The organism is Nocardioides sp. Z30_9 (assembly GCF_058215735.1).
Map to the genome: position 1 here is coordinate 565407 of NZ_JBZAJF010000002.1, position 111475 is coordinate 676881.

Here is a 111475-nt window from a genome sequence, read left to right on the forward strand (position 1 = left end):
TCGCGCACACGCCGGGCCTGAAGGTGGTCGCCTGCTCGAACCCCGTGGACGGCTACTGGATGATCCAGCAGGCGATCGCCTCCGACGACCCGGTGGTGTTCCTCGAGCCCAAGCGGCAGTACCACGCGGACAAGGCCGACCTCGACGACTCCGCCACCCCCGAGCCGCTGTTCACCAGCCGCGTCGTGCGGCGGGGCACGGACGCGACGGTGCTCGCCTACGGCCCGATGGTGAAGATCGCGATGCGGGCCGCCGAGGCGGCCGCGACCGAGGGCCGCTCGCTGGAGGTGATCGACCTGCGCACGTTGAGCCCGCTCGACCTCGAGCCGGTCTTCGCGTCCGTACGCCGCACCGGCCGCGCCATCGTCACCCACGAGGCCCACGTCAACCTCGGCATGGGCGCCGAGGTGGCCGCGCGCATCCAGGAGGAGTGCTTCTACTCCCTGGAGTCGCCGGTGCTGCGGGTCGGCGGGTTCGACACCCCCTATCCGGCCTCCCGGATCGAGGAGGACTTCCTGCCCGACCTCGACCGGCTGCTCGACGCCGTCGACCGGTCGCTGGAGTTCTGAGATGGCCGACTACCTGCTGCCCGACGTCGGCGAGGGGCTCACCGAGGCGGAGATCGTGTCCTGGCGCGTGCGCGAGGGCGACGTCGTGGAGATCAACGACATCGTCGTGGAGATCGAGACGGCCAAGTCGCTGGTCGAGCTCCCTTCGCCGTACGCCGGGACGGTGACCGCCCTGCTCGTCTCCGAGGGCGACACCGTCGAGGTGGGAGCCCCGATCATCTCGATCGGCGAGGCCGCCGAGCAGCCCGCGGGGCCGGCCGACCTCAGTGGGATGGACCTCTCCAACCCCGCCGCCAGCGGGGGCGGTGAGGGGGAGAGCCTGGTCGGGCGCAACAAGGCCGACCGCGGGCCGGTGCGCCGTGCGCGCAGGGGTCCCGCGTCGCCGCCGACCGAGGCGGGCGCCGCGGCCCAGCTGCAGCTCCAGGGGGCGTTCGCGCCCGGCGGCGCCGAGTCCGCGGCCGTGGTCGAGGCGGACGAGCCGGCCGTCCCGGCGCACAGCGTGGCGCCGGCCGAAACGAGCCCCGAGCCGAGCCCCGAGCCGAGCTCCGGCCCGGATCGTCCCCGCGCCAAGCCCCCGGTGCGCAAGCTCGCCAAGGACCTCGGCGTGGACCTCGCCTCGCTGACCGGGACCGGCCCGGACGGGACGATCACCCGCGACGACGTGCAGGCCGCGGTCGCGGGGAGCGAGCCCACAGGGGTCGATCCTGCCGAAACCCCTCCGGCTGCGCGCGGGGGCGGGGTTTCGACAAGCTCGACCACCAGATCGGGCGGCGGGGAGCGGCGGGAGCCGGTGAAGGGCGTGCGCAAGGTGATGGCGCAGGCGATGGTGTCCTCCGCGTTCACCGCACCCCACGTGACCGAGTGGGTCACGGTCGACGTCACCCGGACGATGGAGTTCCTCGACCGGTTGCGGGAGCACCGGGAGTTCCGCGACGTGAAGGTGTCCCCGCTGCTGGTGCTCGCCCGGGCGGCGATGCTGGCGATGCGGCGTACGCCGGAGATCAACTCGTTCTGGGACGAGGCGGCCCAGGAGATCGTGTTCAAGGACTACGTCAACCTCGGCATCGCCGCGGCCACCCCCCGCGGGCTCGTCGTACCCAACATCAAGGACGCCGGCCGGCTCGGCCTGCTCGACCTCGCCCGGTCGCTGAACCAGCTCACCGCAGTCGCCCGCGAGGGGCGGACGCAGCCGCCCGAGATGGCGGGCGGGACCTTCACGATCACCAACGTCGGTGTGTTCGGGATCGACGCCGGCACGCCGATCGTCAACCCGGGGGAGTCCGCGATCCTGTGCCTGGGTGCGGTGCGGAAGATGCCGTGGGTGGTTTCGGCAGGCTCGACCGACGAGATCGTCGTACGCCAGGTCACCCAGCTCGCGCTCAGCTTCGACCACCGCCACGTCGACGGGGAGAAGGGGTCGCGGTTCCTCTCCGACGTTGCTGCGATGATGCAGGACCCAGCAGCAGCGCTGATCTACTGACGCTGCGACGAGTCCAAGGAGCAGCGTGGCGGCCGGAGCCCGGATCGAGATCACCAACCTGACCAAGAAGTTCGGCAGCTTCACCGCAGTCGACGACCTCACCTTCACGGTGGAGCCGGGGCGGATCACCGGCTTCCTCGGCCCCAACGGCGCGGGGAAGACCACCACCCTGCGGATGGCGCTCGGGCTGGTCCGGCCCACCTCGGGCGGCGTCACCATCGACGGCCAGGCGTACGCCGACCTCGGCAACCCGCTCGCCACGGTCGGTGCTGCGCTCGAGGCGACGAACTTCCACCCGGGCCGCTCCGGGCGCGACCACCTGCGGGTGATGGCCTCGACCCACGGGATCCCGGACACCCGCGTGGACGAGATGCTCGAGCTCACCGGGATCCCCGCGTTCGCGCGGCGCCGGGCCGGTGCGTACTCGATGGGCATGCGGCAGCGGCTCGCCCTCGCGGCGGCACTGCTCGGCGACCCGAAGGTGCTGATCCTCGACGAGCCAGCCAACGGGCTCGACCCCGAGGGCATCCGCTGGCTGCGCGGGTTCCTCTCCCGGCTCAGCCGTGAACAGGGCAAGACGATCCTGGTCTCCAGCCACCTGCTCCTCGAGGTCGCCCAGACCGTCGACGACGTGGTGATCCTCGCCAACGGCAGGCTGGTCCGGCAGGGCAGCATGTCCGAGCTGAGCGGCACCGCCACGGCGCGGGTGCGCACCTCCGACCCGGTCCGGCTGGCCGAGGCGCTGCTGGCGGCCGGGCTCGGCTCGACCACCGCCGCGGACGGCCTGCTGACCGTCGAGACCGACGACCTGCGTCAGGTCGGCGACGTGGCCCTGACCGCCGGGCTGCCGGTCTGGGAGCTGCGTGCGCAGCGTCCCGACCTCGAGCAGCTGTTCCTGTCCCTCACCGAGGGCACCAACCGCAACCAGGTGGCCTGATGAACGTCTCCTTCCCCCGCGTCGTGCGCTCCGAGCTGCTCAAGTTCTTCACCACCCGGCTGTGGTGGGGGATGGCGATCGGCATCTTCCTCGCAGGCGCTGCGTTCGCGCTCCTCTTCGGCATCCTGTTCACCTCCGACGCCGCCACCACCGCGGGCGGGCAGGCCGGGATGCCGACCGGTGACGACCTGCAGATCGCCAACAGCGTCTACACCGCCGGGATCAGCTTCGGCTACCTGCTGATGCTGACCATCGGGGTGATCCAGATCGGTGCCGAGTACCGGCACAGCACCATCACCACGACCTTCCTCGCCGTCCCGCGCCGCGCGACGGCGATGCTCGCCAAGGTGGTGGCACTGCTGATCATCGGTGTCGTCTACGGGGTGATCAGCCTGTTGGGCTCGGTGTCGGTGGGCGCGCTCACGCTCAGTCTTCGTGGGGCCGACGCGTTCCCCTCCGCCGAGGTGCTGCGCACGCTGGCGCTGAGCCTGCTCGTGCTCGGGCTGTGGGCACTGATCGGGCTCGGCATCGGCATCCTGATCCCCAACCAGGTCGCCGCCCTGCTCGTCGGCATCGGCGTGGCCTGGATCGTGGAGCCGCTGGTCGGCCTCGCGATCAGCGCCTGGGACTTCGGTGCCGAGCACATTGCGCCGTTCATGCCGACCGAGGCGACCAACGCCGTGGTGAACGCGGTGCAGAACTCCCCGGACGCCACCCGCCTGAGCTGGTGGGCCGCGGCCATCGCGCTCGGGTGCTGGGCAGCGGCGCTCTCCGGGATCGGGGTCCTGCTCACCACGCGGCGCGACGTGAGCTGAGGCCGGCCCCCTTTGGCCCGGCGGCTTACGTAGGACCCTGTGCGCACCCCGGTGTCCAGAAGACTCGAACTCGGGGGCCGTACAGGGTCATGCCTGATGGGATATTCGCCCGCGCGGGCCTAGCGTTGGCACATGACCGAGCCAGGCAGGGTCACGGCCGACCCGTCGCGGGAGCGACTGCAGACGCCGGCGACCATCGTGACGATGGTCCGCACCGTCGCCTCCGTGGCGCTCGCGGCGACGGCCGCGGGCCAGGAGAGCCTGACGCTGCTGGTGATCGCGCTGGTCGTGCACTGGGTCGGTGACTCCCTCGACGGCCTGGTGGCCCGCGTCCTGGACTGCGAGACCCGTACGGGCGCGGTGATCGACATCTTGTGCGACCGGCTCTGCGTGGCCGGCTTCTACGTCGGGCTGGCCTGGCTGGAGCCGCACCTCGCCCCGGCGATCTTCGTCTACCTGACCATGTTCATGGTGGTCGACTGCTTCCTCTCGCTCAGCTTCCTCGCGTGGCCGATCACCAGCCCCAACTACTTCTACGTGATCGACCGCGGGCTGTGGCTGCGGAACTGGTCGCACCCCGCCAAGGCGGTGAACTCCGGCCTGTTCGCGATCCTGCTCCTGACGACGGGGTGGATGTGGGTGGGACTGGCGATCGCGACAGCCCTGCTCGTGGCCAAGTGCTGGTCGGTGGTCAGCCTGCTCCGCATCGGGATGCCGGTCCCGTCCGACCCGGAGGGGGTCCTGGGGCAGCCACGGGCGGGCAACCTCGCCCGCCCGTGAAGCTCGTCCTGACCACGCTGCTGGTGGCCTTCGGATCGGCGCTGCTGCCGTTCGTCAACATCGAGGCCTACCTGGCGGCCGTCGGCGCGGCGATCCGCGACGTCGGGGTGTGGCAGGTCGCCGGTGCCGCTGCCATCGGGCAGACGGCCGGCAAGGTGCTGCTGTACTCCGCGGCCGACTGGGCGATGAACCTCCCCTGGCTGCGCAGGAAGATGTCCTCCGCCAAGTGGACGAGGTCCTACGAGCGGTGGCGGGCCTGGATCGCCGACCACCCTCGCGGGACGGTCGCCCTGCTGTTCTTCTCGGCCTCGGCCGGCATCCCGCCGCTCTACGTGATCGCCGTGCTCGCCGGACAGTTCCGGGTGAACTTCTGGCTGTTCCTGAGCACCTGCCTCGTCGGCCGCTACCTGCGCTTCCTGGTGCTGCTCGGGGCGGCCGACTGGATCGTCGTACGCCTCACCTGAGCCGGGGCAGGTCAGGGCGAGCGGAGCGCCTTGAGCTTGGTGACCGCACTGCTGATCGCGTCCATCGCGCCCAGCGCGATCTTGGGGACGTTCATGCCGGCGGGCTTGAGCGGGTGCAGCAGCGCGTCGGTGCCGCCGTCGGCGAACACCACCGAGCCGACCATCAGGCTGGCCTCCTCGGAGAGCAGGAACGCCACGATGGCGGCGATCTCCTCGGGGCGACCGGGGCGGTTCAGCGCGGTGGGATAGGCGTCGGCGAACACACCGAGCTTGGGGTCCTTGCGCAGCTGCTCGGTCATCGGGGTGGCGATCATCCCGGGCGCGACGGCGTTGACCCGGATGCCGGCTCCGGCCCACTCGGCCTTGATCCCCTCGCGGCGGGCCCAGTACGCGAGCGCCGCCTTGGTCGCCGGGTAGATGTTCACCGCGTCCTCGCCGGAGGCGAGGCGCCGCGCCTTCTCCTCGTCGTCGGCGAGGCACGCGGCGGTCACGTCGGCGTTCCAGCCCGGCTGGGCGGTGACCGAGTTGGAGCTGATCAGGACCACGCTGGAGCCATCCCCCATCTGCGGCCGCAGGGCCGTGACCAGGCCGATGGCGCCGAAGAAGTTCAAGGAGACCACCAGCTGCGGGTCGACCCCGGTGAGGCCGGCGACCCCCGCGCACGGGACGACGCCGTCGACCTTGTCGGTCAGCCGGGCCACCTCGGCGGCTGCGCTGTCGCGGCCCGACTGGGTGGCGAGGTCGCCGATGACGTCGGTGTCGCGCAGGTCGACCCCGATCACGGTGTGGCCGTCGTGGCGCAGCCGGGTGGCGATCGCGGCCCCGATGCCCGAGGCGGCGCCGCTGACGACGTACGTGCTCATCAGGCCGCCTCGGTCGGGCGGTTCAGTGAGGCGCCCAGCCGCGCGATGAACGCGACCACGTCCTCGGCACTCCGGTCCGGAAGTCCGAACATCACCTCGTCGACTCCGAGTGCTTCCCAACGCTCCAGCTGGCCCGGCTCGAGCCGGCTGGTCAGGAGTACGACGATGCGCGGGTCGCCCGCACGGCCTGCGTCGGCCCATGCCTGGTTGAGGGCGGCGACCCGGTCCTCGATGTCGGTCTCGATCGGCGTGGTGATCCACCCGTCGGCGTTCGCGACGATCCAGTCGAAGTTCTTCGGCGTACCGCCTGCACCGACGAGGATCGGGATCCGGGGCTGCTGGACCGGCTTGGGGTAGGCCCAGCTCGGCTTGAGGCTTGCGAACTCGCCCTCGTAGGAGGCCACCTCCTCGGTCCACAGCCGCTGCATCAACTCGAGGTACTCGCGCAGCACGGTGCGCCGTTTCTTGCCGGGGACGCCGTGGTCCTCGAGCTCCTCGACGTTCCAGCCGAAGCCGACGCCGAGCGTGACCCGGCCGCCGGAGAGGTGGTCCAGGGTGGCCAGGGTCTTCGCCAGGGTGATCGGGTCGTGCTCCATCGGCAGCGCGACCGCGGTGCCGAGCCGGATCGTGCTGGTCACCGCCGCCGCGGTCGCCAGCGAGACCCACGGATCGAGGATGCGCAGGTAGCGGTCGTCGGGGAGCTCACCGCCGGTCCCGGGGTGGGCCGAGTCCCGGCTGGTGGGGATGTGCGAGTGCTCCGGCACGTAGAAGCCGTGGAATCCGGCCTCCTCGGCGGCGCGGGCCGCGTCCGCGGGAGTGATGCCGCGATCGCTGGTGAAGAGCACGACAGATTTGTCCATTGGGTCATCAAAACTGAAACACGTTCTATTGTCGAGTGGCGTGGGCGAACTCGGCTCACACGAGGATCGTGTGCCAGTCGTCGAGCAGGTCCTGCTCCTCGGCGCGGGTCAGGCCGGTGCGCGGCGCGTCCGGCGCCGCGCGCAGCCACGCGAGGGTGTCGCGGGCCGTCTCCTCGACGGGGCGTGGGCGCAGCCCGGCCGCCAGGGTCGCGGTGACGTCGTGGGTGGTCATCCCGCGGCTCTCCTCGGGCAGCCACAGCGGCAGGGAGCGCGGGCCGGCCCAGTAGGTGACGTTGCGCTCGAGCAGGAAGTCGGCGGGCGCCCAGGTCACGGTCGCCTCCGCGCCGGCCGGGCCGACGGCCAGGGCCACGGCGTCGACGAGGTCGCCCAGGCGGCTGGTGGGCCCGGTGGCGTCGTACACCCCGGTGCGGCGCTGCTCGGCGCAGGAGACGATCCAGGCGGCGAGGTCGCGTACGTCGATCGCCTGGGCCTCGCGGTCCGGGGACTCCGGCGCGAGCACGTCGCCGCCCTCGGCGAGCCGCTCGACCCAGTAGGTGAACCGGCCGCTCGGGTCGCCCGGGCCGATGATCACCCCGGGGCGGACCACCAGCGCCTCGTGGGCCCGGGTCCTGACCAGCTGCTCGCAGGCCACCTTGTTCGAGCCGTGCTGCTCGGGGGAGTCCTCGTCGAGGTCGCTGCCGGCCGCCGGGAGCAGGGCCGGGAGCAGGGCCGGGAGCAGGGGGAGTGTCTCGGGCGTGCCGCCGGGGGTCGACTGGTCGGCGTACACGCTGATCGTGGAGACGAAGGTCCAGTGCGGGACCCGGTCGGCCAGTGCCTCCAGCGCCGCCGCGACCCAGGACGGCGTCCGGGCCACGTCGACGACCGCGTCCCACTCGCCCTGCAGCGCCGACCAGTCCGGGCGCTGCCGGTCCAGCGGGACGTGCCGGGCGCCGTCGGGAACCGGGCCGGAGAGCCCGCGCGCGGCGCAGGTGACGTCGTGCCCGCGGGTGACGGCCTCCGCCGCGACCGCCCGGGAGAGGAACTGGGTGCCGCCGAGGACGAGGAGTCGCATTCGCTCAACCTGCTACGAGTCCGGTGCAGCGCGCAAGGACGAGGGGACGCCTCAGTAGCCCGGGATTCGGATCACCAGCTCGTCGCCGCGGACCGCGATCGTGCCGGAGAAGGCGAACGGGACGGTGTCGGTGACCTGCTCGGTGGCACCGGTCTCGCGGTCACGGACGACTCCGGTCATCCGTCCCAGCGGCGGGTCCGGGGTGCTCAGCTGCCAGTCCGCGGCGCCCGCCTCGACGCTGGTCCGGGGGTAGGAGTCCAGCGTCCACTGCGAGGACTCGAGCCCCCCGACGAACGCCTTGCGGGCGGGACAGCCGGCCGGGCGGTTGCCCCGCAGCGGCTCCGTGCAGCGCTTCACGAAGGACCGCGCCGCCCGGTCGACCTGCGCCCGGCCAGCAGGACGCAGCCGGGCCGGGAACTCCAGCCCGTCGCTGCGCAGGCTGCGGGTGTCGACCCGCTGGGTGGGGCCGTGGTCGACGTAGCGGTCCGCGCCACCGACGCCCACGTCGTACTCGCCCGGTGGCAGGTAGAACGACTGCCCCTCGCCGGGCAGCGGGCCGACGTCCACCTGCACCCCGCTGATGGACACCGACGTCACACCCGGACCACGCAGCTTGATCGTGGGCAGCGCGGAGCCGACGAACTCCCCGGAGCGACGCAGCTCGGGCTCGAGCCACGGCCTCGACTCCTGGTCAGGGAGGCGCAGGGCGTAGCGCACCGAGTCCAGGTCCGTGTCGGTCCGCTCGAGCTCGACCTCCTGGCCGGCCAGGGCGCCACGCTCCAGCACGGCGTCGGTCAGTAGGGCGGTGGAGACGGCGTACCGGCGATCCTCGACGAGCTCGATCGCCGCGGCCGAGTCGGCGTCCACCAGCGCGCGCTCGAGGGCCTCCACGCGTCCCTGGGCGCTGCCCGGATCCGGCGCGGAACCACCCGGGCCGCACGCCGCGGACACAGCGAGGGCGGGGCCGAGAAGCCACACCAGTGCGCCCCGGGCCCGCGTCATCGGGTGAGCATGGCAGACGTTTCGCCCCGCCGGACGTGACCTGCGACCTAAAATCGGGAGGGTGCACAGACTCCTGGCTGCGGCCATCTCCTTGCTGGTGATCGGCGCGGCCCTGGTCGTCGCCGCCCCCGCCGGATCGGCTGCCTCACCCTGGCGAGCCGTGGTCACCTTCGACAAGTCCTGGCAGAACCCGTCCAGCTCGCGCCTGGTCTGGGAGCTCCAGCAGCGCCGGGCCGGTGCCTGGAAGACCGTGGAGACCCGCAGCTGGCGGGCCGGCTCAGGAATGCTCGGCCGCGCGGGGGTCAACTCCTGCGCCAAGAACAAGGGCTGGCTGCCCAACGGCACCTACTCGATGCGCCAGCACGACAACTACCCCGGCAACCTGATCAAGGGCCGTGCCTTCCGGATCGACGACAAGACCTGCCCGAACGGCACCCGCCGCGTGGACCTGTTCATCCACACCGAGCAGGGCCGGGGCAACCGGCAGTGCCGTGACCGCCGTGGCGACCAGGTCTGCCGCTGGGAGGTGCCCCGCATCAACGACTACAAGTCGGCCGGCTGCATCAAGCTCGCCCCCCGAGACCTCGCCGAGCTGGTCCGCCTCTACCAGCGCCACTTCTCCGCCAACGTGAGGTACTCCAAGAACCAGGTCGTCCTCCGCGTCGTCAACTGAGCACGCCGAGCGGGCAATTGCGTCCCGCCGTAGCGCGCCGAGCGGGCAGAAATGTCTCGCGAAAACGTCTCGAGCGGGCAGTAATGGTCGGCCGAGATCGGCGGGTGCGGACACAATCGCCCGCTCAGCGGCCACGGCGCGACGTTTGTGCCCGGTCGGCGGGCTACGGCGTGACGTTTGTGCCCGGTCGGCGAGCTACGGCGGGACTCAGGTGGGGAGGGTCTTGAGGAACATCGAGACGAGGTGGCCGGCGGAGACGCGTTGGCCGACCTCGGCGAAGCCGCGCGCGTGGTGGAAGGTGAGGGAGGCGTGGTTCGGGGGATCGAGGTTGACCTCGAGGGCGAACAGCGGGCGCCCGCAGGTCGACTCCAGCTCGTCGTAGACCTGGGTGCCGAGCCCGCGGCGACGGAAGTCCTCGTGGATGACCACCCGGTCGAGGTAGCAGAAGTTGTCGAAGCGCCGGGAGAACCAGCCGAAGTTCTCCCCGTCGTACGCCGAGCCGGAGGCGAACGTGATCACGAAGCCCGCGAACTCGCCGTCCACGTCGATGACCGCCGCCGTGTCGGCGAGCTCCACGAGCTGCTCCAGCCGGGGCTCGTCGAGCGGGGCGAGCACCTCCACGTTGCGCTCGTTGAGCGCCAGCACGTCAGCGTGGTCGGCAGCGGTGATGGGTCGCAGGATCACTGGTCGAGGAACCTCACGCCGGTGGCCTCCTCGCTGATCTCCCACAGCCGGCGCTGCGCCTCCCGGTCGGTGGCCAGCTTGCGCGGGTTCACGATCCGCGGATGGCCCTTCATCTGCAGGACGCCGCTCGGGCCGACGTAGGTCGACCCCGGCAGGTCGGCCGTGGCCGCCATCAGGGTGGGCAGCGCTCCCAGCTCCGGCGGCTGCCCGGCGACCTCGAAGACCGCCTGCATGATGGTGGCGCTCCACCGCAGCCGCTGCTTGGTGTTGCCGTGGTTGCGACCGGCGCCCATCAGTCCGGTCGCGGAGTAGCCGGGGTGGGCGGCGAGGCCCTTGACCGGCACGCCGAGCTCACGGGCACGGCGGTCGAGCTCGAGCACGAACATCAGGTCGGCGAGCTTGGACTTCGCGTAGCCGCGGTAGCGACCGTAGTGGCCGCTCTCGTCCCGGGGGTCGTCCAGCGGCGGGGTCCGGGTTAGCCGGCTGGCCTGCGAGGCGACCGCGACGACCCGCCCGTCGCCGGAGGCCGCGAGCTGGGGCAGCAGCAGCCCGGTGAGCGCGAACGGCCCGAAGTAGTTGGTGGCCATCTGGAGCTCGAAGCCGTCGTCGGTGCGGTGGTACGGCGTGGCCATCACGCCTGCGTTGTTGATCAGGATGTCCAGCGGCCCCTCGACCTCGGTCACCGCCTTCCGGATCGAGGCGAGGTCGGAGACGTCGATCGACAGCGGATGCAGCTGCGCGCTGGGAGCCTCCTCGGTGATCGTCGCGATGGAGGCCTTGAGCTTGTCGGCGTTGCGGGCGCCGAGGATGACGTGCGCGCCGTGGCGGGCGAGCTCGATCACCGTCTTCTCACCGATGCCGCTGGTGACCCCGGTGACCAGGGCGCGCTTGCCGGTCAGGTCGGGGATGTCCTCGGGGCTCCAGGGCCTCGCGCTCACGGGGTCACCGCCAGCGAGGCGAGCAGGCGGCGGGCCAGGTCCTCGTCCCCCTCGATCCGGGCCTGCACGGACTCCGGTCCCCGTCGGCCGCCCGCGAGCACCACGAAGTCCTCGGGGGTCAGGGTCACCGAGACGTCCGGCGCGGCCGCGTCGTCAGTCGCGGTGGCGCGGCCGTCGGCGCCGACGCGCACGGTCCAGTCGAGGCCTGCCTCCGGTACGGCGAGACGGACCGTCGTGCCGATCGGCGGGGCGAGCCGCTTGCCCACCACCATCGGCAGGGCCCGGCCGAAGACCGCCAGCACGTGCCCGGCCGCGGGGGAGTCGTAGCCTCCCGGGCGGTCGACGGCGCGGCGTACGTCCTGGTCGTGCATCCACACGTCCAGCGGGCGGTTGCTCAGCAGGGTCTGGTTGTCCCACGGCATCCCGGCCGGGGTCAGCGGTGCGGCCGCCGCGGGATCCGTCGGCGGCTCGTCCTGCAGCTGCGCGTAACGGGTCGCCACGGCGTGCTCGATCTCGTCGGCGAGCGCTGACAGGTCGTGACCGCGGCGGGCCTCGACCCCCTGCTCGGTGTAGTAGCCGAGCAGCCCGCGCATGTGCGGTGCCTCGGCGACCTCGATCGTCTCCTCTGGGGTCCCGGCGAGCACTGCCTCGAGGTGGGCGATGTGCGCGACGACGTCCCGGACGGTCCACCCCGCGAGGTCGGTGGGGAGGTCCGCCTGGTCCGGGGAGATGGTGCGCACGAGGGCGACGAAGTCCGCGCACGCCCCGTGCCACAGGTCGACGAGATGGCCCAGCCGGGCGTCGGTCGGGGCCTGCGGGGCGTCAGTCATGGCGGACAGCGTACGGCTAGGCCGGCGGGTCGACCCGGCGTTCCTCGACCACGTGGGTCGAGCGTGAACGCTGCCGGTTCATGACCAGCGCCAGCACGATCGCGAGCGCGCCCAGGAGGATCAGGATCCACCCAAGCGTGTCGGTCGCGACGACGTCGTCGACGCTCGCGGGCAGGTCAACCACGTCCAGGGCGAGGATGAGGCCGACCAGCAACAGGACGACTCCGAGTCCGATTCCCATGGTGATGCTCCCTTCGGTTGCGGCGAGTGTCCCCCATCAGGGGCCCGCGAAACCGGGAATCAGGTCACGCGCGTCATGCGTGGACAAAGAAACTAAAACCTATCGACTTGCTACCTTATTGGCATGAGCTTGACCTTCCACTGGTTCCTGCCGGCGTACGGCGACCCTGGTTCCCCGGCTCCCGGCAGGCCCGGCTCCTCCGGCGGCGAGTCCCGGCCCGCCACGCTGCAGCACCTCAAGGCGGTGGCCGCGGCCGCCGAGCGGTCCGGCTTCGAGTCGGTACTGGCCCCGGACGCACCTTCGGGCGAGGACGCCTGGCTGACCGCGGCGATGCTCGCCGAGGGGACCGAACGGCTGAAGTTCACCGTCACCGTGCGCCCAGACCTGCTCGGCCCGGTCCTGGCCGCACGCATGGCCGCGACCTTCCAGCGGTACTCCGGTGGCCGCCTCCTGCTGAACGTGGTCGCGGGCGGGGACTCACCCGACGAACGGCAGCGTCAGGCCCACACGGCGCAGCTGGTCACCGGCCTGCGCCGGGAGTGGGCGAGCGACGTGCCCCTGCCGCAGGTCCTGCTCGGCGGGACCTCGCCGCAGGCCGGGGTGGTGGCGGCCGAGCACGCGAACACCTACCTGACGCCGGGGGAGCCCGCATCCGCGGTCGCCGGCAAGATCGACTGGATCCGCCGGCTGGCCAGCGAGCGCGGACGTGCCCTGTCCTACGGCATCCGCCTGCACGTGGTCGCGCGGGAGACCAGTGCCCGGGCCCGCGCCGAGGCCGAGCGGCCGGGGCAGTGGCTCCACGGTGACGCCGGGCCGGCCCTGGTCGGGTCCTACGAGGAGGTCAGCGAGCGGATCAGCGAGTACGCCGACCTCGGCATCGACCACTTCGTCGTCTCCGGCCACCCGGACCCCGAGGAGCCGGCGCGGTTCGCCGAGGGCGTCGTACCCGCGCTGTCTCGTCGTGGCCTGGTCACCGACGAGGCGGACGAGGCAGGCGAGCGCGAGGAGACCGGCGCGCGCGCCGGGGAAGGAACCGGCCGGCGAGCACCGCTGGCGGTGCCTGCAACCTCCTCCTGACCCGTCCGCACGGCGCCGCTGATCGACCGATCCCGCTCGATAGGCTCGCGCGGGTGTGGACCTATCGCCCGGCACTGGACGGCCTGCGCACCGTGGCGGTCTACCTCGTCCTCCTCTTCCACGCGGACCTCCCCCAGGTGCCCGGCGGCTTCATCGGCGTCGACGTCTTCTTCGTGCTCTCCGGCTTCCTGGTCAGCAACGTCATCCTGAGCGAGTTCGACCGCACCGGCACGCTGGGCCTCGGCGCCTTCTACGGCCGGCGCATCCGCCGGCTGCTGCCGGCAGCGGTGCTCGTGATCGTCTCGACGGTCGCGCTGTTCCTGATCATCGCCTCGGTCGTACGCCGGCTGCCGATGATCGGCGACGCCCAGGCCTCCCTGCTCTACGTGGCGAACTGGCACTTCCTGACCACGGCCAACGACTACTTCGCGGCGGAGAACGACCCGAGCCCGTTCCTGCACTTCTGGTCGCTCTCGATCGAGGAGCAGTTCTACTTCTTCTTCCCGGCGCTGTGCCTGCTCCTCGCCCGGACCGGGGCCCGCTGGGAGCGCCACCTGACCCGGGTCGTGGTGGTGCTCGTCGTGGCCTCGGTCGCCAGCCAACTGGTGTGGTCGCAGGTGAGCGCCAACCACGCCTACTACGGCACCGACGCCCGGATCTACCAGCTCCTCGCCGGCGTGCTGCTGGCGCTGGTGCTGCGCCGCTGGGCCTCCTCGGGCCAGGTCCCGCAGGCGGTGCAGGGAGCGCTCGCGATGGCGGCGACAGCCGGGGCGCTGGCGCTGGCGCTGCTCGCCTTCGGCCTCGCCGACCTGACGCCGACCTGGCGCGGGCTAGGCGCGACCGTCGCCACGGTGGCGGTGATCGCCGGGCTCAGCCTGGTCCCGGGCGCCGGGCTCACCCGGCTGCTGGCCCGGCCGACGCCGGTCTACCTCGGCAAGATCAGCTACGGCACCTACCTGTGGCACTGGCCGGTGATCCTCGTGCTCAAGGAGTTCCTCGCCGTGAGCCCGGCGACGATCGCCGTCATCGCCTTCGGGCTCAGCACCGGTCTCGCCGCCCTGTCCTTCCAGGTCTTCGAGTCCCCGATCCGGCGCGCCCCGGCGCTGAACCGGTTCGGCTGGAGGGTGCTCGGCGTCGGGGTCGTGACCAGTGCGCTGGTCGCCGTGCTGGTGCCCGGGGTGCTCGACAGCCCGCGCAAGCCCTCGTTGGTCGCCTCGGGCGGCACCGAGGCGACGCGACCGGTCGACGCCACCGCAGAGGGACGCCAGCCGGTGCCCGACATCGACTTCGAGCAGGTGTCCAAGGACGTGGGCACGATCCGCACGTGTCCCGCGGACCAGCCCGAGCAGTGCACCGTCGTACGCGGCAAGGGCCCGCACCTGCTGGTGGTGGGCGACTCCCAGGCCGAGATGTTCGGGCCGATGATGGCGAAGCTGGCCGAGGAGCACGACTTCACCTACTCCGAGAACATCCTGTTCGGCTGTGCCTGGACGGTCGGCCTGGTCAACAAGAGGGTCAGCGAGAAGCTCCAGCAGCGCTGCGCCCAGAACCGCGACGACTGGTACGAGAAGGCGTTGCCCAAGCTCCAGCCCGACGTGGTGCTGCTGGTGCAGAAGCCCCGCGAGACCAAGATGTGGGAGAAGCTGCTCGTCAACGCCGACGACACCAACGACACCCTGGAGCAGCGGCAGGCCCGCGCCACCGAGCGCACCCTGGCGATGCTCGCCGAGGGGCCCTGGAAGGTGCTCGTGCTGGAGTCGGTGCTCACCCCGGGCACCTTCCGGGCCGTGGAGTGCCTGGCCTCGGCGAAGATCATCGGCGAGTGCGCCGTACCCCTGCCGCGGAGCGCTCCCCGGGCTGACTCCTACTACCGCGAGGTTGCGGCGCAGCGCGACGACGTGTGGACCGCCAACGTCAACCCGGTGATCTGTCCCCGGGGGCCGCTGTGCCTGCCCGTGCGCGACGACACGGTCGTGTGGCGCGACCGGGACCACCTCACGGTGAGCTTCACCCAGCGCTTCCGCGACGAGATCTGGGCCGAGCTGAAAAAGTCAGATGCCCTCCGCGGCTTCGAGTGAAGCGCGGAGGGCACCTGAGGTACTGCGAGCCAGGCGGGGCCTGACCTAGAAGGCGGCTTCGTCGAGCTCCATCAGGGAGAGGTCGACGGCCTCAGCGATGGCCAGCTCGGCGCTGAGCTTCGGCAGGTTGTACTGCGCGAAGAACTGCGCAGCCGCGACCTTGCCCTCGTAGAAGGCCTTGTCCTTCGCGGAGACCTCGCCACCCAGCTTCTCCAGCGCCACCTCGGCGCCCTTGAGCAGCAGCCAGGCGCAGACGACGTCGCCGAGCACCATCAGCAGGCGGGAGGTGTTCAGGCCCACCTTGTAGATGTTCTTGATGTCGCCACCCTCGGCGGACTCGTCCGCGCTCATCAAGGTGTTGATCATCAGACCGACCAGCGCCTGGGCGTCCTCGAGCGCCTTGGCCAGGAGCTCGCGCTCGGCCTTGAGCCGCCCGTTGCCGCCCTCGCTCTTGAGGAAGCCCTCGATCTCGCCCGCGAGGTAGCCCAGGGCCTTGGCCTGGTCCTTGACGATCTTGCGGAAGAAGAAGTCCTGGCCCTGGATCGCGGTGGTGCCCTCGTAGAGGGTGTCGATCTTGGCGTCGCGGACGTACTGCTCCACGGGGTACTCGGTCAGGAAGCCGGAGCCGCCGTAGGTCTGCAGGGACTCGGTGCCGAGCAGCACCCACGAGCGCTCCGAGCCGTAGCCCTTCACGATCGGCAGCAGCAGGTCGTTGACCCGCATCGCCAGCTCGTCGGTCTCGCCGTTGTGCTCGGCGATCTGCACCCGGTCCTGCCAGGAGGCCGTGTAGAGCACCAGCGAGCGCATCGCCTCGGAGAACGACTTCTGCACCATCAGCGAGCGTCGTACGTCGGGGTGGTGGGTGATCGTGACGCGCGGGGCGGTCTTGTTCGCGGACTCGGTCAGGTCGGCGCCCTGCACGCGGGTCTTGGCGAACTCGAGCGCGTTGAGGTAGCCGGTGGAGAGGGTGGCGATGGCCTTGGAGCCGACCATCATCCGGGCGTTCTCGATCACCTGGAACATCTGGGCGATGCCGTCGTGGACCTCGCCGAGCAGCCAGCCCTTGGCGGGCTCGCCGCCGCCGACGCCGGGGTCGCCGAAGGTGAGCTCGCAGGTGTTGGACACCTTGATGCCCATCTTGTGCTCGACGTTGGTGACGTAGGCGCCGTTGCGCTCGCCGGTGAGCTCACCGGTCTCGTGATCGAAGTGGATCTTGGGGACGATGAACAGGCTCAGGCCCTTGGTGCCCGGCCCGCCCTTGCCCTCGACGCCCTGGGGACGCGCCAGCACCATGTGGATGATGTTGTCGCACAGGTCGCTCTCGGCGGAGGTGATGAACCGCTTCACGCCGGTGATGTTCCAGGACCCGTCCTCGTTGAGGGTCGCCTTGGCGCGGCCGGCGCCGACGTCGGAGCCGGCGTCGGGCTCGGTGAGCACCATGGTGGTGTTCCAGCCCTTGTCGATGATGATCTGGGCGATCTTCTTGTCCCGCTCGTTGCCGTTGCGGTGGATGATCGAGGCGAAGGCCGGGCCGGCGCCGTACATCCAGATCGGGGCGTTGGCGCCGAGCACCATCTCGCCCAGTGCCCAGACCAGGCTGGCGGGGGCGGGGGTGCCGCCGAGCTCCTCGGGGAGCTGCAGGCGCCAGTACTCCGCCTCGTGCCAGGCCTGGTAGCTCTTCTTGAACGACTCGGGCAGCGGGGCGGTGTGGGTCTCGGGGTCGAAGACCGGGGGGTTGCGGTCGCTGTCCTCGTAGGAGTCAGCCAGGTCCTCGCGGGCGAGACGCTCCACCTCGGTCAGGATCGAGCGGGCGGTCTCGGCGTCGATCGCCTCGAAGGGACCGGCCCCCAGGACCTCGTCACGCCCGAGCACCTCGAAGAGGTTGAACTCGATGTCGCGGATGTTGCTCTTGTAGTGGCTCACGAACCCACCTGCATCTGTGTTGGTCGGAACTCGGCCGTGCGGTTGCTACTGGCCGGTAACAACCAGTATCTGCCGCGGGAGCGCCGCACGCAAGCGCTTCCGCATTTTGTGACCGGCGCCATGCCCGGATCCGGGCGCGCCGAGGTCGCTGGGCGGTCGGGTGAGTCGTGCAGGTCCGGTAAATGAAGCGATCTGACAGACTTCGGGCATGCGAGTCTCCGCCAAGGCTGATTACGCCCTCCGGGCACTCATCGAGATCGCGAACCGCGACGACGGGCGGCCGGTGAGCGCGGAGGAGCTCGGCAAGCTCCAGGAGATCCCGCACGGCTTCCTGCAGGCGATCCTGGCGGACATGCGCCGCGCCGGCATCGTGGTCAGCCAGCGCGGCCAGTCCGGCGGCTGGCGGCTGGCGACCAAGCCGTCCCAGGTCAGCGTCGCCGACGTGATCCGTGCGGTGGACGGCCCCCTGGTCAGCGTCTACGGGCTGCGCCCCGAGGCGGTCTCCTACAACGAGTCGGCGCAGATCCTGCAGCACGTGTGGATCGCGGCCCGCAGCAGCCTGCGCGAGGTGTTCGAGAACGTGACCATCGAGGGCCTCGCCGCCCGCACGCTGCCCGACGACGTCGAGGCGCGGACCAAGGACGACGACGCCTGGCAGCCGCACTGAGCCGTTCCGCAGGCCTGGGAGCCAGAACTGGAACACGTTACAGTTCGCCGATGATCGAATCCGAGTTCATCTCCTGGGAGGCGCCCGACGGCGACCACCCCGTACGCCGCCTCTCCCAGCGCTCCTACGACCTCGTCTCGCGCAAGCAGAAGGACGAGTGGCTCACCCTGTGGGCCGAGGACGCCGTGGTGGAGGACCCGGTCGGGCCGTCGTTCTTCGACCCCGACGGCAAGGGCCACCACGGGATCGAGGCGATCAGCGCCTTCTGGGACCTCGCGATCGCCCCGGTGAAGACGTTCCGGTTCACCATCCGCGACTCCTTCGCCAACGGCAACGCCTGCGCGAACATCGGCACCTTCAGCACCGAGCTCGAGGACGGCAGCCTCGCCGACACCGACCTGATCGCCGTCTACCGGATCGACGACGAGGGCAAGCTGGTCTCGATGGCCGCCCACTGGGAGGTCGAGCGGACCCTCGCGACGTTGCGCAAGCCGGAGTAGGCCGGGCGGGGTGGGGCGGCGTACGCGGGCGCGAAGTTCGCGCGGGTCTCAGGCTCGCGCCGACCCAGGTCCCGCATTTGCTGGCAAATGTCGGTCGGATCGCGGCGCGGGATGCATTTTCCCAGCAATTGCGTGGCCCGGGTCGCCTCAGCCGATCGCGTCGACGCGGGCGCGGATCCACTCCACGAGGGGGCGCAGGGCGCGCCAGTCGTCGCGGACGCGGTCGAGGAGGTCGGGGGTGTTCAGGTTCTCGAAGCCGTAGGACTTGGTCATCGACAGTGACTTGTAGCGGAGCAGCTCGATGCGGGGGTGGTCGGCGGCGTACCCGCGGGGCGTGGTCTTGAGCTGGTCGCCACCGATCTCGAAGCCGTCCTTGGCGAGGTCACGCAGGATCCGCTCGAGCTCCATCCCGGAGTGCTCCACGTCGATGGCCGTGCGGATCCGGCTCAGGTCCGGGGCTGCCGCGTGGTAGTAGCCGCCGCTGACCCGGACGCCGGGGGAGCCGACCTCGACGTAGTAGCCCGTGGCCGGCCCGACGGCCACGATCGCGCCCTGGTGGTTCTTGTAGGGCGTCTTGTCCTTGGCGAAGCGGACGTCGCGGTAGGGCCGGAACACCTTGGCCGGACCGAACTCCTCGGCGAGCTCCGCGGTCAGCGCGAGCATCGGCTGGCGCACCGAGGAGTCGTAGACGTGCTTGTGCGCCTCCCAGAACGACTTCGTGTTGTCCAGCTCGAGGTCGTCGTAGAAGTCAAGGGCGGCGTCAGGGAAACCGGTGAACGTCACGCCAGCCACCATATGTTCGACGGCCGCGGTCACAATCGCGCGGTGCCGGACACTACCGGGCATGGACTCCTCGCAGGAACGATTCACCGAGCTGTGGCACGAGCAGGGGCCTCACGTGCTGGCCTTCGCTCGGCGTCACGTCGGTCCGGAGGCCGCGAACGACGTGGTGGCGGAGACCTTCATGGTTGCCTGGCGGCGCTGGAACGACGTGACCGATCCCCCGATCGCCTGGCTGCTGGTGGCTGCCCGCAAGGTCATCCAGAACCGAGCCCGGACGGTACGGCGTCACCGCGCCCTGGAGGAGCGGGTCGCACTGCTCGACGGGGTGGCTTCCTACGCCGCCGACTCGGCCGACATGGCCCTCACCCGGCGCGAGGCCCTGGAACGGCTCGCTCGACTCGACGAGAAGCATCGCGAGGCGCTGCTCCTCGTCAGCTGGGACGGGCTCTCGAACGACCAGGCAGCAGCCGTCCTGGGCGTCAAGCCGGCAACGTTTCGCCGACGACTCAGCCGCGCGCGGGCAGCCCTGCTCCACGGGTCGACGCCGCCGCGACCAGAACTCCGACCGACGCCCCTGAAGGAGCTGCCATGAACATCCTCGAGCGGATCCGCCCGGAACCGCAGCCTCTCGACGCCGCCTGGTCGGCCGCCACGCTGCAGCACATCCTCACCAGCGGTGAGCCTGCTGTACGACGCTCCCGCGCCACCGTCCGACGCCGGACTCTCGCGAGTGCCCTGGCTGCCGCCGTCGCCGTCGCCGCTGCAGTGGTCGGTGCCACCACCATCGGCACTTCACCCGCCTTCGCCGTGGAGCAGCGTGAGAACGGTGACGTGGTGATGACCATCAACCGGCTCACGGATCCCGCAGGCCTGGAGCGGGCGCTGGGCGATCACGGCATCGAGGCGCAGGTGACCTACCTGTCCACCCAGATCCCCTCCGACCTCGACGACGGCTCCGAGCCGTCGCCCTGCGGGTCAGGCGAGGGCGTCGGGGCCACGGTCGATCCGTCGGACGCCGGTGGCTTCGCGGTCACGTTCGAGCGGGCGTACCTCGAGGCGCATCGCGGGGCCGAGCTCTCGCTCACGGCTGCGGGAGGAAGCTCGGCAGGCGACTGGGCCGGGCTGAAGCTGGAGTGGAGCGACGGTCGCTGCTGAGACTGCGACCCACATGGAGCGGATGACGAGATTCGAACTCGCGACATCGACCTTGGGAAGGTCGCGCTCTACCAGCTGAGCTACATCCGCACGCCGGGCCCGAGTGCTGCTTCGGACGCCGACGCAGGAGAGGTTACCCGAAAGCTCTGCCGGATCAGATGGGGCCCAGCTTCGGACGCTTCGGGGAGACGCTGTCGCCCGAGGAGCGCCCCGTGACGCGGCGGTGCACCCAGGGCGCGAGGAACTCCCGGGTCCACTCCGCGTTGGCCCGCAGCTGCTCGCGCCGGCTCAGGACCGGGAGCGGGGTCCGTTCGAGCTGGACCTGTTCGTGCGGGACGCCGAGAGCGTCCAGGACCGCGTTCGCGATGTGCTGGTGCCCGGCGGGGTTGAGGTGCATCCGGTCGGTGTCCATCACCTCCGCGAGGTCCTGGTCGCGCATCCGCCACATGTCGACGAGCAGGGTGCCGTGGCGATCGCTGATCTCCCGGACGAACTCGTTGTAGAGCGCCATCCGTCCGCGGACGGCCGCGTAGATCTTCGACTTGCCCGGGTCGAAGATCGTGAACATCACCACCTGGGCGCCGGTGGCGCTCAGGCGGGCGATCGCCCCGTCGTACGCCGCTGCCAGGCCGTCGAGGTCGACCCGGGGGCGGAGCACGTCGTTGGCCCCGGCGTAGATCGTGGCCAGGTCGGGCTCCAGGGCCAGGGCGGGCTCGAGCTGCTCGTCGATGACCTGCTGGAGCTTGCGGCCGCGGATGGCGAGGTTGGCGTAGCCGAAGTCGTCGCTCCGGGTCGCGAGCACCTCGGCGACCCGGTCGGCCCAGCCGCGGAGACCGTTGGGTCGATCCGCGTCCGGGTCACCGACGCCCTCGGTGAAGGAGTCGCCCAGGGCGACGAAGCGGGTGAACGGTCCAGGTGACGTCATGGGTCACCATTCTCCGGTGCCGATGCCCTGGCCGACGTCGCGGGGTAGGTTGTCCGCGTGCTTCTCTCAGACCGCGACATCCTGGCCGAGATCAAGGCTGAGCGGGTCGTGGTGGAGCCCTATGACGAGGCGATGATCCAGCCCTCGAGCATCGACTTCCGGCTCGACCGCTACTTCCGCGTCTTCGAGAACCATCGCTACCCGCACATCGACCCGGCGGCCGACCAGTCGGACCTGACCCGCGAGGTCGAGCCCGACGGCGACGAGCCGTTCATCCTGCACCCGGGCGAGTTCGTGCTCGGGTCCACCCTCGAGGTGGTCACGCTGCCCGACGACCTCGCCGCGCGGGTGGAGGGGAAGTCCTCCCTGGGCCGCCTGGGCCTGCTCACGCACGCGACCGCCGGTTTCGTCGACCCCGGGTTCAGCGGTCACGTGACGCTGGAGCTGGCCAACGTGGCCACGCTGCCGATCAAGCTCTACCCGGGGATGAAGATCGGCCAGCTGTGCTTCTTCCGGCTCAGCTCCCCGGCCGAGCACCCCTACGGCTCGGCCAAGTACGGCTCGCGCTACCAGGGGCAGCGGGGGCCGACCCCCTCGCGTTCCTACGCGAACTTCCAGCGCACGCGGATCTGAGTCTCGCGTCCCGCTCCGGGACCTCCCTCGCCTTCGTGTGGCGAGACCCTTGGACGGCAGTGCCGAGTAGAGGTTAGGCTGGCCTAACTCTCGACCGGCGCACTGGCGCGGTCGGGGGTCCACGACCGGAGGACCGCCATGACCACCATCCAGGACACCGAGGCACCCAGCGTTCTGCTCACCGAGGCGAGCGTGCACTCCATCACCCGGATCAGCCCCGCCTTCGTCCGCGTCCAGCTGGCCAGCCCCGCCTTCGCCGACCTCGCCGAGGAGGGCTTCGACACCCGGTTCAAGATCGTCTTTCCCGGTGGCACCGGGCAGCTCCCCGTGATCCCCGAGTCCCCGGACGACTACTACCAGCGCTGGATGAGCGCCCCGGACGAGGTGCGTTCGCCGATGCGCACCTACACGATCCGCGAGGTCGTCCGAGAGGGCCTCGACGTGCGCCTGGTGGTGGACTTCGTCGTACACCCCGACACCGGGCACGGTCAGGGACCTGCCTGCCGCTGGGCGCTGACCGCGACGCCGGGCGACGTCGTCCAGGTCGTCGCGCCGCACCGGCTCACCCAGTACGGCGGCACCGAGTTCGACCCCGCGGGCCGCAAGCACCTGATCCTCGTCGGCGACGAGACAGCCCTCCCGGCCCTGACGCGGATCCTGGAGGACCTGGACCCCGGCTACACCGGGGAGGTGTTCATCCAGGTCCCCACGAGCGCCGACATCCTCACCCTCCGGATGCCGGAGGGGTTCGAGGTGAAGTGGTGCCCCCGCAACGACGACGCCTGCGGCCGCCGCCTCGTCCAGGACGTACGCCGCCACCTGGGCCTGCCCCCCTCCAGGGACTTCGAGGCCCTCCCCGACCTGCCCAGCGACCTGGACATCGACGTCTGGGAGACCCCGCGGTACTCCTCGGCCGGCGAGGACGTCGAGGCGCAGCTGCACACCCACTCCCTGGGCCACGACCTCGACGACACCTACGCCTGGATCGCCGGCGAGTCCTGGATGGTCAAGGCCCTGCGCCGCAGCCTGGTCACCGAGCTGGGCATGGAGCGCGCCCAGGTCGCCTTCATGGGCTACTGGCGCGAGGGCGTCGCGATGAAGTCCTGACCCTTCGTGGGTCGGCTCTGGTCCGGTTTCCCAGGTTATGAACCCGTTCTGCCTCTTCACACACGGCGTGGTGTGTGTGAAGAGGCAGTTTTGGTTCATAACCCGGGAAACTGCGCCCGGTCGTCGTACCGGCAGCGCACCCTCGCCCCGGGCCTGAGACGTGCCGTGGTCCCGTCGTACGACGCCGCGCAGCCGGTTGGGCCGGCACAGCCTGGCTCGGCTCTCCCGACCTGATTCTGGCGCCTGTGAAGGTGCCGGAACGCAGAAGATCCCCGGCACCAGGTGCCGGGGATCTTCTTGCTACTGCCGAACGGGTGACTCAGAGGTCGAAGAGCGAGCCGCCTTCGCCGATCTGGGCGTCGGTGCGGGGCTGGTGGGCCTCGCCGGAGGAGGCCGGCTTGGGCTTCTCCTCCTCGGGCTCCTCGTCCTTCGCGGCCGGTGCGTCCTCGTCGGGCGCGGCCTCCGCCTCGGGTTCCGACGACTCCGAGAGGACCGCTGAGCCGCCCTCGTCGGACTGCGCCGAGCCGCCCTCGTGCTTGGCCTTGATGTCACGCAGCGAGGTCACCGGCGCATCGTCCGAGTCCGCAGCGGGCTCCGCGGCAGCCTCGGGCTCCGTCTGGTCCGCTTCGGGGGCGACGTCGGTGTCGGCGTCGTCCTGGCTGCGGTCGGTGGGGCCGTCGGTGGTGGAGTCGGCTGCGGCGTCCTGGTCGGCGGGGGTCTCCGGCTGGGAGGCCGCGGGTGCGGGCTCCTCAGCGGGGGCCTCGATGTCGAACAGGGAGCCGCCCTCGGGGATGGAGCTGGCCGGGGTGGCCGCCGTACCGCTGGATGCGGCCGGCTTCTCCGCGACAGCCTCGGGCTCCGCGGCAGCCTCGGGCTCCGTCTGGTCCGCTTCGGGGGCGACGTCGGTGTCGGCGTCGTCCTGGCTGCGGTCGGTGGGGCCGTCGGTGGTGGAGTCGGCTGCGGCGTCCTGGTCGGCGGGGGTCTCCGGCTGGGAGGCCGCGGGTGCGGGCTCCTCAGCGGGGGCCTCGATGTCGAACAGGGAGCCGCCCTCGGGGATGGAGCTGGCCGGGGTGGCCGCCGTACCGCTGGATGCGGCCGGCTTCTCCGCGACAGCCTCGGGCTCGACCTCGGGCTCCGTCTGGTCCGCTTCGGGGGCGACGTCGGTGTCGGCGTCGTCCTGGCTGCGGTCGGTGGGGCCGTCGGTGGTGGAGTCGGCTGCGGCGTCCTGGTCGGCCGGGGTGCCGGCGTCGGAGGCTGCGGGTGCGGGCTCCTCGGCCGGTGCCTCGATGTCGAACAGCGACCCACCCGAAGGGACGGTCTCGGCCGGTGCCGAGGAGCCGTTCGAGGAGCTGGCAGCCGGCTTCTCGGCCGGAGCCTCCGAAGCCGGGGCCTCCGAAGCAGGCGCCTCCGCCTCCGAGGTCGAGGAGTCGTCGAGGTCGAAGAGCGAGCCGACGGTCGTCGACTTCGCCTCGGGCGCCTCGTCGTACTTCGAGGTGTCCTCCTGGTGCATCGCCTCGTCGCCCGACGGCTCGTCGCCGCCGAGGTCGAACAGCGAGCTGCCGCCGCTGGCCTTGGCGCCCGGACCGACGTCCGCGGTCTTGGTCACGGTGTCCTCGGTCTGCGTGACGTCGCCCGCGTCGGGCTCGGCCTTGGTGGCCTCGTCCTCGCGCTCGATCGTCGCGGTGGCGGTGCCACCGGCGGCAGCGCCGGCGCCGGCCTTCGCGCTGCTCGCGGCCGCCTTCTTCGCGGGCCGCGCGCTCTCGCCCTTGACCGAGGCCAGCAGCATCTGCGCGACGTCGAGGACCTCGACCTCCTCGCGGGCCTTGCCGTCGCTCTGCGCCGAGGTGAGCCCGTCGGAGAGCATCACGCGGCAGAACGGGCAGCCGACGGCGATCTGGTCGGCGCCGGTCTCGACGGCCTCCATCGTGCGGGTCTCGTTGATCCGCGTGCCGATGGTCTCCTCCATCCACATCCGGGCGCCACCGGCGCCACAGCAGAAGGACCGCTCGGAGTTGCGCGGCATCTCGGTCAGCTCGGCGTCGGGGATCACGCTGAGCAGCTCGCGCGGCGGCGAGTAGACGCCGTTGTGGCGACCGATGTAGCAGGGGTCGTGGTAGGTGATCGAGCGCTTGGGGCTGTTGGAGTCGGTGGCCACCGGGGCGAGCTTCTTCTCGCGCACCAGCTGGTTGAGCAGCTGGGTGTGGTGCACGACCTCGAGCTCGATCCCGAGCTGGCGGTACTCGTTCTTCAAGGTGTTGAAGCAGTGGGCGCAGGTGGTCACCGCCTTCTTGACCTTGTACTCCTTGAAGGTCTCGATGTTCTCCGCGGCCAGGCCCTGGAAGACGAACTCGTTCCCGGCGCGGCGAGCGGAGTCACCGGTGCAGGTCTCGCCGTTGCCGAGCACGGCGAACGAGACCCCGGCCATGTCGAGCAGCTCGGCGACCGCACGGGTCGTCTTCTTGGCACGGTCCTCGTAGGCGCCGGCGCAGCCGACCCAGAACAGCCACTCGACCTCGTCGAGGGACTCGATGTCGTCGCCGACGACCTTGACCTCGAACGGCAGGTCCTTGGCCCAGTCCATCCGCGCCGTGGAGGACATGTTCCAGGGGTTGCCCTTGTTCTCCAGGCCCTTGAAGAGGCCGTTGAGCTCGGCGGGGAAGTTGGACTCCACCAGCACCTGGTAGCGGCGCATGTCGACGATGTGGTCGACGTGCTCGATGTCGACCGGGCACTGCTCGACGCAGGCGCCGCAGGTCACGCAGGACCAGAGCACGTCGGGGTCGATGACGCCGGAGCCGTCCTCGGGCATGTAGAACCAGTCGTCGCCGGTGTCGCCGACCAGCGGCCGCTCGACCTCCTTGGCCAGCTTCGGGTTGTTCTCGAGGAGGTTCTCGCGCTTGCCCTCGTCGGCCATCACGTACGGCGCCTTCGACAGCGAGTGGTCGCGCAGCGCCATGATCATCAGCTTGGGGGACAGCGGCTTCTCGGTGTTCCACGCCGGGCACTGGTCCTGGCAGCGACCGCACTCGGTGCAGGTCGCGAAGTCGAGGATGCCCTTCCAGCTGAAGTCCTCGGAGGCGCCGACGCCGAGCTTGGCGTCCTCGTCGAGCTCCTCGAGGTCGTCGAGGGTCAGCGGCTTGCCGTCGCTCATCATCATCTTGGCCGAGCCCAGCGCCTTGGGGGTGCGACCGAAGAGCACGTTGAGCGGCGCGAGGAAGATGTGCAGGTGCTTGGAGTTCAGCACGAAGATCAAGAACACCAGCATCACGCCGATGTGCAGCAGCAGGCCGATCCCCTCGATCACCTCGAGGGCGGTGTGGGAGAGGCCGTCCATCAGCTTGCCGAGGCCGATCGAGATGAACGCGCCGTCCTTGTAGGGCAGGTTGCCCAGCGCGGCCGAGGCGCCGCGGAACAGGAACATCGTCCAGATGACGTTGAAGATCATGAACAGCGTGATCCACGCGCCGCTGAGGTGCGAGCCGAAGAAGCGGGACTTGCGGCCGAGCTTCTTGGGCTGGTTCCGCATCCGGATCATGTAGAACGCGAACAGGCCGAACAGCGCCATCATCGCGATGAAGTCCTGCAGGAAGCCCAGGACGGCCCAGTGGCCGACCAGCGGGATGGCCCAGTCCATCGGGCCCTTGCCGCCGGTGAACAGGAGCTTGAGCAGCGAGCCGTAGGCCTCGACGTACACCGTGGCCAGGATGAAGAACGCCCACATCACGAAGAAGTGGGCGGTGCCGGGCACCGTCCACTTGAGCAGCTTCTTCTGGCCGAGGACCTCGACCAGCTGGCGCTTGAGCGCAGTGCCCGCGCGCTTGGTGACGCCCTCGATCCGGTCCGGGGCGGGTTGCCCGGACGTGATCGCGCGGTAGAGGAACAACACTCTCCGAGCGGCCAGTGGCAGGGCCACCGCGTTCATCACAAGGCCGAGGATCAGCACCAGCACCAGCACGAGAACTCCCAACTGACCGGCGAGATCGCCGGAAGTGTCTTGGTATCGGCGTCGAGACTACTGGCCGCCCCGGGGTCGGGGCAGGCCGCATCGACACGCAAAGGCTACCCTCCGGTAACACGTCGTCGGTCCCGGCCTCGGTAGCCGTGCACGGCGTGTCTGCGGGCGGGTCGGCGGCCCGGGTCCCGGGCCGCCGACAGTCCGGTTCAGAACCGGATCCGGCCCCCGATCAGGCCCGGACGATCCGGCTCACGCGACCGGCTCCGTCGAGCTCGACGCGCAGCGCGCCGTCGGTGGCGCAGTAGCTGAAGCTGTTGCCCAGCCGGCGGTCCGGCTGGCCCACGGCCTTCAGGGTCGCCCAGGAGGTCATCCCGGCCTTGACCCGCGAGCGGAACGTGGCAAAGGAGAGCTTCGAGGCTGGGTTGGAGCAGGCGTTGGGCTTGATCCCGTAGGCGCGCTCCCACGTCTGCAGGTAGGCCTCGGAGCCGCGGGCCATGTCCTTGACGATGTCGTCACCGGCCTGCACCTTCAGGTCCTGGATCCAGTCCGGGTAGAGCCCGTAGTGCGCCACGCCGTCCTTGTTGATGTCGTAGACGCGCTGGCCGCTGGTCTGCTTGTCGACCTTGACCCCGCCCAGCGTGGTGAAGGGGTACTTCACCGGGTTGGCGGCGGCGTCGGGCCGCGGGTCGCCCTGGGCGCCGAGCCCGTTGATGTCGGCGCCGAAGCCGAAGCCCCAGTAGGTGCTCGGGTCGGCCCAGGTCAGGTGCTTGCGCCACTTCTCCACGAAGCCCTTGCTGTCCCCGGCGTACGGCGTGATGAAGCCCTTGCTCTTGTAGATCCGCGGGTAGGCGTCCGGGGTCGACCAGGAGTGGCTGGACAGTACGCCGCTGTAGTTCATCGACTCGATCAGGTCGAGGGAGGCCTTGCGGGCCTTCACGCTCATGTGGTCGGGGTCGAAGAGCATGTTCCGCTTGGCCAGGCCGCGGATCGTGTGCTTGCCCAGCTCGGTCAGCCCCATCGCGTTGCAGTGCTGCGGAGCGGGGTAGATCGGCAGCGAGGGCAGGCTGACCCCGGAGACCTTCGCGATCGCGCCGAACAGGGCGTCCTGCGCGGGGATGTCGTTGGAGTCGATCGGCAGGGCCAGGCCCTGCTCGCGGTCGTGGACCTCGGGGTCGTTGGGCTTGCAGGTCTGCATCCGCCAGGCGGAGCCGGTCTCGAGCAGGTTGGCCGCGTTCACCAGGTAGCCGGTGGCTCCGGTGTCCCCGGCGACGCCGGAGAGCGCGTTGTCGAACTTGTTCACCAGCTCCATCTGGGAGACCCCGAGCTTGCGGACCTCGTCGAGCTGGCGGTCGATGGACGCCTTGGAGCAGCGCAGGTCGGGCACGCCGAGCTTCTGGGTGCAGTCGAACGGCACCGAGGTCTCGATGCCCATCACCACCGCGAGCTTGCCGGCGTTGATGACCCGGCGGGCCTCGTCGGGCGTGGTGACGATGCGGTACCAGCCCTTGCCCGGTCCGCCGTGCTGGGCGTCGACGTAGCGCTCGAGCGCGTGCATCTGCTTGGCCTGCAGCCGGATCGAGTCCATGTCGTTGCAGGAGTTCCGCTTCAGCGGGTAGATCTGGCACAGCTGGTTGTTCTCCACCAGCAGGTTGACCAGGATCCGCTGGCCGGCGCGCCAGGAGCGCTCCATCCACTTGTAGTAGGTGCCCTCATGGGTGAGGGACTCCGGGGCCGGCCAGTCCTTGAACGTGGGCCACGCCACCGGGTCGTGGGTCAGGTTGCCGGACAGGAGGGCCTCGGCGAGGGCGCCGTACCCGCCGGTGAGCTCGTGGTCGGGGCAGTCGCGCAGGGCGGTCGTCACGCCGTACGGCGACCAGGGCCGCCCGCAGTGCACCTGTCCGCCGAGGAACTCGAAGGCCATCCCGTGGGTGTGCGCGTCGATGAACCCGCGCACCTCCTGGGTGCTGCTGACCCCGGAGAAGGGGTTGCCGGTGACGTTGGTGGCGATCTCGGGGAACTCCGCGCACCCGCTGCGGCGCTGGAGCCGGAACGTCGTGCCGGTGCTGGTCAGCGTGGCCTTCCCGGCCTTGTCGGTCAGGAACCGCTTGCCGATCGCGAACTTGAACTGTCCCTTGGCCGGCATGGTGACCACCCAGTCGCTGCTGGGGCCGGGCTTGGCGGCGTAGGTCGCGAGCGGGAGCAGTCCGTTGAGGTAGGTCTTGGCCCGGCCGTAGAGCAGGTAGCTGCCCAGCGTGGTCGGCTTGAAGTAGAAGGGCTCGGCCGCCGCGAGCGAGGCGGCGCCGAACGCGGGCAGCTTGCTGCCGGCCAGCCAGCGGCCGGTGGGCACCGACTGCACGCCGTAGCAGGCGTTGAACATGTTGTAGCGGTCCGTGGGCGAGCTGCCCTGGGGGGCGCTCACGGGCACGTTCGACAGCGGCGGCTCCACCTGCTTGCGCTGCGCCGCGGCGGACTGCGCAGCGCTCTTGGCCTGGGTGGGCGTGGTCGGGTCGGCGGTCTCCTTGGTCGCGGGGGTGCGGGAGATGGCGTTCTTGGTCTTCGGGTCGTTGTGGTCGTGGTCGTGACCGTCGCTGACGCCGTCGGGGTGCAGGTGGGAGCCGTCGGCGGCGTACACCGTGTCGGATCCCTGGGCGGCTGCGGTCTTCGTCTTCACCTCAGCGGCGTACGCCTGCTTGTAGCCGTCCGGCTGCTTCGGGGTGGAACCGGGGAGGGCGCCGGTGGGGATCACGAAAGTCACGACGACGGCGCCGACGGAGAGCACTGCTGCGGCGGCCAGGCGGCGCCCAGCGCCGGAGGAGGTGCGGCTCGCGCGGGGAAGGAGACGACGCATGGGAGTCCTTTGCTCTGGGGTCAGCAGAGCAACGACCCAGGCGGCGATCCGTCACGCGCTCCCGGTGCCGGCGAGGGGCTCCTCGGGACTGCGCTGGTCGTGCGCGGGGACGAAGGCGCAGGCGAGGGCGGGGAACAGCGCGGAGAGGCCGAAGGTCGCGGCGTACCCCCACTCGCTGATCGCCAGCCCTGCCACGGGGGCGACGGCTGCGGCCGCGAGGTACTGCGCCGTGTTCTGTACGCCGAGCGCCCGCCCGGACCAGTAGGAGCCCGCCCGCTCCGCGACGCCGGTGAACGCCAGGCCGTTGTCCGCGACCGTCACGGTGGAGGCCACCACGAGCAGCGCCACGGCCACCCCGAGCGGCTCGGTGAGCGCGAGGAGCAGCATCGTGCCCGCGGCGGCGATCGTCACCCAGCGCAGCGGGCGCACCCGGGACCCGACGAGGTCGGAGAGCTGGCCGACCGCGATCCTGCCGAGGGCCCCGGCCAGGTGCGTGCACGCGACCAGGGTGCCGGCAGCGGCCGCCGACCACCCCCGCTCCTGCACCAGCCAGGTCAGCGAGAACGTCCACACCAGGAACTGGGGGACCACGAGCAGCACCGAGACGCCGTGGATCCGGAGCAGGAACCCGTCGGCGCGGTAGGGGTTGGCGGTCAGCGCCGCGGTGGCCGCCGGCCGTGGCGGGTCGAGCACGATCGCCGCGACCGCGACGAAGGCGACCGTGACGGCGATGACCGGGATCCACAGCGCGGCCTGCAGGCTCACGTGCGCGGCGGTGACGGCCATCGTCGCGGCGGCGACGGCGACCCCGAGGGGCTGGGCCATCTGCCGGATCCCCATCGCCAGCCCGCGGCGGTGCGGCGGGAACCAGCCGACGACGATGCGGCCGCTCGCGGACCCCGTGCTCGCTGCGGCCGTGCCGACCGCGAACAGCACGAGCATCAGCGGCAGCGTGCCCTCGACCAGGGCGGCCAGCGCTCCGAACACGGCGGTGGCGCCGAGGCCCGAGAGCAGCACCCGGCGCTCGCCGATGCGGTCCACGAGCAGGCCCCACCCGAACAGGGCGAACATCACCCCCAGGATCGGCATCGCGGCCACGGTCCCGGCCTGGGCCAGGGACAGGCCCCGCTCCTCCTGCAGGGTGGGGATCAGGAACGCGGGCCCGTTGATGGCCACCGAGGCGGTGCCCTGCGCGGCGACGCTGGCTGCGAGCATCGCCCACCGGCGGCTGGTCCCGATGGGCATGTGGCCCACTATGACCCCGCCGCAGCCGCCCGCGGTCGGCGGGAGTGGGCTGATGACCTCGTGCTCGGGGCCGTCATGGCGCAGGATGGTGCCGACGACCGGGCGTCGGCCAGACGCTCGCCCCGAGCGAGATGGAGCGTTCCCCGTGATCCGAAAGACTCTCACCGTGGGCCTGCTGGCTGCGGTCCTGGTGATGTCCGTGCTGGTCGCTCCCGCCCAGGCCGGACCGCCCGGGAAGAAGAAGTGGCTCAAGGACACCCGGTCCGCGATGTACGGCTCGCGCGCCTTCGTCGAGCGGCGGGTCGAGAAGCGTCGCAGTGGCACCCGGCTCGCGGTGAACCTCGACATCGACAACACCAGCCTGGCCACCTACTACCGGTCCCGCAAGGCGGTCCCCGTGGTGCTCCGGTTCGCGAAGTTCGCGAAGCGGCGCGGGGTCGCGGTGCTGTTCAACACCGGCCGCAAGCAGAGTGCACTGGCCAAGCCGCGGGCCTGGCTGCGGGCGGCGGGCTACCCGGTGGCGGGGATGTGCGGGCGGCGTACGGGCGAGAGCGTCGTCGCGAGCAAGCAGCGGTGCCGGCAGCAGTACGCCGCGGCCGGGTACACGATCATCGCCAACGTCGGGAACCGCAGCACCGACTTCGTCGGCGGCAACTACGAGCGGGCCTTCCGGCTCCCGAGCTACGGCAACCGGCTGGGCTGACCGCCCGCCGGGTCCTCAGTACTGGTGGAACCAGCGGCCCATCTGGTTCGAGGTCCCGGGGCAGGTGTAGTTCTGGTCGCGCTCGTCCTCGACCCACTGGCTCAGCACGGCCTTGCCGCCCTGGAACATCCGGTCGGGCTTGCACCGCTCCAGCGCCTCGGCTCCGGAGGTCTGGCCCGCGGCACGCCACTCGGGGATGCCGAGCTCGAGGTCGCCCACGACCCCGGACCACAGCGACTGGGTGGAGTAGGTGCCGATCTTGAAGCCGGAGTCGGTGTAGCCGCGTGCGGCACCGCGCACGACGGCGGAGTTGGCCGTGGGGTCCTTCGGCCAGTCGAACTCCGGCACCGGCTCGACGTCGAGCCACACGATGGGCGACTCCAGCCCGGCGGCGCGCATCGTGGCGAGGTTGAACTTCGCCTGCTGGTAGCCGACGTTGCTCAGCGCTCCCAGCTTGGTGCTGCCGTCGTAGGGCCCCTTGTCCTTGTAGGCCTCGAAGTGACGCTTCTCGGGATAGCTGAGCACCGAGTACGCCGCCGCCATCAGTCCCCGGCTCTTGACCCACTCGGTCTGGCTGGCCAGGCAGGGGTTGGGGTAGAACGCCGGGCCGTTGGTGAGGCCGATGATCACGTAGCGGGCCTCGGGGAGCGGCATCGGTGAGCCCTGGCCACGCTTCTTCGGGATGCCCATCCCCTTGGGGCACTGCGGCCAGCTGATGTCGGCGCCCAGGATCGGCCCGGGGTCGCGGGGCACCTCGGTGACCCTCGGCACCTCGGGGGCCTCGATCGACGGCGGTTGCTGGGGGGCCGGGGTGCCCTGCGGCGCGGCCCCACCTGACGGGGAGGTCGAGGGCGCTGCCGGGGTCGAGGGAGTCGAGGGGGTCGAGGGGGTCGCGGTGGGGGTGCTCTCGGCGCGCTTGCGGGACTCCGGCTCCAGGGGGGCGTCGCAGCCGACGCCGACGAGGGCGATGACGAGCAGCAGTACCAGCAACACGTTCCTGCGCATGGTCAACCTTCCCGGGCGCCTCGGTCGTGGGGTCATCGTGCCATGCGGTACGACGTGCGGCTCGGGGACGAGCCACCCCGGTCAAGCGCCCTCACACGGTCGGCGACGCGAACCAGATCGTGCGGTTCTCCCAGTTGCCGGGCCCGAGGCGACGTCCGGAGCACACCACGATGGCGAGCTGTGGACGACCCGTGGTCGCGTAGTACCTCGGCAGACCCTGTGCCGCGGCGACCTCCACCTTCTCGGTCACCCGGTAGCAGAGCTTGGCCGAGGTCCCGCGTACGACGATCCGGTCACCGCGGTCCAGTGTACGGAGGAGGGCGTTGCCCAGGGCGGTTCCGTCGGGCCAGGTGTGCGCGTTCAGGAGCACGTTGCCCTGCTCCGCGCCGGGGGCGATCCCCTGCTCGCGGTCGTAGGCGAAGACGTTCTTCCCCCCGCCTGAGAGGGGCGGCACGCCCGGGATCCCGTTTGCGTCGCGGGGCGGTGCGATCACGTCGAGTCGTCCGGGGAGCCCGGCCACGGAGATCGACGTGGGGGCGAACGGCCGGGTGGGCGCGGCCGGGCACCGGGGCGCGGGAGCGGGTGCGGTCGGGGAGGCGGAATCAACGATGGGAGCAGGCGTGGCCGGGGTGGTCGCGGGGGTGCTCGTGGACGGGTCGCTCCCGTCGGGGGAGAAGGGCCACCACGACCGGCCGGCGGCCGTGACCAGCAGGACGAGCAGCACGCCGAGGACCCCGAGCACCGCCAGCACGGGCGGCACCCGAGTGGGACGGCTCATCCCCGGTTCCTGTGGCGTCGTCGCCTGGCGAACCAGGGGGCACGCTGCTCGGTCGCGGCGGCGGACGACGCCGCCTGCTGACGCCGCGTGCGGAGCCGCTCCTGCCAGCGTTGCACCTCGGCCTCCACCTCGCGGGTGGGCGTGACGACCGGCGGGCCGCCCTGGAGCTGGCGGCGCGCCTCGACCACCCGGCGGTTGAAGTCCTCGAGGTGCTCCCGGACCAGCTTCTCGCTGGTCTCGCGGTCCAGCCGCGCGTCGAGCTCGGCGTCCTCCTTGCGCAGCTGCAGCGCGGCGGGGAGGACCCCGGTGATCTGCTCGCGCTCGATCAGCTTCCGCAGCCACCAGTCGCGATCGCCGAGGTCGCCGAGGTCACCGAGCGGCTTGCCCTTGCCCGGGAGGTCGTCGAACTCGCCACGGTCGATGGCCCGCTGCACCTGGAGCTCCACCCAGCGGGCCTGGTGCTGGGCTCGCGCGGCGGCCGCGTCGGAGCCGGTGCGTGCGTCCCGGGCCCGCTCCCGCGGGGGCGCGTGCTGCTGTGGCTGGGACCTCCCCCTGCCGTCCGGGGTCCTCGGCATGACGCATCACCTCGTCACGAGCCTACAAATCCCTGCAACCCCGATCAGCCCCACAGGCCGAGCACGTCGCCGCCGATGCGTACGACGAACCCGGAGACCACCACGATGAAGAAGACCCGGACGAAGCCCGACCCGCGGGCCACCGCGACCCGGGCGCCGAGGTAGCCGCCGACCAGGTTGCTCGCCCCCAGCACCAGGCCGACCTTCCAGAGCACGACGCCCTGCGGGACGAAGACGCACAGGGCGCCGAAGTTGGTCGCCCAGTTGGCCATCCTGGCCTTCGCCGAGGCGTCCAGGAAGCTGTAGCCGAGCAGCCCCACCAGCGCGATCACGAAGAAGCTGCCCGTCCCGGGGCCGAGGGCGCCGTCGTAGAAGCCCACGGCGACGCCGGTGCCCATGGCCGCGGCCGTGTGCCGGTGCCCGGCGAACCGGAGCTGGCTCGTCTGTCCCACCGAGGGCTTGAGCACCACCCAGGCGCCGACCAGGACGAGCGCCACCAGCACGATCGGCTCGAACGCCGACCTCGGGATGTGGCTGGCCACGAACGCACCCGCCACCGAGCCGAGGAAGGCGAACAGCATCAGCGGCGCGAACGTGCGCGGGTCCGGCTGCACCCGGCGGTAGTAGGTCAGGCTGCTCACGCTCGTCCCGCAGATCGAACCGAGCTTGTTCGTGGCGAGGATCTGCGCCGGGGAGGCGCCGGGCAGGCCGATCAGCAGGGCCGGGAGCTGGATCAGCCCGCCCCCGCCGACCACGGCGTCGACGAAGCCGGCGGTCAGCGCCGCCAGCGCCAGGAGGACCAGGACCTGCCAGGTGGGATCTGTCATGGCTCAGTCCGCGAACGCGCCCTTGGGCACGACGAGCAGGCTGGCCGCCGCGACCAGGGCGGTGACCGAGCACACCGCCCACACGGTGAGGTAGCCCGAGAGCGGGGCGTGACCGGCGTCCACGTCGGCGATGGAGCCGGTGGAGGCCAGCGCGATCGCGAAGATGCTGGACGCGATCGCCCCGCCGATCGTCTTGGTGGTGTTGGTCATCCCGGTGACGAACCCGGTCCGGTCGGCGGGCGCAGCGGCTGCCGCGGCCGCCGGGAGCGCGGCGACCAGCGCGCCGGAGCCGATCCCGGCGATCGCCATGTTCGCCAGCGTCTGGGCCGTCGAGTCGTGCAGGGGCAGGAACAGGCCGTAGCCCAGGGCGACCAGCAGGCAGGCGCCGAGCATGGTGCGACGGGTGCCGACGTACCGGGCGACCACGGGGAGCAGCAGTGCGCCGACCACCATCGAGAGCACGTAGACGGCGATCAGCGTGGAGACGAACCCGGCCGACGCACCCAGGCCGTAGCCGGCCTCGTCGGGATCGGTGCGGGCGAAGGTGGACAGCGGGATCTGCGCCCCCAGCACGGACATGCCGAACAGGAACGCGGTCAGCTGGACCGGCCACTGGGCGGCGCTCGCCATCAGCCGGACGTCCACCAGCGGCTCCTCGACGCCCAGCTCGTAGCGCGCGAACGGCCACAGGACGAGCAGCCCGGCCGCCAGCACCAGCCAGGGCAGCGGGGACCCGGGTCCCTCCAGCCGCACCAGGATCAGCCCGCCCATCACCAGGCCCAGCGACAGGGTGACCAGCAGGAAGCCCGTGACGTCCAGGCGCCCGGTCGAGACGGGGGGTGTGTCCGGCACGCCGTACCAGATCACCGCGAAGCACGCCGTGACCGCGAGCGCCGGCACCAGGAGCAGGAAGGTCATCGAGGTCGCCTCGACCAGCAGCCCGCTGGTGACCGCTCCCAGGATCACCCCGGCCTCGAGCGCGGCGACCAGGAAGCCCGCCGCCCGGCGGGTCAGCCGCGCCTGGGCGCCGGTGCCGGCGGTGCGCCGATGGATGATGCTCACCTCCAGCGGCAGCCAGACGACGTAGAACCCCTGGATCGCCCAGGCGACCAGGAACAGCGAGAAGTTCGGCGCGAACGCGAGGGCGAAGGAGGCCAGCGCGGTCACCGCCGTGGTGATCAGCAGCACCTGGCGGTGCCCGATCAGGTCGCCCAGCCTGGCCAGCACGGGCACGGCGAGCGCCGAGACGACCAGCTGGGCCGCCTCGAACCAGTTGACGTCGGCATCGGCGATGGAGAGGTGGTCGGCGATGTCGCTGAAGATCGGCGTGTAGTAGCCCTGCAGGATCCCGCTGGCGATCTCCACGCAGACCAGGAAGCCGACGATCTTCGCAAGGCCCGGGACCACGCCCTGGCGCTGACCGGTTCCTCGTGGCCCGTCTGCGGTGGTGGTGGTCATCTCGTCAGCCTCTCGATCAGCCGGGCGTACCAGCGGACGCCGGCGAGGAAGTCCTCCACCGCGATGTGCTCGTCGAAGCTGTGGATGCTCTCGCGCTGAGCCTTGGTCATCCGGAACGGGGTGAACCGGTAGACACGCCCACAGATCGCGGTGAAGTAGCGCGAGTCGGTGGCCGCCATCATCACGTACGGCGTGGGCACCGCGTCGGGGAACTGCTCGGAGATCGTGGTCGCGATCAGCTCGAACGCCGGGTCGTCGTGCGGCGAGACCGCGCTGGGCTCGTTGACGTCGAGGAGATCGAGGGAGATCGAGTCGTCCGCGATCGCCCGGCGGACGTGCTCGGTGGCCGAGGCGACGGTGTCGCCCACGAGGATCCGCAGGTTCACCGCGGCCGTGGCGGTGCTGGCGATCACGTTGTGCGCCGGCGAGCCCGAGAGCATGGTGACCGCCATCGTCGTACGCACCAGGGCGGCGGGCTCGGGGCCCGCGGCCAGCAGGGCGCGCCGCAGCAGCGGCTGCACCCGCCGGGCGTTGGCGAACAGCGGCCGCAGCGCCGCCGGGGCGTGCGGGGCGATCCGGGCGAACAGCTCCAGGGTCGGCTCCGGCAGCGAGGACCCGAACTGCCGCTTCTCCAGCCGTACGACGGCCCGGGCGATCCTCGCGGTCGGGCCGTTGCGCGCGGGGGTCGAGGAGTGCCCGCCGCGCCCCTCGGCCCGCAGCTCGATGGTGGTGGTGCCCTTCTCGCTCACGCCGATCACCCCGAGGGGCGGCTGCACCCCGGGGAAGGCCTGGTGGGCGATCGCACCGCCCTCGTCGAGCACGAACCAGGGCGTCACGCCACGGCTGCGGAACTCCTCGACGGCTGCCGGGGCATCGGGACCGGAGACCTCCTCGCGGGCGCCGAAGGAGAGCCACACGTCCCGCTCGGGGGTGAAGCCCGCGGCCAGGAGGCGCTCCACCGCCGCGCAGATCCCGACCAGGGACCCCTTGTCGTCCAGGGTCCCGCGGCCCCAGAGGACGCCGTCGTGGATCTCGGCGCCGAACGGGGGATACCGCCAGGGGGCCGACTCGTCGACGGGGACCACGTCGATGTGTGCCATCAGCACCACCGGGTCGGCCGGGGAGTGCCCCGCCCAGTGGAACAGCAGTGAGTGCTCGAGCACGCGGTGCAGGGTCAGGCGGGCGTGCAGCAGGGGGAACTCCGCGGCGAGGACCGCGATGAACTCCTCGAACGGCCCCGGGTCGGTGTCGGACTCGCCTGCCCGCGAGACCGTGGGGATCCGGACGAGCGCTCGCAGCTTCTCGACGACCTCGTCGTCCTCGGGCGTGTGATCCACCCGGGGAACGTTAGATGACTCCGCCGGGCGCCGATGACTTCGGCCGGACTCGGTTGTCGGTACTCCTCGCTAAGGTCGGTGAGCGGTGGGTGTGACCCAGATCACCCCGCCACCGCCAGCAGTGAGGAGACACCAGAATGGGCAGCTCAGCCGCAGGCCTCGCGATCCGGGCCACGGGTCTGAACAAGCACTACGGGTCGGTCACGGCCCTCGACGGTCTTGACCTGGAGGTCCAGTCCGGGACGGTGATGGGGCTGCTCGGGCCCAACGGCGCCGGCAAGACCACCACGGTCCGGGTGCTGACCACCCTGATCAAGGCCGACTCGGGCACCGCCGAGGTCCTCGGCCTCGACGTGGTGCGGGACGCCCGCGAGCTGCGCTCGCGCATCGGCGTCTCCGGGCAGTACGCCGCGGTCGACGAGCACCTCACCGGGTTCGAGAACCTCGACATGGTGGGGCGGCTCTACCACCTCGGCGCCTCGGCGAGCAGGAAGCGGGCGCGCGAGCTGCTCGAGCGGTTCGACCTGACCGAGGCCGCCGACCGGCAGGTGAAGGGCTGGTCCGGCGGCATGCGCCGGCGCCTGGACCTCGCGGGCGCCCTGGTCGCCGAGCCGCCCGTGCTGTTCCTCGACGAGCCCACCACCGGCCTCGACCCGCGCGGGCGTGCGGGGATGTGGGACGTGATCGAGGACCTGGTCCGGGGCGGCACCACCCTGCTGCTGACCACCCAGTACCTCGAGGAGGCCGACCGGCTCGCGGACCGGATCGCGGTGATCGACCGCGGCACGGTGATCGCGCTGGGGTCGGCCGACGAGCTCAAGTCGCAGGTGGGCGGTGAGCGCATCGAGATCCGGGTGCCGGACGCCGGCCAGCTCGACCGGGCGCGCGCAGAGGGGATGGGCATCGGTCTCGGGCCGCCGCAGATCGACGAGCGGGAGCGGCGGCTCACCATCCCGGTCGCGGGGGGTGCGCGTGACCTGGTGGAGTTCCTGGGGCGATTGGACCGGGCCGGGATCGAGGTGACCGACGTGGGCCTGCGCCGTCCCACCCTGGACGACGTGTTCCTGCAGCTGACCGGGCACGGCGCCGAGGAGGCGGGATCCACCGAGGACGAGTCGGTCGAGGCCGATCTCGCGGCAGGGAGGCCGTGATGAGCACGATGCTGTCCGACGCCGTGACCGACACGGTCACCATCACCCGGCGCAACCTGAAGAAGATCCTGCGGGTCCCCGACCTGCTGGTGTTCACGCTGCTCTCGCCGATCATGTTCGTGCTGCTGTTCGCCTACGTCTTCGGCAGCGCGATCGGCTCCCAGGACACGGGGGTGAACTACCGGGAGTTCCTGATCGCGGGCATCTTCGCCCAGACGGTGGTGTTCGGGTCGACCTTCACCGGTTACAGCCTGGCCGAGGACCTGCAGAAGGGCATCGTCGACCGGTTCCGCTCGCTGCCGATGTCGCCGGGGTCGGTGGTGCTCGGCCGCACCATCTCCGACGTCGGCATCAACGTGCTCAGCCTGCTGGTGATGGCGGTGACCGGGCTCCTCGTCGGCTGGCGGATCCGCTCCTCGGTGCTGGAGGCGGCAGCGGGGTTCCTGGTGCTGCTGGCGTTCGCCTACGCGATCTCCTGGGTGATGGCCTACGTCGGCCTGCTCGTCCGGAGTCCCGAGGTGGTCAACAACGCCTCGTTCATCGTGATCTTCCCGGTCACGTTCATCGCGAACACGTTCGTCTCGATCAACAACCTCCCGGGTCCGCTGAAGACCTTCGCGGAGTGGAACCCGGTCTCCACGGTGACCCAGGCGGCGCGGGAGCTGTTCGGCAACACGGTGCCCGGCACCGCCCCGGACGGACCGTGGCCCCTGGTCCACCCGGTGGCCTACACCCTGATCTGGGTGGTGATCATCATCGTGGTGTTCGCGCCGCTCGCGATCCGGCAGTACCAGCGAGCCGCCAGCCGGTGACCCTGGCGGGTGGTGGCGGCCGGAACACGCCGAGAGCCCCGGGACCAGTTCGGTCCCGGGGCTCTCGCTTGCGGCTCTGGTGTCTCCAGCCCGTCGGCTAGAAGACTCTGCGGCGGGTACCGCCGATCGGAACCAGGTTCAGGATCAGCCCCACGACGAGCAGGATCGCTCCGATCGTGGTGAGGATCGAGATGCCCGCCACCAAGCCGATGATCAGCAGAATCAGTCCCAGGACAACCATGTCCTGTCTCCCTTCGATTGACATTCCCTCGTGACCCGCAAGGTCTACCCGCTGATAATCCTGTCCAAACCGCGATTCGCCGGGGGATTTCGAGACCCATCGGTCTCTTTCGGTACTCGCGCGACTCAGGCGGGTCCGGAAGGGTTCACCGCGTGTCAGTCTCCGGTGCGTCCCCAGCCGCCGCGGTGGACGACCTCCTCGGCGGGCTTGCGGCGCCTGCGGCTCGGCGAACCGGCCGCTCCGGGACGCGGGGCGGGGTGCCCGAGCGTGATCGCCCCGATCGGGTCGAACTCCGCGGGGATGCCGAACTCCTCCCGCAGGGCCGGCGCCCTGCCGGGCGGGACGCCGAAGAAGCAGCCGCCGATCCCGGCATCGACCGCGGTCTGCAGGATGAGCAGGGAGGCCATCGCGGCGTCCATGTGCCAGAACGGGACCGGCCAGCGGGCCTCCTCCTGGTCGGTCCAGCCCTTGTCCGGCTCGGCGTAGCGGCCCAGATAGGCCGCCTTGCTCGAGCACGGCACCACCACGACCGGGGCGCGCATCATCCCCGCGAGCCACTCGTCGGGGTCCGCCACCGTGTCGGCGGTGGTGGTCCAGTAGCGCCGTACGTCCTCTGGGGTGTCGAGCACCAGGAAGCCCCAGCCCTGGCTGAAGCCGGCGCTCGGCGCCCGGGTGGCGTTGGACAGCGCGCGGTCCACGATCGCGGGATCGACCGGCTCGTCGGTGTAGTTGCGGACCATCCGGCGGCGGCGTACGACGTCTTGGAACTCCATGGGGGGAGCATGCCCTCATGACCTCGCTGCTGCTGACGGGAATCGCCGAGCTCGTCACCAACGACCCCACCCACGACGGAACCCCCCTCGGGCTCGTCCACGACGCCGCCGTCGTGCTCGAGGGCCGCCGGGTCGCCTGGGTCGGGCCGCGGCTGCGCGCGCCGGAGGCCGACGACGCCCGCGACCTCGGCGGGCTCGCGGTCGTCCCCGGGTTCGTCGACTCCCACTCCCACCTCGTCTTCGCCGGCGACCGCGCGGCCGAGTTCGCGGCGCGGATGGCGGGGGAGGCCTACACCGCCGGAGGCATCGCCCTCACCGTGGCGGCCACGCGCGCCGCCAGCGACGAGCAGCTGCGGGCCGGGGTGGCCCGGCTGGTCGCCGAGATGCGCCGCCAGGGCACGACCACGGTGGAGATCAAGAGCGGGTACGGGCTCACCGTCCTCGACGAGGCGAGGAGCCTGGCGCTCGCCGCTGAGTTCACCGCGGAGACCACGTTCCTCGGCGCGCACGTGGTGGCCCCCGAGTACGCCGAGGATCCCGCGGGCTACGTCGAGCTGGTCACCGGGCGGATGCTCGAGGCCGCTGCGCCGTACGCCCGCTGGATCGACGTGTTCTGCGAGCGCGGCGCCTTCGACGAGGACCAGGCCCGCGCCGTGCTGTCGGCCGGAGCGGCGCACGGGCTGGGTGGCCGGCTGCACGCCAACCAGCTCGGTCCGGGCCCCGGCGTACGCCTCGCGTGCGAGCTCGGCCTCGCCGCGGTGGACCACTGCACCCACCTCGTCGACGCCGACGTGGCGGCCCTGGCCGACTCCGGCACGGTTGCGACCCTGCTGCCGGGAGCGGAGTTCAGCACCCGGTCGCCGTACCCCGACGCCCGCCGCCTGCTCGACGCCGGCGCGGTCGTCGCTCTGGCCACCGACTGCAACCCCGGCTCCAGCTACACCACCTCGATGCCACTGTGCATCGCCCTGGCCGTCCGCGAGCTGCGGATGACCCCGGCGGAGGCGCTCTGGTCGGCCACCGCCGGCGGCGCCCGAGCCCTGGCCCGCGACGACATCGGCGTCCTCGCCCCCGGCAAGCGCGCCCACCTGACCCTGCTCGACGCCCCGTCGTACCTCCACCTCGCCTACCGCCCCGGCGTGCCCCTGGTCGCCGAGGTCATCGCGTGAGCGGTGGGTTGACGGGGGTTGGTGGTGCGGGCCCGACCTACCCGCCAGCCGCCCGGACCAGCGCGTCGAAGAGCCGCTGGTCGCGGCCCATCTCGGGGTGCCACTGCACGCCGAGGCAGAACCTGCCCTCGCCGGTGGCGCGGGGGGTCTCCAGGGCCTCCAGGGAGCCGTCGGCGGCGTGGGCGGTGGCCACGTAGCCGGGGTGGGAGCGCACGGACTGGTGGTGGTGGCAGTGCACGGTGACGCCCTCGCCGAGGATCGAGCGCACCAGGGAGTCGTCCGCGGTGCTCACCTCGATGTCGCCGAAGACGCCGGGCTCGGGGTTGTGGCCGGTGTGGCCGACCACGTCGGGGGTGTGCTGCTCGAGGGTGCCGCCCGCGGCGACGGCGAGCAGCTGCATGCCGCGGCACACACCCAGGGTGGGCAGGTTGGCCGCGGCCGCCGAGGTGAGCAGCGCGAGCTCCCACGCGTCGCGGTCGGGGCGGATCACGACGGTGCGCTCCTGGGGCTGCTCGCCGTACTGCGCGGGATCGACGTCGGCGCCGCCGCTGACCACGAGGCCGTCGAGGCGCTCCACCACCGCGGCGGCCGCCTCCGGGTCGTCGGTGGCCGGGGGCAGCAGCACCGGTACGCCGCCCGCGCGCACGATCGCGTCGGAGTAGACCGCGGGCAGCAGGTCGGCGCCCTGCTTCCACACGCCCCACTGGGCGTGCTCGCGATAGCTGGTCAGCCCGATCAGCGGCTTCATGTCACCGGCCTCAGAGCGGGGTCACGTAGGCGCCCGAGATGCCGCCGTCGACCAGGAACGTGCTCGCCGTCATGAAGCTCGACTCGTCGGAGGCCAGGAACAGCACGGCGTTGGCCATCTCCTCGGGCTCGCCGAAGCGACCCATCGGGACGTGCACCAGCCGGCGGGCCGCTCGCTCGGCGTCGCTGGCGAACAGCTCCTTGAGCAGGGGCGTGTTCACCGGCCCCGGGCACAGCGCGTTGACCCGGATGCCCTCCCGGGCGAACTGCACGCCGAGCTCGCGGCTCATCGACAGCACGCCGCCCTTGGACGCGGAGTAGGAGATCTGGCTGGTCGCCGCACCCATCACCGCGACGAACGACGCGGTGTTGATGATCGACCCGGACCTCTGCTCGCGCATGTGCCCGAGCGCGGCCTTGCAGCACAGGTAGACGCTGGTCAGGTTGACCTCCTGCACCCGGCGCCACGCGTCGAGGTCGGTGTCCAGGATCGAGTCGTCCTCGGGCGGGGAGATCCCGGCGTTGTTGAACGCCACGTCGACCGAGCCGTAGGTGTCCTTGGCGGTCTGGAAGAGCGCGTCGACCTGCTCCTTGTCGGTGACGTCGACGTGGACGTACGTCGCGAACTGCTCGCCGCCCAGCTGGCCCACGAGCTCGTGGCCGCGCTGGTCGTCGATGTCGCCGATCACGACCTTCGCGCCCTCCTCGACGAACCGGTTCACGGTGGCCAGGCCGATGCCCGAGCACCCCCCGGTGACGACCGCGACCTTGCCCTCCAGGCGTCCAGACATTGCTCTCCCTCTCCTGTGCACGAATCGGTTGCTCGAGTAGCCGCCCCGGGGCCTGCGTAGGTGTGCGGCCCCGACGGACGCCCGGCCCTAGTGGGCGATGAAGACGTTCTTCTCCTCGGTGAACGCGTTCGGGGCGTCCGGCCCCAGCTCGCGCCCGAGACCGGACTGCTTGTAGCCGCCGAACGGCGTCCAGTAGCGCACCGCCGAGTGGCTGTTCACGCTCAGGTTGCCCGACTCCACGCCGCGTGCGACCCGCAGCGCCCGGCCGAGGTCGTTGGTGTAGATCGACCCGGACAGGCCGTACTCCGTGTCGTTGGCGAGCCCGACCGCCTCGTCCTCGTCATCGAAGGCCATCACCGCGACGACGGGGCCGAAGACCTCCTCGCGCCACACCGGCTCCTGCGTCGAGGTGGACTCCACGACCGTCGGCGCCAGCCAGAACCCGTCGCCCTCGGGGCGGGACCCGGTGAAGGCGACGTCGGCCGCGTCGATGTAGCGCTGCACCGAGTCACGCTGCGCGGCCGAGACCATCGGGCCCATCTCACTCTGCTCGTCGGCGGGGTCGATCACGCGCAGCCGCTTGACCGACTCCTCGAGCCGGCCGACGAACTCGTCGTACGCCGAACGCTGCACGAGGATCCGCGAGCGGGCGCAGCAGTCCTGGCCGGCGTTGTCGAACACGGCGTACGGCGCACTCGCGGCCGCCGCGGCGATGTCGGTGTCGGCGAAGATGATGTTCGCGCTCTTGCCGCCGAGCTCGAGGGTCACCCGCTTCACCTGCTCGGCGCACCCGGCCATGATCTGCTTGCCCACCGAGGTGGAGCCGGTGAAGCACACCTTGCGCACGTCGGGGTGGGTGACGAACCGCTGGCCCACGACCGACCCCTTGCCGGGGATCACGGTGAGCACGCCCTCGGGCAGGCCCGCCTCGATCGCGAGCTCGCCGATCCGGATCGCGGTCAGCGGGGTGATCTCCGCGGGCTTGAGCACCACGGTGTTGCCCGCCGCGAGGGCGGGAGCGAAGCCCCACGCCGCGATCGGCATCGGGAAGTTCCACGGCACGATGATCCCGACGACCCCCAGCGGCTCGTGGAAGGTCAGGTCGACTCCGCCGGGGACGGGGATCTGCCGGCCGAACATCCGCTCGGGGGCGGCGGAGTAGTAGTTCAGGCAGTCGCGGACGTTGCCCGCCTCCCAGCGGGCGTTGCCGATGGTGTGCCCGGAGTTGCCGACCTCGATCTGCGCGAGCTCCTCGAGGTGCAGGTCCACGACGGCGGCGAACGCGCGCAGCAGCCGGGCCCGTTCGCCGGGGGCGAGGTCGCGCCAGGGTCCGAACGCCTCCTGGGCACGCGCGATGGCGGCGTCGGTCTCCTCGACGCTGGCCGAGCCGACCTCGGCGATCTGCTGGGTGGTGACGGGGCTGATCACCGGGCTGGTGGCAGTGACGAACGGTGAGGTGGTCACCTGCTCACATCCTCTCGAAGGTCCGGCCGAGCTCCCAGTCGGTGACGGCGGCATCGAAGGCCGCGAGCTCGACATCAGCCATGTTGACGTAGTGGTCCACGACCTCCTCACCCAGGGTTTGCCGGGCGATCTTCGACGTGGCGAAGGCCTCCCGGGCGGCACGGAGGGTGTGCGGCACGTGCGGCTTGTCCGAGGCGTAGGCGTTGCCGACGAGCTCGTCCTCCAGCGTGAGCTCGTTCTCGATCCCGTACAGCCCGCCGGCCAGCATCGCCGCCAGCGCGAGGTAGGGGTTCACGTCGCCGCCCGGGAGCCGGTTCTCCATCCGCGCGGAGGGTCCGTGGCCCACCAGGCGCACGGCGCAGGTGCGGTTGTCGGTGCCCCAGGCCACCGCGGTGGGGGCGAACGAGGCGGAGGCGAACCGCTTGTAGGAGTTGATGTTCGGTGCGTACAGCAGGGTGAAGTCGGCCATCGTCGCGAGCACGCCGGCCACGAACTGGTCGTAGAGCGGCGAGCGCTCCTTGCCCTCCGCGAACACCACCTCACCGTCTGCCCCGCGCAGGGAGAGGTGGATGTGGCAGGAGTTGCCCTCGCGCTCGTCGTACTTCGCCATGAACGTCAGCGACTTGCCGTGCTGGGAGGCGATCTCCTTGGCGGCGGTCTTGTAGACGGCGTGGTTGTCGGCGGTGACCAGTGCCTCGGCGAACAGGAAGCCGATCTCGTGCTGGCCCAGGTTGCACTCACCCTTCGCGCCCTCGACGTCCATGCCGGCGGCGTACATGTGGTTGCGGATGTCGCGCAGCAGCGGCTCCACCCGGGAGGTGCCGATCAGCGAGTAGTCGACGTTGTACTGGTTGACCGGGGTCAGACCGCGCCACCCGCGGTTGTGGGCGTCCTCGAAGGTGTTCTCGAAGGCGATGAACTCCAGCTCGGTCCCGGCCAGGGCCACCATGTCCATCGCGGCGACCTTCTCCAGCTGGGCCTTGAGGATCGTCCGCGGCGACTGCGGCACCGGGGCGTGGTCGAGCCAGACGAGGTCGCACTGCACCAGGGCCGTGGCGGGCAGGTGCGGGAGCCGGCGCAGGGTGTCCCAGTCCGGGATGAACTCCATGTCGCCGTAGCCCTTCTCCCACGAGGAGATGGTGTAGCCGGCCACCGTGTTCATGTCGATGTCCACGGCGAGCAGGTAGTTGCAGCCCTCGGTGCGGCCCTCGAGGGCGACGTCGAGGAAGTAGCGGCCGTGGAGCCGCTTGCCCTGGAGCCTGCCCTGCATGTCGGTGAAGGCGAGTACGACGGTGTCGATCTCGTCGGACTCGATCAGGGTGCGCAGGCGGTCCAGGGTGAGGTAGCGGTCGTTGGGTGTGCTCATCGGTGTTCTCCCGTGGGTGGCGTTCGGAGCGGGTCGCTGGTCTGGTCTCGGACAGGGGCGAGCTGGTCGGTCAGGTGAGCAGGCCCCTCAGCAGGGCGGCGGTGTCGTCGCAGTGCTCCGCCATCGCGCGCCGGGCCAGGTGGCCCCGTCCGGTGAGGATGGCGGTGACGATCCGGGCGTGCTGCGCGTCGGAGTGGGCGATGTTCGCCTCGAGCACCGGGATCGCGCTGAGCATCTCGTGCAGGCTCGACTGCACGGCGGTGACGGCCTCGACGACGCGGGGTGAGCCACTCAGCGCGGCCACGGTCAGGTGGAAGCGTGAGTCGGCCTGCCGGTGCATCGCCGGGCCGTTCGCCTGGGCGACCGACGCGTGCGCGGCCTCCAGCCGCTGGCGCCGTGCGGCGTCGAGGGGCTGGCGGGCTGCCAGCGCGGCGGCGCCGGGCTCGACGATGCGGCGGAAGTCGAGCGCGTCCACCCAGTCCGCGCGGGTCGCCCCGGACCGGCGCGACGCGGCGCGCGCCGAGGGCGTGGCGGGACGCATCGTCACCACGGTCCCGCCACCGCGGCCGCGGGTGGTCTCGACGAGTCCTGCCTGGCGCAGCGCGGCCATGGCCTCGCGCAGCGTGGCGCGGGAGACCACGAGACGTTGCGCCAGCTCGCGCTCGGGCGGCAGGGTGGAGCCGCGCGGGTAGACACCGAGGCGGATCAGGGTGGCCAGCTGCTCCACACAGGCCTCGAAGGCGTGGTGCCCGCGCACCGGCCGCATCACCTCAGCAGGCAGGGCGGCGTCGTGCGACGTGGTCAACACCCGGCCCAGTCTCGGAGCCAGGCCCACGGGTGTCAATGGTCTGGACTCAAACCTTTGTGTCCTCGGTCTCTGGACGGGACTTCTGCTCGGGTCTAGGTTTTCTGCCACGGGCGTCGGGCACTGGATCGGGCGGTGGCAAGATGCCGTACCCGGCTGGAACCTCCGGCCACCACCAGCACATGACGATCTCGGGCTCCACAAGGGGCTTGTGGAAGGACTCAAATGCGACGCTCAAGGCTCATCATCTCGGCTCTGACGGTCGGCCTGCTGACCGTGGCCGGCTGCGGATCCGACTCCCTGGACTCCGGGGACAAGAAGGGCGGCGACGTCAAGACGAGCGTCGACGAGAAGGCAGCGGCGCTGGTCCCGGCGGAGATCAAGGACAAGGGCACGCTGACGGTCGGCACCGACGCCAGCTACGCACCCAACGAGTTCCTCAGCGGCGACGGCAAGACCATCGAGGGCTTCGACATCGACCTGTTCACCGCGGTCGCCAAGAAGCTCGACCTGAAGGTCGAGTTCACCAACGCCAAGTTCGACTCGATCATCACCGGCGTCCAGGGTGGCAAGTACGGCGTCGGCGTCTCCAGCTTCACCATCAACCCCGACCGGTTGAAGCAGGTGAACATGGTCAGCTACTTCAGCGCCGGCACCCAGTGGGCCTCGGCCCCCGGCAACCCGAAGAACGTCGACGTCGAGAAGCCCTGCGGGGCGACCGTCGCGGTCCAGCAGGGCACCGTGCAGCAGGAGGAGGACCTGCCGCCGAAGCAGAAGGAGTGCACGGCCGCGGGCAAGCCGATCAAGGTGCTGACCTACGAGGGGCAGGACGAGGTGACCGCCAACGTCGTCTCGGGCAAGGCGGACGCGATGCTCGCCGACTCCCCGATCGTCGCCTACGCGGTCGAGCAGTCCAAGGACAAGCTCGAGGCCCTCGGCGAGATCTACGACGCGGCCCCCTACGGCTACGTCATCCCCAAGGACCAGACCGAGCTCGCCGAAGCCGTCCTGGCGGCCCTGAAGTCGCTGGAGGCCGATGGGGACTACAAGAAGGCGCTCGAGGCCTGGGGCGTGCAGTCCGGGGCCATCACCGACTTCGCCGTGAACCCCACTCCCTGAGATGACCATGACGATGCCACCCACGTCTGCCCCGGAGAGTGCAGACGACCGTCCCGGGATGATCGACGCGGTTCCGGTGCGTCACCCGGGGCGGTGGGTGGTGATCGTCGTCATCGCCGTGCTGGTGGCGATGTTCGTGCACCTCCTGGTCACGAACCCGGCCTTCAACTGGCCGTTCGTGCTCGAGGCGATGGTGCAGTCCCCGGTGCTTCGCGGGCTGGTGATGGGCACCCTGCTCGGTACGGCGGGCGCCATGCTCATCGGTGTCACGCTCGGCATCACCGTGGCCGTGATGCGGCTCTCCGACAACCCGGTGCTCTCCACCGTGGCGTGGGTGTTCACCTGGTTCTTCCGGGCGGTGCCCCGCCTGGTGCTGCTCACGATCATGGGAGCCCTCGGGCTGCTGTTCCCCGAGGCCACCGGCGGCCTCGGCATCGGGGTGCCGTTCGGCGAGCAGATCATGGACCTGCTCGGTCTCGACGGCAACCTGCGGTTCTTCAGCCTCGACGCCAACCAGATCTTCACCGGGATCCTCGGTGGCATCATCGGTCTCGGGCTCTCCGAGGCGGCGTACATGGCCGAGATCGCGCGGGCCGGCATCCTCTCGGTCGACCCCGGCCAGCGTGAGGCCGCCTGTGCGCTGGGGATGAGCAGCGGCAAGGCGATGCGTCGCGTCGTCCTCCCGCAGGCGATGCGGGTGATCGTCCCCCCTACGGGCAACGAGACCATCGCGATGGTCAAGGACACCTCGCTGCTGATCGCGATCCCGGTCAGCAACGAGCTGTTCTTCCAGCTGCGCTCGATCGGGTCCCGGACCTACGAGGTCTTCCCGGTGCTGGTCGCGGCGGTGCTGTGGTACCTGATCGTGTGCAGCGTGCTGATGGTGATCCAGTCACGGCTCGAGGCCCGGTTCGGGCGCGGCTTCGGCATACCGGGGCAGCCCGACTCCAGCTGGCGGGCGAAGATGCTCTCGATGATCGGCGGCAGCAAGTGAACGCGTCCCCCTCCCCGGCTTCCTCCGGCCAGGGCTCCTCGGCGATGCCCCTGGTGCGTGCACTGAACGTGCACAAGTCCTTCTACGGCAACGAGGTGCTCAAGGGCATCGACGTCGACGTGGCGGCCGGCGAGGTGGTGTGCCTGCTGGGTCCGTCCGGGTCGGGCAAGACGACGTTCCTGCGCTGCATCAACCAGCTCGAGACCATCCAGGGCGGGCGGATCTGGGTCGACGGCGAGCTCGCCGGCTACGAGGACCGGGGCGGCAAGCTGCACCGGCTCAGCGACAAGCGGATCGCGGCCCAGCGGCGCGAGATCGGAATGGTCTTCCAGCGGTTCAACCTGTTCCCGCACATGACCGCCCTGGAGAACATCATGGAGGCCCCGATCCAGGTGGCCGGGGTGAAGAAGGCCGCCGCCGAGAAGCGTGGCCGTGAGCTCCTGGACCGCGTCGGGCTCGTCGAGCGTTGCGACAGCTACCCCTCCCAGCTCTCCGGTGGCCAGCAGCAGCGGGTGGCGATCGCCCGCGCCCTGGCGATGGACCCCAAGCTGATGCTGTTCGACGAGCCGACCTCCGCGCTCGACCCCGAGCTGGTCGGCGAGGTGCTCTCGGTGATGCGTGAGCTCGCCGACGGCGGCATGACCATGATCGTGGTGACCCACGAGATGGGCTTCGCGCGCGAGGTGGCCGACCGGGTCGTGTTCATGGACAGCGGGGTGGTGGTCGAGCAGGGTCCCCCCGACGACGTGATCAACCACCCGCAGCACGAGCGCACCCAGAGCTTCCTGTCCCGCATCCGCGAGGAGCACGAGGACCACGCCGCCGCGCTCCTCCAACGGGCGGAGTCCGAGAAGCTCTGAGCCGTCGCCTCTGGGGCCGCGACCTTTGGTGGCGCGATGCGGTTCAGAACGTGCAGGATCGGGCACGACTACGTACGGCGCGACGTGTGCCGAACACTCACAAGGAGGCAGCAGATGACGACGACTCCAGACCAGCCGCTCGGCGACGACGAGATGGACACCACCGCAGGTGGCGCGGAGGCCGTGCCCTCGGGCGACGCGGACGGCACCGACGGCGACTCGACCGACAGCACCGACGGTGACTCGACCGACGCGGACGGCACCGACGGCGACTCGACCGACGCGGACGGCACCGACGGCGACTCCAGCGACGCGGACGGCACCGACGGCACCGACGGCTGAGTGAACGCCCTCACGCTGCTAAGCGGGGACGCCCAGGACTTCGTCGAGAAGATCTGGGCGTCCCACGTCCACGTCCACAAGGCCGACCCGGCGGAGCTCGTCGGCCTGCTGTCCTTCGACGACGTCGACCACCTGCTGACCGCGACCGCGATCCGCACCCCCGCGGTGCGCCTCGCCCAGGACGGGTCGGTGCTGCCGGCGTCGAGCTACACCCGCAGCGGAGCCACCCTCGCCGGGCAGGCCCTGAGCGGGCTGGTGGACGCACGCAAGGTGATCGACCTGTTCGAGGGCGGCGCGACCGTCGTACTCCAGGGACTGCACCGGTACTGGCCGCCGCTGACCCGGCTGGTCGCCGAGCTCGAGCTGGCCCTGGGGCACCCGTGCCAGGCCAACGCCTACCTGACCCCGCCGGGCTCCCAGGGGTTCGCGGTGCACAGCGACAGCCACGACGTCTTCGTCTTCCAGACCCACGGCTCCAAGCTGTGGGAGGTCCACCCCGCCCCCGGTGAGGCCGGCCGGGACGCGCGCGAGGTCCTGCTGGAGCCCGGCCTGAGCATGTACCTGCCGACCGGTACGCCGCACGCCGCCCGGGCCCGCGACACCGTCTCCCTGCACGTCACGATCGGCATCAACCAGCTCACCTGGCGCACCCTGCTCGACCGGGCCGTCCAGCAGGCCCTGACCAGTGTCGAGGCCGACGCCCACCTGCCCGCGGGCTACCTCGAGCGTCCCGAAGAGCTCGCCGAGGGCCTGGCGCAGCGGCTGCAGGACCTCGGGTCCGCGCTGGCGGCGACGGACCCGGCCGCGGTGGCAGCAGCCCAGACCCAGTCGTTCCTGGAGAGCCGGGGCGGCAACCTGCGTGGCGGGCTGGTCGACCGGATGCAGCTGGACGGCATCGCCGGCGACACCGAGCTGCGCCGCCGTCCCGGCAAGCCCTGCGTGCTGCAGCCCGAGGGCGACCGGCTGAACCTGCTGCTGGGCGACCGCCGGCTCAGCGTGCCCGCGCGGCTCCTCGACGCGGTCGAGCGGGCGCGCACCCTGGAGGTGTTCACCCCGGCAGACCTGGGCCTGGACCCCCAGTCCGCTCTCGTCCTCACCCGCCGGCTCGTCCGCGAGGGTCTGCTCGAGGTCCTCCGCTGACCAGGCAGGACATCGGTGACTTCCGCTGCGCCGTGTCGGCCGAGCAGCGGCAGGACGACCTGGCAGGCACGGCGACGCACCTGCGCGCCTTCCTGCTGCTGGAGAACCAGGGCCCGTGGGGCGCCAGCGCTCCCCGCGACAGCCGGCTGCCCGACGCGGTCAAGGCCCATCTGCGCACGCACGGCAGCATCCGCGTGCTGATGGCACGGCGCCACCATCGGGCCCATCGCGAGGCGGACTTCCGGATGTTCCTCGCCTTCCCGGCGCAGGGCCGCCTGTTCACCACGACCTTCCTCGATCCCGAGGAGCTGCTCGCGGTCGACCTCGACGCCATCGCCCGGGGCGAGCCACCGGCGGGCTGGTCGCCGGCAGAGGGGCCCCTGTTCGGCGTGTGCACGCACGGCCGGCACGACCCGTGCTGCGCCGAGCGGGGCCGTCCGGTGGCGGCCGCGCTGACCGCGTCCCACCCGGCGCAGACCTGGGAGATCTCGCACGTGGGTGGCGACCGGTTCGCGGCCAACATGGTGGTGCTCCCCGAGGGCCTCTACTACGGCCGGGTGGAGCCCTGGGCCGCCAGCGACCTGGCAGGCCTCCACGAGCAGGGGCGGCTGGACATCTCCCGGCTGCGCGGGCGCTCGTCGTACCCGATGGCGGTGCAGTACGCCGAGATCGCGCTGCGCCGCCACCTCGAGGACGACCGGCTCGACTCGCTGAGGCTCGTGCGCAGCAACGGCCCGACCACGGTGTTCCGCCGCGAGGGCGTGGACTGGTCGGTGACCCTGCGGCAGGGGACCCGGGGCGAGGCGCAGCTGACCTGCGGGCTGGAGCGGCTCAGCCCGCTGCCGGTCTTCGAGGTGACCGACCTGCGCCGGGTGCCCACCGCGTCCACGCCGGAGTCCGGGACCTGATTGCACCGCGCTCCGCGGGGCATACTCCGCGCATGTCGACTGCCGAGGTGACCGAGCGCCGTTTCGCCAAGATGCGTCCCGCGCCCTCCGACGCGGGGCCGCTGAACGCCCGCGACCTGCCGCCGGGGCCGCGGATGCACGTCCTGCTCCAGAGCATCGGCGTGCTGCGGTTCCGGCACCGCTTCATCCCCGCGCTGCAGCGCCGCTACGGCGACGTGTTCACGATCCGGATCATGCCCGAGGGCCGCCACATCGTGTTCTTCAACCGTCCCGAGCACGTCCGGGAGATCTTCGCCGGCGACCCCGAGGTCTTCCACGCGGGCAAGGGCAACGCGATCCTCGGGCCCGTGATGGGCGAGCACTCGCTGCTCCTGGTCGACTCCACCCAGCACAAGCGGGCCCGCCGGCTGCTGATGCCGGCCTTCAACGCCCGGGCGTTGAAGGGCTACGAGTCGCTGGTCACCCGACTGACCCGCGAGGAGGTCGACCGCTGGCAGGCAGGGGAGCCGTTCGAGTCCCTGGCCCGGATGAACGCACTCACCCTCGAGGTCATCCTCCAGGTCGTCTTCGGGGTCACCGACGAGGACCGGCTCGCTGAGCTGCGTCCGCTGGTCAACAAGACGGTGGACATCCCGCCGCTGGTGTTCCTCGGGTGGGGGTACCCGCGGCTGCAGAAGTACGGTCCCTGGCGGCGCACCATCGAGAACCAGGTCGAGCTCGACCGGGTGATCTTCGCCGAGATCGACGAGCGCCGCCGGGCCCCCGACCTCGCCGAGCGCACCGACGTGCTCTCCCAGCTGCTTCTCGTGGAGGACGAGTCCGGGGGCGGGCTGAGCGACGAGGAGCTGCGCGACCAGCTGGTCACCCTGCTGCTCGCGGGTCATGAGACCACGGCGACCGCGCTCGCCTGGGCGCTGCACGAGCTGGGCAGCAACCCCGCCGAGGAGGCCAGGGCACGCGAGGCCGCCATCTACGGGGACACCGACCACCTCGAGGCGGTCCTCAAGGAGTCCATGCGGCTGCACCCGGTGATCCCGATGGTGGTGCGGCACCTGACCGAGCCTGCGACGGTCGGCGGGATCGACCTGCCCCGCGGTGCCAACGTCGCTGCCTCGATCATCCTGGCCCACGAGTCGGAGAGCAGCCACCCCGACCACACCCGCTTCCGCCCGGAGCGGTTCACCGAGGGCGAGGTGGCCATCAACACCTGGATCCCGTTCGGCGGCGGCGTACGGCGCTGCATCGGGGCGGGGTTCTCGCTGATGGAGGGCGTCGCCGTACTCCGCGAGGTCCTGCGCGCCTACGACGTGGCCGTCCCGCCCGGCTCCACCGAGACCCCCAAGGTGCGCAACATCACCAGCGTCCCGCGCCACGGCGCCCGGATCGTGGTGACCCGGCGCGAGCAGGCACCCGCCTGACCGGCCCCGGCCCGGCGCGCCGGGCGCGGGCGCATACGCTTCCGGGGTGAAGCTGGAACGCAAGCACGCCCTGGTCCTGCTGGCCGTCGCCGTCTGGAACGTGCTCACCTACGCACAGTTCACCAAGGCCCTGGTGCAGACCGAGGAGGACCGCCCGGTGGGCTACTTCGTCGCGCACTCGGTACTGATCGTGGTCAACATCGCCATCGCCGGCGTACTCGGCTCCTGGGGCCTCCGCGCCCTTCGTGCCTCCCGCCGGGCCGGATAGTCCGAGACCTTTCCGTCGTGAAAACGGCCGTTCGGCAACGGAATCGTCTCGGACTATCCGGAATGCTCGGCGAACGCCGCGCGGACCTCGTCCTCGGTGAGCCCGTAGTCGGCCAGGTCGTAGCGGTGCGACGGGCGCCTGCCGCCCTGGCGTGACTCGGCGTCGAGCCGGGTGACGGCCTCATCGACGCCCGCGGTCCACTCCAGGCCGAAGGAGTCGTAGATGGCTCGCGTGGTCGCCACCGGGTCCTTGACGAACTCGGCGTAGTCGAGGTCGATGAACTGGTCCGCGGGGTGGTTGGCCCGTTCGCGCTCGAAGCGGGCCACGGCCTTGCTGAGCATGTCGAGCTGGGTCCGCCCGATCGTCTCGCCGACGAACGTGGTCGACCAGCCCTTCGTCGCCTCCGCGGAGAGCGAGCACGCGGAGGCGATCGCGACGACGGGGTCGCGCTTCGGCTGCACGATCAGCGCGTCGGGGTAGACGGACATGATCGCGTCGATGCCGACGAGGTGCGAGGGGTTCTTCAGCACCCAGCGCTTCTCCGGGTCGTTGAGCCCGATCAGCTGCAGGTTGGCCTTGTGCCGCTCGTAGGCGTCGGTCCAGTCCTGCTTCTCCAGCCAGGCGGAGTACGACGGGACGTGGGCCAGCGACTCGAACCCGATGGACTTCCCGGACTGGCGCAGGATCCGCCAGCACTCCTCGACGCTGCTCGCGTCCATGAAGTGGATCCCCATGAACTCCGGGTTCTCCACGTGGTGCTCCGAGAACGCCGCGTTCAGGGCCGCGTAGATCGGGTTCTCCGGCCACGTCTCTCGCGGGGGACGCGGCTGCGGAACCTCGGTCAGCCACAGCTCGAGCCCCTGGTGGGCGGGGTCTGCGTTCAGCAACCGGTGCAGGGCCGTCGTACCGGTGCGCGGCAGGCCGCAGACGAAGATCGGTCGCACGATCGGCACCTCGGCGTACGACGGGTGCTCCTTGAAGCCGTGCTCGGAGAGCAGCCGCCCGACCAGTGCGCTCTTGATGAACGTGCGCTGCATGTAGTTGCCCTCGGGGGTCAGCCCCCCGTGCTCGACCAGGTCCTCGCACAGCAGGCGCAGGCCCTCCTCGTGCTCGGTGCCGCCGAAGTCGTCGAGCCCGGTCGTGCGTACGGCGGCCGCGGCGATGTCCTCGAAGGAGCCGAGGTCCTCGCGTGTGCGCGTCATGATCGCTCACCGCCGGTCGAGGGACAGGGGCGAGCAGCAGCGGACGGTGACCGAGCCCAGTCGAGATCAGTAGCCATGGAACTCACCGCAGCTCACGTCGAGGGTGACCCCGCTGACCGCCGAGGCCAGGTCGGAGGCGAGGAAGAGGGTGGCCCTCGCGACCTCCTCCGGCGTCGCGAGCCGCTTGAGGTCGGTCCGGTCGGCGATCTCGCGGTAGATGTCGTCGTGGGTGAGGCCGCGATCCTCGGCCATCCAGTCGAAGTACGCCTTGTTCACGTCCTCGTAGATCCAGCTCGGCGCCACCGTGTTCACCCGGATCCCGCGCAGGCCGAGCTCGGTGGCCAGCGCGGAGGCGATGTGCACCAGGGTGCCCTTGCTGACCTTGTAGCCGCCGAACTCCAGCTGCGACTGCCGCAGCACCGCCGAGTTGACCATGATCACCGAGCCGCCGGTCTTGTCCGGAGACTCCGCGAGCGCGTCGGCGAAGAGCGTGGAGAGCCGCAGCGGCGCGAACGCGTTGGTCTCCAGCGAGTCCCGGAGGGCGTCGTGCTTGATCGTGCTCAGCGGCTCCATCGGCGGGATCGCGAACGCGTTGTTGATCAGGCAGTCGACGCGCCCGTACTCCGCCAGGGCGGCGTCGACCAGCCGCCGGCACGCGTCCTCGTCGTTGATGTCAGTGGGTACGACGAGCGCCCGGCGGCCGTGGGAGCGGACCACCTCGGCCATCTTCTCCAGCCGCTTCTGCGTCCGGGAGACGAGGACGAGGTCGGCACCCATCCGGGCCGCCTCCTCGCCCAGCGAGCGCCCGAGGCCGGGCCCGACTCCGGAGAGCACGACCACCTTGTCCTGCAGGAGCTGGGGGGATGCGGTCACGGGTTCCTCGTCTCCTCGGTGAGCGGGCAGTTGCGTCTCGTCGTACGACGGTGAGCGGGCAGTTGTGTCCCGTCGTACGACGGTGAGCGGGCAGTTGTGCTCGCCGGGCTGGGACACAACTGTCCGGTCGAGACATCTGGACGAGACGGGAGTGCCCGGTCGGCGCGTTTCCGCGGGACACAAGTGCCCGCTCGGCGGGCTACGGCGGGACGTTCGTGCCCGGTCGGGGTCACGAGATCATCCGGCGGGCGATGCCCACCTGGCGGTCGGCGATCCGGGTCCGGTAGTCCTCGGCGGAGATCTGGTTGGCGTGGAAGTGGGGCAGCCGGTCGGGCAGCGACTCGAACGGCACCACCTCGACCTCGGGGCCGTCGGCGGCCGTGAGCACGCGGGAGACCCGCTGCCAGCGCAGCATCATCACGCCCTGGGGGTGGCCGGTGGTCTCCAGCCAGTTGGCCAGGCCCGGGTCGCGCTCGCTGACCACGTAGCGGAACTTCCCGTCCGGGTCGGCGTGCGACTGTGCCTTGCTCAGCGAGGTCTGGTGATGCTCGTAGTCGGTGGAGACGTACCACCGCGACCCGATCTGGATCGCCTGGTAGGCGCACTCGGAGACCGGCACCGTGACGATCATCGCCTCGTCGGGCTCGAGCGAGTAGTGCCCGATCGAGGAGTACTGCGAGGCCAGCCCGCCGGGCGTCGACCTCGGCACGGTGAGTGTGTTCACCGGCTCCTTGTAGGTGAACCACTCCGGGAACGCGAACCAGGTGTTGATCCGCCCGATCAGCATCTTGGCGGCCACGCCGTACCGCTTGGCGACGCGCTCGGGGGTCAGCGGTCCCCGCGGCGTCCCGGCCGTGTCGAGGCGCTGGATCCGCAGGGTGCCGCGGTCCTCGGCGTTCCAGTCGTCGTACACCTCGCGCACGATCAGCGTGGATCCCTTGGTGAGCCCCAGCTCGGGCCCGAAGCGCCACTCGAAGGAGCCGTCCTCGGCGATCTCGAGGTCACGGTCGTCGAACGCGGCGACGCTGTCGGGCGCGCCGTCGGCCGAGTAGGTCCCGGACATCAGCTGGAAGGACAGGTCGGCGGTGGTGCCGCGCACACCCGAGACGACGTACGACGCACCGGGCGCCAGGTAGGCGTTGAAGTAGATCGCGTCGGGGTTGTCGAGGCCCTGGCGGGCGTACTGGTGCGTCGGGTTGATCAGCACGGGGTGCTCGAGGTCGTAGTCGAAGGCCATCTGCAGCGAGGACCGGATGCTGCCGGCGAGGTAGTCGTAGCCCTCGGCGAGGTCCTGCTCGGAGACCGGGAACGGCGGGTTCGCGATCAGCTGCTCCGCCTCGCGGACCGCCTCCGCGAACGCGGCCGTGACACCGCCCCCACCGCCGGTCGAGCCGGTCGAGACCTCGCTCACAGGCTCACCTTGCTGATGATCGAGTGGGCGTACTTCTCCAGGTTGTCGATCTTGGTCTGCAGCGGCTCGGTGTCGGGACCCTTGATGTAGGGCACCCGGAACCCGACGATGCAGTCGGTGACGCCCTTGTCCTGGAGCCGCTTGATGCCGTCGAGGTCGTAGGCGTCGTAGGAGATGACGTGCACCTCGAAGTCGTCGCGGGTGTCGCCCTCGGCCTTGCGGATCTCTGCGAGCCGGGCGAGCAGCCGGTCGAGCTCCTCGCCGTCACCGCCGGCGTGCATCCACCCGTCGCCCTTGAGCACGGCGCGTCGCAGGGCTGCGTCCGCGTGGCCGCCCACCAGCAGCGGGATCCGCTCGGTGGGCGCAGGCGTCTGCTTCATCTCCTGGAGGGTGAAGAACTCCCCGTCGTAGCCGAAGAACTCCCCGCTGGTCAGGCCGCGCAGGATGTCCATGCACTCGTCCATCCGCTTGCCGCGCCGCTCCCACGGCACCCCCATCGCCACGAAGTCCTCCGGCCACGGCGAGAGCCCCACGCCGAGGCCGAGGCGGTTCCCGCTCAGGCACGCGATCGAGCTGATCTGCTTGGCCACCAGCACCGGCGGCCGCACCGGCAGCTTGAGCACGAACGGCGTGAACCGCAGCGTGCTGGTCACCGCGGCGAGGTGGGTCACCAGCACCATCGTCTCGATGAACTCCTTGTCCTCGAGGAACTCCCGGTCGCCGGTGTCGGTGTAGGGGTACGTCGAGTCGGACTCCCGGGGGTAGATCAGGGAGTCGGCGACGGTCATCGAGGTGTAGCCGGCCGCCTCCGCCGCCTGGGCGAGCGGGGCGTAGTACTCCACGTGGGTCATCGCCTCGGCGTAGGTGAACCTCATGATCGGGACCTTTCGGTTATTGAGCTGGTCGAAATATAGAACGTGTTTCAGTTCTCTGCCAGAGTGCAGCCTGTGGACCTGACCCAGATCTCCGACCGCCTCGAGATCGAGGCACTGCTCACCCGCTACACCCGCGCGATCGACACGGGGGAGTGGGACCGACTCGACGAGGTGTTCACCCCCGACGCCGAGATCGACTACACGGCCAGCGGCGGCATCGCGGGCACGTACGACGCCGTGAAGCCCTGGCTCGCGGAGATGCTCCCGATCTTCCCCAGCCGGATGCACCAGCTCGGACAGGTCGACAGCCAGGTCGACGGCGACGTGGCGACCGTGGCGGCGTACTTCTACAACCCGATGACGCTCCCGCAGCAGGACGGCACCGAGCTGGTGGTCGAGTTCGCCGGGATCTACCACCACCACCTGGTCCGTACGCCGCACGGCTGGCGTTCGCGCTCGCTGGTGGAGCAGGTCGTCCTCAAGCGCGGGCTGTAGCGGCCGGTGGACACCAAGCCCGAAGGACTCGACGGCGAGCTCGCCCGCAAGGTGATCAAGGTGCTCGCGGCCGGCAACGTCCGGGTCTACCGGCTGACCCGCGGCCGGATCGGCGGCACCTGGCGCGTCGGGGCCGCCTGGCGCAACCCGGTCCCGATCTGCCTCGTCGAGCACCGTGGGCGCAGGACCGGCCGGCTGCGGACCACGCCGTTGGTCTACCTGCGCGACGGCGACGACCTGGTGGTGGTCGCCTCGCAGGCTGGGCGCCCCCAGCACCCGCTGTGGTACCTCAACCTGCTCGCGGACCCCGACGTGACGGTGCAGGTGCGTGGGGAGCGCCTGCCGATGCGGGCCCACACCGCCGACGAGCAGGAGCGCGCGGTGCTGTGGCCACGGCTGGTCGAGCTCTACAGCGACTACGCCAGCTACCAGTCCTGGACCGAGCGGGAGATCCCCGTCGTGGTGCTCAGACCCAGATAGTTCCCGGTTCGCGTCACGATTCGGCAACGGCAGGCACGGCCTCTTGACCCGTCGCGGCGACGGGAGAAGGTTGTAATCGGCCACCGCACGGGGGGCTGCTGAGCCGCTTCCTGGGAGGTCACCCTGAGCACGTTGGACGACCCGAGAGCGGGCCAAGCCGATCCCGAGGCAGTGCTGGTCGGGGAGAAGGCGATCGAGGGCCGCTCCCTGACCCAGATCGCGTGGGGCAGGCTGCGCCGCGACAAGGTCGCGTTGGCCGGCGGTGTGTTCATCGTGCTGCTCGTGCTGGTGGCGATCTGCGCGCCCCTGATCGTCAAGATCACCGGCGGTCCGCCCAACGAGTACCACCAGGACCTGCTCGACCCGTTCATCCCCAACATCCCGGCCGGCAGCTTCGGCGGGATGAGCTGGGAGCACCCGATGGGCCTGGAGACGGTCAACGGTCGCGACATCTTCAGCCGGGTCATCTACGGCGCCCGCATCTCCCTGCTGATCGCGATCCTGGCCACGTTCGTCTCGGTCGCCATCGGCACCACGGTCGGCATCGTCGCCGGGTTCTTCGGCGGCTGGGTGGACGCGGTGCTCAGCCGGATCATGGACATCTTCCTGGCGTTCCCGATCCTGGTCTTCGCGATCGCGCTCTCCGGTGTCTTCCCCGACAACGCCTTCGGCATGTCGGGACTGACGCTGCGGCTGGTGCTGCTGATCTTCGTGATCGGCCTGTTCAACTGGCCCTACATCGGTCGCATCGTGCGGGGGCAGACCATCTCGCTGCGCGAACGGGAGTACGTCGAGGCCGCCCGCAGCCTGGGAGCGCGGCGGCCCTACATCCTGTTCACCGAGCTACTGCCCAACCTGCTCGCGCCGATCCTCGTCTACTCGACGCTGATCATCCCGACCAACATCCTCTTCGAGGCGGCGTTGTCCTTCCTCGGGGTCGGCGTACCGCCGCCGACGGCGACCTGGGGCGGGATGCTCTCGGACGCCGTCGGCTTCTACACGGTCCCGCACTTCATGCTCTGGCCCGGGCTGGCGATCTTCGCCACCGTGATGGCCTTCAACCTCTTCGGGGACGGGCTGCGCGATGCCTTCGACCCCAGGAGCCGGTGACCCGTCCGGTACCAGAACTGCCGCAATCCCGCGGTCGACAGAAAGGTAAGTGAATGCGGATCAAGCACAGGAGAGTGATGGTGGCCCTGGCCACCGTCGCGGCACTCGGACTGAGTGCGTGCGGCAGCGGTTCCGACGACGGCGGCGGCAGCTCCGCGCCCAAGCTGGACAACAAGGGACTGGACTCCGTGGTGAGCCCGTCGGACGCCAAGGGCGGAACCCTGAAGATGGGTCTGGGCTCGGAGTGGGGCGACAGCACCATCGACCCCGGTGAGACCTACTACGGCTACTCGTGGGACATGGTCCGCAACTTCGCCCGCACCCTGGTGATGTTCAAGCCGGCGCCCGGCAAGCAGGGGCTCGAGCTTGTTCCCGACCTCGCCACCGACCTGGGCAAGTCCTCCGACGGTGGCAAGACCTGGACCTACACCCTCAAGGAGGGCCTGAAGTTCGAGGACGGCTCGCCGATCACATCCAAGGACGTGGCGTACGCCGTGCTCCGCTCGACCGACACCACCACCTTCAAGACCGCGCCGCAGTACTTCAAGAGCATGCTCGACCTGCCGAAGGGCTACGACGGGGTCTACCGCAGCAAGGGCGCGGACACCACCTCCGCGATCGAGACGCCGGACGACTCCACGATCGTGTTCCACCTCAAGGAGGCGTTCGCCGGGTTCGACTACATGGCCCAGCTGCCGCAGACCGCTCCGGTCCCGCAGGCCAAGGACACCGGCGCGAAGTACAAGTCCCACGTGATCTCCTCAGGCCCGTACATGTTCGACGGCAACTTCGACGCGGCCACCGGCTTCAAGCTGGTGCGCAACCCGAACTGGGACCCCGCGACCGACGAGAACCGCAAGGCGCTGCCTGACGTGATCGACGTCAAGACGAGCATGGAGCCCGACGACCTGGACAACCAGCTGATCGCGGGGACCATCGACGTCGACGTGGCCGGCACGGGTGTCCAGCCCGCCGCGCTGCCCAAGGTCCTCAAGGACAAGGACCTGATGGCGCGTGCGGACAACCCCACGATCGCGCGTCTCTGGTACACCTCGATCGTCCCGACGGTGGCACCCTTCGACAACATCGACTGCCGCAAGGCCGTCATGTACGCGATGAGCCCCACGTCGTACCAGAACGCCTACGGCGGCAAGTTCGCCGGCGGCGAGCTCGCTACGACCGTGATGCCTCCGATGATCCCGGGCTACGAGGACGTCGACCTCTACGGCCAGAAGAAGAACCCCAACGGCCAGGCGGACAAGGCCAAGGCAGCTCTGAAGGACTGCGGTCAGCCCGACGGGTTCGAGACCACGATGGGCTACCGCGCCGAGCGTTCGAAGGAGAAGGCCACGGCCGAGGCCTTCCAGGACTCGCTGGGCAAGGTCGGGATCAAGGTGTCCCTCAAGCCGCTCCCCGAGGGCGACTACTTCTCCTCGACCTGCGGCCTTCCGTCGTACCTGGTCAAGAACAAGATCGGCCTGTGCACCAACGGCTGGGGCGCCGACTGGAACGACGGCTTCGGCTTCCTGTCCCAGATCGTCGACAGCCGGGTCATCACGCCCACGGGTGGTTCCTCGAACCTCTCGGTGCGGATCCCCGAGGTGGACGCGCTGCTGGACAAGGCATCGGTCGAGCCCGACGAGGCCGCTCGCAACAAGATGTGGGGCGAGATCGACAAGCGGGTGATGGAGGAGGCAGTCATCTACCCGGGCGTCTACGCCAAGGCGGTGCTGCTGCGGTCGAAGAAGGCGACGAACGTGTTCGTCAACGACGCCTTCGGCTACTACGACTACACCGCCATGGGTGTGAAGCAGTAACCGTTCCACCTCCGCACCCACGACACCGAGAGTTGGTGAGGGCGTAGGAGGGCGGTCCCGGCCCGGGCACGACCCGGGTCGGGACCGCCCCTCCCAGCCGAGAACGTGATCAGCTACATCATCCGGCGCCTGGTCGCCGCGGCCGGTCTCGTGATCGTGATCAGCATGATCACCTTCGCGATCTTCTACCTGATGCCGCGGCTCGCCGGCGCGACCCCGGAGACCCTTGCCGCGCGGTACGTCGGCAAGGCGCCCAACACCGGCACCATCAGCGACGTGGCGAAGAGCCTCGGCTTCTACGACCCCATCCACGTGCAGTACTGGAACTGGATCAAGGGAGTCGTCGGCGGCACCACCTACAACTACGGCGCCGGCGTGGAGAACTGCCCGGCTCCGTGCCTGGGCTACTCCTTCCGCAGCAGTGAGGCCGTGCTCCCCGACATCCTGCGCCGGTTCCCGGTGACGCTGTCCCTGGCCGTCGGTGCCGCGATCATCTGGGTCGTGGTCGGCGTGGCCACCGGCGTGCTCTCCGCGCTGCGGCGCGGTTCGGTCTTCGACCGGGCCGCGATGACCGTGGCCCTGGCCGGCGTCTCGCTGCCGATCTTCTGGACCGGCCTGATCTCGCTGGCCTTCTTCAGCTACAACCTGGGCTGGACGCCGCCGGGTGCGTCGTACACCAGCCTGACCGACAACCCGCTCAAGTGGGCCCACGCACTGCTGCTGCCCTGGATCACGTTGGCGCTGCTGTTCTCGGCCCAGTACGCCCGGCTGACCCGCGCCGGCATGCTCGAGGTGATGGGCGAGGACTACATCCGCACCGCCCGGGCCAAGGGCCTCCCCGAGCGCACCGTCGTGGTCAAGCACGGGCTGCGCTCGGCCCTGACCCCGGTGCTGACGATCTTCGGCCTCGACTTCGGGCTGCTCATCGGTGGCGCGGTGCTCACCGAGACCGTGTTCGGCCTGCCCGGCCTCGGTCAGCTGGCGATCACCTCGGTGAAGAACAACGACCTCCCGCCGGTGCTGGCCGTCGTCCTGGTCACGGCGGTCTTCGTGGCACTGTGCAACCTGGTCGTCGACCTGCTGTACGCCGTGATCGACCCGAGAGTGAGGACCCGATGACCACCCTGACCCCCCAGCTCTCCGGGACGGACGGCGCCATCGACCGGCCGTACCTCGACGTGAACGACCTGCAGGTGCACTTCGCCACCGACGACGGGGTGGTCAAGTCGGTCGACGGGCTCTCCTTCAGCGTCGAGCGCGGCAAGACCCTCGGCATCGTGGGGGAGTCCGGCTCGGGCAAGTCGGTGACCAGCATGGCCGTGATGGGCCTGCACACCGCGAGCAACGCCCGCCTCTCCGGCTCGATCAAGCTCGACGGGCAGGAGCTCGTCGGCGCCGACACCGAGACGATCCGGCTGCTGCGCGGCAAGAAGATGGCGATGATCTTCCAGGACCCGCTGTCCTCGATGCACCCGCTCTACACGGTCGGCAACCAGATCATCGAGGCCTACCGGATCCACCACAAGGTCTCGAAGAAGGTGGCCCGCGCCCACGCCGTCGAGATGCTCGACCGGGTCGGCATCCCCGAGCCGCACCGGCGCGTGGACGCCTACCCGCACCAGTTCTCCGGCGGGATGCGCCAGCGGGCGATGATCGCCATGTCGCTGTCCTGCGATCCCGACCTGCTGATCGCCGACGAGCCGACCACGGCGCTCGACGTGACGGTCCAGGCGCAGATCCTGGACCTGCTGCGGGACCTCCAGAAGGAGTTCGACTCCGCCATCGTGATCATCACCCACGACCTCGGGGTGGTCGCCGAGCTCGCCGACGACATCTTGGTGATGTACGCCGGCCGCGCCGTCGAGTCCGGCACGGCCGAGCAGCTGTTCAACGAGCCGCAGCATCCCTACACCTGGGGGCTGCTCGGCTCGATGCCCCGGTTCGACAAGGCCCCGACCGAGCGGCTGATGCCGATCAAGGGCACGCCCCCGAGCCTGATCCGGGTGCCGCAGGGCTGCGCCTTCAGCCCCCGCTGCGACTACGCCGACCAGGTCGGCTCGGTCACCAGGATCGAGCGTCCCGAGCTGCTCGACGCCGGTGACGGCCATCTCGTCGCCTGCCACATGACACCCGCCGAGCGCCAGCGAGTCTGGGCTCAGGAAATCTCGCCGAGGATCTCGTGACCACTCCGACAGACCCCACCGCCCCGGACGCCCACGTCGTGCCCCGGCACGCGGCACGTACGGCCGACCGCCCCCAGGACGACCTGCTCGTCGTGGAGAACCTCGTCAAGCACTTCCCGATCAAGAGCGGCCTGCTGGGCCGGTCGAGCAGCGCGGTCCAGGCGGTCGACGGCGTCAGCTTCGCCGTACGCCGCGGGGAGACGTTCTCGATCGTCGGGGAGTCGGGCTGCGGCAAGAGCACCACGGCCCGGCTGGTCACCCGGCTGCTCGAGCCGACCTCGGGCGAGATCGCCTTCGAGGGCCGCGACATCAGCCATCTCTCCGACGGCAAGATGCGCCCGCTGCGCCGCGACATCCAGATGATCTTCCAGGACCCGTACTCCTCGCTGAACCCGCGGCACACGGTCGGCAAGATCGTCGGCGCCCCGTTCCGGCTCCAGGGGGTGGAGCCCGAGGGCGGCCGGAAGAAGGCGGTGCAGGAGCTCCTCGAGACCGTCGGGCTGAGCCCGGAGCACTACAACCGCTACCCGCACGAGTTCTCCGGGGGCCAGCGGCAGCGCATCGGCATCGCCCGCACCCTGGCGCTCAAGCCCAAGCTGATCGTGGCCGACGAGCCGGTCTCGGCCCTCGACGTCTCGATCCAGGCGCAGGTGGTGAACCTGCTCGAGGACCTCCAGGAGGAGCTGGACCTCACCTACGTGATGATCGCGCACGACCTCTCCGTGGTGCGCCACGTCTCGGACCGGGTCGCGGTGATGTACCTCGGCAAGATCGTGGAGATCGGTGACCGCGACGACCTCTACGAGCGGCCCCTGCACCCCTACACGGTGGCGATGCTGTCGGCGGTCCCCGTCCCCGACACCCGGCGCCGGCACCAGCGCGCGCGGATCCGCCTCGAGGGGGACGTGCCGAGCCCGATCAACCCACCACCGGGGTGCCGGTTCCACACCCGCTGCTGGAAGGCGCAGGACATCTGCCGCACCCAGGAGCCGCCGCTGCTGCAGATCGGTGCCGCGCCGACCAGCGAGCACCGGGTGGCCTGCCACTTCCCGGTGGACGAGCAGGAGAGCACGGCAGCGGTCGGCATCTCGGGGTGAGGATCAGGCCGCGGGCCCGTCGGGCGGGACCGTGGTCGAGTGCCGCAGCACGAGCTGGGTCGACAGCACCACCTCCGCCTCGGGTGGCTGGCGCCCGCCCATCAGGTCGACCAGGATCTGGGCGCCCCGGCGACCGAGCTCCTGGGCCGGCTGGGCCACGGTGGTGAGGTCGAAGAAGCCGGACATCTCGTGGTCGTCGATCCCCACCACCGACATGTCCTCGGGCACGCTGACCCCGTGGGTGCGCAACGCGTGGATGGCGCCGATGGCCATCTCGTCGGAGGCGGCGAAGACCGCGGTGGGCCGGTGCTTCGCCGCCAGCAGCTGGGGACAGGCCTCCAGCCCGCCCCGGGCCGAGAAGTCGCCGGTGACCTCCCAGTCGGGGTCGATCGCGAGCCCGGCCCGTGCCATCGCCGTCCGGTAGCCCTCGAGTCGTTCCCGGGGCGCGGCGAAGGCCAGTCCCTGGTGCTCGGGGTCGGGGGTGCCGCCGAGGTGGGCGATCCGCCGGTGGCCGAGGTCGATCAGGTGCTGCACCGCCGTGCTCGCAGCGAGCACGTCGTCGATGCGCGTCGAGGGCCAGCCGGGCACCGCCCCGCCGACCGCGACGGTGGGGGACCCGGACCGGGCCAGGGACGCGATCTCGCTCGGCGTCGGCCGCAGCGCCAGCACCATCACCGCGTCGACCCGCTTGCTCGACAGGTGCGTGGTGAAGAGCCGGTGACGCATCGCCGGGTCGCCGGTGATGTCGTAGAGCAGCAGGTCGTAGCCCTCGTCGCGCAGCAGCTCCTCGGCCCCGTGGATGACCGAGCCGAAGAACCAGCGCGTCACGTTCGGCACCACCAGCCCCACGGTCCGGCTCTGGCCGCCGGCAAGGCTCGCCGCGTGCGGCGAGGCGGTGTACTCCATCCGGTCCGCGGCCGCCAGGACCCGAGCCCGGGTCTCCTCGGAAACGCGGGGGAGTCCGCGCAGGGCCCGCGAGACCGTGGCGGTGGAGACGCCGGCCTCACGGGCCACGTCCTTGATGCCGGTCATCGCCCCGGCGCCGACACAGCGGCCGGTCTCCTCGGTGACCGGCCCGGGCCGGTCATCGTCCCCGCTCGGAGACGACCTTCGCGAGCCAGCGGTAGGACTGCTTCGGCGTACGGCGCAGCGACTCGCGGTCGACGTGCACGATGCCGAAGTTCTGGGTGTAGCCGTGCGACCACTCGAAGTTGTCCATCAGCGTCCACACCACATAGGAGCGTACATCGGCACCCGCCTCGCGGGCCGCGTCGATCGCTGCGAGGTGGGTGCGCAGGTAGTCCACCCGGTCCGCGTCGTCGACCGTCCCGTCGGCGAGCCGGTCGGTGTCGGGGAAGGCGGCGCCGTTCTCGGTGACGACCAGGGGCAGCTGCGTACGACGATGGGTCTCCACCAGCAGCTCGGTGAGGCCTGCCGGGTCGATCTCCCAGTCGATGGAGGTGCGGGGCTCGCGCGGCGTGAACCGGACGCCCTCGACCCCGGGGAACGCCTCGACCTCGGCGTCCCCGCCGCCGTCGACCTCTGCCGGGGCGTCCGGGTCCAGCACGTCCACCCGGGCGGGGGTGTAGTAGTTCACCCCGAGCCAGTCGGCCGAGCCGCGCACCAGGTCGAGGTCACCGGGACGGACCAGCTCGGGGTCCGCGAGCGACGGGGCGACGCGCAGCGTGCCGGCGTCGTAGGCGCCGTCGACCAGGGGGCCGAGCCAGATCCGGTTGCGGATCGCGTCCACGCCGTCGGCTCCCTCGGCGGCGGCCTCGCTGTCGGGCCAGACCGGGGTCAGGTTGAGCACGATGCCGACGGTGTCGGCTCCTGCCTCGCGCATCCGGGCGGCTGCCAGGCCGTGGCCGAGGAGGAGGTGGTGGGCGGCGCGGTGCGCCTGCGCGCCCATCGTCTTCCCCGGCGCGTGCCGCCCCGAGCCGTAGCCCAGGTAGGCCGCGCACCACGGCTCGTTGTGGGTGGCCCACACGGGCACGCGGTCGCCGAGGCGGTCGTGGACGAGCATCGCGTAGTCCGCGAACCGCTCGGCCGTCTCCCGCACCAGCCATCCGCCGCGGTCCTCGAGGGCCTGGGGCAGGTCCCAGTGGTAGAGCGTGGCCATCGGGGCGATGTCGCGGCGCAGGAGGTCGTCGACCAGCCGCTCGTAGTAGTCCAGGCCGGCCTGGTTGGCCGGTCCGGTGCCGGTCGGCTGGATCCTGGGCCAGGCGATGGAGAACCGGTAGTGGGCCACCCCCAGGCCCTCGACCAGGTCCACGTCGGGAGCCGGGTCGGGGTAGGAGGCACACGCCACGGTCCCGTCGGAGCCGTCCTGGATGGCACCGGGCACCTGGGTGTAGGTGTCCCAGATCGAGGGGCCCTTGCCGTCGGCGTCCGTGCCGCCCTCGATCTGGTACGCCGCGGTAGCGACCCCGAAGGTGAGGCGGCGGCCGTCGTCGAGTCCTGTGACCACGCAGCTCAGCCCTTGACGCTGCCGGCGAGCAGCCCGCGCAGGAAGAACCGCTGCAGGCTGAAGAAGACGATCAGCGGGACCACCAGCGACACGAAGGCCCCGGCCGAGAGCAGGTGCCAGTCGGCGCCGCGGGTGCCGGAGAGCTCGGCGAGCCGCACGGTCAGCGGCGAGACGTCGAGGTTTCCGCCGCCGAAGACCAGCGCCACCAGGAGGTCGTTCCAGACCCACAGGAACTGGAAGATGCCGAACGCGGCGATGGCAGGGACCATCAGCGGCAGCATGATCCGGGTGAAGATCCGGACGTGCCCGGCTCCGTCGACCCGGGCTGCCTCGACCAGCTCAGCGGGGATCTCGCGCATGAAGTTGTGCAGCAGGTAGATCGCGAGCGGCAGCGCGAAGATCGTGTGCGAGAGCCAGATCGTGTAGAAGCCGCCACCCGGTGCCTCGGAGCCCGCCAGCGGCGGCAGGCCGAACGGCGGGGAGACGTAGAAGCTGAGCAGGGGGATCATCGTCACCTGGATCGGCACGATCTGCAGGGCGAAGACGGCGACGAACAAGAAGTTGCGGCCCGGGAAGTTCATCCACGCGAACGCGTACGCCGCCATCGAGGCCAGGGTGATCGGGATCAGCACGCTGGGGATCGTGATCACGATCGAGTTCATGAAGAACGTCGCCAGGTCGGTGTCGCTGCCGGTGAGGACCTCGCGATAGTTGTCCAGGGTCACCGCCGGGTCGGAGAAGAACGTCCACCACCCGCTGCCCTGGACGTCGGCCTCCGGCCGGAACGAGGAGATGAACAGCCCCAGGGTCGGGATGGTCCACACCGTGGCGATCACGATCGCGGCGAGGGAGGCCCACGGGGAGCTGAGCTTCTTGTGCGCCGTGTCGGCCGCAACACTGGCCCTGCCGGTGAGGGTCAAGGGCTCGGACGTGGCAGTCATCGTGCCTCCACCTGGCGAAGCTGACGGATGTTGTAGATCACGATCGGTGCGACCAGCAGGAACAGCAGCACGGCCAGCGCGGCACCGAGTCCGCTGTTGAACGAGCGGAAGCTCTGCACGTAGAACTCGTAGGCCACCACGCTGGTGTCGAAGTTGCCGCCGGTCGTGGTGCGGACGATGTCGAAGACCTTGAGGGTGGCGATGCTGATCGTGGTCAGGACCACGATCAGGGAGGGCCGGATCATCGGCACCGTGATGTGCCGGAACATCCGCAGCCCGCTCACGCCGTCGAGGCGGGCGGCCTCGATGATGTCCTCCGGGATGGCCCGGATCGCGGCCGACAGGACGGTCATCGCGAAGCCGGCCTGGACCCAGATCATGATCACGATCAGGAACAGCGTGTTCCACGGCTCGGTGAGCAGGAACCGGTAGGTGTCGAGACCGACCAGCTTGAGCAGCTCGTTGAGCAGCCCGATCTGGGCGTTCTCCGAGGCGCGGTAGTCGTAGACGAACTTCCAGATGATCGACGCGCCCACCAGCGAGATCGCCATCGGCAGGAAGATCAGCGCCTTGGCCACCTTCTCGAAGCGGGACTTGTCCACGAGGATCGCGTAGACCAGGCCGATCAGGGTCGCCAGCACCGGCGTCACCACCACCCACACGGCGGTGTTGCGGAGCACGCCGAGCAGGTTCTTGTCGGTGAAGATGGCCTGGTAGTTCTCCAGGCCCACGAACGCGGTGGAGCCCGAGTCGCGGAACGACTCGTAGATCGTGCGCAGCCCGGGGTAGAGCAGGCCCAGGGCGATCATCAGGACCGCCGGGAGGATGAACGCCGCGGTCTGGAACCCCTCGCCGCGACGGCTCTTCACGCGGTCGGCGATCACCAGCACCGCCAGGACGACGCCGAGGAACAGCGCGATCACGATGACGAGCTGTAGGAACTTCTCAGCGGTCGACATGGGACGTCCTTCGGGATGCGGGGCCGGGCGGGCGAGGGGAACGATCGTGCGGAGCGAGCGTCAGGGCCGGGCGCGGGGATGCCGGCCCGGCCCTGACGTGTCAGCTCACTTCCAGGAGGACTCGATGTTGTCGAGGGTCTCCTTGGTGCTCTGCCCGGTGATCCAGGCAGTCATCTCCTTCCAGAAGGACCCGGCGCCGACGGCACCCGGCATCTGGTCGGATCCGTCGAAGCGGAACACTGCGTCCTTGTTCTGCAGCGTCTCGGCCGACAGCTTGTCGATCGGGCTGGCCAGGTTGGCCACGTCGAGGCCGGTGTTGGCGCTGACCCAGCCGCCCTCCGTGGTCGCCTTCGCCTTCTCGTTGGCCCACGTGTCGGAGGACAGGTAGGTCTGGAACGCCGTGACCTCGGGCCGGTCGCTGAACGCCGCGACGAACTCGCCACCGCCGAGCACGGGGGAACCGAACTCGTCGCTGGTCGGGGGCAGGTAGAACGCGAACGCGTCGCCGTTCTCCGAGACGTCGGTGCCCTTGGGCCAGTTGGCCGCGTAGAAGCTCGCCTGGCGGTGCATGGCGCACTTGCCGTCGAGGATGGGCAGGCCGCCGGCCTGGAACTCGGTGGTTGCGATCGACTTCACGTCGCCGATGCCGCCGTTGACGTACTTGTCGTTCTTCAGGATCGCGCCGACGCGGTCCAGCGACTCCGCCAGGGCGGGGTCGTTGAACTTCGTCTTGTGGTTGACCCAGTCGTCGTAGGCGTCGGGGCCGGCGTCGCGCAGGACGACGTCCTCGAGCCAGTCGGTCAGCGGCCAGCCGGTGGCGTCACCGGATCCGATGCCGGCGCACCAGGGCTTGACCCCGCTCGCGGCGATCGTGTCGCTGAGCTTCACCATCTGGTCCCAGGTGGTGGGGACGGTCCAGCCCTTCTCCTTGAACATCGTGGGGGAGTACCAGACGAACGACTTCACGTTCGCGCCCAGGGGAGCGGCGTAGAACTTGCCGTCCACGGTGCCGTAGGTCTTCCAGTCCTCGCCGAAGAACTCGTCGACGTTGGTGCTCACGGTGTCGGGCGCCTCGACGACCTTCTTGGTGTCGGTCACCAGGGTCTTGAGCAGACCGGGCTGGGGCACGTAGGCGATGTCGGGCGGGTTGCCGCTCTTGACGCGGACGACGAGCTGGGCCTCGAACTCCTTGGAACCCTCGTAGACCACCTCCGCGCCGGTGCACTCGGTGAACAGCTTGTAGGAGTCCTTGTGGGACTTGTCCTCGGGCGCGACGATCGAGGTGTAGACCTTGACCTTCTTGCCGCTGAGGTCACCGAAGCTGGTCAGGCCCTCGCACTCGGCCTTGCCCTCGCCCGGCGACTTCCCGCTGGCGGACTTGCTGTCGCCGTCGTCACTCCCGCAGGCCGCGAGGCCCAGGCCGGCAGTGAGCAGCAGCGCCAGGGACGCGGCCCCTCGACGTGCAGTGGTTGTTCGCATGCTGGTGGCTCCTTCTCGGCAGTACGCCGGTCCGTCAGCCTGTCCGCTGCCCGTGTCCCGGCCCATCTCGTCGCCTAGGTGTAAGCGTTTACGCATGGACCAGTCAACCGATTGCAGTCACGGTTGAATAACGAAACTCCGCAGGACTTGCGAGTGGACAGAATGTGATCGCCGCCACTAGGGTCACGCCACCGCTCCCATACTCGGATCGTCCGGCACGTTCCTGCCGGTGAAGGAGATTCGCATGACCACCGTGACCTTCGACCACGCCACCAGGCGCTTCCCAGGGGCCGAGCGCCCCGCCGTGAACCGCCTCGACCTCGCCATCGAGGACGGTGAGTTCCTCGTCCTCGTCGGGCCCTCGGGGTGTGGCAAGTCCACCTCGCTACGGATGCTCGCCGGGCTCGAGGACGTCAGCGAGGGACGGATCCTGATCGGGTCCGACGACGTCACCCGCAAGGACCCCAAGGACCGCGACGTGGCCATGGTGTTCCAGAACTACGCGCTCTACCCGCACATGACCGTCGGGGACAACATGGGCTTCGCGCTCAAGATCGCTGGTGAGTCCAAGTCGCGGATCCAGGAGCGCGTCCTCGAGGCCGCGCGGATGCTCGACCTCGAGGAGTTCCTCGACCGGCGGCCGAAGGCGCTCTCGGGCGGGCAGCGCCAGCGCGTGGCGATGGGCCGGGCGATCGTCCGCTCGCCGCAGGTCTTCTTGATGGACGAGCCGCTCTCGAACCTCGATGCCAAGCTCCGAGTCCAGACCCGGGGCCAGATCGCAGCGCTGCAGCGTCGGCTCGGCACCACCACCGTCTACGTCACCCACGACCAGGTCGAGGCGATGACCATGGGCGACCGGGTGGCGGTGCTGAAGGACGGCATCCTGCAGCAGGTGGGCACCCCGCGCGACCTCTACAACGACCCCGAGAACGTCTTCGTGGCCGGCTTCATCGGATCCCCGGCGATGAACCTGCTCGAGGTCGCGGTGACCGAGGACTCCGTGGTCTTCGGGTCCGCGAAGGTGCAGGTCCCCCGGGCGGCCGCCGCCGTGGCGAGCAAGGCGGGGGAGCGGGCCGTGATCGGGCTGCGACCCGAGGACATGCGACTGGTCTCGGAGGGCAGTGGCCTGCGGACCGTGGTCAACGTCGTCGAGGAGCTCGGCGCCGACGCCTACGTCCACGGCGAGGCCGAGCTGAACGGCGAGAGCTACGCCGTGATCGCCCGGGTCGACGGTCGCAACCCACCCCAGAAGGGTGCGGTGATCCACCTCGCGCCCGTCGAGGACAGGATCTACCTCTTCTCCAGCACGACCGGGGAGCGGCTGCCCACCTGAGTCCGGACAGGGGCGCTCGCCCGGTGCCGGCACGGCGCAGGGGTCGCGACTGCGGCTCGTCCATCGGACGTCTTCCCCGCCCGAAGGGCGGACTGGGTAGATTCGGTGGCGAGAACCCACGTTGAACCGACGCTCACGGGAGTCTGGATGGACGACGAAGACCGCTCCGCGCAGGTGCGCGCTGCCTTGATCAAGGCCGTGGTCCTGGTCGTGGCCATCGGTGTCGTGATCGCCCTCGGCACGACGGTCGTCGTACGTGCCCTGGGTCTGAACGAGGGCGACTCCGACCCGGTCTCGACCGAACCCTCCGGCCCCGCGAAGACGCTGCCCACCACGGCGCTCCCCGTTCCGGGTGAGGAGAAGGAGGCCGAGCCGACCAAGGAGCCGAGCGCCTCGGCCACCCCGACCGAGGACGAGGAGGCCGCCACCGGCAAGATCCAGCTCCAGGTCTCCCCGGTCGCCGCCCGGCCGAACGAGCGGATCAACCTGACCGGGACCTACAAGGGGGCCGACAACCAGGGCCTCGAGGTGCAGCGGTTCGAGGACGGCGAGTGGCGCAGCTTCGGCGTGGACGCCACCGTCCGCGTCGGCACCTACCGCACCTGGGTGAGCACGGGACGAGCCGGGGAGCAGCGGTTCCGGATGTACGACCCCGCCACCAAGCAGGCGAGCAACGTCGAGCTGGTCACGATCGGCTGAGCCCTCCCCTGACCCGGCCGGAGGTCGGGATCAGGCTCCGATGTCGTTGGGGTCGCGCCAGCCCCGCTCGAAGGGCAGCCGCCAGCCCCGCGGCGCGATCAGCTGGTGCACCCGGTTCGGTCCCCACGACCCTTGCGGGTAGGGGCGTACGACGGGCGGGTTCTCCAGCAGCGGCGTGGAGATCTCCCACAGCCGCTCGATGCCCTCCGCGGTCGTGAACAGGGTCCGGTCCCCGTGGGCGGCGTCGTAGATCAGTCGCTCGTAGGCCTCCAGCGCCGCGCCCGCCCACCCGGTCTCGTGCATCGCGAACTGCATCGACAGCTTCTGCAGCCGCATGCCGGGGCCGGGCCGCTTGCCGTAGAAGGACAGCGACATCCGGGACTGGTCGGCCAGGTCGAAGGTCAGGTGGTCCGGGCCGTTGTCGCCCACCCCCGAGCCCTGCGGGAACATCGAGCGCGGTGGCTCCCGGAAAGCGATCGAGATGATCCGGGCGCCCTCGGCCATCCGCTTGCCGGTGCGCAGGTAGAACGGCACCCCGGCCCAGCGCCAGTTGTCCACGTAGCACTTCAGGGCGATGAACGTCTCGGTCTCGGAGTCCGGTGCGACCCCGTCGAGGTCGCGGTAGCCGGCGTGCTGGCCGCGGACCACGTCGGAGGGATCGATCGGCAGCATCGAGCGGAAGACCTTGTTCTTCTCCTCGCTGATCGCGGCCGGTTCCAGCGCGGTGGGCGGCTCCATCGCGGTGAACGCCAGGACCTGGAACAGGTGGGTCACCACCATGTCGCGGTAGGCCCCGGTCGCTTCGTAGAAGTCTGCTCGCTGGGCGAGCCCGAGCTCCTCGGGCACGTCGATCTGCACGTGGTCGATGTGGTTGCGGTGCCAGATCGGCTCGAAGAGCCCGTTGGCGAAGCGGAACGCCAGGATGTTCTGCGCGGCCTCCTTGCCGAGGAAGTGGTCGATCCGGAAGATCTGCTCCTCGTCGAAGACCTCGTGCAGCTCGCTGTTCAGCTTCCGGGCCGAGGCGAGGTCGGTGCCGAACGGCTTCTCCATGATGATCCGGCTCCGGTCGACCAGGTCGGCGTCCTTGAGCAGGTGCACCACCGAGAGGGCGGCCTTCGGTGGGACGCTGAGGTAGTGCACCCGGCGGAGCTCGTCGGTGCCGAAGTGCGTCTCGGCCTCGATCACCGTCGACCGCAGCGTCTCGGCGCCCCCGGCCCCCGGGGCCCAGTGCAGCCGCTTGGAGAACTCCGCCCAGCCGGCGGGGTCGGGTCCCTCCCCGCCGAACTCCACGATCGACTCGTGGGCGAGCTCGATGAAGGAGTCCCGGTCGTGCTCGTCCAGGGAGGTGCCCACCACCTGGACCTCGGGCAGCAGCCCGGACTCGAAGAGGTGCAGCAGCCCGGGAAGCAGCTTGCGCCGGGAGAGATCGCCGGTCGCACCGAACAGGACGACGGTCGTGGGTGTCGGCATGGCTCCAAGCGTGCCCCGGCGGGCGCCGTTTGAGAACTTCCGGCGCCATTTGTTAACGCGCCGGGAACACAGCAGTGCCGAGGCGGACCCGGCCGGAAGGGCTTGCGCGGGCCGCGCACGGCCACGTGAGGAGTCCTGGAAATTCCCTCCTTGACGCGGGAACAACCCCGGGTGTCCGGCGGTTGTGACGATCGTGCAGACTTGAGTCAATCTGGCTCAAGATGTTTGACAGCCAAAAGATAAACAGACCACCATGCGACCCGGGTCCCGGACGGACCCACCAGACGCACCCATCACGGAGGTACACACACATGGCACGAGCAGTCGGTATCGACCTCGGCACGACGAACTCCGTCGTGTCCGTACTCGAAGGTGGAGAGCCCACCGTCATCGCCAACGCCGAAGGCAACCGGACGACTCCGTCGGTGGTGGCCTTCGCCAAGTCGGGTGAGGTCCTCGTCGGGGAGGTCGCCAAGCGTCAGGCGGTCACCAACGTCGACCGCACGATCCGCTCCGTCAAGCGCCACATGGGCACCGACTGGAAGGTGAAGATCGACGACAAGTCCTTCACCCCCCAGCAGATCAGCGCCTTCGTGCTCCAGAAGCTCAAGCGCGACGCCGAGGCCTACCTCGGGGAGACCGTGACCGACGCCGTGATCACCGTCCCGGCGTACTTCTCCGACTCCCAGCGCCAGGCCACCAAGGAGGCCGGCGAGATCGCCGGCCTGACCGTGAGCCGGATCGTCAACGAGCCCACCGCGGCAGCGCTCGCCTACGGGCTCGACAAGGGCGACGCTGACCAGACCATCCTCGTCTTCGACCTCGGTGGCGGCACGTTCGACGTGTCCCTGCTCGAGATCGGCGAGGGCGTCGTCGAGGTCAAGGCGACCAGCGGCGACAACCACCTCGGTGGTGACGACTGGGACAACAAGGTCGTCGAGTGGATGGTCAAGAAGTTCAAGGACAACAACGGCGTCGACCTGAGCAAGGACAAGATCGCCCTGCAGCGCCTCAACGAGGCCGCCGAGAAGGCGAAGATCGAGCTGTCCTCCTCCAGCGAGACCACGATCCACCTGCCTTACATCACCCACGGCGAGTCCGGCCCGCTGCACTTCGAGGAGAAGCTGACCCGCAGCGAGTTCCAGAAGCTCACCGCGGACCTGCTCGAGCGCACCAAGGCGCCGTTCCGCCAGGTGATCAAGGACGCCGGCCTCGACGTGAGCAAGATCGACCACGTCGTGCTGGTCGGTGGCTCCACCCGGATGCCGGCGGTCGCCGACGTCGTCCGTGAGCTCACCGGGGGCAAGGAGCCCAACAAGGGCGTCAACCCCGACGAGGTCGTGGCCATCGGTGCCGCGCTGCAGGCCGGCGTGCTCAAGGGTGAGGTCAAGGACGTGCTGCTCCTCGACGTCACCCCGCTGAGCCTGGGCATCGAGACCAAGGGCGGCGTGATGACCACCCTGATCGAGCGCAACACCACGATCCCGACCAAGCGCTCGGAGATCTTCACCACCGCTGACGACAACCAGCCCTCGGTGGAGATCAAGGTCGCGCAGGGCGAGCGCCAGATGTGGGCGGCCAACCAGCCGCTCGGCAACTTCGAGCTGACCGGCCTTCCGCCGGCCCCGCGCGGCGTGCCGAAGATCGAGGTGACCTTCGACATCGACGCCAACGGCATCGTGCACGTCTCGGCGAAGGACCAGGGCACCGGCAAGGAGCAGTCGATGACGATCTCCGGCGGCAGTGCGCTGTCCAAGGACGACATCGACCGGATGGTCCGTGACGCCGAGCAGTACGCCGAGGAGGACGCCAGGCGTCGCGAGGCCGTGGAGCTGCGCAACCAGGCCGACTCGCTGGTCTACTCGACCGAGAAGTTCCTCTCCGAGAACGACGAGAAGCTGCCCGAGGACGTGAAGACCGAGGTGCAGGGCGACGTCGACGACCTCAAGAAGCTGCTCGAGGACGAGGCCACCGAGAACGACACCTTCACCGCGGCCATCAGCAAGCTGGGTGAGTCCAGCCAGAAGATGGGCGCCGCGATCTACGCCGCCAGCGAGGCCGCAGGCGCGGCCGAGGGCGCTCCCGGTGAGCCGGGTGCCGCCTCCGAGGGCGACGAGGACGTGGTCGACGCGGAGATCGTGGACGAGGACGGGCCGGAGAGCGGGGAGTCCAAGTGACCTCGACTCCCGACGAGTTCGCCGAGGAGACCGCCGTCACCGGGGAGCCGCAGGACACTGCGGCTCCCCGCCCGGGGTCGCCGGGCGACCAGGCCGACTCTGCCGCCGCTGCCGACCCGGTCGAGCAGGCCGGCGGCACGGCACCCGACGCCGAACCGACCCAGGAGCAGCCCGCCGGCGAGGCCGACCAGCCGGTCAGCGACGAGCTGAGCCTGGCCCGGACCGCGGTGGCCGAGCTCACCCTCGACCTGCAGCGGATCCAGGCGGAGTTCCTCAACTACAAGCGCCGGGTCGAACGCGACCGGGAGCTGGTCAAGGAGAACGCCACCTACTCGGTGCTCAGCGGTCTCCTGCCGGTCCTCGACGACATCGACCGGGCCCGCGAGCACGGCGAGCTCGAGGGTGGCTTCCGGGCCGTGGCCGACTCCCTGGAGCGAGCCGTGGCCGGACTGGGCCTGACCAAGTACGGCGTCAAGGGCGACGAGTTCGACCCGCACCTGCACGAGGCGCTGATGCACGGGCACTCGCCCGACGTCACCACGACCACGGTCGACGTGGTCGCCCACGCGGGGTACCGGATCGGTGACCGCGTGGTGCGTGCGGCGAAGGTCACCGTGCTGGATCCTGAGAGCTGACGCTGCCTACCAACGACCACCGGATGCCGGAAGGAGGGGTGAGTGATGAACAACGCTGACTGGGCGAACAAGGACTTCTACAAGGTCCTCGGGGTGGCCAAGGACGCCGACCAGGCGGCCATCAAGAAGGCCTACCGCAAGCTGGCGCGCGAGAACCACCCTGACGGGCACCCGGGGGACAAGGCGGCCGAGGACCGGTTCAAGCAGGTCGCCGAGGCCTACGACGTGATCGGTGACGCCGACAAGCGCAAGCAGTACGACGAGATGCGCTCGATGTTCGCCGGTGCCGGAGGCGGTGGCGGCGCAGGCGGGTTCGGCGGCGGCTTCGGTGGCGGCGGCTTCCGGGGCCAGGGTCCCGGGGCCGGCGGGTTCGATGTCTCGGACCTGTTCGGCGACCTGTTCAACCGTGGCGGGGGCGGAGGCTTCGGCGGTCGCACGCAGACGCCTCGGCCCGCGCGCGGCGCCGACCTGGAGACCGACGCGACGGTGTCGTTCACCGACGCCATCGAGGGGTCCACGATCAGCCTGCGGCTGAGCTCGGACGCCCCGTGCCCGACGTGCAACGGCACCGGCGGCAAGCCCGGCACCCGGCCGCACATCTGCGGCACCTGTGACGGTGCCGGCGTGGTGGTCAGCTCGGTCGGGGGCGGGTTCTCGATGAACGAGACGTGCCCCGAGTGCCACGGCCGACAGCTGGTCTACGACGAGTCGTGCCCGACCTGTCACGGGTCGGGGCGCGGACTGTCCTCGCGGACGGTCTCCGCGCGGATCCCGGCCGGGGTCAAGGACGGCCAGCGGATCCGGCTCCGGGGCAAGGGCGCTGCCGGCGAGAACGGCGGCTCCAACGGCGACCTGCTCGTCACCGTGCACGTCGGCAGCCACCCGCTGTTCGGCCGCAAGGGCGACAACCTGACCCTCGACGTGCCGGTCACCTTCGACGAGGCCGCGCTCGGTGCGGAGATCAAGGTGCCCACGCTGATGGGCTCGCCGGTGACGCTGCGCGTGCAGCCGGGCACGCCCAACGGACGTGTGATGCGGGTGCGCGGACGCGGCGCGCCACGCAAGGACGGCTCGAAGGGCGACCTGCTGGTCACCATCGACGTGCAGGTGCCCCAGACGCTCGACGACGAGCAGCGCGCCGCCGTCACGGCGTACCGCCAGGCCCGCAAGGGCGCCGACCCACGTGCCCGCCTCTTCGAGGGGCGTACGTGATGCCCGGCTCCCAGGGTGGTCAGGGCCGCAGCTCACGTGGACCGGGACCCACCGTCCCGGTCTACGTGATCAGCGTGGCAGCTGAGCTGACCGGCCTGCACGCGCAGACCCTGCGGCAGTACGACCGGCTCGGCCTCGTCTCCCCGGGGCGCACCGCGGGCGGTGGCCGCCGCTACTCCCTGCGCGACATCGAGCTGCTGCGCGAGGTGGCGGAGCTGACCGCCTCGGGCATCGGCCTCGAGGGGGTACGACGCATCCTCGAGCTCGAGCAGCAGGTCGCCGCCCTGCGGGCCCGCAACAGCGAGCTGCGCGGCCAGGTGGCCGAGCTGCAGGCCGCCCTCGAGCAGACGCTGAACTCGCTGCGCGAGCGCCGCCCCAACCTGCCCGCGCTGCGCCGTCCGCAGCAGGGCTTCGACCTCGGCACCCCGCGCCGCGACTTCCGTTCCTGACCCTCGCCGGGGTGACCAGCGTCCGTGCGGCCAGGCGGAGTGACCTTCCCTGCGCACCGCTCGACCAGACCCCATGACTTCCGCAGCGCCGAGCCGTTAGTCTCAGCGACGGTCCGCCGGGGCCGCTTGAGGGCAGGGGAGCGATGGCGCTGGAGGTCGACTGGTTCTTCCAGCACGTCGACTGGCTGCACCTGGTCTCGGTCCCCGTGTTCACCGGTGTCGTCGGTTGGCTGATCAACTGGACCGGACTGATCATGCTGTTCTCGCCCGTGGCCTTCCGCGGGGTGACCGTCCCCGGCATGCGCCAGCTCTCGCGCGTGCTCCCGCGCAAGCTCCAGGAGGTCCCGGGCCTGCTCCAGGGCGGCATCGGCTGGCAGGGGATCGTGCCGGCGCGGGCCGCGAAGATGGGCAGCATCGCGGTGGACAAGGCGATCGCCAAGCTCGGTACGCCGAAGGAGTTCTACCAGCAGCTCGACCCGGACCGGATCGCCGAGCACATCGTGCAGGTCTTCGAGCCGGAGATGCCGGCGATGATCGAGGAGATCATGCGGCGGGAGTCCCCCGACCTGTGGCGCGACCTCCCCGAGCGCGGCCGGCGAGCCGTCGTCGCCCGGGTCCAGGCACAGCTGCCCCGGGTGGTGCACCGGGTCACCGACGAGATCGGCGAGCACATCGACCAGCTGCTCGACCCGAAGATCATGGTGATCAACCACTTCCAGAAGAACCCGGCGCTGGTGGTCCGGATCTTCCGCGACTTCGGCCAGCACGAGCTCAACCTGATGGTGGCCTTCGGGTTCATCTTCGGCTTCGTGCTCGGCATCCCCGTCGCCGTCGTGGACCACTGGTTCGCCCAGTGGTGGCTGCTGCCGGTGCTCGGGGTCGTGGTCGGCTGGGCGACCAACGCCCTGGGCATGTGGCTCATCTTCGAGCCGCCGGAGCCGCGCCGGATCCTGGGGATCAAGGTGCACGGACTGTTCCTGCGCCGCCAGGACCAGGCCGCCGAGGTCTACGCGCAGATCATCGCCGACAACGTGATCACCCTGGAGAACATCGGGGACTTCCTCCTCGACGGCCCGCGGGGCGACCGGACCCAGCAGATGCTGGCCGACGCGATGCGGCCGGCGATCGACAACGCGGCAGGTCCCCTGCGCGGGGCGGTCCGGGTCGCGGTCGGCAGCCGCAGCTTCGACAACATCCGTGAGGCCGTGGCGCTCGAGGCGGTCGACCGGACCATCGAGCCCTTCAAGGACCCGGAGTTCAGCAAGGCGCAGTCGGAGAAGATCTACCAGCTCATCGTCACCCGGACCAAGGGGCTGCCGCCGCGTGACTTCGTGGAGATGATGCGATCGGCGATCCGGGAGGACGAGTGGATGCTCTACGCCCACGGCGCGATCATGGGCTTCGGCGGCGGGCTCCTGCACCTGGCGATCTTCGGAGTGGGAGGAGCAACATGAGCACCGACGAGATGGAACCCGACTCGGTCCCCCGGCCCCGGGCCGTGCCCGGACCAGGAGCTGGACCGGGAGCCGGAGCCGGACCGGTGCCGGGTGCGGGCCCCGCACCGGCGCCCGGGGCCGGACGGCGGCACTCGCCGGCGCTGTGGGACGAGGCCGCCGAGGCGCTGCCGGGCGTGGCCCGGATCGCGAGCAGGGCAGCGCTGCGGTCCGCGGCGTGGGGCCTGGGGTCGGGTGTCCGGACCAGCCGCCTCTTCGTGCGCGCCCTGACCGACCCGCAGACCGCCGGTGAGCTGGTGCAGGAGGTGGCGCGGGACGTCTCCGAGGCGAGCCGCACCGTCAGTGACGTGGCGCGCGCGGTCTCCACCGGGGTGCCGATCCCCAAGGCGCTGCTGGACGCCACCGTCTCGCTCTCCTCGGTAGTGCTGGCCGATGTCACCCCGAAGGAGCCCGAGCCGGAGGAGACCCTGCGCGAGCGCGGGGAGAAGCTGCTGCGCCGCTCCCGGGACGTGTGGAGCCAGGAGGAGACCCATCCTGCCTACGCCCGGATCCTGGAGGACCTCGCGCCCGACGAGGCCCGGATCCTCCTGCTGCTGCTCCGGGGAGGTCCTCAGCCCTCGGTCGACGTCCGCACCGGCGGCCCTGTGGGCCTGGTCAGCTCGGCCCTGGTCGCGCCGGGGATGTCGATGATCGGTGCCCGCGCGGGCTGCCGCTACCTCGACGAGGTGCCCGCCTACCTGAACAACCTGTTCCGGCTCGGCCTGGTGTGGTTCTCGCGCGAGCAGCTCGAGGACCCGATGGAGTACCAGGTGCTCGAGGCCCAGCCCGACGTGCTGGAGGCGATGCACTCGGTGCGGTTCCCCAAGGTGGTACGCCGCAGCATCCACCTCACCCCCTTCGGCACCCGCTTCTGCGCGGCCTGCCTGGTTGATCCCGAGGAGACCCCCACCTTGCCGGTGCACCAGATCCCGGAGGAGTGAGCGACCCCGTCGGACACGCACCAGCGCCCACCGAGACCGGAGTCTCGATGGGCGCTGGGCTGCTGCGCTGAGGTTCGCTCAGCGCCGCAGGATGGCCGCGGAGGCGGCCGGCGCCCAAGCGGAGAGCGCCGTCGCTGCGACCAGCGAGGTTCCAACAACGGTGGCAACGCGAATCCGAATCCTGCTCATGTGATGCTCCTTGTGTAGTTACCGGGGGTGGTAGGTCATTTGTATGGGACTGCCCGCGCGGAAAGCATGGCTATTTCGGACTATCTTTAAGTTGCATGTCCGGAATAAGTGGACAAACCTGAGTCGACGAGGCTCAAGTCTTCCCGCTGTTTGGCTCCGTCCCGAGGGAATCGTGACGCCGACGGCCTTTTGTGCACGATGGGCGACTTGTAACCACTGGGACTGGTGAGACGCAGGTGACCTCTGGGTGGGCCCTGGAGCCCGCTCGGCCCTGGGCAGAAATGCCAAGCGCCCGCCGGAACCCGAAGGTCCCGGCGGGCGAGTTGCAGCTGCGAAGTGGGGAGTCCCCTAGCGCAGGATCGCCTTCTTGAGGATGGCCTTCCGGAGGATGGCCTTCTGGGTGGGGGCGCTCTTGAGGATGGCCTTCTTCAAGATGGCCTTCTTCAGGATCGCCTTCTGGGTGGTCGCGGTGGCGGAGGCCGCGGAGGCGGCCGGCGCGACAGCGCCCATCGCCATGACTGCGACCAGTGCGCCTGCGACACCGGTGGTGACGCGAATCCGAATCCTGCTCATCTGTTACTCCTTGGGGTAGTTGCCGGGGGTAACCCCATTTGTACGCCCCCGACCGGGCACAAATCGATGGTTATTCCGGACTATCTCACGAGCGCATGTCGGGAATAAGGTGACAAACTTGAGTGGAGCCGCCTCAACTCTGATGTGGTTGATGGTGAAGCGAGGAGAACAACCCCGCTCACCCCGCTTGCGGCTAATGCCTGACTTCTGCAACGAGAGTGGCGGGCGGGGTTGGTGGGGCCCGCTCACTCCGGTGGTTCCTCGGCGGCGGCAGCCGGGAGCCGCAGAGTGAACACCGATCCGTGGGGGGTGCGCGGGGCGTAGGTGACGCCGCCACCCTGAGCCTCGGCCAGGGCCCGGACCACGAACAGCCCGAGTCCGGTGCCGCGTGCGGCGGTGCCGGGAGCCCGTGAGTACTCCTGGAACAGGCGCGGGACGAACTCGTCGGGCACGCCCTGGCCGTTGTCCTCCACCTCGATGCGTACGTAGGCACCCGAAGGGCTGATCCGCACCAGGTACGGCGCCTCGCCGTACTTGCGGGCGTTGCTGAGCAGGTTGCTGAGCATCTGCTGGAACCGGAGCGGGTCGGTGAGCACGTGCGAGGGCGTCTCCTGCTCCACCACGAGGTCGAACCCGTCGTCGAGGACCGAGCGCACCAGCGTGGTCGTGTCCACCTTCTCCAGCTGCATCGCCAGGGTGCCGTGCTGGGCCTGGCCGGCGGCGAGCAGGTCCGCGGTGATGTTGTCGAGCAACCGGGTCTGCCGCTCGATCACCCCGAGCATGCGCTCCTGCTGGCGTTGGCCGAGCTCCTCCCCGTGGAGCATCAGCGTCTCCGCCACCCCCATCAGGACCGCGACCGGGCCCCGTACCTCGTGGGCAGCGGTCGCGATCGCCCGCCTGAGCAGGTCGGCCTCGTCCTCGGCCTGGGCCGAGAGGTAGATCGCGTGGTCCTCGCCGGCGCGGCGCACGCTGGCCTCGACCCGGCGAGGGGGCTCGCCGAGGCCGAAGACCAGGGCACTGTCGGTGTCGGGCTGCTTGACGAGGTGGGTGGCGAGCTCGGGAGCGACCTGTGCCAGGGGTACGCCGGGATGGGGCAGGTCGCCGATGAGCCGGGCCGCCTCCCGGTTCGAGCGGACCACGCGACCTCGGCGCACCAGCAGGAACCCGAAGGGCGCCAGCTCCAGGGGGTCGGGCGCGGCCGGCTCGTCCATTCTGCTCTGTGCCCGGTCCTGGTGTCGGCCCCCACCCTGGGCCGGCACCGAGAACGGGGCCGCCGCGGGGACCTGTGACTGGCGCTGCGGCTCGGGCTCGGGCAGGACGCCCCGGGCGATGGCTCGGCGCGACACGATCACGCGCACCTGCGCCAGCAGCGCACTGAGGGGCTGCCCCTTCTGCACGTAGCCGTCGGCGCCCCCGACGAGAGCTCGTCCGGTCATCTCGGAGGCCCCGAACCCGGAGAGCATCACGATCGCCGCGGCCGGGCACGCCTGGCGGATCAGCGGGAGTGCCTCCAGGCCGTCCATCACCGGCATTGCGACGTCGAGGAAGACCACGTCGGGCTGCTGCCGGGCCGAGACCCTGACGCCGGAGAGGCCGTTGTCCGCCTCCCCGACCACGACGAACTCCCGGGTCCGCTCCAGGGCGATCCGCATCAGCTCGCGCAGGTCCGGGGTGTCGTCGATGACCACCGTGCGCAGCGGCGTCGCGGGGGTGGTCGCGCCGCTCACCGGACCGGTCCCGGTGTCTCCGGCCGCTCGCCCGCCCACACGACCGGTCGCTCGCGGAGCTGGGGGAGCAGCAGCGCCACGCCCGCCGTCCCGCCGAGGACGAGGGCACGATGCAGCCCGTGGGCGAGAAGCCCCAGCATCGAGGCCTCCCTTCGTGGACGTCCGAGACGGACAGGGTTAGACCTTAGGAGGGATCGCGTGCCACCGCTCGTGCTCTGCGATGAGACGCGCACTGGTCTAAACGGTGGTCTGGTTTCGGGGTCGGGTACCTGTGGGCAAAGTTGAGGGGAATACACTCAACTTTGTAGCCGTTGGGCCGAGCAGGACCGACCGATCTCAGGAGACGACGTGGACGCATCCAAGCTGACCTCGCGCAGTGTCGACGTGATCAACGCTGCCAGCACCCTGGCCGTGAACCAGGGCAACCCCCAGGTGGACCCGGTGCACCTCGCCCTGGCGCTGATCCGCCAGGAGCAGGGCGTCGCGCCCTCGCTGCTCGACCGCAGCGGAGCCGACGTCGCCGGGCTGAGCGCCGCCCTGGACCAGGCCCTGTGGAAGCTGCCCAAGGCCTCCGGGAACACCGTGCAGACCCCGTCGCCGTCGCCGGCCCTGACCCGGGTGCTGGCGAAGTCGCTCGAGCTGATGACCGAGATGAAGGACGACTACGTCGCCACCGAGCACCTCCTGCTCGCGCTGGCCGTGGTGGAGTCCCCGGTCAAGGGCCTCCTCGCCGAGGCCGGCGTGCAGGAGCCCGCGCTCCGCGATGCGATCGCGGCCGTGCGCGGCAACCGCCGGGTGACCAGCCCGGAGGCCGAGGACAGCTACGAGGCCCTCGAGAAGTACGCCGTCGACCTCACCGCCGCCGCCGAGGAGGGCAAGCTCGACCCGGTCATCGGGCGCGACTCCGAGATCCGCCGCGTGGTGCAGGTGCTGTCGCGGCGTACCAAGAACAACCCGGTCCTGATCGGTGAGCCCGGCGTCGGCAAGACCGCCGTCGTCGAGGGCCTGGCCCAGCGCGTGGTCGCCGGCGACGTCCCCGACTCCCTCAAGGGCCGCAGGGTGCTGAGCCTGGACCTGGCCGCGATGGTGGCCGGTGCGAAGTACCGCGGCGAGTTCGAGGAGCGCCTCAAGGCGGTCCTCGAGGAGATCAAGTCCGCCGAGGGGCAGATCATCACCTTCATCGACGAGCTGCACACCGTCGTGGGTGCAGGCGCCGGCGGCGACGGCGCGATGGACGCCGGCAACATGCTCAAGCCGATGCTGGCCCGTGGGGAGCTGCACCTGATCGGCGCCACCACGCTGGACGAGTACCGCGAGCGCATCGAGAAGGACCCCGCCCTCGAGCGGCGGTTCCAGCAGGTGTTCGTCGGCGAGCCCAGCGTCGAGGACACCGTCGCGATCCTGCGCGGGCTGCAGGAGAAGTACGAGGCGCACCACGGCGTGAAGATCACCGACGCCGCGCTCGTGGCCGCGGCGATGCTCTCCGACCGCTACATCCCCGGCCGCCAGCTCCCCGACAAGGCGATCGACCTCGTCGACGAGTCGGCCTCGCGCCTGCGGATGGAGATCGAGAGCTCCCCGGTCGAGATCGACCAGCTCCGTCGTGCAGTGGACCGGATGAAGATGGAGGAGCTCGCGCTCGAGCGCGAGACCGACGCCGCCTCCCAGGACCGGTTGGAGCGGCTGCGCGGCGACCTCGCCGACCGGGAGGAGGAGCTGCGCGGGCTCGAGGCCCGGTGGGCGCGCGAGAAGTCCGCCCTCGAGGGGTCGGGCGCGCTGCGCAAGCAGATCGACCAGCTCCGGGTGGAGGCCGAGCGCAGGCTGCGCGAGGGCGACTACGCCGGTGCCAGCGAGATCAACTACGGCCGGATCCCCGAGCTGGAGAAGCAGATCGAGTCCGCCGAGTCGGCCGAGGTGTCCACCGAGGCCCGGATGGTCAACGAGGAGGTCGGTCCCGAGGAGATCGCCGAGGTGGTCGAGGCGTGGACCGGGATCCCGACGGGCCGGCTGCTGCAGGGCGAGACCGCCAAGCTGCTCCAGATGGAAGACATCATCGGCGAGCGGCTGGTCGGTCAGCGTGCCGCGGTCGAGGCGGTCTCCGACGCCGTACGCCGCAGCCGGGCCGGTGTCTCGGACCCGAACCGTCCCACGGGGTCCTTCCTGTTCCTCGGTCCCACCGGTGTCGGCAAGACCGAGCTGGCCAAGTCGCTTGCGGACTTCCTCTTCGACGACGAGCGCGCGATCGTGCGCGTGGACATGAGCGAGTACTCCGAGAAGCACTCGGTGGCGCGGCTGGTCGGCGCCCCTCCCGGCTACGTCGGCTACGACGAGGGCGGGCAGCTGACCGAGGCCGTCCGGCGCCGGCCGTACTCGGTGGTGCTGCTCGACGAGGTCGAGAAGGCCCACCCGGAGGTCTTCGACATCCTGCTCCAGGTCCTCGACGACGGCCGCCTCACCGACGGCCAGGGTCGCACCGTCGACTTCCGCAACACGCTGCTGATCCTCACCAGCAACCTGGGCTCGCACTACCTGGTGGACCCGCTGCTGGACCAGGAGAAGAAGCACGAGTCGGTGATGTCGGTCGTGCGCCAGTCGTTCAAGCCGGAGTTCCTCAACCGGCTCGACGAGATCGTGATGTTCGACGCGCTGGGCAAGGACGAGCTCGCCCACATCGTTGACCTGCAGCTGGCCCAGTTCGACCGCCGGCTGGCTCCGCGGCGGATCACGGTCACGGTCACGGACGCGGCGCGGAGGTGGCTCACCGACAACGGCTACGACCCGGCGTACGGCGCCCGGCCGCTGCGCAGGCTCGTGCAGACCGCTATCGGCGACCGCCTGGCCCGGATGCTCATCGGCGGCGAGGTCACCGACGGGCAGACGGTGGCGGTCGACCACCTCGAGGATGCGCAGGAGCTGACGCTCACACCGGTCACGTGACGCGACCGCCGTGCCCGTGGGGTGAGATGCCCCTCGGGACACGGATGCGGTGATCGTCAGGTCGGGTTGGTTCAATGTCCCCATGAGTGAGACCGAGAGACCTGCGCGACCCCGCCAGCTGATCATGGCGGGCGGGTTCGTGATCGGCGGTTCGGTCTTCCTGGTGCTGTCGGTCTTCGACTCGATCACCGGGCTGCGGTCGGTGGAGATGCGCGACGAGATCACCCGGGTGCTGTCCTCGCCGACCGGCAAGGGCCTGGGGATCAGCGTCAGCCAGGCGACCGAGCTGATGCGGGTCGGGCTGATGGTCGCCGGGGCGTGCGCCGCCGCCACGGCGGTCCTCGGGTTCTACGTCTTCCAGCGCAGCCGCCCGGCCCGGCTCGCGCTCACCGTGCTCGCGGTGCCGATCCTGCTGACCTCGCCGATGACCGGTGGGCTGGTGGGGCTGCTCGTCGTGCTGGCCATCTCGATGCTGTGGAGCGGCCCCGTCCGGGACTGGTTCGACGGCCGGCCCATCCGCCAGCCCGAACCCCGGCCTGCCCCCCGGCCCGACCCGCCGGCCGGTCCGACCTTCGACAACCGCGCGCAGGGTGGCCCCGGAGACAGTGGCCAGGGACAGGGAACCGGGTCGTACCCCGAGCAGCCTTCCGGTCACTCTTCCGGTCACTCTTCTGGGCACTCTTCTGGGCCGGTCGCCCCCGCTTCCTCGCTGACCGCGGTGGTCTCCTCGGACCAGCCGCGACCGACGTCGGGCTTCGGTGACCCCGTCGCCGCTCCTCCCGGGGTCCCCGGCCCGTCCGCGGGGCCCTCGTCGTACGCCGACATCGGACGCCGTTCCGCCCCGCCGGTGACCGTCAAGGTCGCGTGCATCCTGACCTGGGTCTTCGCCGGCATGGTCTCGCTGCTCTACCTCGCGATGACGGCGGCCCTGATCGTGAGCCAGGACCAGCTGGTCGACCTCGTCGTGGAGACCCCGGAGTGGAAGCGCGCCGCGCTCGACTCCGACATGGTCCTCCCCTTGATGTGGGTCGGCTGCCTGATCTTCCTGGCCTGGTCCCTCGGTGCGTGCGTGCTCGCCTGGTTCACCTGGCGCCGGCACAACTGGGCGCGCTGGCTGCTGGTGGTCAGCGCCGTGGCCACCCTCGCGATCGCCTTCGTCGCCTTCCCCGTCGGGATCCCCTACCAGTTCGCGGCCGCCCTCACCATCGGTGGACTCGTGGGCACCGCCGCCCAGAAGTGGTTCGCCGGGCACGAGCCCACCGGTCCGTCCGGGCCTCCCGCCCCCGGCTGGCCCGAGGGCCAGCACCCCGGTCCGTACGCGGGCCAGCAGGGTCAGTACCCCGGCCAGCAGGGCCAGCCGCAGGGTCAGTACCCCGGCCAGCAGGGCCAGCCGCAGCACCAGGGAGCACCCCACGGTCAGCAGGGACCCGACCAGCAGCCGCCGCCGAGCGGCAAACCGCCGGTGTGGTGAGCGCGCGGCTCAGGAGTGCTGCAGGTCGACCCCGCGCAGCCGCTCGATCCCCTCGGTGATCACGTCCTGCTCCTTGCAGAACGCCCACCGGATCAGGTGCCTGCCCCAGGGTGAGCCGTCCTCGTAGAAGACCTGTGTGGGGATCGCCACCACCTTGGCCCGTTCGGCCATCGCCGCGCAGAACGCCCGGCCGTCGGGGTGCCCCAGGGAGCTCACGTCGGTGGTCACGAAGTAGGTGCCCTGCGGGACGTGCACCTCGAGGCCGAGTGAGTCCAGCCCCTCGCACAGCAGGTCACGCCGGTGGGCGAGGTCACGCCGCAGCTCCTCGTGGAACGCGTCCTCGTGGTCCAGCGCGTGCGCGACAGCGGGTTGCAGCGGAGCACCGGAGGCGTAGGACAGCCAGTTCTTGGCGCCCTCCACGGCGGCGACCAGGTCGGCGGGCCCGGTGGCCCACCCGATCTTCCAGCCGGTGAAGGAGAAGGTCTTCCCCGAGCTCGAGATCGTCAGCGTCCGGTCGAACATCCCCGGCAGGGTCGCCAGCGGGACGTGGTCGTGGTCGTCGAAGGTCAGGTGCTCGTAGACCTCGTCGGTGACCACCACCAGGTCGTGGCGCAGCGCGACCCGGGCCACGGCGTCGAGCTCGGAGCGGTCCAGGACCCGACCGGTCGGGTTGTGCGGGCTGTTGAGCAGGATCACCCGGGTCCGGTCGGTCACGGCCGCCTCCAGCTCCTCGGCCACCAGGCGGTAGTCGGGTGCCCGCAGGGTCACCGGGCGGCGTACGCCGCCGACGAACTGGATCATCGCCCGGTAGCTGTCGTAGTACGGCTCGCAGACCACCACCTCGTCGCCGGGGTCGACCAGGCCGAGCATCGCCGCGGCGATCGCCTCGGTCGCCCCCGTGGTGACCACCACCTGGTCGCGCGTGAGGTCGAGGTCGTAGTGCCGCTTCTGGTGGCGCCGGACCGCCTCCACGAGCTCGGGGGTCCCGTGGCCGGGCGGGTACTGGTTGCGGCCGGCCCGCATCGCGTCGTACGCCGCCTCGACCACCGAGGAGGGGCCGCTGCGGTCGGGGAAGCCCTGGCCCAGGTTGACCGACCCCGTCGAGACGGCGAGCGCGGACATCTCGGCGAAGATGGTGCTGCCCACGCCGTCGAGGCGGGCGGCGGCCCTGCCGCGGCCTCCGGGTGCAGGCGCGGTGGACTGGGGGCTGGTACCGGGAACGGTCACGATCCCGAACCTAGCCGCTGGTCCGCCCCGGGGCGATCCGCGCTCGGGGTCACCCCCGATCCCGCACAATGGTCCCCGTGTCAGCCAAGCCGTCCCGAGGACGCCGCATCACCTGGTGGGTGGGGGTGGCGATGATGACGGCTGGGCTGGCGATGCTCGGCTGGGTCGGGTGGCAGTTCTGGGGCACCAACTGGGTCTCGCAGCGCGACCAGGCGCAGGTGCGCGACTCGCTGCGCACCGAGTGGACCCGCGCAGGTGCCGCCGAGGGGACCAGGCTCGCGCCGAAGTACGTCCCCGAGGGCAAGGCGTCGGCGCTCGTGCGGATCCCGAAGTTCGGCAAGTCCTTCGTGGTCCCGGTGCTCGAGGGCGTCTCGGACCGGGTGCTGGCCCGGGGGCTCGGCCACTTCCGCGGCTCGGCGAACCCCGGTGAGGTGGGCAACTACGCGCTGGCCGGCCACCGGGTCACCCACGGCGAGCCGCTGCGGAAGATGCCGCGGCTCGAGCCGGGCGACGAGGTGATCGTGGAGACCGTCGACGCCACCCACGTCTACCGGCTCGACACCGATCCCAAGGAGCTGGTGATCCCGTTCACCGGGGTGTGGGTGCTCGACCCGCTGCCGAAGAACCCCGACCGCGGCGGACCGCAGCCCGAGCAGAAGGCCGGCCAGCGGCTGATCACGCTGACCACGTGCTCTGAGCTCTTCCACACCGACGACCGGATGATCGCCTTCGGGCACCTGGTCAGCACCACCAGCAAGGCCCGGTAGCCTCCGGGACATGGTTCCCACCCCCGACGACATCGGCACGAGCGACCCCGACCTGGCCCGCGACGTGGACCGGTGCTGCCGGCTGACCGGCGAGTTCACCCTGCGGTCGGGCCAGGTGGCCTCGGAGTACTTCGACAAGTACCTCTTCGAGGCGGACCCCGCGCTGCTCGCGCGAGTGGTGGACCAGATGGTCGCGCTGGTGCCGGAGGGCACCGAGCTGCTCGGCGGACTCGAGCTCGGGGGCGTGCCGATCGCCACCGTGCTCAGTGCGCGCACCGGCCTGCCCGCGCTGTTCGTGCGCAAGCAGGCCAAGGAGTACGGCACCTGCAAGCTCGCCGAGGGCCCCGACGTAGCCGGGCGGAGGGTCACGCTCGTGGAGGACGTGATCACCACCGGCGGCGCCGTGCGCGACGCCACGCGCGCCCTGCGTGAGGCGGGCGCGATCGTCGAGACCGTGATCTGCGCGATCGACCGCAGCGCGGCGGGTGCCAACCCGCTCGAGGACGTGGGCCTCGAGGTGCTGCCCGTGCTCACCAAGGCCCAGCTGGACGCTGCGCGCGCCCGCTGAGCCTGGGGTCGCTGGCCCTTCTTGCTGGGCCTGTCTTGCTGGGCCTGGCTCGCTGAGCCTCAGTCCCGGTCGGCCTGCTGGGGCCGGGGGTCCACCGGCATCCCGGCGATGTCGATGTCCGGGCGCCCGTCGTGGTCGTTGTCCTCGGCCTCCGGGCTCGAGGTGCGCCGGTGCCGCCACCACTCGTAGGCGATCGGGACCACGGAGAAGGCCAGGATCGCGAAGACGGCGTAGTCGATGTTGTCCTTGAGCCAGGGGAACGTCTGGCCCAGGAAGTAGCCCAGCAGGGTGATGCTGAAGACCCAGCCGACCGCTCCGATGGCGCTCCACAGGAAGAACCGGTGCCGCGGCATCCGGGTGACCCCGGCGACGACGGTGATGTAGGTGCGCACGAACGGGACGAAGCGACCGATCACCAGCGCCTTGTTGCCGTGCTGGTCGAAGAACGCCGAGGTCTGGTCGAAGTACTTGCGCTTGAGCACCTTGCCGTCGCGCTCGTAGAGAGGTGGACCGATCGCCCGGCCGATCTCGTAGCCGATCACGTTGCCCGCGAACCCACCCACCGCCAGCGCGACGAGCGCGAAGAGCAGGTTGGCGGTGTGGCCTCCGGGGACGATCTCGATCTGCCCGCCGGCGATGAACAGGCCCATCGCGAACAGCAGGCTGTCACCGGGCAGGAACGGGAAGAACAGTCCGCACTCGATGACGATGATCGCCAGGCTCACCCAGAAGAAGCTGGTGCCGAACTGCTCGAGGAGCCACTCGGGCTCCATCCACTTGATGCCGAAGAGCAGGGGCTGCAGGCCAGTCACCCTGCGAGGATATCGGGGTGACCTGTGAGCAGGCTGAGCGCCCACGGGAGCACGCCTAGGCTTGCGCGGTGAAACCAGAGGATCTCTCCGACGACGAGCGGCGTGCGCCGTACGACCCGATGCCGAACGGTCCTGACGAGGTCGGGGTCGGCCCGTGGGTCGGGGAGCCGCCGACCGGGCCGCAGTACGACGCCCGGCTGCTCGCCGAGGGCGACCGGCGCAACGTGGTCGACCGCTACCGCTACTGGACGGTGGAGGCGATCGTCGCCGACCTCGACACCCGGCGCCATGACTTCCACGTCGCCATCGAGAACTGGCAGCACGACTTCAACATCGGCACGATCGTGCGCACGGCCAACGCCTTCCTCGCCCGCGAGGTGCACATCGTCGGCAAGCGCCGGTGGAACCGGCGGGGCGCCATGGTCACCGACCGCTACCAGCACGTCCGGCACCACCCGACCGCCGAGGACCTCGCGGCGCACCTGCACGAGCAGGGGGTGCGGCTGATGGGCATCGACAACCTCCCCGGCTCCGAGCACCTCGAGACCTGGGAGATGCCGCGCTCGGTGTGCTTCCTGTTCGGGCAGGAGGGCCCGGGGCTCTCCGAGGGGGCCCGCGAGGTGTGCGACGGCACCTTCTCGATCGCCCAGTTCGGGTCGACCCGGTCGATCAACGCCTCGGCGGCGGCTGCGATCGCGATGCACTCCTGGGTCGAGCGGTACGCCGACCTGGGGAACGCCTGGCGCGGCTGACCGGTCTCAGGAGTCGGGTAGCAGGCACCGGACGAACCGGTCGCCGGAGCGCCACCCGGCCTGGCTCGGGGGCTGCCAGAACCCGCCGAAGCCGCCGACGAGCTCGCGGCACCGGTCCCGGGCGACCGGCGTGTAGGTCTGCGGGTCGGGGTAGGCCTCGCCCACGACGCGGAACACCGAGGCGGTCCTGAGGGCGTGCGGCCGCGCGCAGGACACGTCGGTCCCCTCCTTGGTCTGGCAGACCTGCAGCGCCTCGGGGACTCCGGACTTGAGCAGCGGCCGTGCCGCGGGGAGCTCGATCAGCTCCCGGCCGCTGCGGGCGAGGACGTCGCAGCGCAGCCATCGGGCTCCCCGCTCGAGCTGTGCCTGACCCGGCGTGAACAGGGTCCAGGTCAGGATCGAGGACGCCCGGTCGGCGAGCGTCCCGCCGGCGAGCCGGCGGAAGGCGGGCGCGCAGAACCGGTTGCCGAGCTCGCGGCGCTGGGCGATCGGCGTCTGGGGGGTGACCGCCGTGGGCAGGTAGCCGACGTAGGCGACCACCGTGTGGTGCGGACCGCGGCACGCGATGGGGGTGCCGGCCGCCACCGAGGCGCGCGACTGCCGCGGGGTCATCCGGTAGCACTGGCCGAGCTTCGGCGCCCCGAACCCGGGATCGGCCGCCGGCTCCTCGGGGGTGGTCGGGCTCTCGTCCTCGCGGGAGGAGGACGACGAGCTCTCCTTCTCCGGGGACTCCTTGCCGCCGCATCCCCCCGCCAGCAGGACCAGCGCCACCGCGAGAGCCAGGGCGCGCAGGAGCGCGGGCAGCCCGGGGTGCCGCTGCAACGGCGAGCGTCGGAGGCGGTGAGCAGACATGTCACTCCGGTGCTGGTGCTGACGTGCTGGGAGACGAGCGGCGGGCACCAGGATCCTTGCACGGTTCCGCCGGGACCGTCGGGACAACAGGGCCGCTTGGTCCTCTAGGGTTGGCGGCATCACCTGTCGTACCCCCTGAGGACTCCCGAGGAGACCGCCACCATGCCCATCGCCACGCCTGAGAAGTACGCCGAGATGCTCGACGCCGCCAAGCGGGACGCCTTCGCGTTCCCCGCGATCAACGTCTCGTCGTCGCAGACCCTCAACGCAGCGCTGGCGGGATTCGCGGAGGCAGGCAGCGACGGGATCATCCAGGTCTCCACCGGCGGCGCGGAGTACCTCTCCGGTCCCACGATCAAGAACATGGTCTCCGGCTCGGTCGCGTTCGCGGCCTACGCCCACGAGGTGGCCAAGCAGTACCCGGTGAACATCGCGCTGCACACCGACCACTGCCCCAAGGACAAGCTCGACGGCTTCGTCCGCCCGCTGCTCGACATCTCCCTCGAGCGGGTCCGCAACGGCCAGAACCCGCTCTTCCAGTCGCACATGTGGGACGGGTCCGCCGTACCCCTGGAGGAGAACCTCGAGATCGCCCAGGAGCTGCTCCGCAAGGCTGCCGAGGCGCACATCGTGCTCGAGGTCGAGATCGGTGTCGTCGGCGGCGAGGAGGACGGCGTCGAGGGCGGTGGCGGCGAGCAGCTCTACAGCACCACCGAGGACGCGCTGGCGACCGTCGCGGCGCTCGGCACCGGCGAGAACGGCCGCTACCTGACCGCGCTCACCTTCGGCAACGTGCACGGCGTCTACAAGCCCGGCAACGTCAAGCTGCGCCCGGAGATCCTGCAGAAGGCCCAGGAGGCCGTGAACGAGAAGCTCGGCCTGCCCGCCGGCTCCAAGCCATTCGACCTGGTCTTCCACGGCGGCTCTGGCTCCACCGCCGAGGAGATCGGCGCTGCCGTGGACTACGGCGTGATCAAGATGAACGTCGACACCGACACCCAGTACGCCTTCACCCGCCCGGTCGCCGGCCACATGATGACCAACTACGACGGCGTGCTGAAGATCGACGGCGAGGTCGGCAACAAGAAGCAGTACGACCCCCGCGCCTGGGGCAAGGCCGCCGAGGCCGGCATGGCCGCCCGCGTCGTCGAGGCCTGCGAGAACCTCCGCAGCACCGGCCACTCGGTCGGCTGAGGCCGGCCGCTTCTGGCTTGCCCCGCGGCGCGCCCCCTCAGCGGGTCATGTGCTTGGGGCGGGCGAAGGCGAGCGCTGCCGCGAGACCCACCAGGAGCACCAGGGGCGACAGCAGCAAGGACTGCGCCATCGCCTCGCTGAACGGGGCCAGGGCCTGCTCGGGCAGGTTGCCGCCACCGGCCTCGCTCGGGGAGAAGTTCAGGCCCTGGGCCGCCAGCCGGGCGTCCATCAGCACGGCGATGGCCGCGGATCCCAGCACCGCGCCCACCTGACGGGTGGCGTTGTAGATCCCGGCCCCCGCTCCGGCCTGGTGCATCGGCAGGTTGCGGGTCGCGGTCGCCGAGGTGGGTGCCCAGACGAAGGCGTTGCCGATCCCGAGGAGGGCCATCGGCAGCAGGATCTCCCAGGTGGCCGAGTCCGGGGTCAGCACCCGGCTGAGCCAGATCAGGGAGCTGCTTGCCGCCGCGAAGCCGAAGGCGGTGATCACCCGCGGGTGCACCGCGTCGGTGAGCTTGCCGACCCACGGCGCCAGCAGGATCGACATCAGCGCCATCGGCACCAGCAGCAGCGCGGCGCCGGTCGGGGAGAGGCCCCGCACCAGCTGGGCGTAGAGCATGATCGGGAACGACATCGCCGTTATCGCGAAGCCCATCGAGGAGATCGCGACGTTGGCCATGCTGAAGTTGCGGTCGCGGAACAGCGGCAGCGGCACCAGCGGCTCGCGCTTGTTGCGCGCCTGCCACCAGATGAACAGCGCGAACAGCACGATCCCGGTGACGATCAGCAGCGGCACCGAGATGAACCCGGTGATGGTGCCCCAGTCGAACTGGTGGCCCTCCTGGATGCCGAAGACGAGCAGGAACATCGCGGCCCCGGAGAGCGCCACCCCGAGCCAGTCGAAGCGGTGGTTGTTGGTCGGCAGCGAAGGGACCAGGCGCCAGGCGAGGACGAAGCCCACGATCCCGACGGGGATGTTGATGAAGAAGATCCACTCCCAGCTGAGCGCGTCCACCAGGACGCCGCCGAGGATCGGCCCCACCAGCGTCGCGACACCGGCGGTCGCGCCCCACAGGGCCATCGCCTGCCCGCGGCGCTCGGAGGGGAAGATCCGGGTGATGATCGCCATCGTCTGTGGCGTGATCATCGCCGCGCCGAGGCCCTGGAAGACCCGGGCGATGATCAGGCCCTCGATGGTGCCGGTGAGCCCGCACCACAGCGAGGAGAGGGTGAAGACGGTCAGGCCGAGCAGGTAGAGGTTCTTGGGCCCGAACCGGTCACCGAGCCGGCCGGTGATCAGCACCGGGACGGCGTACGCCAGCAGGTAGGCGCTGGTCACCCAGACGACGGCGTTCACGTCGGCGTTGAGGTCGCCGATGATCGCGGGGGTCGCCACGGAGACGATCGTGGAGTCGACCAGGATCATGAAGAAGCCCAGACAGAGCGCGAACAGCGCTGGCCACGGGTTCACGTCCGAGGGTGCTTCGGTGCTCTGTGGCGCGCCCGGCTGGGTGGGCGGCTGCTTCGTCTGGGCCATGACCGAACTCAACACCAGAGGCGTGACGATCCATTCCGCCCGCGGCCGTCTTCAGCGCAGGTTCAGCCACGCCTTGCGACAATGGGTCCACCTGACCCCGGAGGTGGCCATGCGTGTGCTCGTCGTCGAGGACGAGGTACGGCTGGCCCGGTCCATCCGCGTCGGCCTCGAGGCCGAGGGCTTCACCGTCGACCTCGCCGGGGACGGCACCTACGGCCTGTGGATGGCTCGGGAGCACGAGTACGACGCGATCGTGCTCGACCTGATGCTGCCCGGGATCAACGGCTACAAGGTGTGCGAGACCCTGCGCAAGGAGAAGATCTGGACGCCGATCCTGATGCTCACCGCCAAGGACGGCGAGTGGGACCAGGTCGAGGGGCTCGACACCGGTGCCGACGACTACCTGACCAAGCCGTTCTCCTTCCCGATCCTCGTCGCGCGGCTGCGCGCGGTCGCCCGGCGCGGCGCGCGGGAGCGTCCCACCCAGATCGAGGTGGGTGACCTGCGCCTGGACCCGGCCGCCCGCCGGCTGTGGCGCGGGGAGACCGAGATCGAGCTGACCGCGCGGGAGTTCGCCCTGTTCAGCTTCCTGGTCCGGCACCCGGGCGAGGTCGTCTCCAAGCTCCAGATCCTCGATGCGGTCTGGGGGATGGACTTCGAGGGGGACCCGAACATCGTCGAGGTCTACGTGCGGCACCTGCGCAACAAGGTCGACCGGCCGTTCGGCCGCGAGGCGATCCAGACCCTGCGCGGCGCCGGCTACCGGCTGAGCAGTGACGGTGGCTGAGCGCGGCGGGGGCCGGATGCGGCGCGCCTCGCTCCGGGTGCGTACGACGGCCGCGGCCGTGGTCGTCGTGGCGGTGGCCCTGCTGGCCGGGGCGGTGGCGCTGGTGGCCCTGCTCGGCGACTCGCTGCGCGACGGCCTCGAGACCGGGGCCGAGGAGCGCGCCTCCAGCCTGGCGGACCAGATCGAGTCGTCGGGGCTGCCTGCGCAGCCGCCGCGCGAGAGCGACGACTCCCCGGAGGAAGACGAGGAGCCGGACGAGCAGCTGTGGCAGGTCACTGACGAGTCGGGTGCCGTCGTACGCAGCTCGGAGCCGCTCGCTCGGCCGCTGCCGACCAGCGACTCCGACGGGGTGCGGGTGGCCGGCACCGACCAGGACTACCTGGTGGTGACCGAGCGGGCGCGCTCCGGCGGCCAGGAGTACGTCGTCTCGGTGGCCACCTCGCTGGAGGAGGTCGAGGACTCCCGGGCCGCGCTCGTGCAGCTGCTGCTCGTCGGGGTGCCCCTGGTGCTGCTGCTCGTCGGGGGCACCACCTGGGTGGTGGCCACCCGGGCCCTGGCCCCCGTGGAGCGGATCCGCCGCGAGGTGGAGCAGATCACCGGGGACCGCCTCGACCGGCGGGTCCCCGAACCGGGCTCGCGCGACGAGATCTACCGCCTGGCCCGGACGATGAACCAGATGCTGGGCCGGCTGCAGGGCTCGCACGACCGGCAGCAGCAGTTCGTCGCCGACGCCTCCCACGAGCTGCGCTCGCCGATCGCGAGCATCCGGCAGCACGCGGAGGTCGCCCGTGCCCATCCGTCGGCACTGCCCGACGGGGAGCTGGCGGAGTCGGTGCTCGAGGAGGCCATCCGGATGCAGCGCCTGGTCGAGCAGCTGCTGCTGCTCACCCGGGCCGACGAGGGGGTGGTGGTGCGCGCGTCGCGCGAGGTGGACCTCGACGACCTCGTGCTCGACGAGGCCCGGCGTGCCGGGCGCTCCGGCCTCCACGTGGACACCTCGGGCGTCGGAGCGGGCCGGGTGCGCGGGGACGGGACCGCGCTGGGCCAGGTCGTGCGCAACCTCCTCGACAACGCCGTGCGGCACGCGGAGTCGCGGGTGGCGGTGAGCGTGCGCGAGGAGGGTCCCGACGTGGTGCTCACGGTGGAGGACGACGGGCCAGGCGTGCCGGAGGGGCAGCGCACCCGCATCTTCGAGCGGTTCGTGCGCCTCGACGAGGCCAGGGCCCGTGACTCGGGTGGCAGCGGGCTCGGCCTGGCGATCGTCGCGGAGATCGTCGCAGCGCACGGCGGCTCGGTCGCCGTCTCGTCCTCGCCGCTGGGCGGTGCGGCGTTCGTCGTACGCCTCCCCGCAGAGGGCGAGTCCTCGTCGACGACCTCCTGAACGCGCGTTCAGACACGTTCAGTGAGGGTTCAGCGAGGCGGCCACAAGATGGTGACGTACCAGCCGGGCACCATCGAAAGGACTGAGAGATGAACACCAGGAAGCGCGTCCTGATCCCCACCGCCGCTGCCGTCCTCGCACTCGGGATCGGAGGTGCCGCATGGGCCTCCACTGCCTCCGCGGGCGACTCGGACCTCAAGGGCAGCGAACGCGACCGCGTCTCCGAGGTCGCCACCAGGACCGTCGGCGGTGGCATCCTCGTCGAGGCCGAGTCCAGCGACGACACCGGCCGTGCCTACGAGGCCGAGGTGCGCAAGGAGGACGGCACCGTCGTCGAGGTGACCCTCGATGAGAACCTCGCCGTGGTCCACCAGCGCACCGAGCGCGACGACGACGACCGGGCCCTGGCTTCCGCCGAGCGGGTCTCCGCCGAGAAGGCCGCACTGGCGGTCGTGGGCAGCGGCACCGTCACCGACGTCGAGGCCAGCGACGACGGCCCCGAGGCCTACGACGTCGACGTCCGAGCGGCCGACGGCACGGAGTGGGACATCGAGCTCGACGCTGACTTCAAGGTGCTGGAGAAGAAGGCCGAGCGCTGACCTCCCGTCTCCCACGACCAGCCGTGTCCGCGCGGCGGCCTGCTGAAGGAGCCTTCCGACGCGTTCGGGAAGGGTTCAGGCGGGTCGTTGCAGGCTTGTAGCCATAACCCGTGACCGAAAGGTTCGCCATGAACACCAGCAAGCTCAAGAGCAAGCAGTTCCTGATCCCGGCGGTCGTGGTCGTCGTCGCCATCGCGATCGGCGCTGCCTTCTACGCCTGGATGAACGACTCCGACCTCCGCGGCAGCGAGCGTGACCGGGTCTCCGCAGTGGCTCTCGAGGCCGCCGGCGGCGGCAAGGTGATCGACGCCGAGAAGAGCGACGACCCGGGCGAGGCCTACGACGTCGAGGTGCGCACGACCGACGGCGACGAGGTCGACGTGCACCTGGACAAGGACCTCGACGTGGTCCGGATCGACCGCGACGGTCACCACGACACCGACGACCGCGGCCGCCACGAGGACGACGACCGCGGTCACGCCGGTGGCCCCGGTGAGCCCGGCCGCCCCGACAGCGACGACCGGCTGACCGGCCAGGAGATCGCCAGCGCCGAGGAGGCAGCCGTGGCCGCAGTCGGCGGCGGCACCGTCGTCGACGTCGACCGCAGCGACGACCCGGGCGAGGCCTACGAGGTCGAGGTCCGCAAGGGCGCCACCGAGTGGAACGTCGAGCTCGACGCCGACTTCAAGGTGCTCCGCAAGGCGGTCGACAACTGATCGGAACTGCGGATCCGGGTAGTCCCGGTCGAACGGCATCCCGAGCACGGGTCCAGGCCTGCCGGACGACCGGGACTATCCGTCTCCGCGCGACCGACCACCCCATGACACGATCGGGAGCATGAGCGACTCACACCTGCGCCGTGACCTGATCGCCGGTCCGCCCCCCACCCTGCTGCCCGTCGACCCTGCCGAGGCCGAGCTCGAGGCGGGCGAGCAGGCCCAGGACGTCGTACGCCGGCACCCGGAGTCGCCCTTCGCCTGGGCGACCCTGGCCGAGGAGGCGCTGGCCGACGCCGATGTCGACGACATCACCGCCTACGCCTACGCCCGGGTCGGCTACCACCGCAGCCTGGACCTGCTGCGCCGCAACGGCTGGAAGGGGCACGGCCCGGTGCCGTGGGAGCACACCCCCAACCGCGGCTTCCTGCGGTCGCTGGCCGCCCTGGCCCACGCCGCCGGACGCATCGGGGAGCACCACGAGAGCGCCCGCTGCGACGAGTTCCTGCGCGACTCCAGCCCGGAGGCGCACGCCGAGCTGAGCTGAGGCGCGAAAACCGGTGGGACGCGTCGTGAGACGGCACTGTTCTAACCGATGAGACCTGCGTCACACCGGTCTAGAGTTTTCTGCCATGGCAGAACTCGACGACCGCTCGACCGCGCCTGAGGTTCCTCCCACCAACAGGCCCCTGCTCGTCCTCGCGGGGGTCCTGCTGCTGATCCCCGTGGTGGCCCTGCTCTGGGTGAGCACCTATGCCCGTGAGACCCCGAGGCTGTGGGGGTGGCCGTTCTTCTACTGGTACCAGTTCCTCTGGGTGTTCCTGTGCGCCGGGCTCACCTACTCCGCGCACCGCCTGGTGCTGGCCGCCCGCCGCCCCCTGCCGACTCATCGCCGCGACCGTGAGCGTCGGGGCAACGGTGACGCGGCATCCCCGGGCGCGGGGGAGTGAGCATGAACCCGCTGCTCGTCCCGCTCGCGGCGCGCACCGAGGTCGACTGGGTCGCGCTGGGCGTGCTCGTCCTGCTGTTCGTGGTCGTCACCGTGCTCGGCTTCATGGCCACCCGGTTCAAGAAGGGCGACTCGCTGGAGTCGCTCGACGAGTGGGGGCTGGGAGGCCGCAAGTTCGGCACCTGGGTGACGTGGTTCCTGCTGGGCGGCGACCTGTACACCGCCTACACCTTCGTCGCGGTCCCCGCGGCGATGTTCGCGGCTGGATCGGTCGCCGGGTTCTTCGCGGTGCCCTACACGATCATCCTCTACCCGATCATCTTCATCTTCATGGCGCGGCTGTGGTCGGTGAGCCACCGGCACGGCTATGTCACCACGGCCGACTTCGTCCGCGGGCGCTACGACTCCCGGGTGCTGTCCCTGGCGGTCGCGGTCACCGGGTTCGTGGCGACGATGCCCTACATCGCCCTGCAGCTGGTCGGGATGCAGGCCGTCCTCGACGTGGTGGGCCTCGGCGGTGGCGGCAACTGGCTGGCCAAGGACGCGCCGCTGCTGATCGCGTTCGTGCTGCTGGCGGCGTACACCTACACCTCGGGGCTGCGCGCCCCGGCGGTGATCGCCTTCGTCAAGGACGCGCTGATCTACCTGGTGATCATCGTCGCGGTGATCTATCTCCCGACCACGATCGACGGCGGCTGGGAGGGCGTCTTCGGTGCGGCCAAGGAGAAGATGGCGGCGACCAACGAGGCGACCGGGAAGCCCAACGGCGCGTTCATCCCCGGCAGCGGGGAGATGTGGGCCTACGCGACGCTGGCACTGGGCTCGGCGATGGCGCTGTTCATGTACCCGCACTCGGTCACCGCCACCTTGTCCGCGGAGAGCCGGGTCACGATCCGGCGCAACACCGCGATCCTGCCTGCGTACTCCTTCGTGCTCGGGCTGCTGGCGCTCCTGGGCTGGGTGGCGATCGCGGCCGGGACCCAGCCCATCGGCGTCGACGGCGAGCCGAACGCCCAGCTGGTGATCCCGCAGCTGTTCGAGGACTCCTTCGCGAGCTGGTTCGCCGGGGTGGCGTTCGCGGCGGTGGCGATCGGGGCCCTGGTGCCGGCGGCGATCATGTCGATCGCGGCGGCGAACACGTTCACCCGCAACGTCTACAAGGAGTGGGTCAACCCGCAGGCGACGCACGCCCAGGAGGCCAAGATCTCCAAGCTGGCCTCGCTGGTCGTCAAGGGCTTCGCGCTGGTCTTCGTGCTCACGATGGACAAGCAGAACGCGATCAACTTCCAGCTCCTCGGCGGCATCTGGATCCTGCAGACCTTCCCGGCGATCGTGTTCAGCCTCTACACCCGGTGGTTCCACAAGTGGGCGCTGCTGGCCGGGTGGGCCGTGGGGATGGTCTACGGCACGATCTCGGCGTACCGCGTGGTCAACCCGGCCACCGGCAAGCACTTCGGTGGCTCGCTGGCCGAGATCCCGGGCCTCGGCGACCTGGGGTACGTCGCGATGACCGCGTTCGTGATCAACCTCGTCGTCGCCGTGCTCCTCTCGGCGGCGCTGAACGCGGCCAAGGTCGAGAACGGCTCGGACGAGACCCGGCCCGGGGACTACTTCGCGGACGCTGGGGACCCGCGGGTGGAGAAGGACAAGGCGGTGCGGCAGCAGACCGGCGGCGCCGGCGCGCTCGCGGACTAGGGGGCCCGCCGGTCAGCTGGCGGGCACGACCATCGAGTACGCCGCCTCCTCCAGGTGCCAGGAGCGGCGCCGCTCCGGGCCGCTGATCTCGCCGTCGGCCGAGAGCCAGAAGTCCTCGCCGGAGACGGTCACCTGGTTGGCCCGCAGGGTGAGCACGTCCTCGCGCTCCTCGTGCTCGCCGTTGCGCAGCTGCCAGACGTAGTGGAGCCGCTCGAGGGGACCGGTGGCGAAGGACACCATCACGTCGAGCTTGCCGTCCGTGGGGTCGGCGTCGGGGGTGAGCTCGGTCCCGCCGCCGACACTGGCGCCGTTGCTCACGGCGATCATCAAGATGTGCTGGTCCATGTCGGAGACCACCTCGCCGTCGGCCTCGATGCGCAGCCGCACGAACGGCGGGCGTACGGCGGCCATCACGGCGCCGATCGGGTAGCCGAGGATGCCGAAGCCGTAGGGCCCGAGCCGCTTCTTCCACCGCTCGCCGCGACGGCTGGCCTGCGCGCTGGCCCCCGCGTGCACGCTGTTGACGACGATGCCGCCGAGCTCGTCGACGATGAGGTCCATCTCGCGCACCTCGCCCTTGATCAGCGACCGGGCCGCCTCCTCGGGGTCCAGGGAGATGTCGAGGGTGCGGGCGAAGTCGTTGCCGGTCCCGAGCGGGATCAGGCCCAGTGTCCGCTGGTCGAGCTCGTGGCGCCGGTGCAGCGCGGACACCACGGCGTGCAGGCTGCCGTCGCCGCCGGCGACGACGACCGTCCGGCTCCCGGCACGGTGCAGCACCCCGTCGAGCTCGCCGGGGTTCGAGGTGGAGGCCACCTCGACGTCGGCGACCTCGCGCAGGACCGCCAGGGCGCGCTCAAGACCTTCGTCGCGACCGCCCCCGGCGTCGGCGTTGGTGATGAGCAGGAGGGGATCCACGGCGACACACTAACCGGGCCTGTCCCATTTCTTCCCCGGACGCCCTCCGCGGAGGACACCTGTCCGCGCCCACCGTTAGGATGGGGCCCGCGGCCCTGACGGCCACGAACTGACGTCCAGCCGCGACTCGGCTCCGCACTCCACGCGAGGCGGCGTCGCGCCGACTAGGAGAGATATGCCTGCGATCGTTGTACTCGGAGCCCAGTGGGGGGACGAGGGCAAGGGCAAGGCGACCGACCTCCTCACCACCGAGGACTCGATCGACTTCTGTGTCCGCACCAGCGGCGGCCACAACGCCGGCCACACCATCGTGGTCAACGGCGAGAAGTTCGCCACCCACCTGCTGCCGAGCGGCATCCTGACCCCCGGCTGCACCTCGGTGATCGCCAACGGCGTGGTGGTCTCTCCCGAGGCGCTGTTCCGCGAGCTCGACGCCCTGATCGCTCGCGACGTCGATCTCGGCAAGTTGGTGATCAGCTCCAACGCGCACGTGATCGCCTCCTACCACTCCACGATCGACAAGGTCTCCGAGCGCTTCCTGGGCAGGAACAAGATCGGCACGACAGGGCGCGGCATCGGCCCGGCGTACGCCGACAAGATCAGCCGCGTGGGCATCCGGATCGCCGACCTGTTCGACGAGAAGATCCTCACCCAGAAGGTCGAGGCCGCCCTGGAGTCGAAGAACCACCTGCTCACCAAGGTCTACAACCGCCGCGCGATCACCGTGGAGGAGATCGTCGAGGAGCTGCGCGGGTACGCCGACCGGATCGAGCCGATGGTCGCCGACACCTCGCTGCTGCTGAACCGGGCACTGGACGACGGCCAGACGGTCCTGTTCGAGGGTGCGCAGGCGACCATGCTCGACGTCGACCACGGCACCTACCCGTTCGTCACCAGCAGCAGCCCCGTCTCCGGCGGCGTCTGCGTCGGCGCCGGCGTCGGCCCCACGCGCATCGACCGGGTGATCGGCGTGATCAAGGCCTACACCACCCGCGTCGGCTCGGGCCCGTTCCCCACCGAGCTGTTCGACGAGGACGGCGCCAAGCTGTGGGAGATCGGCGGCGAGGTCGGGGTCTCGACCGGCCGCGACCGTCGCTGCGGCTGGTACGACGCGGTCATCGCCCGCTACTCCGCCCGGGTCAACGGGCTCACCGAGTTCTTCATGACCAAGCTCGACGTGCTCAGCGCCTGGGAGCAGATCCCGGTCTGCGTCGCCTACGACATCGACGGCGTGCGGCACGACGAGATGCCGATGACCCAGTCGATGTTCCACAAGGCCAAGCCGATCTACGAGCACCTCGACGGCTGGGGCGACGACATCTCCGCCTGCCGCACCTTCGAGGAGCTGCCCAAGAACGCCCAGCGCTACGTCCGCGCCCTCGAGGAGATGTCGGGTGCGCCGTTCTGGGCGGTCGGCGTCGGACCGGGTCGCGAGCAGACGCTCGTGGTCAGCTGAGGCTCGCGCCGGAGAGGCGCTCGGTCAGGGCGGGTAGGCCCGGGCCGGCCAGCTCGGGGAGTGCGGCGTCGCGCCCGGTGACGAGCAGCAGTTGCGCTCTGATCGGCCCCTCGACGACCGGACCCTCGCCCACCTCCCACTCGGAGTCGGTGGCCCTGAGGGTGAAGCCGGCGAGCCGCTTGCCCGCATGGAAGGGCATCCCCATCGACCAGGCCCGCTGGGTGGCCGCGGTGGCCGCCTCGACCGGCATCTCGCGCCGGCGTCCGAGCGGGACCACCATGTCCTGGCCGTGCACGAGCGCGTCCATCAGGGGATCGGTCGCCGCGACGCCGGGGACCTTGCGCCGGGAGCCCACCATGGCGCGGAGCAGGCCCGGGTAGTCCTCGACCGGTCGCCGAGCCTGTCGTACGGCGGTGTCGTGGATCATCCGGTCCAGGCTGCCCCGGGCCCTGACCAGGGAGACCACCGCCGAGAGCGGGCCTGTGTGCGCGAGGGTGAGGTGGGCGGCGACGTCGCGGACCGTCCAGCCCCGGCACAGCGACGCCGTCTCCCAGTCGGCCGGGCCGAAGGTCTCGATCAGGTCGGCGAGGCCGGTCCGCTCCCGATCGATCGCCTGCCACACCTCGTCCAGGTCCATCGCCAGCTCCTTGGTACGATCTTCGAACCATATTGGTTCGGAAGACTGACGATTGTCAAGAGGTGTGATGACCACGGAACCGCAGGGCGAGCTCTCCTTGGGGGTGCTCTGCTTCGTGGCCCACCGGGCCGTGGAGACGCGGGTGCTGGCCGCCCTGGCGACGGCCGGCTTCGACGACCTCACCGCCGCGCAGGGCCGGGTGTTCGCGCGGATCGCGCCGGACGGCACCCGGATCGGGGACCTCGCCGAGCAGGCCCACGTCACCAAGCAGACCGCGAGCGCGACGGTCGACCAGCTCGAGCGGGCCGGCTACGTCCGTCGCGTGCCCGACCCGGCCGATGCCCGGGCCCGTCTCGTGGTGATCGCCGAGCGCGGCCTGCGCGCCGTCGAGGTCGCCCGGGTCGCGGAGCAGGAGGTGGAGGCCGAGTGGGTACGCCGGATCGGCCCGGCCGCGACCCGGCGGCTGCGCGCGGCCCTCGAGGGCATCCGCGAGGTCGCGGACCCGTACCGCTGACGATGGAGTGGAACCGGCACCCTCAGGTGCGGCGCCCCAGGGATACGAACAGGTCGCTGGCGGTGGTGGTCAGCTGCTCGGCGGTGAGGTCGACCTCGCCGGTGAGCCAGGAGGCCACCAGCTCCGCGAAGCCCGCGACGTAGACCAGGCCCTGGATGCGGGCGCGGTCGGCGGGCCAGGCGTCCTCGCCGTACAGCACGGCCGCCTCCTCGGCGACGAGGTCGGCGAAGGTGCCGATCAGCTCGTGCCGCCGGGCGCGCAGGGTGGGGGTGGCGCTGGAGTGCACCACGGCGACCAGTCCGAGCGCCGGGTCACGGCTGACCAGGTCGACGAAGGAGGCCATCACCGCGTGCACGCGCTGCTCCGGTGAGCCCGGCGCCTGCGCGATCACCTCCCGCGCAGCCTCGGCGATCTGCTCGCTCACGTGGTCCAGCGCCGCCAGCAGCGCGTCCTCGCGGTGGGCGAAGCTCTCGTAGAAGTACCGCTCGGTGAGGCCGGCGCGCGCGCAGATCGCGGTCATCGTCGTCCCGGCCTCGCCGTGGGTGGCCAGCAGGGCGATGGTGGCCTCCACCAGCCGGGCACGGCGTCCCTGGACGCGCTCCTGCCCGGTCTTGCCGCCATAGCTCCGGACCGGTGTTCCCACGTGTGCATCTTGACGCGCCGCCGCCTTTTGTACAAACTGACAGGCATTCCTGTCAGATGAGTTCGAGGTTGGGGGAACGATGAGTGCACCCGAGCAGGTGGCTCCACGACGACGCCGGATCCCGCTGGTCGGGGCGACCCTGGACTATGTCCGTGACCCGCTGCGGATGCTGCGCGAGCAGTACGACGACCACGGACCCGTATCGGAGATCACGCTCCTCGGCGCCCGGTGGACGCTGCTGCTCGGGCCGGACGCCTGCGGGGCGGCGCTGCTGAACGCGGACAAGGCGCTGGCCAGCGGACCCGGCTGGGGCCGGCTGGTCGGCCCGTTCTTCGACCGCGGCCTGATGCTGCTCGACTTCGAGGAGCACCACGGGCACCGCCGGCTGATGCAGGCAGCTTTCACGCGGCCGCGGCTCGCCGGCTACACGGCGGCGCTCGGTCCGGCGGTGGCCGCCGGGCTGGACGCGTGGGAGCCCGCTGAGGACTTCGAGGTCTACCCGGCGCTCAAGGAGCTCACCCTCGGCCTGGCGACCGAGGTGTTCATGGGCGGGGCCGACCTCGCCACCCCCGACGAGCTGGAGGCGGTCAACGAGGCCTTCATCGCCTGCGTCCAGGCGGCCACGGCGCTCGTGCGGCTGCCGGTCCCCGGCACCCGGTGGGGCCGGGCGACGGCCGGGCGGCGGCTGCTGGAGGACTTCTTCGGCAGGCACCTCGCGAGCATCCGGGCCGGCACGGCTCAGGGCGACGGCGACGACCTCTTCTCGGTCCTCAGCCGGCTGCGCGACGAGGACGGGTCGGGCCTCAGCGACGCGGACGTCGTCAACCACATGATCTTCCTGCTGATGGCCGCCCACGACACCTCGACGATCACGGTGAGCACGATGATGCGCCACCTCGGGGCGAACCCGCAGTGGCGCGAGCGGCTCCGCGAGGAGGCCGCCGACCTGCCCGACTGCCCCGACCTGGACCAGCTGGACGCGCTGGAGTCCTTCGACCTCGTGATGAAGGAGTGCCTGCGGCTGGTGCCACCGGTCCCGGTCGTGGCCCGTCGTACGGTCAAGGCGACCGAGGTCCTCGGTGTGCACGTGCCGGCCGGCCGGCTCGTCGCCGTGGGGCTGCACCTCGGCCACCACATGCCCGAGCTGTGGCCGGACCCCGAGCGCTTCGACCCGGAGCGCTTCGCCGCGGACCGGCGCGAGGACAAGGTGCACCGCTACGCCTGGGAGCCCTTCGGGGGCGGGGTGCACAAGTGCCTCGGGATGGCCTTCGCCGGCGCCGAGGTGAAGCTGATCGTGCACCAGATGCTGCGCCGCTTCGACTGGACCGTGGACGCGGACTACCGCGATCGACTGAACTACCACTCTCTTCCGTTCCCTGCAGACGGCCAACCGGTCGACCTGCGCCCCCGTGAAAGGACTCCTGTCTGATGAGCAAGCGCGACATCTCCGGTCTCACCGTCATGATCACCGGCGCCGGGCGTGGGATCGGTGCCGCGACCGCCGAGCTGCTGGCCCGCCAGGGCGCCACAGTGGCGCTCGGCGACCTCGACACCGAGCTGGTGCAGGGTGTTGCCGCGAAGATCGGCAAGGGCGCGGTGGGTGCGCACCTCGACGTGACCAAGCCCGAGTCCTGGGCGCAGTTCGTCGCCGCGGTGGGCGAGGTGGGGCCGATCGACGTGCTGGTCAACAACGCCGGGATCATGCCGCTCGGGTCGGTGCTCAAGGAGCCCGACTCGGTGGCCAAGGCGATCCTCGACGTCAACGTGCACGGGATCATCAACGGCACCAAGGCGATCGCACCGGGCATGGTCGACCGGGGCCGTGGCCACATCATCAACATCGCCTCGGCCGTGGGCCGGATCGCGGTCGCCGACGGGGCCACCTACTCCGCCTCCAAGTTCGCGGCCGTGGGGTTCAGCGAGGCCACCCGGGCGGAGCTGAAGCCCTTCGGGATCGACGTCAGCGTGGTCCTGCCGACGGTGGTGATGACCGAGCTCGCCGCCGGCGTCCCGTCCACCCGTGGGGTCAAGTCGGTCGACGCCGAGGACGTGGCGGCCGTGGTCGCCTCCGCGATCCGCCGGCCGCGCGCGGAGCTGTGGGTGCCGCAGTGGCTGCAGGCGATGACCCGCACCTCGAGCCTGCTGCCCCGTGGTCTGCAGGAGGCGATCGCCAAGGCGTTCAAGGCGAACTCGATCCTCTCCAGCGCAGACCACGCCGCGCGGGCGGCCTACGAGGCACGGGTGCGCCCGCCCTCTGCCTGACCGGCGCCGCAGGGTCGGTACGTCGGCGTCGATAGGATTCGCGAACGTGAAGACCCTCGTGATCGGCTCCGGTGGACGTGAGCACGCGCTCGCCCTCGCACTTTCCCGCGACCCGTCCGTCAGCGAGGTGCACGCGGCCCCCGGCAACCCCGGGATCGCCGAGTGCGCCGTGCTGCACGACGTGGACCCGATGGACGGCGCCGCCGTGGCCGACCTCGCCGTGTCCCTGGGCGCCGACCTGGTCGTGATCGGTCCCGAGGCCCCCCTGGTGGCCGGGGTCGCGGACGACGTCCGCGCGCGCGGGATCAGCTGCTTCGGCCCGTCGGGGCAGGCGGCCGAGCTCGAGGGCTCCAAGGCGTTCGCCAAGGACGTGATGGCGGCGGCGGGAGTCCCCACCGCGCAGGCGCACGTGTGCACCTCGGCCGAGGAGGTGGCGGCCGCGCTCGACGACTTCGGCCCGCCGTACGTCGTCAAGGACGACGGGCTCGCCGCCGGAAAGGGCGTGGTGGTCACCGAGGACCGCGACGAGGCCGTGGCCCATGCCGCGCAGTGCGAGCGCGTGGTGATCGAGGAGTTCCTCGACGGACCCGAGGTGTCCCTGTTCGCGATCACCGACGGCAGCACCGTCTACCCGCTGCAGCCCGCCCAGGACTTCAAGCGCATCTTCGACGGCGACGCCGGCCCCAACACCGGGGGCATGGGCGCCTACACGCCGTTGTCCTGGGCGCCGGACAGCTTAGTGACCGAGGTGCAGGAGCACGTGCTCGAGCCCACGGTCGCCGAGATGGCCCGGCGCGGGAAGCCGTTCGCGGGACTGCTCTACGCCGGACTGGCCCTCACCTCGGCCGGGATGCGCGTCGTGGAGTTCAACGCCCGCTTCGGTGATCCCGAGACCCAGCCGCTGATGGCCCTGCTCGACTCGCCGCTCGCCGAGCTGCTCAAGGCCGCGGCCGACGGCAACCTGCACGAGGTGAAGCCGCCGCGCTGGAAGTCCGGAGCGGCCGTGGCCGTGGTGATGGCCAGCGCGGGCTACCCGGAGACCTCGAGCAGCGGCGACGTGATCACCGGGACCGAGACGCTGGCCGAGTGGACCGACGTGGACGTGATCCACGCCGGGACGGCCCGTCGAGACGGTGACCTCGTCACCGCCGGAGGCCGGGTGCTCGCCGTGACCGCCGTGGGCGCCGACGTCGCCGACGCGCGGGCCAGGGCCTACGAGGGAATCTCCTCGATCAGCTTCGACGGTGCGCAGTGGCGCACCGACATCGCCGCCTCGGTGGCCGAGCAAGGAGACCAGTCGTGACCGTCCCCAACGTCCTCGCCACCCGGTACGCCGGGGCCGACCTCGCCGAGATCTGGTCGCCCGAGCACAAGATCGTCCTCGAGCGCCGGCTCTGGATCGCCGTGCTCGCCGCGCAGAAGGAGCTCGGCGTGGACGTGCCCGACGGGGTGATCGCCGACTACGAGGCGGTCGTCGACCAGGTCGACCTCGCCAGCATCGCGGCGCGCGAGCGGGTCACCCGCCACGACGTGAAGGCCCGGATCGAGGAGTTCTGCGCCCTCGCGGGCCACGAGCACATCCACAAGGGGATGACCTCGCGCGACCTCACCGAGAACGTCGAGCAGCTGCAGGTCAAGGCGTCGCTGGGCCTGGTCCGGCAGCGCGTGCTCGCCGCCCTCGCCCGGCTGGCCCGGCTGGCGGCCGAGCACGAGTCGCTGGTGATGGCCGGCCGCTCGCACAACGTGGCCGCGCAGGCGACGACGATGGGCAAGCGCTTCGCGACGGTGGCCGACGAGATGCTGGTCGGACTGGGCCGGCTCGACGACCTGATCGCCCGCTACCCGCTGCGCGGGATCAAGGGGCCGATGGGCACCGCCCAGGACATGCTCGACCTGCTCGACGGATCCCCGGAAAAGCTGGCGGAGCTCGAGCAGCGGATCGCCGCGCACCTCGGGTTCGAGCAGGTGCTCACCAGCGTCGGCCAGGTCTACCCGCGCTCGCTGGACTTCGACGTCGTCTCCGCGCTGGTGCAGATCGTCGCCGGTCCCTCCAACCTCGCCACCACGATCCGGCTGATGGCCGGCATCGAGCTGGTCACCGAGGGCTTCAAGGAGGGCCAGGTCGGCTCCTCGGCGATGCCGCACAAGATGAACACCCGCTCCTGCGAGCGGGTCAACGGCCTCGCCGTCGTGCTCCGTGGCCAGCTGTCGATGGTGGGGGAGCTTGCCGGTGACCAGTGGAACGAGGGCGACGTCTCGGACTCCGTCGTACGCCGCGTCGCGCTGCCGGACGCGTTCTTCGCCGCGGACGGGCTCTTCCAGACCTTCCTCACCGTGCTCGACGAGTTCGGGGTGTTCCCGGCGG

The 111475-nt window shown here is 70.7% G+C and carries 108 protein-coding genes and 1 tRNA gene (2 of these 109 only partly in view); 61 read left to right on the forward strand and 48 right to left on the reverse strand.

Annotated elements, in window-relative coordinates; translation table 11 throughout:
• The 6 genes from AC4BGB_RS13365 to AC4BGB_RS13390 form a co-directional block, all read left to right on the forward strand.
• Positions 1 to 569: the 3' portion of an alpha-ketoacid dehydrogenase subunit beta gene (locus tag AC4BGB_RS13365; protein WP_490547370.1), read on the forward strand. It extends 415 nt beyond the left edge of the window; only the last 569 of its 984 coding nucleotides appear in the window; its start codon lies off the left edge, out of view; it ends in the stop codon at positions 567 to 569.
• A gap of 1 nt (position 570) precedes the next feature.
• Entirely contained in the window at positions 571 to 2049 is a 1479-nt protein-coding gene (locus AC4BGB_RS13370) for a dihydrolipoamide acetyltransferase family protein (RefSeq protein WP_490547371.1), read from the forward strand.
• Positions 2050 to 2074: 25 nt separating this feature from the next.
• Positions 2075 to 2986, forward strand: a complete 912-nt coding sequence (locus AC4BGB_RS13375; protein WP_490547372.1) for an ABC transporter ATP-binding protein — start codon at positions 2075 to 2077, stop codon at positions 2984 to 2986.
• A complete protein-coding gene (locus tag AC4BGB_RS13380; protein ID WP_490547373.1) occupies positions 2986 to 3801 on the forward strand; it encodes a hypothetical protein in 816 nt (271 codons plus the stop codon). Before AC4BGB_RS13375 ends, AC4BGB_RS13380 begins: the two co-directional genes overlap by 1 nt.
• Before the next feature lie 132 nt (positions 3802 to 3933).
• On the forward strand, positions 3934 to 4581 hold the full coding sequence (locus tag AC4BGB_RS13385) for a CDP-alcohol phosphatidyltransferase family protein (protein ID WP_490547374.1): 648 nt from the start codon (positions 3934 to 3936) through the stop codon (positions 4579 to 4581).
• A complete protein-coding gene (locus tag AC4BGB_RS13390; protein ID WP_490547375.1) occupies positions 4578 to 5045 on the forward strand; it encodes a VTT domain-containing protein in 468 nt (155 codons plus the stop codon). The genes AC4BGB_RS13385 and AC4BGB_RS13390 overlap by 4 nt, the downstream gene beginning before the upstream one ends.
• Positions 5046 to 5056: 11 nt before the next feature.
• Here the strand turns inward: AC4BGB_RS13390 and AC4BGB_RS13395 are convergent, their stop codons facing one another.
• The 4 genes from AC4BGB_RS13395 to AC4BGB_RS13410 are packed head-to-tail and all read right to left on the reverse strand — an operon-like array spanning position 5057 to position 8842.
• Positions 5057 to 5908, reverse strand: a complete 852-nt coding sequence (locus AC4BGB_RS13395) for an SDR family oxidoreductase (protein WP_490547376.1) — start codon at positions 5906 to 5908, stop codon at positions 5057 to 5059.
• Positions 5908 to 6768 (reverse strand): LLM class F420-dependent oxidoreductase, encoded by an 861-nt coding sequence (locus AC4BGB_RS13400; protein ID WP_490547377.1) that lies wholly within the window; start codon positions 6766 to 6768, stop codon positions 5908 to 5910. The genes AC4BGB_RS13395 and AC4BGB_RS13400 overlap by 1 nt, the downstream gene beginning before the upstream one ends.
• A 55-nt stretch (positions 6769 to 6823) precedes the next feature.
• Positions 6824 to 7840: a Rossmann-fold NAD(P)-binding domain-containing protein gene (locus AC4BGB_RS13405; protein WP_490547378.1), complete on the reverse strand. Its 1017-nt coding sequence runs from the start codon at positions 7838 to 7840 to the stop codon at positions 6824 to 6826.
• Positions 7841 to 7891: 51 nt separating this feature from the next.
• Entirely contained in the window at positions 7892 to 8842 is a 951-nt protein-coding gene (locus tag AC4BGB_RS13410; protein ID WP_490547379.1) for a hypothetical protein, read from the reverse strand.
• 61 nt (positions 8843 to 8903) lie between these two features.
• On the opposite strand from AC4BGB_RS13410, the gene AC4BGB_RS13415 reads away from it, so the two are divergent.
• On the forward strand, positions 8904 to 9515 hold the full coding sequence (locus AC4BGB_RS13415; RefSeq protein ID WP_490547380.1) for a hypothetical protein: 612 nt from the start codon (positions 8904 to 8906) through the stop codon (positions 9513 to 9515).
• Positions 9516 to 9722: 207 nt separating this feature from the next.
• On the opposite strand, the gene AC4BGB_RS13420 is transcribed toward AC4BGB_RS13415, so the two are convergent.
• The 4 genes from AC4BGB_RS13420 to AC4BGB_RS13435 are packed head-to-tail and all read right to left on the reverse strand — an operon-like array spanning position 9723 to position 12208.
• The gene (locus AC4BGB_RS13420; RefSeq protein WP_490547381.1) at positions 9723 to 10199 is read right to left on the reverse strand and encodes a GNAT family N-acetyltransferase; all 477 of its coding nucleotides are present in this window, start codon (positions 10197 to 10199) and stop codon (positions 9723 to 9725) included.
• Positions 10196 to 11137 carry an oxidoreductase gene (locus tag AC4BGB_RS13425; RefSeq protein WP_490547382.1) on the reverse strand — a complete coding sequence of 314 codons (942 nt, stop codon included), beginning with the start codon at positions 11135 to 11137 and terminating at the stop codon, positions 10196 to 10198. The genes AC4BGB_RS13420 and AC4BGB_RS13425 overlap by 4 nt, the downstream gene beginning before the upstream one ends.
• Complete coding sequence (locus AC4BGB_RS13430) at positions 11134 to 11967, reverse strand: maleylpyruvate isomerase family mycothiol-dependent enzyme (protein ID WP_490547383.1); 834 nt, start codon at positions 11965 to 11967, stop codon at positions 11134 to 11136. The genes AC4BGB_RS13425 and AC4BGB_RS13430 overlap by 4 nt, the downstream gene beginning before the upstream one ends.
• 16 nt (positions 11968 to 11983) lie before the next feature.
• Complete coding sequence (locus AC4BGB_RS13435; protein WP_490547384.1) at positions 11984 to 12208, reverse strand: DUF6458 family protein; 225 nt, start codon at positions 12206 to 12208, stop codon at positions 11984 to 11986.
• Positions 12209 to 12331: 123 nt separating this feature from the next.
• On the opposite strand from AC4BGB_RS13435, the gene AC4BGB_RS13440 reads away from it, so the two are divergent.
• Positions 12332 to 13285, forward strand: coding sequence for an LLM class flavin-dependent oxidoreductase (locus AC4BGB_RS13440; protein WP_490547385.1), 954 nt, complete (start codon positions 12332 to 12334; stop codon positions 13283 to 13285).
• A 53-nt stretch (positions 13286 to 13338) separates the two neighbouring features.
• Positions 13339 to 15363: an acyltransferase family protein gene (locus AC4BGB_RS13445; RefSeq protein ID WP_490547386.1), complete on the forward strand. Its 2025-nt coding sequence runs from the start codon at positions 13339 to 13341 to the stop codon at positions 15361 to 15363.
• 45 nt (positions 15364 to 15408) lie between these two features.
• On the opposite strand, the gene AC4BGB_RS13450 is transcribed toward AC4BGB_RS13445, so the two are convergent.
• On the reverse strand, positions 15409 to 17286 hold the full coding sequence (locus tag AC4BGB_RS13450; RefSeq protein WP_490547387.1) for an acyl-CoA dehydrogenase: 1878 nt from the start codon (positions 17284 to 17286) through the stop codon (positions 15409 to 15411).
• A 208-nt stretch (positions 17287 to 17494) separates the two neighbouring features.
• On the opposite strand from AC4BGB_RS13450, the gene AC4BGB_RS13455 reads away from it, so the two are divergent.
• Positions 17495 to 17953 (forward strand): RrF2 family transcriptional regulator, encoded by a 459-nt coding sequence (locus AC4BGB_RS13455; RefSeq protein ID WP_490547388.1) that lies wholly within the window; start codon positions 17495 to 17497, stop codon positions 17951 to 17953.
• 50 nt (positions 17954 to 18003) lie between these two features.
• The gene (locus tag AC4BGB_RS13460) at positions 18004 to 18453 is read left to right on the forward strand and encodes a nuclear transport factor 2 family protein (protein WP_490547389.1); all 450 of its coding nucleotides are present in this window, start codon (positions 18004 to 18006) and stop codon (positions 18451 to 18453) included.
• 147 nt (positions 18454 to 18600) lie between these two features.
• On the opposite strand, the gene AC4BGB_RS13465 is transcribed toward AC4BGB_RS13460, so the two are convergent.
• A complete protein-coding gene (locus AC4BGB_RS13465) occupies positions 18601 to 19236 on the reverse strand; it encodes a DUF2461 domain-containing protein (protein ID WP_490547390.1) in 636 nt (211 codons plus the stop codon).
• Positions 19237 to 19297: 61 nt separating this feature from the next.
• Here AC4BGB_RS13465 and AC4BGB_RS13470 point away from each other — a divergent pair, with 61 nt between their 5' ends.
• Both AC4BGB_RS13470 and AC4BGB_RS13475 read left to right on the forward strand, forming a co-directional pair.
• Complete coding sequence (locus tag AC4BGB_RS13470) at positions 19298 to 19828, forward strand: RNA polymerase sigma factor (RefSeq protein WP_490547391.1); 531 nt, start codon at positions 19298 to 19300, stop codon at positions 19826 to 19828.
• The gene (locus AC4BGB_RS13475) at positions 19825 to 20391 is read left to right on the forward strand and encodes a hypothetical protein (protein WP_490547392.1); all 567 of its coding nucleotides are present in this window, start codon (positions 19825 to 19827) and stop codon (positions 20389 to 20391) included. Before AC4BGB_RS13470 ends, AC4BGB_RS13475 begins: the two co-directional genes overlap by 4 nt.
• A gap of 14 nt (positions 20392 to 20405) precedes the next feature.
• Here AC4BGB_RS13475 and AC4BGB_RS13480 read toward each other — a convergent pair.
• Together AC4BGB_RS13480 and AC4BGB_RS13485 are read right to left on the reverse strand one after the other, a co-directional pair.
• A tRNA-Gly gene (locus tag AC4BGB_RS13480) sits at positions 20406 to 20481 on the reverse strand.
• 64 nt (positions 20482 to 20545) lie between these two features.
• The gene (locus tag AC4BGB_RS13485) at positions 20546 to 21316 is read right to left on the reverse strand and encodes an SGNH/GDSL hydrolase family protein (RefSeq protein ID WP_490547393.1); all 771 of its coding nucleotides are present in this window, start codon (positions 21314 to 21316) and stop codon (positions 20546 to 20548) included.
• 57 nt (positions 21317 to 21373) lie between these two features.
• On the opposite strand from AC4BGB_RS13485, the gene dcd reads away from it, so the two are divergent.
• On the forward strand, positions 21374 to 21949 hold the full coding sequence (gene dcd / locus AC4BGB_RS13490; protein WP_490547394.1) for a dCTP deaminase: 576 nt from the start codon (positions 21374 to 21376) through the stop codon (positions 21947 to 21949).
• Between the two features lie 138 nt (positions 21950 to 22087).
• Positions 22088 to 23056 carry a siderophore-interacting protein gene (locus tag AC4BGB_RS13495; protein ID WP_490547395.1) on the forward strand — a complete coding sequence of 323 codons (969 nt, stop codon included), beginning with the start codon at positions 22088 to 22090 and terminating at the stop codon, positions 23054 to 23056.
• Between the two features lie 319 nt (positions 23057 to 23375).
• Here the strand turns inward: AC4BGB_RS13495 and AC4BGB_RS13500 are convergent, their stop codons facing one another.
• From AC4BGB_RS13500 to AC4BGB_RS13510, 3 genes are all read right to left on the reverse strand, one after another.
• Positions 23376 to 27011, reverse strand: coding sequence for a (Fe-S)-binding protein (locus AC4BGB_RS13500; protein ID WP_490547396.1), 3636 nt, complete (start codon positions 27009 to 27011; stop codon positions 23376 to 23378).
• Positions 27012 to 27240: 229 nt separating this feature from the next.
• Complete coding sequence (locus tag AC4BGB_RS13505; RefSeq protein ID WP_490547397.1) at positions 27241 to 29859, reverse strand: hypothetical protein; 2619 nt, start codon at positions 29857 to 29859, stop codon at positions 27241 to 27243.
• A 51-nt stretch (positions 29860 to 29910) separates the two neighbouring features.
• Positions 29911 to 31104, reverse strand: a complete 1194-nt coding sequence (locus tag AC4BGB_RS13510) for an MFS transporter (RefSeq protein WP_490547398.1) — start codon at positions 31102 to 31104, stop codon at positions 29911 to 29913.
• Between the two features lie 145 nt (positions 31105 to 31249).
• Here AC4BGB_RS13510 and AC4BGB_RS13515 point away from each other — a divergent pair, with 145 nt between their 5' ends.
• Positions 31250 to 31807 (forward strand): HAD family acid phosphatase, encoded by a 558-nt coding sequence (locus AC4BGB_RS13515; RefSeq protein ID WP_490547399.1) that lies wholly within the window; start codon positions 31250 to 31252, stop codon positions 31805 to 31807.
• Positions 31808 to 31822: 15 nt separating this feature from the next.
• Here AC4BGB_RS13515 and AC4BGB_RS13520 read toward each other — a convergent pair whose 3' ends face one another.
• From AC4BGB_RS13520 to AC4BGB_RS13545, 6 genes are all read right to left on the reverse strand, one after another.
• Positions 31823 to 32812, reverse strand: coding sequence for a hypothetical protein (locus tag AC4BGB_RS13520; protein ID WP_490547400.1), 990 nt, complete (start codon positions 32810 to 32812; stop codon positions 31823 to 31825).
• A 91-nt stretch (positions 32813 to 32903) separates the two neighbouring features.
• On the reverse strand, positions 32904 to 33590 hold the full coding sequence (locus AC4BGB_RS13525) for a class F sortase (RefSeq protein ID WP_490547401.1): 687 nt from the start codon (positions 33588 to 33590) through the stop codon (positions 32904 to 32906).
• A complete protein-coding gene (locus AC4BGB_RS13530) occupies positions 33587 to 34165 on the reverse strand; it encodes a DnaJ family domain-containing protein (RefSeq protein WP_490547402.1) in 579 nt (192 codons plus the stop codon). The genes AC4BGB_RS13525 and AC4BGB_RS13530 overlap by 4 nt, the downstream gene beginning before the upstream one ends.
• A gap of 44 nt (positions 34166 to 34209) precedes the next feature.
• Positions 34210 to 34992: a TSUP family transporter gene (locus tag AC4BGB_RS13535; RefSeq protein WP_490547403.1), complete on the reverse strand. Its 783-nt coding sequence runs from the start codon at positions 34990 to 34992 to the stop codon at positions 34210 to 34212.
• A 3-nt stretch (positions 34993 to 34995) separates the two neighbouring features.
• Positions 34996 to 36450: an MFS transporter gene (locus AC4BGB_RS13540; RefSeq protein WP_490547404.1), complete on the reverse strand. Its 1455-nt coding sequence runs from the start codon at positions 36448 to 36450 to the stop codon at positions 34996 to 34998.
• Positions 36447 to 37787: a M20/M25/M40 family metallo-hydrolase gene (locus AC4BGB_RS13545; protein WP_490547405.1), complete on the reverse strand. Its 1341-nt coding sequence runs from the start codon at positions 37785 to 37787 to the stop codon at positions 36447 to 36449. Before AC4BGB_RS13545 ends, AC4BGB_RS13540 begins: the two co-directional genes overlap by 4 nt.
• Positions 37788 to 37924: 137 nt before the next feature.
• Between AC4BGB_RS13545 and AC4BGB_RS13550 the strand changes: the two genes are divergently transcribed.
• A complete protein-coding gene (locus tag AC4BGB_RS13550; RefSeq protein WP_490547406.1) occupies positions 37925 to 38938 on the forward strand; it encodes an ATP-binding cassette domain-containing protein in 1014 nt (337 codons plus the stop codon).
• A complete protein-coding gene (locus tag AC4BGB_RS13555; RefSeq protein WP_490547407.1) occupies positions 38938 to 39750 on the forward strand; it encodes an ABC transporter permease in 813 nt (270 codons plus the stop codon). The genes AC4BGB_RS13550 and AC4BGB_RS13555 overlap by 1 nt, the downstream gene beginning before the upstream one ends.
• Before the next feature lie 97 nt (positions 39751 to 39847).
• On the opposite strand, the gene AC4BGB_RS13560 is transcribed toward AC4BGB_RS13555, so the two are convergent.
• Complete coding sequence (locus tag AC4BGB_RS13560) at positions 39848 to 39991, reverse strand: hypothetical protein (protein ID WP_490547408.1); 144 nt, start codon at positions 39989 to 39991, stop codon at positions 39848 to 39850.
• Positions 39992 to 40146: 155 nt separating this feature from the next.
• Positions 40147 to 40764: a nitroreductase family protein gene (locus AC4BGB_RS13565; protein ID WP_490547409.1), complete on the reverse strand. Its 618-nt coding sequence runs from the start codon at positions 40762 to 40764 to the stop codon at positions 40147 to 40149.
• Positions 40765 to 40781: 17 nt separating this feature from the next.
• On the opposite strand from AC4BGB_RS13565, the gene hutI reads away from it, so the two are divergent.
• Complete coding sequence (hutI, locus tag AC4BGB_RS13570; protein WP_490547410.1) at positions 40782 to 41933, forward strand: imidazolonepropionase; 1152 nt, start codon at positions 40782 to 40784, stop codon at positions 41931 to 41933.
• Positions 41934 to 41970: 37 nt separating this feature from the next.
• On the opposite strand, the gene AC4BGB_RS13575 is transcribed toward hutI, so the two are convergent.
• The 5 genes from AC4BGB_RS13575 to AC4BGB_RS13595 all read right to left on the reverse strand — a co-directional run bounded on the left by AC4BGB_RS13575 (position 41971) and on the right by AC4BGB_RS13595 (position 47109).
• Positions 41971 to 42681 (reverse strand): gamma-glutamyl-gamma-aminobutyrate hydrolase family protein, encoded by a 711-nt coding sequence (locus AC4BGB_RS13575; RefSeq protein WP_490547411.1) that lies wholly within the window; start codon positions 42679 to 42681, stop codon positions 41971 to 41973.
• Positions 42682 to 42691: 10 nt separating this feature from the next.
• Positions 42692 to 43471 carry a 3-oxoacyl-ACP reductase gene (locus AC4BGB_RS13580; RefSeq protein ID WP_490547412.1) on the reverse strand — a complete coding sequence of 260 codons (780 nt, stop codon included), beginning with the start codon at positions 43469 to 43471 and terminating at the stop codon, positions 42692 to 42694.
• Positions 43472 to 43558: 87 nt separating this feature from the next.
• Complete coding sequence (locus tag AC4BGB_RS13585; protein WP_490547413.1) at positions 43559 to 44935, reverse strand: aldehyde dehydrogenase family protein; 1377 nt, start codon at positions 44933 to 44935, stop codon at positions 43559 to 43561.
• Between the two features lie 4 nt (positions 44936 to 44939).
• Entirely contained in the window at positions 44940 to 46301 is a 1362-nt protein-coding gene (locus AC4BGB_RS13590) for a glutamine synthetase family protein (RefSeq protein WP_490547414.1), read from the reverse strand.
• Positions 46302 to 46371: 70 nt separating this feature from the next.
• Positions 46372 to 47109, reverse strand: coding sequence for a FadR/GntR family transcriptional regulator (locus AC4BGB_RS13595; protein WP_490547415.1), 738 nt, complete (start codon positions 47107 to 47109; stop codon positions 46372 to 46374).
• A gap of 222 nt (positions 47110 to 47331) precedes the next feature.
• On the opposite strand from AC4BGB_RS13595, the gene AC4BGB_RS13600 reads away from it, so the two are divergent.
• The 8 genes from AC4BGB_RS13600 to AC4BGB_RS13635 all read left to right on the forward strand — a co-directional run bounded on the left by AC4BGB_RS13600 (position 47332) and on the right by AC4BGB_RS13635 (position 54155).
• A complete protein-coding gene (locus AC4BGB_RS13600) occupies positions 47332 to 48225 on the forward strand; it encodes an ABC transporter substrate-binding protein (protein WP_490547416.1) in 894 nt (297 codons plus the stop codon).
• Between the two features lie 58 nt (positions 48226 to 48283).
• Positions 48284 to 49219 carry an amino acid ABC transporter permease gene (locus AC4BGB_RS13605; RefSeq protein WP_490547417.1) on the forward strand — a complete coding sequence of 312 codons (936 nt, stop codon included), beginning with the start codon at positions 48284 to 48286 and terminating at the stop codon, positions 49217 to 49219.
• A gap of 44 nt (positions 49220 to 49263) precedes the next feature.
• Positions 49264 to 50079: an amino acid ABC transporter ATP-binding protein gene (locus AC4BGB_RS13610; RefSeq protein ID WP_490548441.1), complete on the forward strand. Its 816-nt coding sequence runs from the start codon at positions 49264 to 49266 to the stop codon at positions 50077 to 50079.
• Between the two features lie 114 nt (positions 50080 to 50193).
• Positions 50194 to 50421, forward strand: coding sequence for a hypothetical protein (locus tag AC4BGB_RS13615; protein WP_490547418.1), 228 nt, complete (start codon positions 50194 to 50196; stop codon positions 50419 to 50421).
• Positions 50422 to 51561 (forward strand): cupin domain-containing protein, encoded by a 1140-nt coding sequence (locus AC4BGB_RS13620; protein ID WP_490547419.1) that lies wholly within the window; start codon positions 50422 to 50424, stop codon positions 51559 to 51561.
• Between the two features lie 32 nt (positions 51562 to 51593).
• The gene (locus tag AC4BGB_RS13625) at positions 51594 to 52469 is read left to right on the forward strand and encodes a ferredoxin family protein (RefSeq protein ID WP_490547420.1); all 876 of its coding nucleotides are present in this window, start codon (positions 51594 to 51596) and stop codon (positions 52467 to 52469) included.
• 32 nt (positions 52470 to 52501) lie between these two features.
• Complete coding sequence (locus tag AC4BGB_RS13630; protein ID WP_490547421.1) at positions 52502 to 53887, forward strand: cytochrome P450; 1386 nt, start codon at positions 52502 to 52504, stop codon at positions 53885 to 53887.
• A 46-nt stretch (positions 53888 to 53933) separates the two neighbouring features.
• Positions 53934 to 54155, forward strand: coding sequence for an SCO4848 family membrane protein (locus AC4BGB_RS13635; RefSeq protein WP_490547422.1), 222 nt, complete (start codon positions 53934 to 53936; stop codon positions 54153 to 54155).
• A gap of 53 nt (positions 54156 to 54208) precedes the next feature.
• Here AC4BGB_RS13635 and AC4BGB_RS13640 read toward each other — a convergent pair whose 3' ends face one another.
• From AC4BGB_RS13640 to AC4BGB_RS13655, 4 genes are all read right to left on the reverse strand, one after another.
• Positions 54209 to 55357: a sulfotransferase family protein gene (locus AC4BGB_RS13640; protein WP_490547423.1), complete on the reverse strand. Its 1149-nt coding sequence runs from the start codon at positions 55355 to 55357 to the stop codon at positions 54209 to 54211.
• 66 nt (positions 55358 to 55423) lie between these two features.
• Positions 55424 to 56230 carry an SDR family oxidoreductase gene (locus tag AC4BGB_RS13645; protein WP_490547424.1) on the reverse strand — a complete coding sequence of 269 codons (807 nt, stop codon included), beginning with the start codon at positions 56228 to 56230 and terminating at the stop codon, positions 55424 to 55426.
• A gap of 229 nt (positions 56231 to 56459) precedes the next feature.
• A complete protein-coding gene (locus tag AC4BGB_RS13650; RefSeq protein WP_490547425.1) occupies positions 56460 to 57641 on the reverse strand; it encodes a hypothetical protein in 1182 nt (393 codons plus the stop codon).
• Positions 57638 to 58516: a TIGR03619 family F420-dependent LLM class oxidoreductase gene (locus tag AC4BGB_RS13655; protein WP_490547426.1), complete on the reverse strand. Its 879-nt coding sequence runs from the start codon at positions 58514 to 58516 to the stop codon at positions 57638 to 57640. The genes AC4BGB_RS13650 and AC4BGB_RS13655 overlap by 4 nt, the downstream gene beginning before the upstream one ends.
• A 72-nt stretch (positions 58517 to 58588) precedes the next feature.
• On the opposite strand from AC4BGB_RS13655, the gene AC4BGB_RS13660 reads away from it, so the two are divergent.
• The 7 genes from AC4BGB_RS13660 (at position 58589) to AC4BGB_RS13690 (ending at position 65698) form a co-directional block, all read left to right on the forward strand.
• Entirely contained in the window at positions 58589 to 59011 is a 423-nt protein-coding gene (locus AC4BGB_RS13660) for a nuclear transport factor 2 family protein (RefSeq protein ID WP_490547427.1), read from the forward strand.
• A gap of 6 nt (positions 59012 to 59017) precedes the next feature.
• Positions 59018 to 59491, forward strand: coding sequence for a nitroreductase/quinone reductase family protein (locus AC4BGB_RS13665; RefSeq protein ID WP_490547428.1), 474 nt, complete (start codon positions 59018 to 59020; stop codon positions 59489 to 59491).
• 132 nt (positions 59492 to 59623) lie between these two features.
• On the forward strand, positions 59624 to 60601 hold the full coding sequence (locus AC4BGB_RS13670; protein ID WP_490547429.1) for an ABC transporter permease: 978 nt from the start codon (positions 59624 to 59626) through the stop codon (positions 60599 to 60601).
• Positions 60602 to 60654: 53 nt separating this feature from the next.
• Positions 60655 to 62418, forward strand: coding sequence for an ABC transporter substrate-binding protein (locus AC4BGB_RS13675; protein ID WP_490547430.1), 1764 nt, complete (start codon positions 60655 to 60657; stop codon positions 62416 to 62418).
• 105 nt (positions 62419 to 62523) lie between these two features.
• Entirely contained in the window at positions 62524 to 63537 is a 1014-nt protein-coding gene (locus AC4BGB_RS13680; protein ID WP_490547431.1) for an ABC transporter permease, read from the forward strand.
• Positions 63534 to 64601 (forward strand): ABC transporter ATP-binding protein, encoded by a 1068-nt coding sequence (locus AC4BGB_RS13685; protein ID WP_490547432.1) that lies wholly within the window; start codon positions 63534 to 63536, stop codon positions 64599 to 64601. The genes AC4BGB_RS13680 and AC4BGB_RS13685 overlap by 4 nt, the downstream gene beginning before the upstream one ends.
• Positions 64598 to 65698: an ABC transporter ATP-binding protein gene (locus AC4BGB_RS13690; protein WP_490547433.1), complete on the forward strand. Its 1101-nt coding sequence runs from the start codon at positions 64598 to 64600 to the stop codon at positions 65696 to 65698. Before AC4BGB_RS13685 ends, AC4BGB_RS13690 begins: the two co-directional genes overlap by 4 nt.
• A 3-nt stretch (positions 65699 to 65701) precedes the next feature.
• Here AC4BGB_RS13690 and AC4BGB_RS13695 read toward each other — a convergent pair whose 3' ends face one another.
• The 5 genes from AC4BGB_RS13695 to AC4BGB_RS13715 form a co-directional block, all read right to left on the reverse strand.
• Positions 65702 to 66730 carry a LacI family DNA-binding transcriptional regulator gene (locus AC4BGB_RS13695; RefSeq protein ID WP_490547434.1) on the reverse strand — a complete coding sequence of 343 codons (1029 nt, stop codon included), beginning with the start codon at positions 66728 to 66730 and terminating at the stop codon, positions 65702 to 65704.
• 52 nt (positions 66731 to 66782) lie between these two features.
• Positions 66783 to 68165, reverse strand: a complete 1383-nt coding sequence (locus tag AC4BGB_RS13700; protein WP_490547435.1) for a GH1 family beta-glucosidase — start codon at positions 68163 to 68165, stop codon at positions 66783 to 66785.
• Between the two features lie 5 nt (positions 68166 to 68170).
• The gene (locus tag AC4BGB_RS13705; RefSeq protein ID WP_490547436.1) at positions 68171 to 69106 is read right to left on the reverse strand and encodes a carbohydrate ABC transporter permease; all 936 of its coding nucleotides are present in this window, start codon (positions 69104 to 69106) and stop codon (positions 68171 to 68173) included.
• Positions 69103 to 70065: a carbohydrate ABC transporter permease gene (locus tag AC4BGB_RS13710; RefSeq protein WP_490547437.1), complete on the reverse strand. Its 963-nt coding sequence runs from the start codon at positions 70063 to 70065 to the stop codon at positions 69103 to 69105. The genes AC4BGB_RS13705 and AC4BGB_RS13710 overlap by 4 nt, the downstream gene beginning before the upstream one ends.
• Positions 70066 to 70170: 105 nt before the next feature.
• Positions 70171 to 71544: an ABC transporter substrate-binding protein gene (locus AC4BGB_RS13715; RefSeq protein WP_490547438.1), complete on the reverse strand. Its 1374-nt coding sequence runs from the start codon at positions 71542 to 71544 to the stop codon at positions 70171 to 70173.
• Positions 71545 to 71788: 244 nt separating this feature from the next.
• Between AC4BGB_RS13715 and AC4BGB_RS13720 the strand changes: the two genes are divergently transcribed.
• Entirely contained in the window at positions 71789 to 72877 is a 1089-nt protein-coding gene (locus AC4BGB_RS13720) for an ABC transporter ATP-binding protein (RefSeq protein ID WP_490547439.1), read from the forward strand.
• A gap of 147 nt (positions 72878 to 73024) precedes the next feature.
• The gene (locus tag AC4BGB_RS13725; RefSeq protein WP_490547440.1) at positions 73025 to 73576 is read left to right on the forward strand and encodes a hypothetical protein; all 552 of its coding nucleotides are present in this window, start codon (positions 73025 to 73027) and stop codon (positions 73574 to 73576) included.
• Positions 73577 to 73606: 30 nt separating this feature from the next.
• Here AC4BGB_RS13725 and zwf read toward each other — a convergent pair whose 3' ends face one another.
• Positions 73607 to 75046 carry a glucose-6-phosphate dehydrogenase gene (zwf, locus tag AC4BGB_RS13730; protein WP_490547441.1) on the reverse strand — a complete coding sequence of 480 codons (1440 nt, stop codon included), beginning with the start codon at positions 75044 to 75046 and terminating at the stop codon, positions 73607 to 73609.
• A 311-nt stretch (positions 75047 to 75357) separates the two neighbouring features.
• On the opposite strand from zwf, the gene dnaK reads away from it, so the two are divergent.
• From dnaK to AC4BGB_RS13760, 6 genes are all read left to right on the forward strand, one after another.
• Positions 75358 to 77223, forward strand: a complete 1866-nt coding sequence (gene dnaK, locus AC4BGB_RS13735; protein WP_490547442.1) for a molecular chaperone DnaK — start codon at positions 75358 to 75360, stop codon at positions 77221 to 77223.
• The gene (gene grpE / locus AC4BGB_RS13740) at positions 77220 to 77858 is read left to right on the forward strand and encodes a nucleotide exchange factor GrpE (RefSeq protein WP_490547443.1); all 639 of its coding nucleotides are present in this window, start codon (positions 77220 to 77222) and stop codon (positions 77856 to 77858) included. Before dnaK ends, grpE begins: the two co-directional genes overlap by 4 nt.
• A 45-nt stretch (positions 77859 to 77903) precedes the next feature.
• On the forward strand, positions 77904 to 79070 hold the full coding sequence (gene dnaJ, locus AC4BGB_RS13745) for a molecular chaperone DnaJ (RefSeq protein WP_490547444.1): 1167 nt from the start codon (positions 77904 to 77906) through the stop codon (positions 79068 to 79070).
• Positions 79070 to 79519, forward strand: a complete 450-nt coding sequence (locus tag AC4BGB_RS13750) for a heat shock protein transcriptional repressor HspR (protein WP_490547445.1) — start codon at positions 79070 to 79072, stop codon at positions 79517 to 79519. Before dnaJ ends, AC4BGB_RS13750 begins: the two co-directional genes overlap by 1 nt.
• A 143-nt stretch (positions 79520 to 79662) precedes the next feature.
• Positions 79663 to 80973, forward strand: a complete 1311-nt coding sequence (locus AC4BGB_RS13755) for a hypothetical protein (protein WP_490547446.1) — start codon at positions 79663 to 79665, stop codon at positions 80971 to 80973.
• A complete protein-coding gene (locus AC4BGB_RS13760) occupies positions 80970 to 81953 on the forward strand; it encodes an Abi-alpha family protein (protein ID WP_490547447.1) in 984 nt (327 codons plus the stop codon). The genes AC4BGB_RS13755 and AC4BGB_RS13760 overlap by 4 nt, the downstream gene beginning before the upstream one ends.
• 537 nt (positions 81954 to 82490) lie before the next feature.
• On the opposite strand, the gene AC4BGB_RS13765 is transcribed toward AC4BGB_RS13760, so the two are convergent.
• The 3 genes from AC4BGB_RS13765 to AC4BGB_RS13775 form a co-directional block, all read right to left on the reverse strand.
• The gene (locus tag AC4BGB_RS13765; RefSeq protein ID WP_490547448.1) at positions 82491 to 82715 is read right to left on the reverse strand and encodes a hypothetical protein; all 225 of its coding nucleotides are present in this window, start codon (positions 82713 to 82715) and stop codon (positions 82491 to 82493) included.
• A 245-nt stretch (positions 82716 to 82960) separates the two neighbouring features.
• Positions 82961 to 84442 carry an ATP-binding protein gene (locus AC4BGB_RS13770; RefSeq protein WP_490547449.1) on the reverse strand — a complete coding sequence of 494 codons (1482 nt, stop codon included), beginning with the start codon at positions 84440 to 84442 and terminating at the stop codon, positions 82961 to 82963.
• Entirely contained in the window at positions 84439 to 84582 is a 144-nt protein-coding gene (locus AC4BGB_RS13775) for a hypothetical protein (protein ID WP_490547450.1), read from the reverse strand. Before AC4BGB_RS13775 ends, AC4BGB_RS13770 begins: the two co-directional genes overlap by 4 nt.
• A 208-nt stretch (positions 84583 to 84790) precedes the next feature.
• Between AC4BGB_RS13775 and clpB the strand changes: the two genes are divergently transcribed.
• Both clpB and AC4BGB_RS13785 read left to right on the forward strand, forming a co-directional pair.
• Entirely contained in the window at positions 84791 to 87379 is a 2589-nt protein-coding gene (clpB, locus tag AC4BGB_RS13780) for an ATP-dependent chaperone ClpB (RefSeq protein ID WP_490547451.1), read from the forward strand.
• Positions 87380 to 87461: 82 nt separating this feature from the next.
• Positions 87462 to 88850, forward strand: coding sequence for a hypothetical protein (locus AC4BGB_RS13785; RefSeq protein WP_490547452.1), 1389 nt, complete (start codon positions 87462 to 87464; stop codon positions 88848 to 88850).
• 9 nt (positions 88851 to 88859) lie between these two features.
• On the opposite strand, the gene AC4BGB_RS13790 is transcribed toward AC4BGB_RS13785, so the two are convergent.
• Entirely contained in the window at positions 88860 to 90077 is a 1218-nt protein-coding gene (locus tag AC4BGB_RS13790) for a pyridoxal phosphate-dependent aminotransferase (RefSeq protein ID WP_490547453.1), read from the reverse strand.
• Between the two features lie 77 nt (positions 90078 to 90154).
• Here AC4BGB_RS13790 and AC4BGB_RS13795 point away from each other — a divergent pair, with 77 nt between their 5' ends.
• Both AC4BGB_RS13795 and pyrE read left to right on the forward strand, forming a co-directional pair.
• Complete coding sequence (locus AC4BGB_RS13795; protein WP_490547454.1) at positions 90155 to 90844, forward strand: class E sortase; 690 nt, start codon at positions 90155 to 90157, stop codon at positions 90842 to 90844.
• Between the two features lie 10 nt (positions 90845 to 90854).
• Entirely contained in the window at positions 90855 to 91412 is a 558-nt protein-coding gene (pyrE, locus tag AC4BGB_RS13800; protein WP_490547455.1) for an orotate phosphoribosyltransferase, read from the forward strand.
• Between the two features lie 59 nt (positions 91413 to 91471).
• On the opposite strand, the gene AC4BGB_RS13805 is transcribed toward pyrE, so the two are convergent.
• Positions 91472 to 92224 (reverse strand): DedA family protein, encoded by a 753-nt coding sequence (locus AC4BGB_RS13805; protein WP_490547456.1) that lies wholly within the window; start codon positions 92222 to 92224, stop codon positions 91472 to 91474.
• Positions 92225 to 92343: 119 nt separating this feature from the next.
• On the opposite strand from AC4BGB_RS13805, the gene AC4BGB_RS13810 reads away from it, so the two are divergent.
• On the forward strand, positions 92344 to 92976 hold the full coding sequence (locus tag AC4BGB_RS13810; RefSeq protein ID WP_490548442.1) for a TrmH family RNA methyltransferase: 633 nt from the start codon (positions 92344 to 92346) through the stop codon (positions 92974 to 92976).
• Positions 92977 to 92982: 6 nt separating this feature from the next.
• On the opposite strand, the gene AC4BGB_RS13815 is transcribed toward AC4BGB_RS13810, so the two are convergent.
• Positions 92983 to 93828, reverse strand: coding sequence for a septum formation family protein (locus tag AC4BGB_RS13815; RefSeq protein ID WP_490547457.1), 846 nt, complete (start codon positions 93826 to 93828; stop codon positions 92983 to 92985).
• A 162-nt stretch (positions 93829 to 93990) separates the two neighbouring features.
• On the opposite strand from AC4BGB_RS13815, the gene fbaA reads away from it, so the two are divergent.
• Entirely contained in the window at positions 93991 to 95022 is a 1032-nt protein-coding gene (gene fbaA / locus AC4BGB_RS13820) for a class II fructose-bisphosphate aldolase (RefSeq protein WP_490547458.1), read from the forward strand.
• 37 nt (positions 95023 to 95059) lie between these two features.
• On the opposite strand, the gene AC4BGB_RS13825 is transcribed toward fbaA, so the two are convergent.
• Complete coding sequence (locus AC4BGB_RS13825; protein WP_490547459.1) at positions 95060 to 96556, reverse strand: DHA2 family efflux MFS transporter permease subunit; 1497 nt, start codon at positions 96554 to 96556, stop codon at positions 95060 to 95062.
• Positions 96557 to 96665: 109 nt separating this feature from the next.
• On the opposite strand from AC4BGB_RS13825, the gene AC4BGB_RS13830 reads away from it, so the two are divergent.
• From AC4BGB_RS13830 to mctP, 7 genes are all read left to right on the forward strand, one after another.
• Entirely contained in the window at positions 96666 to 97343 is a 678-nt protein-coding gene (locus tag AC4BGB_RS13830; RefSeq protein ID WP_490547460.1) for a response regulator transcription factor, read from the forward strand.
• A complete protein-coding gene (locus AC4BGB_RS13835; protein WP_490547461.1) occupies positions 97336 to 98724 on the forward strand; it encodes a sensor histidine kinase in 1389 nt (462 codons plus the stop codon). The genes AC4BGB_RS13830 and AC4BGB_RS13835 overlap by 8 nt, the downstream gene beginning before the upstream one ends.
• Before the next feature lie 89 nt (positions 98725 to 98813).
• Positions 98814 to 99323, forward strand: a complete 510-nt coding sequence (locus AC4BGB_RS13840; protein WP_490547462.1) for a PepSY domain-containing protein — start codon at positions 98814 to 98816, stop codon at positions 99321 to 99323.
• Positions 99324 to 99451: 128 nt separating this feature from the next.
• Positions 99452 to 100039 carry a PepSY domain-containing protein gene (locus AC4BGB_RS13845; RefSeq protein ID WP_490547463.1) on the forward strand — a complete coding sequence of 196 codons (588 nt, stop codon included), beginning with the start codon at positions 99452 to 99454 and terminating at the stop codon, positions 100037 to 100039.
• A 121-nt stretch (positions 100040 to 100160) separates the two neighbouring features.
• Positions 100161 to 100586: a DUF3151 domain-containing protein gene (locus tag AC4BGB_RS13850; RefSeq protein WP_490547464.1), complete on the forward strand. Its 426-nt coding sequence runs from the start codon at positions 100161 to 100163 to the stop codon at positions 100584 to 100586.
• 85 nt (positions 100587 to 100671) lie between these two features.
• On the forward strand, positions 100672 to 100989 hold the full coding sequence (locus AC4BGB_RS13855) for a DUF3311 domain-containing protein (RefSeq protein ID WP_490547465.1): 318 nt from the start codon (positions 100672 to 100674) through the stop codon (positions 100987 to 100989).
• A 2-nt stretch (positions 100990 to 100991) separates the two neighbouring features.
• A complete protein-coding gene (mctP, locus tag AC4BGB_RS13860) occupies positions 100992 to 102683 on the forward strand; it encodes a monocarboxylate uptake permease MctP (RefSeq protein WP_490547466.1) in 1692 nt (563 codons plus the stop codon).
• Positions 102684 to 102695: 12 nt separating this feature from the next.
• Here the strand turns inward: mctP and AC4BGB_RS13865 are convergent, their stop codons facing one another.
• Positions 102696 to 103598 (reverse strand): diacylglycerol/lipid kinase family protein, encoded by a 903-nt coding sequence (locus AC4BGB_RS13865; protein ID WP_490547467.1) that lies wholly within the window; start codon positions 103596 to 103598, stop codon positions 102696 to 102698.
• 175 nt (positions 103599 to 103773) lie between these two features.
• Between AC4BGB_RS13865 and AC4BGB_RS13870 the strand changes: the two genes are divergently transcribed.
• Positions 103774 to 105054: an adenylosuccinate synthase gene (locus AC4BGB_RS13870; RefSeq protein ID WP_490547468.1), complete on the forward strand. Its 1281-nt coding sequence runs from the start codon at positions 103774 to 103776 to the stop codon at positions 105052 to 105054.
• Here AC4BGB_RS13870 and AC4BGB_RS13875 read toward each other — a convergent pair.
• Positions 105047 to 105691 (reverse strand): maleylpyruvate isomerase family mycothiol-dependent enzyme, encoded by a 645-nt coding sequence (locus AC4BGB_RS13875; protein ID WP_490547469.1) that lies wholly within the window; start codon positions 105689 to 105691, stop codon positions 105047 to 105049. The two genes, AC4BGB_RS13870 and AC4BGB_RS13875, sit on opposite strands and share 8 nt — an antisense overlap.
• Before the next feature lie 67 nt (positions 105692 to 105758).
• On the opposite strand from AC4BGB_RS13875, the gene AC4BGB_RS13880 reads away from it, so the two are divergent.
• On the forward strand, positions 105759 to 106205 hold the full coding sequence (locus tag AC4BGB_RS13880; RefSeq protein ID WP_490547470.1) for a MarR family winged helix-turn-helix transcriptional regulator: 447 nt from the start codon (positions 105759 to 105761) through the stop codon (positions 106203 to 106205).
• A gap of 22 nt (positions 106206 to 106227) precedes the next feature.
• On the opposite strand, the gene AC4BGB_RS13885 is transcribed toward AC4BGB_RS13880, so the two are convergent.
• Positions 106228 to 106848, reverse strand: a complete 621-nt coding sequence (locus AC4BGB_RS13885) for a TetR/AcrR family transcriptional regulator (RefSeq protein ID WP_490547471.1) — start codon at positions 106846 to 106848, stop codon at positions 106228 to 106230.
• 79 nt (positions 106849 to 106927) lie between these two features.
• On the opposite strand from AC4BGB_RS13885, the gene AC4BGB_RS13890 reads away from it, so the two are divergent.
• The 4 genes in view from AC4BGB_RS13890 to purB are tightly spaced (at most 46 nt apart) and all read left to right on the forward strand, a layout consistent with a single transcriptional unit that may run on beyond the window.
• A complete protein-coding gene (locus AC4BGB_RS13890) occupies positions 106928 to 108277 on the forward strand; it encodes a cytochrome P450 (protein WP_490547472.1) in 1350 nt (449 codons plus the stop codon).
• Positions 108277 to 109110, forward strand: coding sequence for an SDR family oxidoreductase (locus tag AC4BGB_RS13895; RefSeq protein ID WP_490547473.1), 834 nt, complete (start codon positions 108277 to 108279; stop codon positions 109108 to 109110). Before AC4BGB_RS13890 ends, AC4BGB_RS13895 begins: the two co-directional genes overlap by 1 nt.
• Positions 109111 to 109156: 46 nt before the next feature.
• The gene (gene purD, locus AC4BGB_RS13900) at positions 109157 to 110413 is read left to right on the forward strand and encodes a phosphoribosylamine--glycine ligase (protein WP_490547474.1); all 1257 of its coding nucleotides are present in this window, start codon (positions 109157 to 109159) and stop codon (positions 110411 to 110413) included.
• Positions 110410 to 111475, forward strand: partial view of an adenylosuccinate lyase gene (gene purB, locus AC4BGB_RS13905; RefSeq protein WP_490547475.1) — the 5' portion only. The gene runs 353 nt beyond the window's last position; 1066 of the gene's 1419 nt are visible here — the first part of the coding sequence; the start codon lies at positions 110410 to 110412; the stop codon falls past the right edge of the window. Before purD ends, purB begins: the two co-directional genes overlap by 4 nt.

Excerpts from the sequence above, each read along its gene's own strand:
- AC4BGB_RS13830 (WP_490547460.1), top strand. The coding sequence starts at position 96,666 with ATGCGTGTGCTCGTCGTCGAGGACGAGGTACGGCTGGCCCGGTCCATC.
- AC4BGB_RS13845 (WP_490547463.1), top strand. The coding sequence starts at position 99,452 with ATGAACACCAGCAAGCTCAAGAGCAAGCAGTTCCTGATCCCGGCGGTC.
- AC4BGB_RS13760 (WP_490547447.1), top strand. The coding sequence starts at position 80,970 with ATGAGCACCGACGAGATGGAACCCGACTCGGTCCCCCGGCCCCGGGCC.
- AC4BGB_RS13495 (WP_490547395.1), top strand. The coding sequence starts at position 22,088 with ATGACCACCATCCAGGACACCGAGGCACCCAGCGTTCTGCTCACCGAG.
- fbaA (WP_490547458.1), top strand. The coding sequence starts at position 93,991 with ATGCCCATCGCCACGCCTGAGAAGTACGCCGAGATGCTCGACGCCGCC.
- AC4BGB_RS13750 (WP_490547445.1), top strand. The coding sequence starts at position 79,070 with ATGCCCGGCTCCCAGGGTGGTCAGGGCCGCAGCTCACGTGGACCGGGA.
- AC4BGB_RS13460 (WP_490547389.1), top strand. The coding sequence starts at position 18,004 with ATGATCGAATCCGAGTTCATCTCCTGGGAGGCGCCCGACGGCGACCAC.
- pyrE (WP_490547455.1), top strand. The coding sequence starts at position 90,855 with ATGGTTCCCACCCCCGACGACATCGGCACGAGCGACCCCGACCTGGCC.
- AC4BGB_RS13685 (WP_490547432.1), top strand. The coding sequence starts at position 63,534 with ATGACCACCCTGACCCCCCAGCTCTCCGGGACGGACGGCGCCATCGAC.
- AC4BGB_RS13405 (WP_490547378.1), bottom strand. The coding sequence starts at position 7,840 with ATGCGACTCCTCGTCCTCGGCGGCACCCAGTTCCTCTCCCGGGCGGTC.
- dnaJ (WP_490547444.1), top strand. The coding sequence starts at position 77,904 with ATGAACAACGCTGACTGGGCGAACAAGGACTTCTACAAGGTCCTCGGG.
- AC4BGB_RS13470 (WP_490547391.1), top strand. The coding sequence starts at position 19,298 with ATGGACTCCTCGCAGGAACGATTCACCGAGCTGTGGCACGAGCAGGGG.
- AC4BGB_RS13615 (WP_490547418.1), top strand. The coding sequence starts at position 50,194 with ATGACGACGACTCCAGACCAGCCGCTCGGCGACGACGAGATGGACACC.
- AC4BGB_RS13400 (WP_490547377.1), bottom strand. The coding sequence starts at position 6,768 with ATGGACAAATCTGTCGTGCTCTTCACCAGCGATCGCGGCATCACTCCC.
- AC4BGB_RS13855 (WP_490547465.1), top strand. The coding sequence starts at position 100,672 with ATGGCAGAACTCGACGACCGCTCGACCGCGCCTGAGGTTCCTCCCACC.
- AC4BGB_RS13715 (WP_490547438.1), bottom strand. The coding sequence starts at position 71,544 with ATGCGAACAACCACTGCACGTCGAGGGGCCGCGTCCCTGGCGCTGCTG.
- AC4BGB_RS13655 (WP_490547426.1), bottom strand. The coding sequence starts at position 58,516 with ATGAGGTTCACCTACGCCGAGGCGATGACCCACGTGGAGTACTACGCC.
- AC4BGB_RS13550 (WP_490547406.1), top strand. The coding sequence starts at position 37,925 with ATGGGCAGCTCAGCCGCAGGCCTCGCGATCCGGGCCACGGGTCTGAAC.
- hutI (WP_490547410.1), top strand. The coding sequence starts at position 40,782 with ATGACCTCGCTGCTGCTGACGGGAATCGCCGAGCTCGTCACCAACGAC.
- AC4BGB_RS13520 (WP_490547400.1), bottom strand. The coding sequence starts at position 32,812 with ATGCGCAGGAACGTGTTGCTGGTACTGCTGCTCGTCATCGCCCTCGTC.
- AC4BGB_RS13430 (WP_490547383.1), bottom strand. The coding sequence starts at position 11,967 with ATGACTGACGCCCCGCAGGCCCCGACCGACGCCCGGCTGGGCCATCTC.
- AC4BGB_RS13600 (WP_490547416.1), top strand. The coding sequence starts at position 47,332 with ATGCGACGCTCAAGGCTCATCATCTCGGCTCTGACGGTCGGCCTGCTG.
- AC4BGB_RS13565 (WP_490547409.1), bottom strand. The coding sequence starts at position 40,764 with ATGGAGTTCCAAGACGTCGTACGCCGCCGCCGGATGGTCCGCAACTAC.
- AC4BGB_RS13895 (WP_490547473.1), top strand. The coding sequence starts at position 108,277 with ATGAGCAAGCGCGACATCTCCGGTCTCACCGTCATGATCACCGGCGCC.
- AC4BGB_RS13485 (WP_490547393.1), bottom strand. The coding sequence starts at position 21,316 with ATGACGTCACCTGGACCGTTCACCCGCTTCGTCGCCCTGGGCGACTCC.
- AC4BGB_RS13525 (WP_490547401.1), bottom strand. The coding sequence starts at position 33,590 with ATGAGCCGTCCCACTCGGGTGCCGCCCGTGCTGGCGGTGCTCGGGGTC.
- AC4BGB_RS13710 (WP_490547437.1), bottom strand. The coding sequence starts at position 70,065 with ATGTCGACCGCTGAGAAGTTCCTACAGCTCGTCATCGTGATCGCGCTG.
- AC4BGB_RS13765 (WP_490547448.1), bottom strand. The coding sequence starts at position 82,715 with ATGAGCAGGATTCGGATTCGCGTCACCACCGGTGTCGCAGGCGCACTG.
- AC4BGB_RS13530 (WP_490547402.1), bottom strand. The coding sequence starts at position 34,165 with ATGCCGAGGACCCCGGACGGCAGGGGGAGGTCCCAGCCACAGCAGCAC.
- AC4BGB_RS13890 (WP_490547472.1), top strand. The coding sequence starts at position 106,928 with ATGAGTGCACCCGAGCAGGTGGCTCCACGACGACGCCGGATCCCGCTG.
- AC4BGB_RS13675 (WP_490547430.1), top strand. The coding sequence starts at position 60,655 with ATGCGGATCAAGCACAGGAGAGTGATGGTGGCCCTGGCCACCGTCGCG.
- AC4BGB_RS13630 (WP_490547421.1), top strand. The coding sequence starts at position 52,502 with ATGTCGACTGCCGAGGTGACCGAGCGCCGTTTCGCCAAGATGCGTCCC.
- AC4BGB_RS13560 (WP_490547408.1), bottom strand. The coding sequence starts at position 39,991 with ATGGTTGTCCTGGGACTGATTCTGCTGATCATCGGCTTGGTGGCGGGC.
- AC4BGB_RS13510 (WP_490547398.1), bottom strand. The coding sequence starts at position 31,104 with ATGCCCATCGGGACCAGCCGCCGGTGGGCGATGCTCGCAGCCAGCGTC.
- AC4BGB_RS13580 (WP_490547412.1), bottom strand. The coding sequence starts at position 43,471 with ATGTCTGGACGCCTGGAGGGCAAGGTCGCGGTCGTCACCGGGGGGTGC.
- AC4BGB_RS13535 (WP_490547403.1), bottom strand. The coding sequence starts at position 34,992 with ATGACAGATCCCACCTGGCAGGTCCTGGTCCTCCTGGCGCTGGCGGCG.
- AC4BGB_RS13870 (WP_490547468.1), top strand. The coding sequence starts at position 103,774 with ATGCCTGCGATCGTTGTACTCGGAGCCCAGTGGGGGGACGAGGGCAAG.
- AC4BGB_RS13540 (WP_490547404.1), bottom strand. The coding sequence starts at position 36,450 with ATGACCACCACCACCGCAGACGGGCCACGAGGAACCGGTCAGCGCCAG.
- AC4BGB_RS13505 (WP_490547397.1), bottom strand. The coding sequence starts at position 29,859 with ATGCGTCGTCTCCTTCCCCGCGCGAGCCGCACCTCCTCCGGCGCTGGG.
- dnaK (WP_490547442.1), top strand. The coding sequence starts at position 75,358 with ATGGCACGAGCAGTCGGTATCGACCTCGGCACGACGAACTCCGTCGTG.
- AC4BGB_RS13815 (WP_490547457.1), bottom strand. The coding sequence starts at position 93,828 with ATGTCTGCTCACCGCCTCCGACGCTCGCCGTTGCAGCGGCACCCCGGG.
- AC4BGB_RS13755 (WP_490547446.1), top strand. The coding sequence starts at position 79,663 with ATGGCGCTGGAGGTCGACTGGTTCTTCCAGCACGTCGACTGGCTGCAC.
- AC4BGB_RS13850 (WP_490547464.1), top strand. The coding sequence starts at position 100,161 with ATGAGCGACTCACACCTGCGCCGTGACCTGATCGCCGGTCCGCCCCCC.
- AC4BGB_RS13410 (WP_490547379.1), bottom strand. The coding sequence starts at position 8,842 with ATGACGCGGGCCCGGGGCGCACTGGTGTGGCTTCTCGGCCCCGCCCTC.
- zwf (WP_490547441.1), bottom strand. The coding sequence starts at position 75,046 with ATGCCGACACCCACGACCGTCGTCCTGTTCGGTGCGACCGGCGATCTC.
- AC4BGB_RS13640 (WP_490547423.1), bottom strand. The coding sequence starts at position 55,357 with ATGACGCGCACACGCGAGGACCTCGGCTCCTTCGAGGACATCGCCGCG.
- mctP (WP_490547466.1), top strand. The coding sequence starts at position 100,992 with ATGAACCCGCTGCTCGTCCCGCTCGCGGCGCGCACCGAGGTCGACTGG.
- AC4BGB_RS13605 (WP_490547417.1), top strand. The coding sequence starts at position 48,284 with ATGATCGACGCGGTTCCGGTGCGTCACCCGGGGCGGTGGGTGGTGATC.
- AC4BGB_RS13725 (WP_490547440.1), top strand. The coding sequence starts at position 73,025 with ATGGACGACGAAGACCGCTCCGCGCAGGTGCGCGCTGCCTTGATCAAG.
- AC4BGB_RS13775 (WP_490547450.1), bottom strand. The coding sequence starts at position 84,582 with ATGCTGGGGCTTCTCGCCCACGGGCTGCATCGTGCCCTCGTCCTCGGC.
- AC4BGB_RS13840 (WP_490547462.1), top strand. The coding sequence starts at position 98,814 with ATGAACACCAGGAAGCGCGTCCTGATCCCCACCGCCGCTGCCGTCCTC.
- AC4BGB_RS13610 (WP_490548441.1), top strand. The coding sequence starts at position 49,264 with ATGCCCCTGGTGCGTGCACTGAACGTGCACAAGTCCTTCTACGGCAAC.
- AC4BGB_RS13555 (WP_490547407.1), top strand. The coding sequence starts at position 38,938 with ATGAGCACGATGCTGTCCGACGCCGTGACCGACACGGTCACCATCACC.
- AC4BGB_RS13435 (WP_490547384.1), bottom strand. The coding sequence starts at position 12,208 with ATGGGAATCGGACTCGGAGTCGTCCTGTTGCTGGTCGGCCTCATCCTC.
- AC4BGB_RS13705 (WP_490547436.1), bottom strand. The coding sequence starts at position 69,106 with ATGACTGCCACGTCCGAGCCCTTGACCCTCACCGGCAGGGCCAGTGTT.
- AC4BGB_RS13810 (WP_490548442.1), top strand. The coding sequence starts at position 92,344 with ATGCCGAACGGTCCTGACGAGGTCGGGGTCGGCCCGTGGGTCGGGGAG.
- AC4BGB_RS13720 (WP_490547439.1), top strand. The coding sequence starts at position 71,789 with ATGACCACCGTGACCTTCGACCACGCCACCAGGCGCTTCCCAGGGGCC.
- AC4BGB_RS13875 (WP_490547469.1), bottom strand. The coding sequence starts at position 105,691 with ATGGACCTGGACGAGGTGTGGCAGGCGATCGATCGGGAGCGGACCGGC.
- AC4BGB_RS13575 (WP_490547411.1), bottom strand. The coding sequence starts at position 42,681 with ATGAAGCCGCTGATCGGGCTGACCAGCTATCGCGAGCACGCCCAGTGG.
- AC4BGB_RS13380 (WP_490547373.1), top strand. The coding sequence starts at position 2,986 with ATGAACGTCTCCTTCCCCCGCGTCGTGCGCTCCGAGCTGCTCAAGTTC.
- AC4BGB_RS13475 (WP_490547392.1), top strand. The coding sequence starts at position 19,825 with ATGAACATCCTCGAGCGGATCCGCCCGGAACCGCAGCCTCTCGACGCC.
- AC4BGB_RS13825 (WP_490547459.1), bottom strand. The coding sequence starts at position 96,556 with ATGGCCCAGACGAAGCAGCCGCCCACCCAGCCGGGCGCGCCACAGAGC.
- AC4BGB_RS13785 (WP_490547452.1), top strand. The coding sequence starts at position 87,462 with ATGAGTGAGACCGAGAGACCTGCGCGACCCCGCCAGCTGATCATGGCG.
- AC4BGB_RS13590 (WP_490547414.1), bottom strand. The coding sequence starts at position 46,301 with ATGAGCACACCCAACGACCGCTACCTCACCCTGGACCGCCTGCGCACC.
- AC4BGB_RS13880 (WP_490547470.1), top strand. The coding sequence starts at position 105,759 with ATGACCACGGAACCGCAGGGCGAGCTCTCCTTGGGGGTGCTCTGCTTC.
- AC4BGB_RS13440 (WP_490547385.1), top strand. The coding sequence starts at position 12,332 with ATGAGCTTGACCTTCCACTGGTTCCTGCCGGCGTACGGCGACCCTGGT.
- AC4BGB_RS13455 (WP_490547388.1), top strand. The coding sequence starts at position 17,495 with ATGCGAGTCTCCGCCAAGGCTGATTACGCCCTCCGGGCACTCATCGAG.
- AC4BGB_RS13370 (WP_490547371.1), top strand. The coding sequence starts at position 571 with ATGGCCGACTACCTGCTGCCCGACGTCGGCGAGGGGCTCACCGAGGCG.
- AC4BGB_RS13385 (WP_490547374.1), top strand. The coding sequence starts at position 3,934 with ATGACCGAGCCAGGCAGGGTCACGGCCGACCCGTCGCGGGAGCGACTG.
- AC4BGB_RS13395 (WP_490547376.1), bottom strand. The coding sequence starts at position 5,908 with ATGAGCACGTACGTCGTCAGCGGCGCCGCCTCGGGCATCGGGGCCGCG.
- AC4BGB_RS13695 (WP_490547434.1), bottom strand. The coding sequence starts at position 66,730 with ATGACCGGCATCAAGGACGTGGCCCGTGAGGCCGGCGTCTCCACCGCC.